This window comes from Streptomyces sp. NPDC127114 (assembly GCF_042677525.1).
GTDB lineage: Bacteria > Actinomycetota > Actinomycetes > Streptomycetales > Streptomycetaceae > Streptomyces.
The window spans coordinates 1-98568 of sequence record NZ_JBHXTJ010000029.1; the positions used below are offsets into that span (position 1 = coordinate 1).

At 73.1% G+C, this 98568-nt stretch carries 73 protein-coding genes and 1 riboswitch; of the genes, 21 read left to right on the forward strand and 52 right to left on the reverse strand.

Annotation, left to right across the window (positions count from 1 at the left end; all coding sequences use genetic code 11):
* Positions 1–69 precede the first annotated feature (69 nt).
* Together ACFVGS_RS25820 and ACFVGS_RS25825 are read right to left on the reverse strand one after the other, a co-directional pair.
* The gene (locus tag ACFVGS_RS25820) at positions 70–870 is read right to left on the reverse strand and encodes an inositol monophosphatase family protein (RefSeq protein ID WP_385693795.1); all 801 of its coding nucleotides are present in this window, start codon (positions 868–870) and stop codon (positions 70–72) included.
* Between the two features lie 12 nt (positions 871–882).
* Positions 883–2010: a ferrochelatase gene (locus ACFVGS_RS25825; RefSeq protein ID WP_384415090.1), complete on the reverse strand. Its 1128-nt coding sequence runs from the start codon at positions 2008–2010 to the stop codon at positions 883–885.
* Between the two features lie 169 nt (positions 2011–2179).
* Between ACFVGS_RS25825 and ACFVGS_RS25830 the strand changes: the two genes are divergently transcribed.
* Positions 2180–3448 carry an MFS transporter gene (locus tag ACFVGS_RS25830; RefSeq protein WP_385693796.1) on the forward strand — a complete coding sequence of 423 codons (1269 nt, stop codon included), beginning with the start codon at positions 2180–2182 and terminating at the stop codon, positions 3446–3448.
* Positions 3381–4727: a D-arabinono-1,4-lactone oxidase gene (locus tag ACFVGS_RS25835; protein WP_385693798.1), complete on the forward strand. Its 1347-nt coding sequence runs from the start codon at positions 3381–3383 to the stop codon at positions 4725–4727. Before ACFVGS_RS25830 ends, ACFVGS_RS25835 begins: the two co-directional genes overlap by 68 nt.
* A gap of 3 nt (positions 4728–4730) precedes the next feature.
* Here ACFVGS_RS25835 and ACFVGS_RS25840 read toward each other — a convergent pair whose 3' ends face one another.
* On the reverse strand, positions 4731–5501 hold the full coding sequence (locus ACFVGS_RS25840) for a hypothetical protein (RefSeq protein ID WP_385693800.1): 771 nt from the start codon (positions 5499–5501) through the stop codon (positions 4731–4733).
* A gap of 432 nt (positions 5502–5933) precedes the next feature.
* Between ACFVGS_RS25840 and sepH the strand changes: the two genes are divergently transcribed.
* Positions 5934–6989, forward strand: coding sequence for a septation protein SepH (sepH, locus tag ACFVGS_RS25845; protein WP_384415101.1), 1056 nt, complete (start codon positions 5934–5936; stop codon positions 6987–6989).
* A gap of 238 nt (positions 6990–7227) precedes the next feature.
* On the opposite strand, the gene ACFVGS_RS25850 is transcribed toward sepH, so the two are convergent.
* Positions 7228–8055: a sulfurtransferase gene (locus ACFVGS_RS25850; RefSeq protein WP_385693802.1), complete on the reverse strand. Its 828-nt coding sequence runs from the start codon at positions 8053–8055 to the stop codon at positions 7228–7230.
* Between the two features lie 221 nt (positions 8056–8276).
* On the opposite strand from ACFVGS_RS25850, the gene ACFVGS_RS25855 reads away from it, so the two are divergent.
* Positions 8277–9056: a VOC family protein gene (locus tag ACFVGS_RS25855; RefSeq protein WP_384415107.1), complete on the forward strand. Its 780-nt coding sequence runs from the start codon at positions 8277–8279 to the stop codon at positions 9054–9056.
* A 47-nt stretch (positions 9057–9103) separates the two neighbouring features.
* On the opposite strand, the gene ACFVGS_RS25860 is transcribed toward ACFVGS_RS25855, so the two are convergent.
* Genes ACFVGS_RS25860 through ACFVGS_RS25870 form a run of 3 tightly spaced genes read right to left on the reverse strand, consistent with a single transcriptional unit; the run spans position 9104 to position 14210 of the window.
* Positions 9104–10432 carry a polysialyltransferase family glycosyltransferase gene (locus tag ACFVGS_RS25860; RefSeq protein ID WP_385693804.1) on the reverse strand — a complete coding sequence of 443 codons (1329 nt, stop codon included), beginning with the start codon at positions 10430–10432 and terminating at the stop codon, positions 9104–9106.
* Between the two features lie 2 nt (positions 10433–10434).
* Positions 10435–11400 (reverse strand): glycosyltransferase family 2 protein, encoded by a 966-nt coding sequence (locus ACFVGS_RS25865; RefSeq protein WP_384415112.1) that lies wholly within the window; start codon positions 11398–11400, stop codon positions 10435–10437.
* A 41-nt stretch (positions 11401–11441) separates the two neighbouring features.
* On the reverse strand, positions 11442–14210 hold the full coding sequence (locus tag ACFVGS_RS25870; protein WP_385693806.1) for a YfhO family protein: 2769 nt from the start codon (positions 14208–14210) through the stop codon (positions 11442–11444).
* A gap of 332 nt (positions 14211–14542) precedes the next feature.
* Here ACFVGS_RS25870 and ACFVGS_RS25875 point away from each other — a divergent pair, with 332 nt between their 5' ends.
* On the forward strand, positions 14543–15535 hold the full coding sequence (locus ACFVGS_RS25875) for a GlxA family transcriptional regulator (RefSeq protein WP_384415117.1): 993 nt from the start codon (positions 14543–14545) through the stop codon (positions 15533–15535).
* A 37-nt stretch (positions 15536–15572) separates the two neighbouring features.
* On the opposite strand, the gene ACFVGS_RS25880 is transcribed toward ACFVGS_RS25875, so the two are convergent.
* Complete coding sequence (locus ACFVGS_RS25880; RefSeq protein WP_385693808.1) at positions 15573–16778, reverse strand: MFS transporter; 1206 nt, start codon at positions 16776–16778, stop codon at positions 15573–15575.
* Positions 16779–16885: 107 nt separating this feature from the next.
* Between ACFVGS_RS25880 and ACFVGS_RS25885 the strand changes: the two genes are divergently transcribed.
* Positions 16886–17791, forward strand: coding sequence for a LysR family transcriptional regulator (locus tag ACFVGS_RS25885; protein WP_385693810.1), 906 nt, complete (start codon positions 16886–16888; stop codon positions 17789–17791).
* Between the two features lie 117 nt (positions 17792–17908).
* Here the strand turns inward: ACFVGS_RS25885 and ACFVGS_RS25890 are convergent, their stop codons facing one another.
* The 4 genes from ACFVGS_RS25890 to ACFVGS_RS25905 all read right to left on the reverse strand — a co-directional run bounded on the left by ACFVGS_RS25890 (position 17909) and on the right by ACFVGS_RS25905 (position 23664).
* Positions 17909–18559: a thymidine kinase gene (locus ACFVGS_RS25890; RefSeq protein ID WP_384415126.1), complete on the reverse strand. Its 651-nt coding sequence runs from the start codon at positions 18557–18559 to the stop codon at positions 17909–17911.
* Between the two features lie 175 nt (positions 18560–18734).
* On the reverse strand, positions 18735–19940 hold the full coding sequence (locus tag ACFVGS_RS25895; protein WP_384415129.1) for an alkaline phosphatase family protein: 1206 nt from the start codon (positions 19938–19940) through the stop codon (positions 18735–18737).
* Positions 19940–20533 carry a DUF5998 family protein gene (locus ACFVGS_RS25900; protein WP_384415131.1) on the reverse strand — a complete coding sequence of 198 codons (594 nt, stop codon included), beginning with the start codon at positions 20531–20533 and terminating at the stop codon, positions 19940–19942. Before ACFVGS_RS25900 ends, ACFVGS_RS25895 begins: the two co-directional genes overlap by 1 nt.
* A 74-nt stretch (positions 20534–20607) precedes the next feature.
* Positions 20608–23664, reverse strand: coding sequence for a GNAT family N-acetyltransferase (locus tag ACFVGS_RS25905; protein ID WP_385693813.1), 3057 nt, complete (start codon positions 23662–23664; stop codon positions 20608–20610).
* 268 nt (positions 23665–23932) lie between these two features.
* Between ACFVGS_RS25905 and ACFVGS_RS25910 the strand changes: the two genes are divergently transcribed.
* Positions 23933–24214, forward strand: a complete 282-nt coding sequence (locus ACFVGS_RS25910; protein ID WP_128976898.1) for an HPr family phosphocarrier protein — start codon at positions 23933–23935, stop codon at positions 24212–24214.
* A gap of 229 nt (positions 24215–24443) precedes the next feature.
* Here ACFVGS_RS25910 and ACFVGS_RS25915 read toward each other — a convergent pair whose 3' ends face one another.
* The 4 genes from ACFVGS_RS25915 to ACFVGS_RS25930 all read right to left on the reverse strand — a co-directional run bounded on the left by ACFVGS_RS25915 (position 24444) and on the right by ACFVGS_RS25930 (position 29253).
* On the reverse strand, positions 24444–25127 hold the full coding sequence (locus ACFVGS_RS25915; protein ID WP_384415137.1) for a GntR family transcriptional regulator: 684 nt from the start codon (positions 25125–25127) through the stop codon (positions 24444–24446).
* Between the two features lie 235 nt (positions 25128–25362).
* The gene (locus tag ACFVGS_RS25920; protein WP_384415140.1) at positions 25363–26133 is read right to left on the reverse strand and encodes a M23 family metallopeptidase; all 771 of its coding nucleotides are present in this window, start codon (positions 26131–26133) and stop codon (positions 25363–25365) included.
* Positions 26134–26145: 12 nt separating this feature from the next.
* Positions 26146–26310, reverse strand: a riboswitch (cyclic di-AMP (ydaO/yuaA leader).
* A gap of 202 nt (positions 26311–26512) precedes the next feature.
* Entirely contained in the window at positions 26513–27880 is a 1368-nt protein-coding gene (locus tag ACFVGS_RS25925; RefSeq protein WP_384415272.1) for a M16 family metallopeptidase, read from the reverse strand.
* A 26-nt stretch (positions 27881–27906) separates the two neighbouring features.
* Positions 27907–29253, reverse strand: coding sequence for a M16 family metallopeptidase (locus ACFVGS_RS25930; RefSeq protein ID WP_384415143.1), 1347 nt, complete (start codon positions 29251–29253; stop codon positions 27907–27909).
* Between the two features lie 185 nt (positions 29254–29438).
* On the opposite strand from ACFVGS_RS25930, the gene ACFVGS_RS25935 reads away from it, so the two are divergent.
* Positions 29439–31925: a DNA topoisomerase (ATP-hydrolyzing) subunit A gene (locus ACFVGS_RS25935; RefSeq protein WP_384415146.1), complete on the forward strand. Its 2487-nt coding sequence runs from the start codon at positions 29439–29441 to the stop codon at positions 31923–31925.
* Between the two features lie 144 nt (positions 31926–32069).
* Here ACFVGS_RS25935 and ACFVGS_RS25940 read toward each other — a convergent pair whose 3' ends face one another.
* Positions 32070–32729, reverse strand: coding sequence for a TetR/AcrR family transcriptional regulator C-terminal domain-containing protein (locus ACFVGS_RS25940; protein ID WP_385693816.1), 660 nt, complete (start codon positions 32727–32729; stop codon positions 32070–32072).
* Between the two features lie 90 nt (positions 32730–32819).
* Between ACFVGS_RS25940 and ACFVGS_RS25945 the strand changes: the two genes are divergently transcribed.
* Entirely contained in the window at positions 32820–34292 is a 1473-nt protein-coding gene (locus tag ACFVGS_RS25945) for an FAD-dependent monooxygenase (RefSeq protein ID WP_385693818.1), read from the forward strand.
* Positions 34293–34385: 93 nt separating this feature from the next.
* Positions 34386–34943, forward strand: coding sequence for a hypothetical protein (locus ACFVGS_RS25950; protein WP_384415155.1), 558 nt, complete (start codon positions 34386–34388; stop codon positions 34941–34943).
* On the opposite strand, the gene ACFVGS_RS25955 is transcribed toward ACFVGS_RS25950, so the two are convergent.
* Positions 34940–36022, reverse strand: a complete 1083-nt coding sequence (locus ACFVGS_RS25955) for a CobW family GTP-binding protein (RefSeq protein ID WP_385693820.1) — start codon at positions 36020–36022, stop codon at positions 34940–34942. The genes ACFVGS_RS25950 and ACFVGS_RS25955 overlap by 4 nt on opposite strands.
* A 121-nt stretch (positions 36023–36143) precedes the next feature.
* Here ACFVGS_RS25955 and ACFVGS_RS25960 point away from each other — a divergent pair, with 121 nt between their 5' ends.
* Positions 36144–37877, forward strand: a complete 1734-nt coding sequence (locus tag ACFVGS_RS25960) for an ATP-binding protein (protein WP_385693822.1) — start codon at positions 36144–36146, stop codon at positions 37875–37877.
* Positions 37874–38566, forward strand: coding sequence for a response regulator (locus ACFVGS_RS25965; RefSeq protein ID WP_385693824.1), 693 nt, complete (start codon positions 37874–37876; stop codon positions 38564–38566). Before ACFVGS_RS25960 ends, ACFVGS_RS25965 begins: the two co-directional genes overlap by 4 nt.
* Positions 38567–38572: 6 nt before the next feature.
* On the opposite strand, the gene ACFVGS_RS25970 is transcribed toward ACFVGS_RS25965, so the two are convergent.
* From ACFVGS_RS25970 to ACFVGS_RS25980, 3 genes are all read right to left on the reverse strand, one after another.
* Complete coding sequence (locus ACFVGS_RS25970) at positions 38573–40165, reverse strand: cation acetate symporter (protein ID WP_385693826.1); 1593 nt, start codon at positions 40163–40165, stop codon at positions 38573–38575.
* Positions 40162–40635 (reverse strand): DUF485 domain-containing protein, encoded by a 474-nt coding sequence (locus ACFVGS_RS25975; RefSeq protein WP_385693828.1) that lies wholly within the window; start codon positions 40633–40635, stop codon positions 40162–40164. Before ACFVGS_RS25975 ends, ACFVGS_RS25970 begins: the two co-directional genes overlap by 4 nt.
* A gap of 158 nt (positions 40636–40793) precedes the next feature.
* A complete protein-coding gene (locus ACFVGS_RS25980; RefSeq protein ID WP_385693830.1) occupies positions 40794–42911 on the reverse strand; it encodes a type IIA DNA topoisomerase subunit B in 2118 nt (705 codons plus the stop codon).
* Between the two features lie 433 nt (positions 42912–43344).
* Between ACFVGS_RS25980 and ACFVGS_RS25985 the strand changes: the two genes are divergently transcribed.
* Positions 43345–43575: a hypothetical protein gene (locus tag ACFVGS_RS25985; RefSeq protein ID WP_046910811.1), complete on the forward strand. Its 231-nt coding sequence runs from the start codon at positions 43345–43347 to the stop codon at positions 43573–43575.
* A 286-nt stretch (positions 43576–43861) separates the two neighbouring features.
* On the opposite strand, the gene ACFVGS_RS25990 is transcribed toward ACFVGS_RS25985, so the two are convergent.
* The 8 genes from ACFVGS_RS25990 to ACFVGS_RS26025 all read right to left on the reverse strand — a co-directional run bounded on the left by ACFVGS_RS25990 (position 43862) and on the right by ACFVGS_RS26025 (position 57068).
* On the reverse strand, positions 43862–44680 hold the full coding sequence (locus tag ACFVGS_RS25990) for a serine protease (protein WP_385693832.1): 819 nt from the start codon (positions 44678–44680) through the stop codon (positions 43862–43864).
* Positions 44681–44839: 159 nt separating this feature from the next.
* Positions 44840–46384, reverse strand: coding sequence for an RNA polymerase sigma factor (locus tag ACFVGS_RS25995; RefSeq protein ID WP_384415178.1), 1545 nt, complete (start codon positions 46382–46384; stop codon positions 44840–44842).
* A gap of 376 nt (positions 46385–46760) precedes the next feature.
* Positions 46761–47645 carry a FadR/GntR family transcriptional regulator gene (locus tag ACFVGS_RS26000; protein WP_384415181.1) on the reverse strand — a complete coding sequence of 295 codons (885 nt, stop codon included), beginning with the start codon at positions 47643–47645 and terminating at the stop codon, positions 46761–46763.
* 160 nt (positions 47646–47805) lie between these two features.
* Positions 47806–49641 (reverse strand): ATP-binding cassette domain-containing protein, encoded by a 1836-nt coding sequence (locus tag ACFVGS_RS26005; protein ID WP_385693834.1) that lies wholly within the window; start codon positions 49639–49641, stop codon positions 47806–47808.
* Between the two features lie 120 nt (positions 49642–49761).
* Positions 49762–50532, reverse strand: a complete 771-nt coding sequence (locus tag ACFVGS_RS26010) for an NUDIX domain-containing protein (RefSeq protein WP_384415186.1) — start codon at positions 50530–50532, stop codon at positions 49762–49764.
* A 77-nt stretch (positions 50533–50609) separates the two neighbouring features.
* Positions 50610–52664, reverse strand: a complete 2055-nt coding sequence (locus tag ACFVGS_RS26015; protein WP_385693836.1) for a glycogen debranching N-terminal domain-containing protein — start codon at positions 52662–52664, stop codon at positions 50610–50612.
* Positions 52665–52842: 178 nt separating this feature from the next.
* The gene (locus ACFVGS_RS26020; protein ID WP_385693838.1) at positions 52843–54720 is read right to left on the reverse strand and encodes a DUF4192 domain-containing protein; all 1878 of its coding nucleotides are present in this window, start codon (positions 54718–54720) and stop codon (positions 52843–52845) included.
* Between the two features lie 161 nt (positions 54721–54881).
* Entirely contained in the window at positions 54882–57068 is a 2187-nt protein-coding gene (locus ACFVGS_RS26025; RefSeq protein WP_385693840.1) for a RecQ family ATP-dependent DNA helicase, read from the reverse strand.
* 331 nt (positions 57069–57399) lie between these two features.
* Here ACFVGS_RS26025 and ACFVGS_RS26030 point away from each other — a divergent pair, with 331 nt between their 5' ends.
* Positions 57400–58026 (forward strand): hypothetical protein, encoded by a 627-nt coding sequence (locus ACFVGS_RS26030; protein ID WP_384415195.1) that lies wholly within the window; start codon positions 57400–57402, stop codon positions 58024–58026.
* Between the two features lie 439 nt (positions 58027–58465).
* Here the strand turns inward: ACFVGS_RS26030 and ACFVGS_RS26035 are convergent, their stop codons facing one another.
* From ACFVGS_RS26035 to ACFVGS_RS26045, 3 genes are all read right to left on the reverse strand, one after another.
* A complete protein-coding gene (locus ACFVGS_RS26035; RefSeq protein ID WP_384415197.1) occupies positions 58466–59095 on the reverse strand; it encodes a hypothetical protein in 630 nt (209 codons plus the stop codon).
* A gap of 142 nt (positions 59096–59237) precedes the next feature.
* Positions 59238–59948 carry a ribonuclease HII gene (locus ACFVGS_RS26040; protein WP_385693843.1) on the reverse strand — a complete coding sequence of 237 codons (711 nt, stop codon included), beginning with the start codon at positions 59946–59948 and terminating at the stop codon, positions 59238–59240.
* 283 nt (positions 59949–60231) lie between these two features.
* Complete coding sequence (locus ACFVGS_RS26045) at positions 60232–60849, reverse strand: TetR/AcrR family transcriptional regulator (RefSeq protein WP_384415203.1); 618 nt, start codon at positions 60847–60849, stop codon at positions 60232–60234.
* Between the two features lie 135 nt (positions 60850–60984).
* Between ACFVGS_RS26045 and ACFVGS_RS26050 the strand changes: the two genes are divergently transcribed.
* Complete coding sequence (locus ACFVGS_RS26050; RefSeq protein WP_384415206.1) at positions 60985–62556, forward strand: MFS transporter; 1572 nt, start codon at positions 60985–60987, stop codon at positions 62554–62556.
* 143 nt (positions 62557–62699) lie between these two features.
* Here the strand turns inward: ACFVGS_RS26050 and ACFVGS_RS26055 are convergent, their stop codons facing one another.
* The 6 genes from ACFVGS_RS26055 to ACFVGS_RS26080 form a co-directional block, all read right to left on the reverse strand.
* Complete coding sequence (locus tag ACFVGS_RS26055; RefSeq protein ID WP_385693845.1) at positions 62700–64514, reverse strand: DUF4153 domain-containing protein; 1815 nt, start codon at positions 64512–64514, stop codon at positions 62700–62702.
* A 324-nt stretch (positions 64515–64838) separates the two neighbouring features.
* Positions 64839–65750, reverse strand: coding sequence for an ADP-ribosylglycohydrolase family protein (locus ACFVGS_RS26060; protein ID WP_385693847.1), 912 nt, complete (start codon positions 65748–65750; stop codon positions 64839–64841).
* 812 nt (positions 65751–66562) lie between these two features.
* Entirely contained in the window at positions 66563–67294 is a 732-nt protein-coding gene (locus ACFVGS_RS26065; RefSeq protein WP_385693849.1) for a hypothetical protein, read from the reverse strand.
* 153 nt (positions 67295–67447) lie between these two features.
* Complete coding sequence (locus ACFVGS_RS26070) at positions 67448–68107, reverse strand: phosphoglycerate mutase family protein (RefSeq protein WP_384415215.1); 660 nt, start codon at positions 68105–68107, stop codon at positions 67448–67450.
* Between the two features lie 252 nt (positions 68108–68359).
* Entirely contained in the window at positions 68360–68965 is a 606-nt protein-coding gene (locus tag ACFVGS_RS26075; protein ID WP_384415218.1) for a YdbC family protein, read from the reverse strand.
* 32 nt (positions 68966–68997) lie between these two features.
* A complete protein-coding gene (locus ACFVGS_RS26080; protein WP_385693851.1) occupies positions 68998–69843 on the reverse strand; it encodes an arylamine N-acetyltransferase in 846 nt (281 codons plus the stop codon).
* Positions 69844–69903: 60 nt separating this feature from the next.
* On the opposite strand from ACFVGS_RS26080, the gene ACFVGS_RS26085 reads away from it, so the two are divergent.
* Positions 69904–70446: a TerD family protein gene (locus ACFVGS_RS26085; protein WP_384415223.1), complete on the forward strand. Its 543-nt coding sequence runs from the start codon at positions 69904–69906 to the stop codon at positions 70444–70446.
* A 73-nt stretch (positions 70447–70519) separates the two neighbouring features.
* On the opposite strand, the gene ACFVGS_RS26090 is transcribed toward ACFVGS_RS26085, so the two are convergent.
* The 3 genes from ACFVGS_RS26090 to nrdR all read right to left on the reverse strand — a co-directional run bounded on the left by ACFVGS_RS26090 (position 70520) and on the right by nrdR (position 74950).
* On the reverse strand, positions 70520–71200 hold the full coding sequence (locus ACFVGS_RS26090; RefSeq protein ID WP_384415226.1) for a DUF6215 domain-containing protein: 681 nt from the start codon (positions 71198–71200) through the stop codon (positions 70520–70522).
* 175 nt (positions 71201–71375) lie between these two features.
* A complete protein-coding gene (locus ACFVGS_RS26095; RefSeq protein ID WP_384415229.1) occupies positions 71376–74264 on the reverse strand; it encodes a vitamin B12-dependent ribonucleotide reductase in 2889 nt (962 codons plus the stop codon).
* Between the two features lie 176 nt (positions 74265–74440).
* Positions 74441–74950, reverse strand: a complete 510-nt coding sequence (gene nrdR, locus ACFVGS_RS26100) for a transcriptional regulator NrdR (RefSeq protein ID WP_384415230.1) — start codon at positions 74948–74950, stop codon at positions 74441–74443.
* 537 nt (positions 74951–75487) lie between these two features.
* Here nrdR and lexA point away from each other — a divergent pair.
* The gene (gene lexA / locus ACFVGS_RS26105) at positions 75488–76276 is read left to right on the forward strand and encodes a transcriptional repressor LexA (protein WP_385693854.1); all 789 of its coding nucleotides are present in this window, start codon (positions 75488–75490) and stop codon (positions 76274–76276) included.
* Positions 76277–76390: 114 nt separating this feature from the next.
* Here lexA and ACFVGS_RS26110 read toward each other — a convergent pair whose 3' ends face one another.
* From ACFVGS_RS26110 to ACFVGS_RS26130, 5 genes are all read right to left on the reverse strand, one after another.
* Entirely contained in the window at positions 76391–78370 is a 1980-nt protein-coding gene (locus ACFVGS_RS26110) for an ATP-dependent DNA helicase (protein ID WP_385693856.1), read from the reverse strand.
* A gap of 50 nt (positions 78371–78420) precedes the next feature.
* Positions 78421–80244, reverse strand: a complete 1824-nt coding sequence (locus ACFVGS_RS26115) for an IucA/IucC family protein (RefSeq protein WP_385693858.1) — start codon at positions 80242–80244, stop codon at positions 78421–78423.
* Between the two features lie 61 nt (positions 80245–80305).
* Positions 80306–81016 (reverse strand): GNAT family N-acetyltransferase, encoded by a 711-nt coding sequence (locus ACFVGS_RS26120; RefSeq protein ID WP_385693860.1) that lies wholly within the window; start codon positions 81014–81016, stop codon positions 80306–80308.
* Between the two features lie 71 nt (positions 81017–81087).
* On the reverse strand, positions 81088–83091 hold the full coding sequence (locus ACFVGS_RS26125; protein ID WP_385693862.1) for an IucA/IucC family protein: 2004 nt from the start codon (positions 83089–83091) through the stop codon (positions 81088–81090).
* Between the two features lie 48 nt (positions 83092–83139).
* Positions 83140–84561 (reverse strand): diaminobutyrate--2-oxoglutarate transaminase family protein, encoded by a 1422-nt coding sequence (locus ACFVGS_RS26130; RefSeq protein WP_384415246.1) that lies wholly within the window; start codon positions 84559–84561, stop codon positions 83140–83142.
* A 320-nt stretch (positions 84562–84881) separates the two neighbouring features.
* On the opposite strand from ACFVGS_RS26130, the gene ACFVGS_RS26135 reads away from it, so the two are divergent.
* Both ACFVGS_RS26135 and ACFVGS_RS26140 read left to right on the forward strand, forming a co-directional pair.
* The gene (locus ACFVGS_RS26135) at positions 84882–86057 is read left to right on the forward strand and encodes a trypsin-like serine peptidase (protein ID WP_384415249.1); all 1176 of its coding nucleotides are present in this window, start codon (positions 84882–84884) and stop codon (positions 86055–86057) included.
* A gap of 190 nt (positions 86058–86247) precedes the next feature.
* Complete coding sequence (locus tag ACFVGS_RS26140) at positions 86248–87432, forward strand: trypsin-like serine peptidase (RefSeq protein WP_384415252.1); 1185 nt, start codon at positions 86248–86250, stop codon at positions 87430–87432.
* Positions 87433–87611: 179 nt separating this feature from the next.
* Here the strand turns inward: ACFVGS_RS26140 and hflX are convergent, their stop codons facing one another.
* From hflX to miaA, 6 genes are all read right to left on the reverse strand, one after another.
* A complete protein-coding gene (hflX, locus tag ACFVGS_RS26145) occupies positions 87612–89105 on the reverse strand; it encodes a GTPase HflX (RefSeq protein WP_384415255.1) in 1494 nt (497 codons plus the stop codon).
* Positions 89106–89226: 121 nt separating this feature from the next.
* Positions 89227–90651: a M1 family metallopeptidase gene (locus tag ACFVGS_RS26150; protein WP_384415259.1), complete on the reverse strand. Its 1425-nt coding sequence runs from the start codon at positions 90649–90651 to the stop codon at positions 89227–89229.
* Between the two features lie 368 nt (positions 90652–91019).
* Positions 91020–93176 carry a RelA/SpoT family protein gene (locus tag ACFVGS_RS26155; protein ID WP_384415262.1) on the reverse strand — a complete coding sequence of 719 codons (2157 nt, stop codon included), beginning with the start codon at positions 93174–93176 and terminating at the stop codon, positions 91020–91022.
* 487 nt (positions 93177–93663) lie between these two features.
* On the reverse strand, positions 93664–94524 hold the full coding sequence (gene dapF, locus ACFVGS_RS26160) for a diaminopimelate epimerase (protein ID WP_385693869.1): 861 nt from the start codon (positions 94522–94524) through the stop codon (positions 93664–93666).
* Between the two features lie 1691 nt (positions 94525–96215).
* Positions 96216–96680 carry a hypothetical protein gene (locus tag ACFVGS_RS26165; RefSeq protein WP_384415278.1) on the reverse strand — a complete coding sequence of 155 codons (465 nt, stop codon included), beginning with the start codon at positions 96678–96680 and terminating at the stop codon, positions 96216–96218.
* Between the two features lie 108 nt (positions 96681–96788).
* Positions 96789–97727 carry a tRNA (adenosine(37)-N6)-dimethylallyltransferase MiaA gene (miaA, locus tag ACFVGS_RS26170; RefSeq protein ID WP_385693865.1) on the reverse strand — a complete coding sequence of 313 codons (939 nt, stop codon included), beginning with the start codon at positions 97725–97727 and terminating at the stop codon, positions 96789–96791.
* A 113-nt stretch (positions 97728–97840) separates the two neighbouring features.
* Between miaA and ACFVGS_RS26175 the strand changes: the two genes are divergently transcribed.
* Both ACFVGS_RS26175 and ACFVGS_RS26180 read left to right on the forward strand, forming a co-directional pair.
* Positions 97841–98149, forward strand: coding sequence for a hypothetical protein (locus ACFVGS_RS26175; protein ID WP_385693867.1), 309 nt, complete (start codon positions 97841–97843; stop codon positions 98147–98149).
* 41 nt (positions 98150–98190) lie between these two features.
* Positions 98191–98475: an antitoxin gene (locus ACFVGS_RS26180; RefSeq protein ID WP_384415269.1), complete on the forward strand. Its 285-nt coding sequence runs from the start codon at positions 98191–98193 to the stop codon at positions 98473–98475.
* Positions 98476–98568: the final 93 nt, after the last annotated feature.

Below are 98568 nucleotides of genomic sequence, written 5' to 3' on the forward strand. Positions count from 1 at the left end.
CCGGAGCCATCGGCTCCGGGGGCCCGCCCTTGTCCGTCCTCGTGCCCGAGGAGGCCTCTCACGGCCCGCTCAGTCGCTCCAGGCCTCCGACTCCTCCAGGAACTCCTGGAGGGTGCCGAAGAGGCCTGGTGAGGCCGCCAGGGCCAGTTCGCCCGAGGCAGGTTCCCCGGGGCGGCCGCCGGTCAGGGCGCCCGCCTCGCGGGCGACGAGCACGCCGGCGGCGAGGTCCCAGGGGTTGAGTCCACGCTCGTAGTACGCGTCGACGCGGCCGGCGGCGACGTCGCAGAGGTCGATGGCAGCCGAGCCGCCGCGGCGGATGTCGCGGACGCGCGGCAGCAGCTGACGGACGATCTCGGCCTGGCGGGCCCGGCGGGCCTGGAGGTAGCCGAAGCCGGTGGCGACCAGGGCCTGGTCGAGCGCCGGCGAGGGCCGGACGGCGAGGCGCCGCTCGCCGAGCCACGCGCCGCCGCCGAGGACGGCGTGGAAGGTCTCGCCGCGCAGCGGCACCTCGACGACGCCGACGACGGTCTCCCCGTCCCGCTCGGCGGCGATGGAGACGGCCCACGTCGGCAGGCCGTAGAGATAGTTCACGGTGCCGTCCAGCGGGTCGACGACCCAGCGGATCCCGCTGGTGCCGGGAGTGGCGGCACCCTCCTCGCCGAGGAAGCCGTCGTGCGGCCGGTGCTCGGCGAGGAAGCCGGTGATCAGCTTCTCGGCGGCGATGTCCATCTCGGTGACCACGTCGACGGCGCTGGTCTTGGTCCTGGCCACGGTCAGGTCGTCCGGGCGCCCGTCGCGCAGCAGGGCGCCCGCCCGGCGCCCGGCCTCGAGGGCCAGGTCGAGCAGTTCGGACAGCAGGGTGTCGGTCACGCCGGGGTCTCCTTACGCGTACGGGCTGTCGGCGCCGGCCGCCGCCGGGCGCTCCGCGCGGGCGGGGCAGCAGCCGATCGGGCACAGGTCGTGGGAGGGCCCGAGGGCGCCGAGGGCGCAGCGCTCGACGCGCTGTCCGCGCTCGGTCGCGGCGCGCTCCAGGAGGAGCTCGCGGACGGCGGCGGCGAACCGCGGGTCGGCTCCGACGGTCGCCGAGCGCCGCACCGGGAGTCCCAGTTCGGCGGCCTTGGCGGTGGCCTCGGTGTCGAGGTCGTACAGGACCTCCATGTGGTCCGAGACGAAGCCGATGGGGACCATGACGGCGGCGGGGGCCCCGGCGGCGTGCAGCTCCTCCAGGTGGTCGCAGATGTCGGGCTCCAGCCACGGGATGTGCGGGGCGCCGCTGCGGGACTGGTAGACGAGCCGCCAGGGGTGCTCCACGCCGGTCTCCTCGCGGACGGCGTCGACGATCAGCCGGGCCACGTCGAGGTGCTGCTTCACGTAGGCGCCGCCCTGTCCGTGGTCGGCGACGGGGCCGGAGGTGTCGGCGGCGGAGTCCGGGATGGAGTGGGTGGTGAAGGCGAGGTGGGCCTTGGCCCGCACGGACTCGTCGAGCTCGGCGAGCGAGGCGAGGACGCCCTCGACCATGGGGCGGACGAATCCGGGGTGGTTGAAGTAGTGCCGGAGCTTGTCGACGCGGGGCAGCGGCAGCCCTTCCGCCTCCAGCTCGGCGAGCGAGTCCGCCAGGTTCTCCCGGTACTGGCGGCAGCCGGAGTAGGAGGCGTAGGCGCTGGTGGCGAGGACGGCGATGTGGCGGCGGCCGTCGGTGATCATCTCGCGGAGGGTGTCGGTCAGGTAGGGCGCCCAGTTCCGGTTTCCCCAGTAGACCGGCAGGTCGAGGCCGGTCTCGGCGAAGTCCGCGCGCAGGGCGTCCAGCAGGGCGCGGTTCTGGCCGTTGATGGGGCTGACGCCGCCGAAGAGGAAGTAGTGCCGGCCCACTTCCTTCAGCCGTTCCTTGGGGATGCCGCGGCCGCGGGTCACGTTCTCCAGGAACGGGACCACGTCGTCCGGGCCCTCCGGGCCACCGAAGGAGAGCAGCAGCAGGGCGTCGTACGGGGCGGGATCGAGCTCGTCGGACATGGCACCGATCCTCCCACCCGGCGCTGACAGCCGTGGGCTCGGCCCGACCGAAAAAAGTGAGTGACCGAACCAGTTCAACGCCGTAGGCTTTAGCTATTAATTACACGTGCTTGCGCGGACGGCGCGGACACGTGCGGTCTGCATGCCTCGCCCGAGCCCGGAGATCTCCTTGTCCAGTCCCTATCGCGCGATCTTCGCGGCCCCCGGAACCAGATCCTTCTCGCTCGCCGGCTTCGTCGGCCGGATGCCGCTGTCCATGATGGGCATCGGCATCGTGACCATGATTTCGCAGGTCACGGGGCGTTACGGGCTCGCGGGCGCGCTGTCCGCCGCGCTCGCCATGTCGGCCGCCGTGCTCGGCCCGCAGATCTCCCGGCTCGTCGACCGCTACGGCCAGCGCCGGGTGCTCCGCCCGGCCACGCTGTTCTCGCTGTCAGCGGCGGCCGGACTGCTGCTGTGCGTGAAGTTCGGGGCCCCGGACTGGACCCTGTTCGTGTTCACCGCCTGCGTCGGCACGGTGCCGAGCCTCGGCGCGATGACCCGGGCCCGCTGGGCGGACATCTACCAGGGCGAGGCACAGCGGCTGCACACCGCCTACTCGTGGGAGTCGATCGTCGACGAGGTGTGCTTCATCTTCGGGCCGATCCTCTCGATCGGCCTGTCGACCACCTGGTTCCCCGAGGCCGGGCCGCTGCTGGCCGGCGTCTTCCTCGCCGTCGGCGTCTTCTGGCTGACCGCGCAGCGCGCCACCGAGCCGGCCCCGCACCCGCGCGAGGCGCACTCGGGCGGCTCCGCGCTGCGCTCCCCCGGCCTGCAGGTCCTGGCGCTCGCCTTCGTCGCCACCGGCGCCATCTTCGGCTCGGTGGACGTCGTGACCGTCGCCTTCGCCGAGGAGCAGGGGCACAAGTCGGCGGCAAGTCTGGTTCTGGCCGTCTACGCGCTGGGCTCCGGTGTGGCCGGCGCGGTCTTCGGGCTGCTCCGGGTGAAGGGGCAGCCGTCGGTCCGCTGGCTCGTCGGCGTGTGCGCGATGGCCGTGAGTATGATCCCCCTCCTACTGGCCGGGAACCTGCCGTTGCTGGCCGTGGCGCTCTTTGTCGCGGGCCTGTCCATCGCGCCGACGATGGTGACCACGATGGCCCTCGTCGAAGCGCACGTACCGCGCACCAAGCTGACCGAGGGCATGACCTGGACAGGGACCGGGCTCGCCGTCGGTGTGGCGCTCGGCTCCTCGGCCGCCGGCTGGGTGGTCGACGCGTCCGGGGCGGAAGCGGCGTACGTGGTGCCCGTCGTCTCGGGCGCGCTCGCGGTCGCCGTGGCACTCCTGGGCCACCGCCGGCTGCGCACGCCGGCGCCGACGCGGGAGGGGCAGCTTGAGCAGGTCGACGACGCAGCCGCAGCGGTGGGGGAACACCGGGACGGCCAGCAGCACGTGGCGTAACTGGGCCGGGAACGTCACCTCCCGCCCCGTACGGGAGGTGAGCCCCGCCTCGGCCGAGGAGGTCGCCGACGCCGTGCGCCGGGCCGCCGAGGACGGCCTGCGGGTGAAGACGGTCGGCACCGGCCACTCCTTCACCTCGATCGCCGCCACCGACGGCGTCCTCATCCGGCCCGGACTGCTCACCGGCATCCGCCGGATCGACCGCGAGGCGATGACCGTGACCGTCGAGTCCGGCACCCCGCTGAAGCGGCTCAACGTGGCGCTGGCCCGGGAGGGCCTGTCGCTCACGAACATGGGCGACATCATGGAGCAGACGGTCGCCGGGGCCACCTCCACGGGCACGCACGGCACCGGCCGCGACTCGGCCTCCATCGCCGCCCAGATCCGCGCGCTCGAACTGGTCACCGCCGACGGCCGCCTGATGACCTGCTCGAAGACGGAGAACCCCGAGGTCTTCGCCGCCGCCCGGATCGGTCTCGGCGCGCTCGGCGTGGTCACCGCCGTCACCTTCGCCGTGGAGCCGCTGTTCCTGCTCGCCGCGCGCGAGGAGCCGATGTCCTTCGACCGGGTGACCTCGGAGTTCGACGCGCTGCACGCGGAGAACGAGCACTTCGAGTTCTACTGGTTCCCGCACACCTACAACTGCAACACCAAGCGCAACAACCGCAGCGCGGGCCCCGCGGCCCCGGTGGGCAGGGTGAGCGGCTGGGTCGAGGACGAGCTGCTGTCCAACGGGATCTTCCAGCTGGCCTGTTCGCTGGGCCGGGCGGTGCCGCCGGTCATCCCGGCGCTCGCGAAGGTCTCCAGCCGGGCGCTGTCCGCCCGTACGTACACGGACATCCCGTACAAGGTCTACACCTCGCCGCGCCGGGTCCGCTTCCTGGAGATGGAGTACGCGCTGCCGCGTGAGGCGGCGGTGCCGGCGCTGCGCGAGCTGAAGGCGATGATCGAACGCTCACCACTGAAGGTGAGTTTCCCGGTGGAGGTGCGTACGGCGCCGGCGGACGACATCGCGCTGTCCACGGCCTCGGACCGGGAGTCCGCGTACATCGCCGTGCACCTCTACAAGGGCACGCCCCACCGCGGCTACTTCACCGCGGTGGAGCGCATCATGACGGCGCACGCCGGGCGCCCGCACTGGGGCAAGGTGCACACCCGGGACGCCGCCTACTTCGAGAAGGCCTATCCGCGCTTCGCCGAGTTCACGGCGCTGCGCGACCGGCTCGACCCGGACCGGCGCTTCGCCAACGACTACCTGCGCCGGGTCCTGGGCGACTGACGGTCACTCGGCTCCGTCGCCGGCGGGCGCCTGGGCGGTGGACGGAGCCGTCGACGGGGTGGCGGGCGGCGTCGCGGGCGGCGCGGTCGGCGCGGTCGGCGGGGTCGAGCCGCCGTCGGCGGGCTCGGTCGACGTCGAGGGCGTCGGACCCGGGGTCGGCGTCCCCGAACCGGGAGTACGGTCCGGCGTCGGCATCGGCGTTTCGCCGGCGCCCGGCCGCTCCTCCCCGCCGCTCCCGGGGTCGGGCGTCGAGGACGGCGTTCCGCCCGTGGAAGGCCGCTGCCCGCTCCCGCCGCTGCCCTCGCCGCGGACGGCGGAGCCGAAGGTCGTGGCGCCCTTGGTGCCGCCGAGGTCCTGACCGGAGGTCAGCTCGTACGCGGTGATGCCGCCCATGGCGACCAGGAAGACCACGGCGGCGCCGAGGGCGGAGCGCTTCCAGCCGCGGACCCGGGTGCCGTGGGTGGTGGGCTCGCCGAACGCCTCGCTGTACGACGCCGGGGCCTGCGCCGGGGCCTGACGCGCTTTCGGCCTGGCGGCCGTGGTGGCCTCGCGCATCTGCTCGCCGGTGCGCTTGAGGACGTGCTGGAGGACCGGGCCGCCGCAGGTGGCGATGACACTGATCACACCGGCGCCGAGGATGGTGCCGTAGACGCCGAGGGTGGAGGCGAGCTTGGCGGCGAGGACGGCCGCGAGCGCACTGCCCACGACCTGAGGAAGGCTCAGGTCGAACCGTTTCTTCTTCTCTTCGGGCATGTCCCTTCCCAGCGTGTTCATCTGTTCCACCGTGCACCCGGAAGGGACAAATGGGCGGCGGGATTAGTTCCGTTTCTGGTGGTTCTGTGAAGAGGGACACGCGGTCGAGGGCATAGCGGAGACTCAACTCCCGAACCGCCCGAGAAGTTGGGCGGCGCGCCGGTCCACCCAGGTGGCCCGAATGGAGTACTGTGGCGAGCCCTGGGTCCGGATTCCCTCACGGGTGTCCGGAATCGACGGAAGGGGGCCGAAGGTGGCACTCGAACCGGCGGCGCCGCGGCACCGCACGGAGCCCGCGACACAGCGTGACGGCCAGTCACTCTGCGTCGCAATCAGGTAACCGTGCCATAACGGCGTTCCAGGGTCCATGCCCGACACGCCGGGCAACTCGGCAGGGTTGTGGCAGGCTGCACCCGGGCAGGCCACACTCGACTAGCGGAAGCAGCGACGCACGTGACGTCGGCAGGCACCACCCGGGAGGTTCCCATGCCCGAACTGCGTGTCGTGGCCGTCTCGAACGACGGCACACGACTGGTGCTGAAGGCTGCTGACAACACGGAGTACACACTTCCGATCGACGAGCGGCTGCGGGCCGCCGTCCGCAACGACCGTGCGCGGCTCGGCCAGATCGAGATCGAGGTCGAGAGCCACCTCCGCCCCCGCGACATCCAGGCCCGGATACGTGCCGGTGCCTCCGCGGAGGAGGTCGCGCAGCTCGCCGGAATCCCCGTCGACCGGGTACGGCGCTTCGAGGGCCCCGTCCTCGCGGAGCGCGCGTTCATGGCGGAGCGGGCCCGCAAGACCCCCGTGCGCCGGCCGGGCGAGAACACCGGACCCCAGCTCGGCGAGGCGGTGCAGGAGCGGCTGCTGCTGCGCGGCGCCGAGAAGGACACCGTGCAGTGGGACTCGTGGCGCCGCGACGACGGCACCTGGGAGGTGCTGCTCGTCTACCGCGTCGCGGGCGAGGTGCACACCGCCAGCTGGACGTACGACCCGCCCCGGCGGCTCGTCCAGGCCGTCGACGACGAGGCGCGGGCGCTGATCGGCGAGACCGACGACACGCTCGCCGCGGTGCCGGAGCCGAGCTTCCCCTTCGTCCCGCGGATCGCCCGGCTGCCCCGGGACCGGCCGCTGGACCGCGCGCTCGACCGCCAGATCGAGCGGACGCCCGCGCCGGCTCCCGAGCCGGAGGAGGAGCGCGACTCGCTGACCAGCCTCCTGGAGGCGGTGCCGAGCTTCCGCGGCGACATGGTGGTGCCCGAGCCGTCCGACACGGAGCCCTCCGACGAGGTCGAGGCGGAGGAGCCGCCCGCGCCGGCCGCCTCGGCGGGCGCCGGCTCCGCGTACGCGGACGTCCTGATGCCCCGCGCGGTCTCGGGCCATCGCGACCGCCTCATCGGCACGACGGACCGCCAGGCCGAGGCGGACGGCGTCCGCCCGGGCCGGAGGGCGGCGGTCCCGAGCTGGGACGAAATCGTCTTCGGCACCCGCCGCAAGAAGCAGGACTGACGCCGCGGCGAGCCTGCGCTCGTCCGGAACCGCCTTCGCGGCGCGCCTGGGCTCGTGGGCCCGCGCCGTCGTGGCGCGCCTGCGCCATGCCAGGCCCACCGGCCGGCCGACAGCGGTCGACTCGTACGGACAACCTGCCCCCAGGGCGGCGCCGCCCTGCCGGGCATTCGCCCGCCCCATCCCCGTGGTGGGCATCCGTCCCGACGTGCGCGACGAACGCCCCCCAACGGTGGTCCGGCTACTGCGGGTCCGGGCCCGTGGCGACCGGGCGGGACGGGTCCGAGGACCATTCGGACCAGGAGCCGGCGTAGAGGGCCGCCGGGAAGCCGGCCAGGGTGAGGGCGAGGACCTCATGGGCGCCCGACACCCCCGAGCCGCAGTAGACGGCCACGTCCGTGTCCGGCGTCGCGCCCAGCGCGGTGAAGCGGGCCGCCAGCGCCTCCGGCGGCAGGAAGCGGCCGTCAGGGCCCACGTTCTCCGTCGTCGGGGCCGACACCGCGCCCGGGATGTGGCCCCCGACCCGGTCGATGGGCTCCACCTCGCCGCGGTAGCGCTCACCGGCGCGCGCGTCGAGCAGCAGACCCGAGCGGGCCAGGGACGCCGCACCGTCCGCGTCGAGCAGCCCGAGCGCGCCCGGCCGCGGCTCGAAGTCGCCCGGCGCGGGCTCCGGCACGTCCTTGGACAGCTCGCCGGTCCACGCGGCGAGACCACCGTCCAGGACCCGGACGTCCGGGTGTCCCGCCCACCGCAGCAGCCACCACGCGCGCGCCGCGCCCCAGCCGAGACCGCCGTCGTAGACGACGACCGGGGTGTCCGCCGAGACACCCGCACGGCGCATCGCGGCACCGAACTCCGACACGTCCGGCAGCGGGTGGCGCCCGCCGGTCCCGGGCGGGCCGGCGAGCTCGGCGTCCAGGTCGACGTACACGGCGCCGGGGATGTGCCCGGCCTCGTACTCCGGCCGTCCGGGCGGGCCGCCGAGGGTCCAGCGGACGTCCAGGAGGACCGGCGGCTTCGCCCCGGTCGATTCGCTCACGAGTTCGCTTACGGAGATGATGGGCTTCATGGGTGCCATCCTCGCGCAGCCCGCCCCCTGAGAACGGCACCCGCCGGAGAATCGTCCGGGGCGCGCGGCACGCTCCCCGGTGCAACCATCGGGAGGGGGACGGACGCCGGCGCATGTGTATGGCGGGTGCAGCGCGGGCAGGACCCGGGCCGGAAGCCTCGTACGCCCCACCGGCCCCGCCGGCCCCTGGTGTACGGCCACTGGCGAGAAAAGAGTGACGGATGACCGAGGGCACTCGGCGTACACCCGGCACACCCTGTTGGGTGAGCCTGATGGTGCACGGACTTGACGCGACGTGCGAGTTCTACGCCGCGCTGTTCGGCTGGGACTTCGTGCCGGGGCCCCAGCAGCTCGGCCCGTACGTGCGCGCGCTGCTCGACGGCCGGGAGGTGGCCGGGATCGGCCAGCTGCCCCCGGACCGACATCTGCCGATCGCCTGGACGCCCTATCTCGCCACCGACGACGCCGACGAGACCGCGGAGAGCATCCGCTGCTGCGGAGGCACGGTCGCCGTCGGTCCGCTCGACGCGGGCGAGGCGGGGCGCATGGTGATCTGCTCGGACCCGGCGGGCGCCGTCTTCGGCGTGTGGCAGGCCGACGCCCACCACGGCACGGCGGTGGCCGGACCGGCCGGCACACCGGTCTGGAACGAACTGCTGACGTACGAGACCGCCTCGGTGGGCAAGTTCTACCGGACGATCTTCGCCTACGAGATCGAGCCGGTCGTCTCGGCCGACTTCGACTACCTCACCCTCCACCTCGACGGCCGCCCGGTCGCCTCGCTCCACGGCGTGGGCTCGGCGCTGCCCCGTGACCGGGGGGCGCACTGGATGACGTACTTCGAGGTGGACGACGTGGACGCCGCCGCCCGGCTGGTCGGCGAGCTGGGCGGCCAGGTCCTGCGGCCGCCCCGCGAGGGCACGGCGGGCCGGCTCGCCCTGGTGACGGATCCGGAGGGCGCCGTCTTCACACTCGTACGGTCGGCCGACCGCCCCTCCTGAGCGAATTCCGGTCGACGCGTTTGGACGAGGCCCCGGTCGCGCGACCGCTACGCCCGCGCGAGCGCCCGCAGCTCCAGCTCCGCCAGGCGCTCCGCCGGGAAGTGGAGCTCCAGGCCCGGCTCCCCGCCGTGCTCCGCGATGTACCCGGCCGTCTCCTCGCGCAGGGCCGGGTGGGCGGTGGGACGCATGCAGTAGCCGACCGCGCGGACCAGCGGGGCGAGGCTCTCCGGCGCGGCGCCGGGCACGGCGGGCGCGGTGTCGCCCTCCAGGTCCGGCACCACGTGGCCGACGACCGTGAGCGGGACCCGGTTGCTGTTCTCGTACGGCGTGAGCCGGGCGAGGACCATGTCGGTGCCGACCCGCGCGACCGGAACGCCGTAGTAGACGGCGGCCGTCAGCATGGCCGTGGAGAAGCAGCCCACGACGAGCTGCGGGCGGCAGCGTTCGTAGTAGGTCTCGGCGAGCAGCGGACCGTCCAGGACGGTGAGGGTGACGCCGGTACGGGCGGCCTCCTCGTGCAGCGCGGTGGAGTAGCTCGCCGGGGCCGTCGGATGCGGCTTGAAGACGACGGATCGGTGGCCCGCCGCGGCGGCGCCGCGCAGCATCCGCACGTGCAGTTCCTCTTCCTCCTCGCCGGTGAGGATCCCGAGGACGGCGAGGTACTGGCCGAGCAGCAGCGCCGTGGGCGCGGCGGCCGCCGCCGCGGCGAGCGCGGTGTTCTCCGCGGAGTCCCGGGAGGCCTCGGCGATCTCCCGCAGCACCGAGCGGAAGGCGTCGTCGGCGACGAGCTCGGCGCCGACGCCGTACTCGGTGAGCAGCAGCGGCCGCAGGCCCGGCACCAGGTCGAGGTGGAGGACCCGGCGGATGCGGCAGGCGATGGACTGGGGCAGCTCGTCGCGGGTGGGACCGTAGCTCATCAGGCCGTCCGCGTAGACGTGGACGGAGCTCTCGGCGAACACCGCGGCGAGCGCCTTGGCCGGGTTGACCTGGATGGACTCCACGACCAGCTCGACGGTCGCGGTACCGAGGTCCCAGGCGGTGCGGAAGACCCGCTGCCAGAGCGGGGACTCCTCCGGGCGCGGGGCCCAGGAGCTGGGGTGGTGCGGGTGCACGGCCTCGTTCCAGTCGACGACCTGGGCGAAGCGGGCCGCGATCCGCTCGTACCCGGTCATCGTCTCCAGGCGAACGGCGGTCTCGGGGACCTCGGCGTTGTTCGAGACGAGCAGGACGCGCCGGGCGTCGCCCGGACCGCCGAACTGGCCGGCGTCGATCGCGGCGGCCACGGTCGCGGCCCCGTACAACGTGGACACCTGGAAGATCTGGACCCGGTCCGCGGCGGGCCGGGGGCTCGGCGTGGCACCCGTGGTCGTCGGCATGGTCAGGCTGCCTTTCCGGTGTCGCGCAGGCTGCGGAGCAGGGTGCTGCGGGGTGTGTCCATGGTCGCGAGGGTCTCGGCGAGCACCTGCTGCGGCATCCGGCGCAGGGCGTCGGTGACGTCGCGGCGAAGCCGCTTCGTCACGGCCGGCTCGTACTGGTCGGCCTTCGCCATGTGGAAGGCGATCATCGCGCAGTAGGTCCGGACGGCCTTCGGCAGGAAGCGGTCGGCGTCACGGTCCCGGGACACCTCGTCGAGCAGCAGGTCGTAGGACGGGATGAAGTCCAGCTGCCGGTTGTCGGTGATCTGCGTCAGCGAGGTGGTGACGCCGCGCCGGTAGAAGACGCCGTGCAGCGAGAGCGCCGCGTAGCTGGTGGCGGTGAGGTGCAGCCGCCAGATCCAGAGCCGGTCCTCGGCGGTGCGCAGCTTCGTCTCGAAGCGCGAGGCGCCGTTCTCGAAGAGCCGGGCGCTGTAGACGCCGAACGGTACGAACGGGTAGTCGACCATCGTGACCATGCTGGACGGGGCGATGCCGTCCCGGGGGTCCATGACGGCGTCGCGCACCTTCGCCGGCGCGTAGCGGATCTGCCGGGTGCGGGCGGTGGACAGGACGTGGTCGGTACGCGCGAAGTCGCAGCCCAGGCGGTGGATTCCGGTCACCATGGCCCGGAGGTGTCCGGGGGCGTACCAGTCGTCGCCGTCGAGGAAGGTGATGTAGTCGCCGGTGGCCGCGTCGATTCCGGTGTTGCGCGCCTGGGCGACGCCGAGGTTGGTCTCGTGACGGATCACGGTCGCCTGCGGGATGCGGCTCTTCCAGCGGTCGAGGAGGTCCGGCGTCTCGTCGGTCGAGTGGTCGTCGACCAGCAGGAACTCGGTGTCGTCGTCCGCGTTGTCGGCGAGACTGCGCAGGGTGTCGGGGGCGTAGGGCCCGACATTGTGGAAGGGCACGACGACGGACAGTTTCGGCACTCGGAGATCACCAACTCGCTTATCGGTACTGGTCGGGCAGGCTAGACGGAGGTCTTCTCCGTTGAACGAGCCATGTGTGCACGGACGGTGAACTCTTCCCGTCCGTGGGGTTCACGCCCGCGAGGGCGGCGGTGGAGCAGCGCGGTCACGAGCAGCGCGAGGAGCGCCGCCGCCCCGACCGCTCCGCCGAGCCGCAGGCCGGGCGGCCGGAACGAGCAGGTCACGGAGGTGGCCCTGCCGTCCAGCGGGACGGCGAGCAGACCGAGGCGGCTGCGCGCTGGCGCGAGGGGCGCGTCGCCTGCGGCGCAGCGCCAGCCGGAGATCCGGGGTACGGCGAGGACGGCGGTGCCGGTGCTGCCCGCGGGCAGCTCGGCGGTGATCGTGTGGCCGGTGGTGCGGACGGAGGTCGCACCACCGGCGGTCAGGGCCCGCACCGCTGTGTCGAGCCGGTGCTGCTGCAGGCAGCCGATGGGGCGGGCGGGGAGCTTGAGCGGGGGCGCCGCCTGGGCTTTGCCCGCCGCCGTGGACGTGGCCTCGGCCTTCCCCCGGCCCTTCGGGTGGAGGTCGACGCGCACGGTGCCGGAGGCCGGGACGGTGCCGAGCCGCTGCATGGGCGCGAGGACGGAGGGGAGCTTTCCGGCGTACGCCACGGCCGGAGCGCCGCGGCCGTCGGCGAGGGCGGCCGTGCCCTGGTACTCGGGCGCCCAGAACCAGACCTCGGAGCCGGCCGGGCAGCTTGCGGTCAGGGTGGTGGCGGTGCCGTCGGGCGCGGCGGTACGGACCGGGGCGGCCGGCACCGCGTACACCTGGTGGCCGAGCATCCGCTCCTGGCGGGTGAAGGCGGACTCGGGTGCGCCCCGCGGCGGCGCCGGCGTGCGCGGGTGCACGGTGACGAGCGGCGGCACGGGTGTGTCGGTGACGGTGATCGCGGCCTCGGGGAGCCGGTCGAGCGCGAGCGGACCCTCGGGGGTGGAACGCATCCGGGTGCCGATGGAGAAGATCGCGTCGGTGACCGGGCTGTCGAGGCTGACCGGGTGGCGGCCCTTGGCGTAGTAACCGAAGCCGAGCCCGGCGAGCGTGCGGGAGTACGTGTCGGAGGTGAGGCTGCTGTAGTAGTCGGCGCCCTCGCCGCCGACCAGGAGGACGTCGTTGCCGCCGGGCACCTCGCCGGGGTCGGTGCGGTGGCGCGGCCAGGCGTCCTTCTCGGTGACGGCGGCGGCCATGTCGGTGTGCCAGGGACCGATCCGCGGCGCCCAGGAGACCTTGGCGAGCTGCTGCTCCTCTATGCGCTTGCCGGTGACCAGGGTCTCGCCCGCCTGGGCGGCGAGCAGCAGGCCGACGGCGAGGACGGGCAGCAGCCGACCGGCGGGCCGCGCCGGCGACGGCCCGCCGTTCGCTCCGAGGCCTGCGGCCAGGGCGAACACGGCGGCGAGGAGCGCGAGGACGGCGGCGCCGGCGACGGCCGGGTAGGTCCAGCGGTCGATGTCGGCGCTGTCGTTCGCGGCCCGCGCGATGAAGGCGAGCAGTCCGGCGCCGCCGAGGAGCGCGGCGGGCCGGGGCAGGCCGCGCGCCACGGACAGCCAGGCGGCCATGAGCAGCAGCCCGCAGAGGACGAAGGTCTGGCGGTACGGGATGCCGTTGGGCGAGGCGCCCGCGTGCCAGAGCAGATGGGTCGGCTCCCACTGGAGGGAGAGGGTGACCAGCACGATCGCCGTGGTCCAGCCGGTGCGGACGCGGGCGGCGACCGCGGTGTTGAAGGGCAGGGTCAGCGCCAGCGCCAGGGCGGGCGTGCCGATGAAGAGGGCGGGCGTGGCGACGCTCGCCGTGGCCGGCAGGAAGCGGGCGAGGACGTCGGTCCAGGCGGCCGGGACGAAGGGCGTGGGCGGGGTCGGGTCGGCGGTCTTGGTGCCGAGCAAGATCACGAGGACGAGCGGGGCGGCGAGTCCGACGCCGATGGCGACGGTACGGGCGGCCCGCAGCAGCGCACGGAGCCGCGGGCGCGACGGACGGGGCCGGTTCGCACCGGCGGGGACCTCGGCCCAGGTCTCGCTGCCGGTGCCGAGCCGCGTACCGGCACCCGTGCCCGGGGCGGTGCCGGCACCTGAGCCCGTGGCCGTGCCGGTGTCGTCGGTGGTGAGCAGCCTGAGCACGAGGACGACCGCGGCGCCGATGGTGGCCATGTACGCGGTGTAGAAGTTGGCGAACCACGCGACGGCGACGACCAGCGGCCCGAGGACCGGGCGGCGCCCCTTACGGGCCCACTCCCCCACCATGCAGAGCAGCGGGAAGGCCACCAGGCCGTCGAGCCACATCGGCACGCTCGCGCCGTAGTTGAAGGTCCAGCCGGACAGCGCGTACGCGGTGCCGAGGATCGCGGCGACGGGCCAGGGGCCGCGCCGCAGGGTGAGGAGCAGGGCCGCCATCGCCGCGCCCGCCGTGGCGATCTTGAGCGCGGTGATGACGTACAGGGCGAGTTCGGGGCGGTCGGCCGGGAAGAGGACCACCAGCAGGTCGAACGGGCTGCTCAGATACGTGCCGAAGTCGCCGAGGAAGTTCGCGCCGAAGCCCGAGGACCAGTTGAGGAAGAGATCGCCGTCGGTGTCGCCGAGGAGCAGCTTGCGCCAGTAGACGTGGTACGGCAGGTACTGCTGGCCCAGGTCGACGATGTTGCGGGTCCGGGGTCCGAGCGGATGGCTCCCGGCGAGCCGGCCGGCCAGGCAGAACAGCAGGCCGGTGAGCAGGGCCGCACCGGCCGCCGCCCGGAGCCGAGGCCGGGACGGTCGGGACTCGGTCTCGGCTGCGGGTGGCACACGTCCTCCAGAGGCGGTTCGGCTCGGCCCGCGGTGCCGGCCTGCGGGCGCCACGCGGTCCGATCGTCGTAGAGACGCATTACCTCCGAGCCGTGCGACCTTCGGCCGATCGGAAGGAGGTCCCCGGGCACACCTCAGGTGAACAGCCGGTGCCCCGACCGGGCGCGTACGGCGAGGCGTGTACGGCGGGGAGCGTCCGACCGGGCGCGCAGGCACGGCGCGTACGCCGGGACGCGCACGACCGGGCGCGCACGACCGGGCGCGCACGACCGGGCGCGCACGCCGGGGCCCGTACGACCGACCCGTACGACCGGCCCGTACGATGCCGAGTCATGAGCACCGTCGGCCGACTCGTCGTCATCGTCCTGTTCGAGGGCGTCGATCTGCTCGACGTCACCGGACCGCCGGAGGTCTTCGCCCTGCTGCGCCGTGAGATCGACGACCCGACGGGCTACGAGGTCGTCCTCGCCGCGGCGTCGAAGGAACCGGTCACCACCTCGGCCGGCGTCCGTATCCTGCCCGACATCACCTTCGAGGAGGCGGCCGCCCGGAGGATCGACACCCTCATGGTTCCCGGCTCGGTCGAGACGGACGCCGAGCGGCGGGTGCGGGCGCTCGTCGACCCGGAGGTGGTCACCTGGGTGAAGACCCTGGCCGCGCGGACCCGCCGGGTCACCTCCGTCTGCGTCGGCGCGCACATCCTGGCCGCTGCCGGGCTGCTCGACGGCAAGCGGGTCACCACGCACTGGTCGACGGCGGGACAGCTGGCCGCCGACCACCCGGCGGTGGAGGTGGACGCCGATCCGATCTTCATCCGCGACGGCGACGTGTGGACGGGCGCCGGGATCAGCTCCTGCCTGGACCTGTCGCTCGCGCTCGTCGCCGACGACTTCGGCGAGAACACGGCGCTGCGGGTGGCCCGGCAGCTGGTGATGTACCTGAAGCGGCCCAGCGGCCAGAGCCAGTTCAGCGTGCCGCTGGAGCCCGTCTCCACCACCCGGCGGGTGGAGGACCTGCGCCACTACGTCACGCGCCATCTGGACGCCCGGCTGACGCTCGCGGACCTGGCCGAGGTCGCCCACGTGAGCGAGCGTCAGCTGACCCGCATCTTCAAGTCGGAGCTCGGTACGACGCCGAGCGCGTACGTGGAGTCGGCGCGCGTCGAACGGGCCCGCATCCTGCTGGAGTCGACGGACGCGACCCTCGACCGCATCACCACCACCTGCGGGTTCGGCACGACGGACACGCTCATACGGGCGTTCCGGCGCAGGCTCGACACGACGCCGATGGAGTACCGGCGCCGCTTCCGGGCCGTACCGGGCTGACGGACCGCCTCGGCGGCGGGTCCGCGGGTCCGCCGCGTCAGCGACGGCCGCCGCCCGGGGCGCGGCCCAGGGCCGCCACCGCAAGGGCGCCGACGGCGAGGGCCGCGCCCAGGTAGAGGACGGCCTCGATGCCGGAGCCGTCCGCGGCGAGGCCTCCGACGAGCGCCCCCAGCGCGATCGAGCCGTTGAACACACCGACGAAGAGTGCGGACCCGGCCTCGCGGGCGCCGGGGGCCGCCACGAGCAGCCAGGTCTGGGCCGCCACCGAGACCCCGCCGTACGACAGGCCCCAGACCGCGAGCAATACCGTGGCCGTGGCCACCGAGCCGCCGGCCAGGGGCATCAGGCCGACCGCCGCGGCCAGGACCAGGCTGATCACCAGGAGCACTCCGCGCGGACAGCGGGAAGCGCCCGCACCCGCGGCGAAGTTGCCGAGCACGCCGGCGACGCCGTACACCAGCAGCAGCGTGCCGACCACGGGCGCACTCGCCCCGGAGATCTCCTCCAGGGCGAGCCGTACGTACGTGTAGGCGGCGAAGTGCCCGGTGACCAGGAGCGCCACCACGCCGAGCCCGGTGGCCACCCGCGGGTCGCCGACGAGCCGCATCACGCCGCCGAGCCCGATCTCCTGCTCGGCGGGCAGCTTCGGCAGCAGCACCGCCAGGGCCGACAGCACCACCAGCCCGAGTCCGGCGACGGTGAGGAACGCCGTGCGCCAGTCGGCGAGTTCGCCGATGTACGTGCCGGCCGGCACGCCGATCACCGAGGCCACGGCGATGCCGCTGAAGACCAGCGAGGTCGCCGGGCCCACGGACGTGCCCGGCACCAGTCGTACCGCGAGACCGGCCCCGAAGGCCCACACTCCGCCCATGCCGATGCCGACCAGGACCCTGGCCGCCACCATGACCGCGAAGTGCGGGGACCAGGCGGCCAGCAGGTTGCCGGCGATCAGCACCGCCATCAGGCCGCACAGCACCGGGCGGCGGTCGAAGCGGCCGAGGGCCGGGGTGAGCAGCGGTGCGGACACCGCACCCACGAGACCCGTGACGGTCAGGGTCAGACCGGCCGTGCCTTCCGTCACGCGCAGTGCTCCACCGATGGGCGTGAGCAGGCCCACCGGCAGCATCTCGGCCGTGACCACGGTGAACGTCGCGCCGGCGAGGGCGGCCACGGCGGGCCAGCCCCCACGACGAGGACGGGGGACGCCCGGGGCCACACCTGCGATTTCCTGTGTCTGTGCCATGACTTCAGCCAACCGGCCGCGACCTGCGGGAACAACGGCCGTTCTCTCATGCTTCGATGAGTGGGGCTCATCGATCCGGATGGGCGGCACCCGACGGGAGGGGAGGCATGAGCCGTCTGGAGATCCGCGAGCTGGAGGCCTTCCTCGTGCTCGCCGAGGAACTGCACTTCGGCCGGGCGGGCGAGCGGCTGTACGTGTCGCAGAGCCGCATCAGCCAGCTGCTCCGGTCGCTGGAGGGCCGGATCGGCGCTCGGCTGGTGGAGCGGACGAGCCGCCGGGTGGCTCTGACGCCGCTGGGCGAGTCCTTCCTGGCGTCGCTGCGCCCGGCGTACGAAACGCTGCGGGCAGCCGTCGACGAGGCCCGGGCGGCCGCCCGGGGCCACGACGGGGTGCTGCGGATCGGGTTCCAGGGGACGGTGGACGACGGTCTGGCCCGGGCCATCGCGCTGTTCGGGGCGCGCTTTCCGAGGTGGGCGATCGAGGTGGCGGAGATCGCGTTGTCCGATCCGTTCGGGCCGGTGCGCCGCAGAGAGGTGGACTGCGCGGCGGTGCTGCTGCCGGTGGCGGAGGAGGACCTGCTCGTCGGGCCGGTGTTCTCCCGGCAGCCGCAGACCTTGGCGATCTCGGCCCGGCATCCCCTCGCAGGGCGGGAGTCGGTCTCGGCGGAGGAGCTGGCGGGCTGCCGGCTGATCGGCATCCACGACTCCGCACCCGCTTACTGGCGCCTGGCACAGGCCCCCCGCGAGACGCCGGGCGGCCTGCCGATCCCCGCCGGGCCCCTGGTCAACACCCTCCAGGAGGGCCTCTCGCTCGCCGCTGCGGACCAGGGAGCGATGCTGCTCTGCCGCTCGACGGCCGACTACCACGGCCGACGCGGCTCCCTCGCGTTCGTCCCGGTCCGTGGCCTTTCCGACTCCCTGCTCGGCCTGGTCCTCCGCCGCGGGAACGGGACCCCTCAGGCCGATGCCTTCGCGCGGGCGGTCGGTGAGACCTTGGGCGAGGAGACGGTGTGACGGAGTGAGGGGACTCACCGGCCGGTTGCTGGTTCCTGGCTCCTCGCTCCTGGCAGTCAGGTAGGTACGCAGGCGGTCGGCGGGGCGGGCAGCGGGCTGGGACGCGACCCCGTGCGCCTAGGACGCGTCCGGGACCGGCAGGACGTCCGGCGACAGGGCCGCGGCACGGGCGGTGGCGGCGGTCATGCGGCGCCGGTGGTGGCGCCGGCACAGCACCTCGTAGCCGACCTCGTCGCCCGCGTTGACGTCGCCGACCACGACCTGCGCGCCCTCGACGACCATCTCGCCGCCCACGGTGCGCGCGTTGTGCGTGGCGCGGGCGCCGCACCAGCACAGGGCCTCGACCTGGAGCACCTCGACCCGGTCCGCGAGCTCGACGAGCCGCTGCGAGCCGGGGAACAGCTTGGAGCGGAAGTCGGTGGTGATGCCGAAGGCGAAGACGTCGAGTTCCAGGTCGTCGACGACGCGGGCGAGCTGGTCGATCTGCTCGGGCGCGAGGAACTGCGCCTCGTCGGCGATGACGTAGTCGCAGCGGCCGCCCTTGGACAGATGGGCGACGAGGTACGCGTAGAAGTCGAAGCCCTCGGCGGCCTCGACGGCGTCGGTGACGAGGCCGAGCCGGGAGGAGAGCTTGCCCTCGCCCGCGCGGTCGTCCCGCGTGAAGATCATGCCCTGGAGGCCGCGGGCGGAGCGGTTGTGTTCGATCTGAAGAGCGAGGGTGCTCTTTCCGCAGTCCATCGTTCCGGAGAAGAACACCAGCTCGGGCATGGGAGGTCGAGGACCTTTCGGGTCGGAGGAGGGAGGAGGGGGCGGACAGGGAGGCGGAGGCGGTGACGGAGACGGAGACGGAGGCAGGGGGCGGAGGCCGGTCGGGAGGTGGGGCGGGAGGCGGGTCGCGGCGCGTGCATCCAGGAGGTCCCGTCCGGCCCGGCGGCCCGTCGCCTCAGGAGCGTACTTCGAGCAGGGGGACGAGCTGCTCCGCCGCGGTCATGGAGCCGTGCATGCCCGCCATGGCGGACTCGTTCGGCTCGTTGACGGAGGCCGTGATGGCGAGGTCGTCCTGGGCGGCGGCGACCACGTCGCCGATGCGTCCGTACACCCGCTCGTCGATCCGGTCGCCGAACCAGCCGAGCGCGATGGCCTCGTCGCGGCTCGCGACCCAGAAGCGGTCACCGAGGACCTCCCGCCAGCAGGTGAGGACGTCCGCCTCGGCGCCGGGGACCGCGTAGACGTGCCGGGCCCGGCCCTCGCCGCCGAGCAGGGCGACGCCGGCGCGCAGCTCCCAGTCCTCGTCGAAGTCGATCCGGTGGTCCTCGTCGAAGGGGATGTCGACCATGCCGTGGTCGGCGGTGACGTAGAGGGCCGCGCGGGGCGGGAGCTGCTCGGCGAGCCGCTGGACCAGCCGGTCGACGAACATCAGCTGGCCGCGCCAGGCGTCGGATGCGACGCCGAAGCGGTGTCCGGCGCCGTCGAGCTCGCTGTAGTACGTGTAGACGAGGGAGCGGTCGCCGGCGGCCAGCTGCTCGGCGGCGACGTCCATCCGCTCCTCGCCGGAGAGCCGGCCGTGGAAGGTGCCGCCGCTCAGCGCGATCTTGGTGAGCGGGGTGTCCTGGAACGCCGGGGAGGAGACCTGCGCGGTGTGGATCCCTGCCTCGTCGGCGAGCCGGAAGACCGTGGGGTACGGCTGCCAGACGCGCGGCGAGGTCCAGGGCTTCCAGCGGAGCTGGTTCATCAGCTCGCCTGTGTCCGGGTTCCGCACGGTGTAGCCGGGCAGCCCGTGGGTGCCGGGGAACTGTCCGGTGCCGACGGAGGCGAGCGAGGTCGCGGTGGTGGCGGGGAAGCCGGCGGTGAGCGGGCGGCCGGTGCCGCCCCGGGAGGTGGCGAGCAGCGAGGTCAGATACGGCGCCTCGTCCGGGTGGGCCTTGATCTGCTCCCAGCCGAGCCCGTCGATGAGGAAGACGCAGTTGCGGTCGGCGGGGCCGAGCTCGGTGATCCGCGGCTCGAAGCCGGGCACTCCCTGTCCGGCGACGAGCGTCGGCAGCAGGTCTGCCAGGGAACCGCTGCCGTATGCGGGGACCGGTGCGGTGGCGGGGTCGAGCGGCACCGGCTCGTCCGGCCAGCCCTGGGCGACGGCGGCGGGCTGGGCCATCAGCGGGCGGCCGGGGTCGTCGCGGTGGCCTCGGAGAGCGCCTGGGCGAAGGCGAGGGTCTGCCGGACGGTGTCCGGGCCGTCGCCGGCGTCGCTGACCCGGAGGCTGAGGTCGTCGGCGGTGGAGTTGCCGGTGTAACCGTGGTCGGCGTCGCAGTTGGGGTCGCCGCAGGCGGCCGGCTCCAGGTCGATCCGGGAGACGGCGCCCCAGCCGATGGTGAGGACGACCTCGCGGGGCAGGGTGCCCGGGGTGTACGACTCGGGGTTGGAGACGACGCGGCTGACGACGACCGAGGAGATCCGGTCGAGCTTCACGGACTCGGTGGACGTCGTGGCGTACGGCGTCGGGGAGCTGGTGTCGGCGGCCTGCTCGTCGGTGTGGCTCACGATGAAACGGTTGGCCGTGAGGACGAGGACGGTGACGTGGCGCCGGACCTCGTTCGCGTCGAAGGTCGTCTCCTGGTGGACCACGTACGACGTGACGGCCTCGCCGCCGACGGCGGACTCCACCGCCTCGGCCACGAGGGCCGGGTAGTAGCCGCTGCGCTCGATCGCCGCGCGCAGCCCCTGGGTCGTCGTACCGGTCTTCGCCATGGGCTCCATCCTACGGGGCTGCGGGCCCCCCTCCGGCCCTCCCGCGGCGCTCGTCGGCTCGGTCACGGGCGGGGTCAGTAGCTCGGGAGGCGGCGCGGGCCGAGGTCCGTGCGCGGCGGGGGCGGGGCGAGGCGGACGGTGGCGCCGAGGACGGAGAGGCCGCGCGGGGCGACGACGACGGGTTCGAGGGAGACGGCGACGACCTCGGGGTGGTCGTCGACCAGCCGGGAGACCCGCAGCAGCAGTTCCTCGAGGGCGGGGGTGTCGACGGGGGCGGAGCCGCGCCAGCCGAAGAGGAGCGGGGCGGTGCGGATGGAGCGGACGAGTTCGGCGGCGTCGCGGTCGGTGGCGGGGACGAGCCGGTGGGACATGTCGCCGAGGAGTTCGGAGGCGGCGCCGGCGAGCCCGAAGGAGAGGACGGCGCCGACGGCGGGGTCGATCGCGGAGCGGACGACGGTGTCGACGCCTCGCGGGACCATCGCCTGGACGACCGGCTGGAGCTCCTCGGGCTTGCCGAGGGTGTCGGTGAGCTCGTCGTAGGCGGTGCGCAGCTGTTCCTCGGTGGCCAGGTCGAGGCGTACGCCGCCGAGGTCGGGGCGGTGGCGGAGATGGGGCGCGGTGGTCTTGAGGGCGACGGGGAAACCGAGCCGGGCGGCAGCGTGTACGGCCTCGTCGGCGCTGGGTGCGGGCAGCGTGGGCCTGACCTCGATGCCGTACCGGCCGAGGAGCTCTCTGGTGTCGGCACCGCCGAGGGTGACGCCGCGTTCGTCGGCGCCGGGCGCGCCGAGGGCGCGGTCGACGAGGGCCGCGGCGCGTGGCTCGTCGATCCGGTCGAACTCCGGAACGCGTCCCGGGTCGGCGGCCTGGCGGCGCCACTGGGAGTAGCGGACGGCCTCGGCGAGGGCGCGGACGGCGCGCTCGGCCGCCGGATAGGCGGGAATGACGCCGGGCTCGGGCGCGAGGCGCGACGCCGGGGCCGCGGCTCCGGCTGCGGATGCGGCGGGTCCGGCTCCGGCCGCGGCGGGCCCGGCGGGGGACGCAGGCGCGGAAGGCCTGCCAGGCGTCGCGGGCGCGGCGGACCCGGCAGGCGTCGCGGGCCCAGCGACCGGTGCGGGCGTCGCGGGCGGGGCGGACCCGGCCGTGGGTGTAGCAGGCGTAGCTGCTCCGGCAGCCGCCGCAGGCCCGGCGGGCCCCGCCACCGGTGTCGCGGCGGGCCCCGCCGTCGGCGTCGCTGGGCGGGTGCGGGTGGCCTCGGACAGGGCGTCGGCGAGGGCGCCCATCTCGACGTGGACGACGACGACCGGCTTCGCCGGTCCGGGGCCGGGTGCGGCGGTGACGGCGGAGCGGAGGGCGGCGGCGAGGACCTCGCTGTCGCCGGACTCGGTGGCGCCGTTCTCGCCCACCCAGGGGATGGCCGTGACGACGACGGCGTCGCAGGCGTCGTCGGCCAGGGCGGCGGTGAGCGCGGCGCGGAAGTCGGCGGGCGTGGCGCCGGTGGTCAGGTCGACGGGCCGCAGCGGGCGCAGCCCTTCGGTGAGGCAGGCGTCGTACGTGAGCAGGCCGAGGGACTCGGAGTTGCCGAGGATCGCGACCCGCGGGCCGGCGGGCAGCGGCTGCTCGGCGAGGAGGAGGCCCGCGTCGACGAGCTCGGTGACGGTGTCGACGCGGATGACGCCGGCCTGCCGCAGCAGCGCGGAGACGGTGGCGTGCGGGATCCGGGTGACGGGGACGCGGTGGCCGGGCGGGGCGCTGCCGCTGTGCCGTGCTCCCTTGACGACCACGACGGGCTTGACGGCGGCGGTCCGGCGGGCGAGCCGGGTGAACTTCCGCGGGTTGCCGATGGACTCCAGGTAGAGGAGGACGACGTCGGTGGCGGGGTCGTCGTACCAGTGCTGGAGGAGGTCGTTGCCGGAGACGTCGGCGCGGTTGCCGGCGGAGAGGAACGAGGACAGGCCGGCTCCGCGCCGGTGGAGGCCGGCGAGCAGGGCGATGCCGATGGCGCCGGACTGGGTGAACAGCCCGATCCGTCCGGTGGCCGGCATCTGGGGCGCGAGGGAGGCGTTCAGTCGTACGGGCTCGGCCGTGTTGATGATCCCGAAGGCGTTCGGCCCGATGATCCGCATCCCGTACGAGCGGGCCTGGCGGACCAGGGCGCGCTGGCGCTCGCGGCCCTCGGGCCCGCTCTCGGCGTATCCGGCGGACAGGACGACGAGGCCGCGGACGCCGTGTTCGCCGCAGTCGGCGACGGCCTCGGGGACGCGCTCGGCGGGGACGGCGACGACGGCGAGGTCGACGGGCTCGCCGATGTCGGCGACGGAGCGGAAGGCGGGCACGCCCTCCAGCTCGTGCGGGCGGCCCTCCTCCAGCGCGGCGTTCACCGCGTGGACGCGGCCGGTGTAGCCGCCGTCGAGGAGGTTGCGCAGCACGGTGCGGCCGACGCCGCCGGGCGCGCGGCCGACGCCGATCACGGCGACGGAGCCGGGGGCGAGGAGCCGCTGGACGGACCGGGCCTCGGCGCGCTGTTCGCGGGCGCGCTGGACGGCGAGCGAGCGGTCGGTGGGCTCCAGGTCGAGGTGGAGGCGGACGGAGCCGTCCTCGAAGCTGCGCTTCTGGGTGTAGCCGGCGTCCGTGAAGACCTTGATCATCTTGGTGTTGGCGGGCAGCACCTCGGCGGCGAACCGGCGGATGCCGCGTTCGCGGGCCACCGCCGCGATGTGTTCGAGCAGTGCGGAGGCGACGCCGCGGCCCTGGTGGGCGTCCTGGACGAGGAAGGCGACCTCGGCCTCGTCGGCGGGTGCCGAGGCGGGCCGGCCCAGCTCGTTGATGCGGTCGTAGCGCACGGTGGCGATGAACTCGCCGCCGACGGTCGCCGCGAGCCCGACCCGGTCGACGAAGTCGTGGTGGGTGAAGCGGTGGACGTCCTTGGCGGAGAGGCGCGGGTAGGGCGCGAAGAAGCGGTAGTACTTCGACTCGTCCGACACCTGCTCGTAGAAGCTGACCAGGCGCTCGGCGTCGTCGGCGGTGATGGGCCTGATGCGCGCGGTGCCGCCGTCCCGGAGGACCACGTCCGCTTCCCAGTGGTCGGGATAGGCGTGCTCCGGCTCCCCCGACTGTTCCGACGCGCTCTGCATGGGGCAAGCGTACGGCCGGGGTACGACAGTGGCACCGGCCGTGCGGGGCACGGTCCCGCGCGGCGTACGGCCGGGGTACGACAGTGGCACCGGCCGTGCGGGGCACGGTCCCGCGCGGCACCGGCGCACCGCTCGCGCCCGAGGTTCACGCCGTGCAAGGTAGGGAGGGCCGATCGGCCGCCGGCCCCGGGCCGAAGGTCGGTACGAGCATGTCGTCACCCGTGAGAGACTGGTCTAGACAACCGCTGAAAGTTGAAGGGCAACCACCATGGCTGAGCGCCGCGTCAACGTCGGCTGGGCCGAGGGCCTGCACGCCCGCCCCGCCTCCATCTTCGTCCGTGCCGCCACGGCCGCCGGCGTCCCCGTGACGATCGCCAAGGCCGAAGGCAACCCGGTCAACGCCGCGTCCATGCTCGCGGTGCTCGGCCTGGGCGCCCAGGGCGGCGAGGAGATCGTGCTCGCCTCGGACGCCGACGGCGCCGAGGCCGCGCTCGACCGCCTGGCGAAGCTGGTGGCCGAGGGTCTCGAGGAGCTTCCCGAGACCGTCTGACCCGTCACCTCCCCGACGACGGATCGCGAAGCGGCCGTGTCCTCCGGTTCTCCGGCAGGCACGGCCGTTTTCCTTTCCCGTGGCGCGCTTCCGGTCGACGGGAATTCAGCAATAGGTATTGCCACCCGCTCGGAAGTCATGGCATCGGAGCGGAGCGCCGTGGAATTCCCTTCAGGGCAGCACGGAACAGCGGGCAATAATTCCCGGCTCTTTGTATACGACCCTCGCGTTAATTCTGCGGTCCCGAACTGTTTACGGCATGTTGCGAAACCCTCACACGTGACCGGTCCGCCTGTTTCAGCCGGTACAGCGGGGCCGCGCGCTCCACGTGCAGCGCGGTCAGCGCCCGGGCCCGTTCCGCGTCGCGGCGGGCGACGGCGTCCACGATGGCCCCGTGCTCGGCCCAGGACTCCGCGGGCCGCTCGGCCGGGTCGAGCGCGTACATCCAGGCGATCTTGTGCCGCAGCTGGGTGAGCAGTGTCGTGAGCGGCGGACTGCCCGAGGCCTGGGCGAGGGTCTCGTGGAACCAGCCGCCGAGCGCCGTCAGGTCCTCGCCGCGGCCGCTCCGGGCCCGCTCCTGCCCGAGTCTGACCAGGCCCCTCAGCACCTTGAGGTGGGCGTCGGTGCGGCGCTGTGCGGCCCGGGCCGCACCCAGCGGCTCCAGCAGGCAGCGCATGTCGAGCAGGTCGGCGGCCTCCTGCACGGTGGGCTCGGCGACATGCGCGCCGGCGTGCCGGCGGCTCACGACGAAGCCTTCCGACTCCAGGGTGCGCAGCGCCTCGCGGACCGGGACGCGGGAGACGCCGTAGCGGCGGGCGAGCTGTTCCTCGGTCAGTCTGGCGCCCCGCGCGTACACCCCGGAGACGATGTCGTCCCGGATCGCCGTGCATACCGAGTGCGCGGGAATGCGCATGTCCGACCTCCGAATTCGTCCGCGCTAAACCCCCGTCGGGCGGCGCCTGTCCGGCGACTCTATTGCAGGACGACGGAATTTCCGATGCCGCCCGGTGACAAAGAACGCAAAAAGCCCCGGCTCGTTTCGAGCCGGGGCTTTCGTGCGGGATGCGCGCGCCGGACCGCGCGGGATTCGCGCCTCGGACGCCCGTGCCGGACGCCCGTGCCGGACGCCCGTACCGGATGCCTCCGCGTCAGACGTTGACGCCGCGTGCGCGCAGGTAGGAGATCGGGTTGATGTCGGAGCCGTAGTCCGCACCGGTGCGCGCCTCGAAGTGGAGGTGCGGGCCGGTGGAGTTGCCGGACGAGCCGGAGATGCCTATCTGCTCGCCCGGGGTGACCTTCTGGCCGACGCGGACGGTGATGGCGGAGAGGTGGCCGTACTGGGTGTACGTGCCGTCGTTCATCCGGATCACGATGTTGTTGCCGTACGCGCCGCCCCAGCCGGCCTCGACGACGGTGCCGGAGCCGACGGAGACGACCTTGCTGCCGTAGGCGGCGTGGAAGTCGATGCCCGAGTGGCTGCCGGAGGACCAGAGCGAGCCGCCGGTCTTGTAGCCGGTGGTCACGTACGAGCCGGCGACGGGGAGCTGGAAGGAGGCGAGGCGCTTGCGCTCGGCCTCCCGGGCGGCGCGCTCCTTGGCCTCGCGGATCTCCTTGGCGCGGGCCTCGGCCTTGCGCTTCGCCTCGGCGGCGGCCTTGACGCGGGCCTCGGCCTCGGCGGCGGCCTTCTCCTGGGCGGCGGCCTGGGCGTCGACGCGCTCGGCGAGGGAGTCCTCGGCGATCACCTGGGTGAGGCCGGTGTCCTCGAGGGAGGTGTCGTCCGTGTCGGCGGCGAGCGCCGGGGAGGCGAGGGTGCCGATCACGCCGGTGGTGGCGAGCGTCGCCACGCCGGCGATGCCGGCGCCTCGACGAGCCAGCCGGCTCGGACCACGATGCTTCCCGGTGGCACGGGTGAACGCCATGTAGTGGCTGATCCTTTCCTTCCCTCTCGCCTACCGGGTTAGCTGACGGGTTCGGAGCAGGAAGGTCTCCTACGGGCCCCTCCGCCTGAGCGAAGGCGTCCGATTCACCCCAGGGACTGCGCATGGGTCCCCGGCTCCCCAGGCTCGCGCCTTGCGGGGACTCGGCGATGACTGTCCGTTGCCGCGGATGCGGCGTCGTGCAACGGCCGGACAGCCGGGTCGACGCTAGGCCGATCTTCTGTCAATCGCCAAACAGACGCGCACGTTTGTAAGACATGCCACAGGGCAGACGACCACACTCCTCAGCAATCCGGACATAAGGGAGGACCCTGACGAACCAGGTCGTCAGGGTCCTCGAAACCGTGTGACGGCGGCTCAATCAGCCGCTGACCACGGTCACTTCACCGATGCCGAGCGCCCGCACCGGCTCCGCGATCTGCGCCGCGTCGCCGACCAGGACCGTCACGAGCCGGTCCACCGGGAAGGCGTTGACCACGGCCGCGGTCGCCTCCACCGTGCCCGTCTCGGCGAGCCGCGCGTACAACTGCGCCTGGTAGTCGTCCGGGAGGTGCTGCTCGACCTGGTCGGCCAGCGTCCCGGCGACGGACGCGGCCGTCTCGTACTTCAGCGGTGCCACGCCCACTAGGTTCTGCACGGCCACGTCGCGCTCCGCGTCCGTCAGGCCCTCGGCGGCCAGGGTGCGCAGCACCTTCCACAGGTCGTCAAGTGCCGGTCCGGTGTTAGGGGTGTCGACCGAGCCGCTGATGGCGAGCATCGACGCGCCGTTGCCGGCGCCGTCGGAGCGCAGCACCTGGCCGAAGGCCCGCACGCCGTACGTGTAGCCCTTCTCCTCGCGCAGGACGCGGTCCAGGCGGGAGGTGAGGGTGCCGCCGAGGCAGTACGTGCCGAGCACCTGGGCCGCCCACACGCGGTCGTGGCGGTCCGCGCCGACGCGGCCGATGAGCAGCTGCGTCTGGACGGCGCCTGGCCGGTCCACGATGACGACGCGGCCCGTGTCGTCGGCCGTGACGGGCGGCATCGGGCGCGGCGCGGCCGGCTTGCCGCTCCAGGCGCCCAGGGTCTCGGCGAGGACCTTGTCCAGGTCGACGCCGGTCAGGTCGCCGACCACGACGGCGGTGGCGGCGGCCGGACGGACGTACGCGTCGTAGAAGGCGCGGACGGCGGCGGCGTCGATCGCGGCGACGGTCTCCTCGGTGCCCTGGCGCGGCCGGGACATGCGCGAGGCGGCCGGGAACAGCTCCTTGGAGAGCTGCTTGGCGGCACGGCGGGCCGGGTTGGCCGTCTCGTGGGGGATCTCGTCCAGCCGGTTGCGCACCAGCCGCTCGACCTCGGTCTCGGCGAACGCCGGGGCGATCAGGGCCTCCGAGAGCAGGCCGAGCGCCTTGGGCAGCCGGGAGACCGGCACCTCGAGCGAGACCCGTACGCCGGGGTGGTCGGCGTGCGCGTCCAGCGTGGCGCCGCAGCGCTCCAGCTCGGCGGCGAACTCCTCGGCCGAGTGCTGGTCGGTGCCCTCGGACAGGGCCCTGGCCATGATCGTGGCGACGCCGTCCAGGCCCTCGGGCTCGGCGTCCAGCGGGGCGTCGAGGAAGATCTCGACGGCCACCACCTGCTGGCCGGGGCGGTGGCAGCGCAGCACGGTCAGACCGTTGTCGAGCGCGCCGCGCTCCGGGGCCGGGAAGGCCCAGGGCTTCGCCTCGCCCGGGGTGGGCTGCGGGTGGAAGGTCATGCTGGTCAAAGACGTGGCGGCGTCGGTCACCGGTCCGCTCCCTCTTCCTCGTCGCTGTCGGTCCCCTCGGCGGTGTCGCCCACCGGCTCGTAGACCAGGACGGCGCGGTTGTCCGGGCGCAGCCGGGCCTTGGCGACCTCCTGCACCTCCTCGGCGGTGATGTCGAGGACCCGGTCGACGGCGGTCAGGGCCAGCTGCGGGTCGCCGAAGAGCACCGCGTACCGGCACAGTTCGTCGGCGCGGCCGGCGACGGTGCCGAGCCGGTCCAGCCACTCGCGCTCCAACTGGGCCTGGGCGCGCTCCATCTCCTCGGGCGTGGGCCCCTCGGCGGCGAACCGGGCGAGCTCCTCGTCGACGGCCGCCTCGATCCGCGGCACCTCGACGCCGCCGGAGGTCTTGACGTCCAGCCAGCCGAGCGAGGGCGCGCCGGCGAGCCGCAGCAGGCCGAAGCCGGCGGCCACGGCGGTGCGGTCGCGGCGGACCAGCCGGTTGTGCAGGCGGGAGGACTCGCCGCCGCCCAGGACGGTCAGGGCCAGGTCGGCCGCGTCGCACGCGCGCGTGCCGTCGTGCGGCAGCCGGTAGGCGGCCATCAGGGCGCGGGCCGGGACCTCCTCCTCGATGACCTCGCGGCGCTGTTCGCCGATGGTCTCGGGCAGGTCGCCGGGGCGCGGCTCGGGCTTGCCGTCGTGGCCGGGGATGGAGCCGAAGTACTTCTCCACCCAGGCGAGGGTCTGCTCGGGGTCGATGTCGCCGACGACCGAGAGCACCGCGTTGTTCGGCGCGTAGTACGTACGGAAGAAGTTCCGCGCGTCTTCCAGGGTGGCGGCGTCCAGGTCGGCCATCGAGCCGATCGGGGTGTGGTGGTACGGGTGGCCCTCCGGGTACGCGAGGGCGGTGAGGCGCTCGAAGGCGGTGCCGTACGGCACGTTGTCGTAGCGCTGGCGGCGCTCGTTCTTGACGACGTCGCGCTGGTTCTCCATGGAGACGTCGTCGAGGGCGGTGAGCAGCGAGCCCATGCGGTCGGCCTCCAGCCAGAGCGCGAGCTCCAGCTGGTGCGCCGGCATGGTCTCGAAGTAGTTGGTGCGCTCGAAGCTCGTCGTGCCGTTGAGCGAGCCGCCCGCACCCTGCACCAGCTCGAAGTGGCCGTTGCCGTGGACCTGCTTCGAGCCCTGGAACATCAGGTGCTCGAAGAGGTGGGCGAGGCCGGTGAGGCCCTTGACCTCGTGACGGGAGCCGACGTCGTACCAGAGGCAGACCGCCGCGACCGGGGTCAGGTGGTCCTCCGAGAGCACCACGCGCAGGCCGTTGGCCAGCCGGTGCTCGGTCGCTGTCAGTCCGCCGGAGCCGGCCTCGGCCTCAGCCGTGTGACCCATGGGCGTATGTCCCTTCGATCGCGATCGGGAAAAGTCCTGCCACTGTATGCAAGCGCGCCGACACCTGGCGAAGTTCCCGGCCGCATCCGATGTCCCTCTTCCGGGTCGCGGTCGGCGTTGTCGGTGCCACGGTCCACAATGGTCCGCGTCAGATCAACCTTGTTGGTGAAGGAGCCGCAGCCGCGATGGCCCGCCGCAGCACGAAGACACCGCCGCCGGACGACGCGTTCGAGGAGCGAATCCTCGACATCGACGTCGTTGACGAGATGCAGGGCTCCTTCCTCGAGTACGCGTACTCGGTGATCTACTCGCGCGCGCTGCCCGACGCCCGCGACGGCATGAAGCCCGTGCAGCGGCGCATCGTCTACCAGATGAACGAGATGGGCCTGCGGCCCGACCGGGGCTTCGTCAAGTGCGCCCGCGTCGTCGGCGAGGTCATGGGCAAGCTGCACCCGCACGGCGACGCGTCCATCTACGACGCGATGGTCCGCATGGCGCAGCCCTTCTCCATGCGCGTGCCGCTGGTCGACGGACACGGCAACTTCGGCTCCCTCGGCAACGACGACCCGCCGGCCGCGATGCGGTACACGGAGTCGCGGATGGCGCCGGCCGCGCTGCTGATGACGGAGTCCATCGACGAGGACACCGTCGACTTCGCGCCCAACTACGACGGCCAGGAACAGGAGCCGGTCGCACTCCCCGCCGCGTACCCGAACCTGCTGGTCAACGGCGCCTCCGGGATCGCGGTCGGCATGGCCACCAACATGCCCCCGCACAACCTGGCCGAGGTCGTCGCGGCCGCCCGCCACCTGATCCGCCACCCGAACGCGGACCTGGAAGCGCTGATGCGCTTCGTGCCCGGCCCCGACCTGCCCACCGGCGGCCGGATCGTCGGCCTGTCCGGCATCAAGGACGCGTACGAGACGGGCCGCGGCACCTTCAAGATCCGCGCGACGGCCACCGTGGAGACGGTGACGGCGCGCCGCAAGGGCATCGTCGTCACCGAGCTGCCCTTCACCGTCGGCCCCGAGAAGGTCATCTCCAAGATCAAGGACCTGGTCGGCTCGAAGAAGCTCCAGGGCATCGCCGACGTCAAGGACCTCACCGACCGCAACCACGGCCTGCGCCTGGTCATCGAGGTGAAGAACGGCTTCGTGCCGGAGGCGGTCCTGGAGCAGCTCTACAAGCTGACGCCGATGGAGGAGTCCTTCGGCATCAACAACGTGGCCCTGGTCGACGGCCAGCCGCTCACCCTCGGCCTCAAGGAGCTGCTCGAGGTCTACCTCGACCACCGCTTCGACGTGGTCCGGCGCCGTTCGGAGTTCCGCCGCGGCAAGAAGCGCGACCGGCTCCACCTGGTGGAGGGCCTGCTCGTCGCGCTCCTCGACATCGACGAGGTCATCCGCCTCATCCGGGAGAGCGAGAACTCGGCGGAGGCCAAGGAGCGCCTCATCGAGCGCTTCTCGCTGAGCGAGATCCAGACGCAGTACATCCTGGACACCCCGCTGCGCCGGCTCACCAAGTTCGACCGCCTGGAGCTGGAGAGCGAGCGCGACCGGCTCAACGGCGAGATCGACGAGCTGACCGGGATCCTGGAGTCCGACGCCGAGCTGCGCAAGCTGGTGTCGGCGGAACTGGCGGCGGTCTCCAAGAAGTTCGGCACCGAGCGGCGCACGGTCCTGCTGGAGTCGGCGGGCGCGCCGGCCGCGGCCGTGTCCCTGGAGGTCGCGGACGACCCGTGCCGGGTGCTGCTCTCGTCGACCGGTCTGCTGGCCCGCACGGTGACGGAGGACCTGCCGGCCGTGACGGACGGCAAGCGGGCCAAGCACGACGTGATCGTCTCGGCGGTGGCGGCGACGCAGCGCGGTGACGTCGGCGTGGTGACCTCGGCCGGCCGGCTGCTGCGGGTCGCGGTGATCGACCTGCCACAGCTGCCCGACACCGCCGCGGCGCCGAATCTGGCGGGCGGGGCGCCGCTGTCGGAGTTCGTCACCCTGGAGGCGGACGAGACGGTGGTCTGCCTGACCTCGCTGGAGGAGGCCTCGCCCGGTCTGGCGATCGGCACCCTGCAGGGCGTGGTCAAGCGCGTGGTCCCGGACTACCCGGCGAACAAGGACGAGCTGGAGGTCATCTCCCTCAAGGAAGGCGACCGGATCGTCGGCGCGACCGAGCTGCGTACGGGCGAGGAGGACCTGGTCTTCATCACCTCCGACGCCCAGCTGCTGCGCTACCCGGCCTCCCAGGTGCGGCCGCAGGGCCGTCCGGCGGGCGGTATGGCCGGCATCAAGCTGTCGGCGGGCGCCGAGGTGCTGTCCTTCACGGCGGTGGACCCCGCCGTGAACGCGGTGGTGTTCACGGTCGCCGGTTCGACCGGCACACTGGACGCCTCGGCCGGCACCTCGGCCAAGCTGACGCCGTTCGACCAGTACCCGCGCAAGGGCCGTGCCACCGGCGGTGTGCGCTGCCAGCGCTTCCTGAAGGGCGAGGACGTGCTCGTCCTGGCCTGGGCCGGTGCCACTCCGGCCCATGCCGCGCAGAAGAACGGCACTCCGGTGGACCTGCCGGAGCCCGACCCGCGCCGTGACGGCTCGGGCACGCCGCTGCCGAAGCCGGTCGCGGTGGTGGCCGGCCCGGCGCACCAGGGCCCGGCGAGCCGGGTTCCGGCGAACTGACGCGAGGCGAGCCCGGGGGCCTGTCCTGCGGTCAGCGCCGGACAGGCCCCGGCCGGCTCCCCGGGCCCGGTGCCCGGGCCCGGATCCGTACCGCACGCCCCCTGTTCCGCGCCGTCAAGGCGCGGCACCGGGGGCGTCGTCGTGTCACGCACCGGGCGCGTAGGTCGCCTCGATGCCCGCGACGATCAGGCGCAGTCCCTCCTCGAAGCCGCTGTCGTAGTCGGTGAAGATCTCCGCCCCGGCGGCGGCCGCGAGCGGGAAGCCGGCGAGGCGCTCCGCGCGCTCGTCGACGTCGAAGCCCTCGCGGGGCTGTCCGGGCACGGGCTCGGTGCCCTGTTCCTCGGTGACGAAGCCGAGGGTGTACATGTACGCGGTGGTGCTGGCGCGCACCGCGTCGCGCAGCGAGAAACCCGCGTCGACCAGCGCGCCGAGCTGCTCCTCCATGTCGGCGGCGTGGTCCGTGCCGGTGAACCGGGCGCCGCTGTAGACCTTGGCGCCGTCGCGGTAGCGCAGCAGCCCGGCGCGCAGTCCCCGGTTGGCCGCGAGGATCCGCTCCTGCCAGCTCACGTCACCGGCCGGGCGGGCGGCGGCATCGGCGGTCATCCGCCGGTACATGACGGTCGCCATCTCGTCGAGCAGCGCCTGCTTGTTCTTGAAGTGCCAGTACAGCGCCGGTGCCTGGACGTTCAGCTCCTGGGCGATCGCGCGCAGGGTGAGTCCTTCGAGGCCGCGTTCGTTCAGCAGGCGCAGGGCGGTCTCCGCCACCGTCTCGGGTGCCAGCCGGGTCGTCTTCTTGGTCGCCACCCCGTCACGTTATCCCCTTGACACCTTAACGACGTTAAGGAGATGCTCTGTACAGCGCAATTTAACGTCGTTAAGGAACGAGGAGCGGCCATGGACACGGACGTCGTGATCGTCGGAGCGGGCCCCACCGGCCTGGTGCTCGCCATCGACCTCGCCCGCCGGGGCGTGCGCGCCCTCCTCGTGGAGAAGGCGGACCGGCTCTTCCCCGGCTCGCGGGGCAAGGGGCTGCAGCCCCGCACCCAGGAGGTGTTCGACGACCTCGGCGTGCTGCCGGCGGTCCTGGCCGCCGGGTCCGCGTACCCGCGGATGCTCGCCTGGGAGGGCGCCGAGCGTCAGGGCGAGTGGGACATGCTGGAGCGCTCCGAGCCGACCGAGCAGGTCCCGTACGCGAATGTGCTCCTCATCCCCCAGTCCCGCACCCAGGAGCTCCTGTACGCGCGCCTGCTGGAGCTCGGCGGCACGGTCCGCTTCGGCGCGGCCCTCACCGGATTCCGGCAGGACGAGGAGGGCGTGACGGCGGAGCTGTCCACCGGCGAGACGGTGCGGGCGGCCTATCTGGTCGCGGCCGACGGCGGACGGTCCACGGTGCGCCGGGCGCTGGGCATCGGCATGACGGGCGAGACCGTCGACCCGCGCCCGATGCTGGTCGCGGACCTCCGCCTCTCCTTTGGCGCCGTCGTCGACCGAGGCAACTGGCACATCTGGGCGAAGGCACCGGGCGGCGGCGTGGCGCTGTGCCCGCTGCCGGGCGGTGACACCTTCCAGTTCATCGCCGGGTTCGAGGACGAGTCGGCCACCGTGGACACCTCGCCCGAGGCCGTCCGCACGCTGCTCGCCGAGCGCACCCCGCTCACCGGGGACGAGGTCGTCGAGGTGCTGTGGGCCTCGGACTTCCGTGCCCGCGCGGCGATGGCGGACCGCTTCCGGGACGGCCGGGTCCTCCTCGCCGGTGACGCCGCCCATGTGCACTCGCCTGCCGGCGGCCAGGGCCTCAACACGAGCGTCCAGGACGCGTACAACCTCGGCTGGAAGCTGGGCCAGGTGCTGCGGCACGAGGCACCGGCCGCGCTGCTCGACTCCTACGAGGACGAGCGGCAGCCCGTGGCCGCCGACGTCCTCGGCCTCAGCACCCGCATCCACCGGGCCAGTGCCGAAGGCCGCGGCACCCAGCGAGGCTCCGAGGTCCAGCAGCTCGGGCTCGGCTACCGGGAGTCCGCGCTCAGCAGGGAGACCCGCACCGGCCTCGCCGAGGACGCCCTGCGGGCGGGCGACCGCGCGCCGGACGGGCCGTACGGCGGGGGCCGCCTGTTCGACCTCTTCCGAGGACCGCACTTCACCCTGCTGGCGGTCGGCGTCCCGCTCCCGGCCATGGAGTCGGCGGAGGCGATCCGTACGGCCCGCCTCGACGCGTACGAGCCGTACGGCACGGGACTCTTCCTGATCCGCCCCGACGGCTACGTGGGCTGGGCCGGCGCGAACGGGGACGGCCTCGACACCTATCTGGCGGCGGTCGGCGCCGACGGCCCGGAGCACGCGGAGGACCGCGTCCCGGCCGACGCGTGACCCTCCGGTACGGCTCCGCCTCCGCCGCGCGGCCGAGGCGGACGCGACCGCCGGGGGACGCCCCGGCGCACGCCCATGGGCCAGCGTGGACGCATGCGAAGAGTCGACGCACTACCTGACGTCCCACGCTGGGCGCGCAACGCGGCGATGGGTGCCGCCCTGACCAACGTGCCCTCGGCGCTGTGGCGGCTCGCCATCGCCGTCGGCATCCCGGTGGGACTGGCACAGTCCGAGTACGACACCATGGGCGCCCCCGGCCGGGGATCGCTCGCCCTCCTCGCCCTCAGCCTGTTCTCCGAACTGCTCGCCTTCCTCACCCTCGGCCTCGTGCGCAGCTGGGGCGAGACCTGGCCGCGCTGGATCCCGCTTCTGCGCGGCCGCCGCGTCCCGGTCCTCCTGGCGACCGTCGTCGCCGGTCTGGGTGCCCTGGCCACCTCGGTCTACGGCGTACTGTTCGTCTACTCGGCGTTCAACACCGAGATGGAGGCCTCCGCGTGGGGCATGTGGCTGATCGACATCGTCTACGCTCCCCTGCTTCTGTGGGGCCCGCTGCTGGCCGCGGTCACCGTGCACTACTACCGACGGCGCACGAGGACGGCCTCGGCGGGACACCCCAATCCCGGGGCGACCGCGGCGGCGACGCCGTCCTAAAGGATGCCGGGCTCGGTCTCCGGCTCGTCCTCGCTGCCGGGCACGTACCTCAGGACGCCCCACATCGCGGTCTCGTCCGGCACGTCGTGCGGACCGTTCCGCTCGCAGCCGGCGAGCTCCTTGCGCAGGGCCGCCGCGTCCACGCCGGAGCCGATCAGGACGAGCTGGGTGAGCCGCTCCTCCCCGGCCGGCCACGGCTCGGGGTAGAAACGCAGGAAGCGGCCGACGGCGTGCACGGTGTAGCGGTTGGCCGGATCGGCGGCGCCGAAGTCGACGAAGCCCTTGATGCGGTAGAGCCCTTCGGGGCGCGAGTCGAGGAAGGCCATCAGCCGGCGCGGGTGCAGCGGCGTCGAGGCCGTCAGCGAGACCGTCTCGTACGCGGCGTGCGGATGGGCGTGGCCCCCGGCCCCGTCGACGTCCTCGCCCTCCTCTCCGTACAGGATGTCCTCGATCGACATCTGGCCCGCGATCTCGCCCTCCGGGACCACCCGGTCGAAGAGCAGCTCCGGGTCGATCCGTCCATGCGCGCAGGCCACCACGGCGGCGCGCGGGGCGAGCGCGGAGACCTCCTCCCATACGGCTGAGAACCGGTCGGCAGGCACCCGGTCGGCCTTGTTGACGACCACGAGGTCGGCGGCGGCGAGATGGCGGTCGGTCTCCGGATGGCGGGCGCGGGTCGCGGCGAACTCCGCGGCGTCCACGACCTCGACCAGCCCGCCGTACACGATCCGCTCGTTGTCGCTGGCGAGCACCATCCGGACGAGTTCCTGCGGCTCGGCGAGGCCGCTGGCCTCGATCACGATCACGTCGAGGCGCAGCTCCGGCCGGGTGAGCACCTCCAGGTACTCGTCCAGCTCGCTCGCGTCCACCGCGCAGCACAGGCAGCCGTTGCCCAGCGAGACCGTGGAGCCGACCTGGCCGGCCACGGTCATGGCGTCGATGCCGATGTCACCGAAGTCGTTGACCATGACCCCGATCCGCGTTCCGCGCGCACTGCGCAGCAGATGGTTGAGCAGGGTGGTCTTCCCCGCCCCGAGAAACCCGGCCAGGACGACGACGGGGATCTGCTGGGTGGTCAAGGGTCATGCCTCCGGGCCATCGGTGCCTGCGACTGCGAAGCCCCCAGGATAGGCAGGCCCCCGCGCCGCCCCCGGCAGCGGCATTTCCGGTCGGCGCCCTCGTCCCCGTACCGTTTCGGCCATGAGCCCCGCATCCGCCTCCCGCTCGCGGCGTCCCGCGCGGCCTCCCGTGCGCAGGCGCAGGATCGGGTGGCCGCGGCGGGTGTTCTCGCAGGTGCTGCTGATGCAGCTGGCCATCGCGACGGGTGTGACGGTGCTCGCGACCGGACTGTTCCTCGCCCCGCTCAGCGCCCAGCTGGACGACCAGGCCATGCGCCGCGCGCTGGCCATCGCGCAGACCACGGCCTCGCCCCAGGTCGCCGCCGATCTGGCGGCCACCCGGCCCTCGGCGCAGGGGCCGGTGCAGGCGGAGGCGGAGCGGATCCGGCGCTCGACCGGCGCCGAGTACGTGGTGGTGATGGATCCTCGGGGGATCCGCTGGTCGCACACCGACCCCGCCCAGATCGGCAGGCGCGTCTCCACCGACCCGAGCGAGGTGCTCGCCGGGCACGAGGTGATGGAGATCGACAGCGGCACCCTGGGCCGTTCGGCGCGCGGCAAGGCGCCGCTGCGGGACCGGCGCGGCGAGATCGTCGGCGCGGTGTCCGTCGGCATCGAGTACGACAGCGTCCGCGACCGGCTCGTGGCGGCGATCCCCGGGCTGCTCCGGTACGCCGGCGGTGCCCTGGCGGCGGGCGCGCTCGCCGCCTATCTGATCTCCCGCAGGCTCCAGCGGCAGACCCACGACCTGGCCTTCTCCGACATCTCGGCGCTGCTCGCCGAGCGCGAGGCGATGCTGCACGGCATCCGCGAGGGAGTCGTCGCCCTCGACGGATCCGGCCGGATCCGGCTGATGAACGACGAGGCGCAGCGGCTGCTCGGCCTCGGCCCGGAGGCCACCGGCCGGCCCCTGGAGGACGCGCTGGGCGCCGGCCGCACCGCGGACGTGCTGGCGGGCCGGGCGACCGGCGAGGACCTGGTCACGGTGCGCGGCAGCCGGGTGCTGATCGCCAACCGCATGCCCACGCACGACGGCGGCGCCGTCGCCACCCTGCGCGACCGCACCGAGCTGGAGCGGCTGGGCCGCGAGCTGGACTCCACGCGCGGGCTGATCGACGCCCTGCGCGCCCAGGACCACGAACACGCCAACCGGATGCACACCCTGCTCGGCCTGCTCGAACTGGAGATGTACGACGAGGCCGTCGAGTTCGTCACCGAAGTGGTCGGTGTGCACCGGGCGACCGCCGAGCAGGTCACCGAGAAGGTCCACGACCCGCTCCTCGCGGCGCTCCTGGTCGGCAAGGCCGCCGTCGCCGCCGAGCGGGGCGTCTCGCTGCGCGTCGCACCCGGGTCGCTGCTCCCGGACCGGCTGGTCGACCCGCGTGAGCTGGTCACCGTGGTCGGCAACCTCGTCGACAACGCCCTGGACGCCGCGTCCGGCACCCGCCACGCGCGCGTGGAGGTGGATCTGCGCACCGAGGGCCGGACGGTGGTGCTGAAGGTCGCGGACAGCGGCTCCGGTGTGCCAGACGAGCGGCGCGAACTGATCTTCACCGAGGGATGGACGACCAAGGAGCCGCCCGCCCACGGCAAGCGGGGCCTGGGGCTCGCCCTGGTGCGCCGGCTCGCGGAGCGGCGCGGCGGGAGCGCCCGGGTCGGCTCCGGTGCGGACGGCGGCGCGGAGTTCACCGTGGTGCTGCCCGACGCGCTGAGCGAGGCGGACGAGGAGCGCGCACCCGACGACGAGCGCGGGCCCGACGAGGAGCGCCGGCCCGACGTGGAGCGCGGGCCCATGGCCGCGGAGGAGGCGCGGTGATCGGCGTCCTGGTCGTCGACGACGACGTACGCGTGGCGAAGGTCAACGCCGCGTACGTGGCGAAGGTGCCGGGCTTCCACGTGGTCGGCGTGGCCCACTCGGCGGCGGAGGCGCTGGACCGGCTCGCCGAGGCGGAGCCTCCGGTGGACCTGGTCCTGCTCGACCACTACCTCCCGGACGGGAACGGACTCGGGGTCGTACGCGAGCTGCGCGCCCTGGGCCGGCAGTGCGACGTGATCATGGTGACCGCGGCCCGTGACGTGGCCACCGTCCAGGCGGCGATGCGGCACGGGGCGCTGCAGTACCTGGTGAAGCCGTTCGGCTTCGCCGGGCTGCGCGCCAGGCTGGACGCGTACGCCTCGCTGCGGCGGACCCTGGACGTCGGCGGCGAGGCCGAACAGGCCCAGGTGGACCGGATCTTCGGGGCGCTGTCGGCGGGCGCGGTCGAGCCGGATCTACCCAAGGGTCATTCCCCGACGACGGCCGAGCTGGTGCGCCAGGTGCTGCTCGCGGCGGACGGGCCGCTGTCGGCGCAGGAGATCGCCGAGCGGGCCGGGGTGAGCCGGCAGACCGCCCAGCGCTATCTCAAGCTCCTGGAGCGCACCGGCCGGGTGCGGCTCTCGCTGAAGTACGGCGAGACGGGCCGTCCCGAGCACCGGTACGTGTGGGAGAGCCCTGCCGCGCGCTGAGCGCCGTCACACGGCCCCGGCTCCGGTGAGGGCCCGCACCTCCGTCTCGGCGTACCGGGCCTCGTCCGGCGGTTCGGGCGAGGTGACGGTGCCGAGCCAGCCCGCGAGGAAGCCGAGCGGGATGGAGACCACGCCGGGGTTCTGCAGCGGGAAGAGCTGGAGGTCCACGCCGGGGAACAGGGACTCGGGGCTGCCGGAGACCACCGGTGAGACCACCACGAGCAGCACCGCCGGGACGAGTCCCCCGTAGACCGACCAGACGGCGCCCCGGGTGGTGAACCGGCGCCAGAAGAGCGAGTAGAGCAGTACGGGCAGGTTCGCGGAGGCGGCGACGGCGAAGGCGAGGCCGACGAGGAAGGCCACGTTGAGGTCGCGGGCGAGCAGTCCGATGCCGATCGCGGCGATCCCGATCCCGGCCGCGGCGATCCGGGCGACCGTCACCTCGCTGTACTGCCTGGCGTGGCGGCGGCGCAGGGAGGCGTAGAGGTCATGCGCGACGGAGGCGGAGGAGGCGAGCGTGATGCCCGCGACCACCGCGAGGATGGTGGCGAAGGCGACGGCGGCGACCACCGCGAACAGCACGGTGCCGCCGGTGGATCCGGCACCGCCGCCGAGGTCGAGGGCGAGCAGCGGCACGGCGGTGTTGCCGGCGCCGCTGGAGGCGCGGACGGTGTCGGGGCCGACCAGCGCGGCGGCGCCGAAACCGAGGACGATCGTCATCAGGTAGAAGCTGCCGATGAGGCCGATGGACCAGACGACCGAGCGGCGGGCGGCGCGGGCCGTGGGAACGGTGTAGAAGCGGGCCAGGATGTGCGGGAGTCCCGCGGTGCCGAGCACCAGGGCGAGGCCGAGGCTGACGAAGTCGACCCGGGCGGTCCAGTCGCCGCCGTAGCGCAGGCCCGGGGCGAGGAAGTCCCGGCCGTGGCCGCTGCGTTCGGCCGCGGTGGTCAGCAGCTGGTCCACGTCGAACTGGAAGCGGAGCAGGACGAGCACGGTGAGGGTGATCGTGCCGGCCATCAGCAGGACGGCCTTCACGATCTGGATCCAGGTGGTGGCCCGCATGCCGCCGAGCGACACGTACACGACCATCAGCGCCCCGACGCCGATCACCGTCCAGGCGCGGGCGGCGTCGCTGGTGCCGCCGAGCAGCAGGGCGACCAGGCTGCCGGCGCCGACCATCTGGGCCACCAGGTAGAGCACGGAGACGGTGACGGAGGAGGCGCCGGCCGCGATCCGGACGGGCCGCTCGGCCATCCGGGAGGCCACGACGTCGGCGAGGGTGAACCGGCCGCAGTTGCGGACCAGTTCGGCGACGAGGAGGAGGACGACCAGCCAGGCGACGAGGAATCCGACGGAGTAGAGCATGCCGTCGTAGCCGAAGAGCGCGATGAGGCCGGAGATGCCGAGGAAGGAGGCGGCGGACATGTAGTCGCCGGCGATGGCGAATCCGTTCTCCATGGGCGAGAAGAGCCGGCCGCCGGCGTAGAACTCCTCGGCGGAGCCGCGGCGGTTGCGGCTGACCCAGGTGGTGATGCCGAGGGTGACCGCGATGAAGGCGCTGAAGAGCAGCAGCGCGAGCGTCTGGTGGTTACCGGTCACTGCCGCACCCCTCGGGTCATCTCCTGGGTGTCCCAGCGCAGTTCGAGGGCGGCGCTGTCGCGGCGCAGCCGGGCGTGCCGGGCGTAGGCCCAGGTCAGCAGGAAGGTGGTGGCGAACTGGCCGAGTCCGGCGACCATGGCGACGTTGACCGCTCCGGCGACGGGCCTGGCCATGAGACCCGGCACGGCGGTGGCGGCGACGACGTACGCCAGGTACCAGACGAGGAAGGCGAGGGCGGCGGGGAAGGCGAACCGGCGGTAGCGGCCGCGCACCTCCTGGAAGGCGGGGCTGCGCTGGACCTCCAGATAGATGTCGGCGGCGCTGGGGGCGGCCTGCTGCCGGGGAACGGTGTCCGGCGCGGCCCCGGCGGCGTCGGTCGGATCGTGCTCGCCCCAGCCGGCTGCCAGCTCGTCGTACCAGGGGTCGTCGAACCGTACCGTCGCGGGGTCGCGCCCTTCCTGCTTCTCCACAGGCGAACTCTCCTTGTCAGCGAACCGTTTCGGCCGCGTGCCCAAGGATGGACAGAGCGGGAAGATCCCGGACTCTTCTCCCGCCCCTTTTCACCCCATGGTGTGAAGACGCCCCCGGCGCGCGCGTGGCGCCGGGGGCGGTCTCCTGCGGGTGGCCGTCAGGCGTCGATGCGCGAGCGGTCCAGGGTCGCCGCGGAGCTGGTGATGAACTCCTTGCGGGGCGCCACGTCATTGCCCATGAGCAGGTCGAAGACCTGCTCGGCCGCCTCCAGGTCGCCGATGTTGATCCGGCGCAGGGTGCGGTGGCGCGGGTCCATGGTGGTCTCCGCGAGCTGGTCGGCGTCCATCTCGCCGAGACCCTTGTAGCGCTGGATGGAGTCCTTGTAGCGGACGCCCTTGCGCTGGAACTCGAGCAGGGTCTGGCGCAGCTCGTTGTCCGAGTACGTGTAGACGTACTTGTCCTGGCCCTTCTTCGGCTGGATCAGCTCGATGCGGTGCAGCGGCGGCACCGCGGCGAAGACCCGGCCCTGCTCGACCATGGGCCGCATGTAGCGCTGGAACAGCGTGAGCAGCAGCGTGCGGATGTGGGAGCCGTCGACGTCGGCGTCGGTCATCATGATGACCTTCCCGTACCGCGCGGCGTCGATGTCGAAGGTGCGGCCCGAGCCCGCCCCTATGACCTGGATGATCGCTCCGCACTCGGCGTTCTTGAGCATGTCCGAGACGGAGGACTTCTGGACGTTGAGGATCTTGCCGCGGATCGGCAGCAGTGCCTGGAACTCGCTGTTGCGGGCGAGCTTGGCGGTGCCGAGCGCGGAGTCTCCCTCGACGATGAAGAGCTCGCTGCGCTCGACGTCGTCGCTGCGGCAGTCGGCGAGCTTGGCGGGCAGCGAGGAGGACTCCAGGGCGGTCTTCCTGCGCTGCGCCTCCTTGTGCTGGCGGGCCGCGATGCGGGTGCGAGCGGCGGCGACCGTCTTCTCCAGGACGGCGCGGGCCTGTGCCTTGGCGTCGCGCTTGGTGGAGGTCAGGAAGGCCTTGAGCTCCTTGCTCACGACGTTGGCGACGATCCGGCGGGCCGCGGAGGTGCCGAGGACCTCCTTGGTCTGGCCCTCGAACTGCGGCTCGGCGAGACGCACGGTGACGACGGCGGTGAGGCCTTCGAGGGCGTCGTCCTTGACGATGTCGTCCTCGGCCACGCGCAGCAGCTTGGCGGAGCGCAGCACCTCGTTGACCGTCTTGGTGATCGCCTGCTCGAAGCCGGAGACGTGGGTGCCGCCCTTGGGCGTGGCGATGATGTTGACGAAGGAGCGGACCGTCGTGTCGTAGCCGGTGCCCCAGCGGAGGGCGACGTCGACGCCGAGCTCACGGGTGACCTCGGTCGGGGTCATGTGCCCGCGGTCGTCGAGGACCGGGACGGTCTCCTTGAAGGTGCCCTGGCCGGTGAGGCGGAGCACGTCGCAGACGCCCTTGTCCTGGGCGAGGAACTCGCAGAACTCGCTGATGCCGCCGTCGAAGCGGAACGTCTCCTCGCTCTTGCCGATCCCCTCCAGGTCGCGCTCGTCGCGCACGACGATGGTGAGGCCGGGGACGAGGAAGGCGGTCTGGCGGGCGCGCTGGTGCAGCGTCTCCAGGGAGAGCTTGGCGTCCTTGAGGAAGATCTGGCGGTCCGCCCAGTAGCGCACCCGGGTGCCGGTGCGGGTCTTGGGCACGCGCTTGCCCTTGAGGAGGCCGCCGGACGGGTCGAAGGGGCTGTCGGGGCCCTGCTCCGTGAAGATGCCGGGGACACCGCGGCGGAAGCTGATCGCGTGCGTGGCGCCGTTGCGGTCGACCTCGACGTCGAGGCGGGCGGAGAGCGCGTTCACCACGGAGGCGCCCACGCCGTGGAGACCGCCGGAGGCCGCGTACGAGCCGCCGCCGAACTTTCCGCCGGCGTGCAGCTTGGTCATGACGACCTCGACGCCGGACAGGCCGGTCTTGGGCTCGACGTCGACGGGGATGCCGCGGCCGTTGTCCCGCACCTCGACCGAGCCGTCGTCGTGGAGGATGACGTCGATGTGGTCGCAGTAGCCGCCGAGGGCCTCGTCGACGGAGTTGTCGATGATCTCCCAGAGGCAGTGCATCAGGCCGCGGCTGTCCGTCGACCCGATGTACATGCCGGGGCGCTTGCGGACGGCTTCGAGCCCTTCGAGGACGAGCAGGTGCCGCGCGGTGTAGTTGGAACCGTCACGGTCTGCGGTCAGCAGCGCACTGGACGGCACGGACGTCTCGGCGGTCACGCGGTTCGCTCCTCGCTGAATTTGAAATCTTGGCCTGGTGGGTAAGGCCTGGGCCCGGTCACCGGTCAGAGGGTACCGATGCCTGGTAGAGCCGTTGTCACGCCACCCTCCTGATGCCTCATGCTAGTCCAGTGTCGTATGGATGTTCGATCCCTCGATGGGGTGACGCGAACATCACGTTCCCTTCCAGGCATGAACCATTTAGGGTTCGGGCACGTCCTCATGAACAACCGGCAACCCGCCGGAGGGACACGACCACACACAGCAATGCGAAACCCGTAGAGCGAAGCAATACGGCTCATTCGCCGCCAACCGGCAGCAGACAGCCACCTTGCGAAGAAGTTTCGAGGAAAAGCCACGAGCGGGAACGTTTTCGGCCTGGTTGGATGTTGACCCTGGTACGACAGCTCGTCGAGCTAGAGAAGAGGCGACGTTGACTACTGTTCTGACCCCCGCGAGCCCCCTGACGGCCGCTGACCGCTGCGACCGCTGCGGCGCCCAGGCATACCTGCGTGTCGTTCTCACCAGCGGCGGTGACTTGCTCTTCTGCGCCCACCACGGACGCAAGTTCGAGCCGGAACTCAAGAAGATCGCCGCTGAGATACAGGACGAGACGGACCGGCTCACCGACGTGCCGGCCCGGACGATGGGTGACGAGCACTGACGCTTCGCAGCCACGACGAGCCAGGAGCCGGTTTCTGACGACCGGCCGACGGGCGGCCACTCCCGCAGCACCAGGGGGGTGGCCGCCCGTTCTCGTACCGTCACGGGCCGTTGACGCAGCATCACGACTCCGTTCGGCGGTCGTGGCCGCGGCTGGGCGGCTGCGCCCGTGGGAGGCTGCGCCGTAGCCGTGCCGGTCTGTCGGCGCCCGTAGCCATGTCGACGCACCGTCGGGGCCCACAAAGGTGCCCCTCGGGCCCATAGCCCTTCGGGCTCCCGACGCCGGCTCAGATGCGGCTGGGCAGCACCACCGGGACCCGCGTGTAGACCCCGGGGTTCTCCGCCTGTCCGCAGCCGCTTCCCCACGACACCAGACCGATCAGCCGGCCCTTGGCCACCAGCGGCCCGCCGCTGTCCCCCTGGCAGGCGTCCCTGCCGCCGCCGGGGTCTCCGGCGCAGAGCATCGTGTCACCGCGGTACGAGGCACCCGGACCGCCCGGGTAAGCCCGCTCGCAGGACGCGTCGGGCAGCACCTGCACCCGCGCGGACCGCAGCGACATCGCGTACGTCCCCTTGCCGGTGGTGTCCCCCCAGCCGTACACGGTGGCCGCCGTCCCCGGCGCGAGCGCCGCGTCGTCGGGCCGGGCCACCTCGATCACGTACGACGCCGGCAGCGCCTTCTCCAGCGTCAGCACCGCCAGATCGCCGGAGTTGCTCCACCGGTCGTAGTCCGGGTTGACCCAGGTCCCGGAGATCCGGACCTCCTGGCCGCCCTGCCCGCGCAGCGAGGTGCGTCCCGCGATCACCTTGAAGTCGGACAGCTGCCACGGCTCGCCGCCCAGGACCTCGCGGCCCAGGCAGTGCGCCGCGGTGAGCACCTTGGTGGGAGCCACGACGACCCCTCCGCAGAACTGGCCCGCCCGCGTACCTCCGAACCGGTCACGGCTGGAAAGGGCCACGACCCATGGCGCCTCGGTGATCCGGGTCGGCTGCCCGCCGACCACGACGCTGTCGGCGGCCGCTGGTGCCGCGGCGGCGAGCGGTCCCGCCGCCGCCGCGATCATGCCCAGGGCACCGGTCAATGCTCGGGCGATGGGACGACGCATGGAGCCTCCTGACTCTCCGGTGATGTCGGTTCACCCAGAGTCGTCCAGCCGAGCCTTCCGTGCACCCGCGCACACGCCGAAGGGCCCGGCTTCCCCGTAGGGAACCGGGCCCTTCGTTCGTCGTACGCGTCGCTCGTCCGGGTCTGCCGACGGGCAGGCTCAGTCGAGGTAGTCGCGCAGCACCTGCGAGCGCGACGGGTGACGCAGCTTCGACATGGTCTTCGACTCGATCTGGCGGATGCGCTCACGCGTCACGCCGTAGACCTTGCCGATCTCGTCGAGCGTCTTCGGCTGGCCGTCGGTCAGGCCGAAGCGCATGGAGACCACGCCGGCCTCGCGCTCGGAGAGGGTGTCGAGCACCGAGTGGAGCTGCTCCTGCAGCAGCGTGAAGCTGACCGCGTCGGCCGGGACGACCGCCTCGGAGTCCTCGATGAGGTCACCGAACTCGCTGTCGCCGTCCTCGCCCAGCGGGGTGTGCAGCGAGATCGGCTCGCGGCCGTACTTCTGGACCTCGATGACCTTCTCGGGGGTCATGTCGAGTTCCTTGGCCAGCTCCTCCGGGGTGGGCTCGCGGCCCAGGTCCTGGAGCATCTGGCGCTGCACGCGGGCGAGCTTGTTGATGACCTCGACCATGTGCACCGGGATGCGGATGGTGCGGGCCTGGTCGGCCATGGCGCGGGTGATCGCCTGACGGATCCACCAGGTGGCGTACGTGGAGAACTTGTAGCCCTTGGTGTAGTCGAACTTCTCGACGGCGCGGATCAGACCCAGGTTGCCCTCCTGGATCAGGTCCAGGAAGAGCATGCCGCGACCGGTGTAGCGCTTGGCCAGCGAGACCACCAGACGGAGGTTGGCCTCCAGGAGGTGGTTCTTGGCGCGGCGGCCGTCCTCGGCGATGATCTCCAGCTCGCGCTTGAGCTTCGGGGCGATCTTGTCGGAGTTCGCCAGCTTGTCCTCGGCGAACAGACCGGCCTCGATGCGCTTGGCGAGCTCGACCTCCTGCTCGGCGTTGAGCAGCGGGACCTTGCCGATCTGCTTGAGGTAGTCCTTCACCGGGTCCGCGGTGGCACCGGCGACGGCGACCTGCTGCGCGGGCGCGTCGTCCTCGTCCTCGTCGGACAGGACGAAGCCCTTGCTCTCGCCCTCGGTCTCTTCCTCGTCCTTGCCGGGCGCGACGTCCTCGAGCAGGTCCTCGCCCTCGAGGATCTCGTCCTCGTCCTTCTTGGCGCTGGTCTTCTTCGCCGCCGTCTTCTTGGCGACGGTCTTCTTCGCCGCCGCCTTCTTGGCGACGGTCTTCTTGGCGGCCGCCTTCTTGGCCGGCGCCGCGGCCTCCTCGGCCGGGTCCGCGCTCTCGGCCGCCGGGGCCGCACCGGCGGCCGAGACGGTCTTCGTCACGGTCGTCCTGGCGGTGACGGTCTTGGTGGCGGTGCGCTTGGCCGGGCTCTTCGCTGCGACGCTCTTGCGGGCGCGCTTCGGCGACTCCGCTGCACTGACCATCAGCGTCACACCCTCTTCCTCGAGGATCTGATTGAGGCTGCGCAGAACATTCTTCCACTGGGTTGGCGGAATCTGGTCAGCCTCGAAGGCCCGACGCACGTCATCGCCGGCGATCTGCCCATCAGCCTTTCCCCGCTCGATGAGCGCCATCACAGACTCGGACTCGGCGATCTCCGGCGGGAGCGTACGGGATGTGCTGGCCGACACGAACAACCTCTCGGAACGATGGAAAACGGCTTCCGGCCCCGCCCTGGATCGGGCCGGAGCCGACGACCGTCGGGCGGGAATGTGCCGACGGCGCGGGCTGGACCGGGGAACTGCACAGCGCCACGAGCGGCTGCTGTATTCCTTCCTCGGCTGTCACCTCTTAGGTCATCGCGCGGCTTCGAGGAGTGTTACGCCCAATCCGCGTGGCCCGAGTCACACCGCATTTGCGGCGAATCCGCCATGAACCATCCGGAACGTCACAGGATCACACCGCCGGGCCCGGGCGCACCCGGGGGCGATGTCCGCCCCCGGGCTCCGCTCGGGTCCGGCGGCACGCGATGCGTGCGTCACGGCACTGCTGGCCACGGCTCGCGGATCAGTTCCCGCGGGGAGCCGGCACGACGCGCTCCACCTCGGGGTGGACGGTCAGCAGCTGGCGCATGGCCGTCTCGGCGCCGAGGGCGTCGCCGGCGGCGAGGGCGTCGACGATCCGGGCGTGGTGCGCGAGGCAGCTCTCGCTCGGGCGGTCGCAGCCGGTGGCGGGGGCCCCGGAGACCTGGAGCGCGGCGGCGACGATGCCGGAGAGGTGCTCGAGCATCCGGTTGCCGGCGAGCTGGATGAGGAGCGCGTGGAACTCGGCGTCGGCGCGGGAGAAGGTGATGCCGTCGCCCTGGGCGTACGCGTGGCTCATGATCTCGACCATGTCGGAGAGGCGCTGCTGGACGTCCTCGCGGCCGTGACCGGCGGCGAGGCGCGCGGCGAGGGGCTCGATGGTCCAGCGGAGCTCGTTCAGCTCGCGGCGCTGGTCGTCGCGCTGCGGGCCGAAGGCGCGCCACTCGATGATGTCCGGGTCGAGCAGGTTCCAGTCGCTGACCGGCCGGACGCGGGTGCCGACGTTGGGGCGGGCGCTCACCAGGCCCTTGGCCTCGAGCACGCGCAGCGACTCGCGGACCACGGTGCGCGACACCTCGAAGCGCTGGCCGATCTCCTCGGGGACGAGGGGGCGGTCGGCGCCGAGGTCGCCGGAGACGATCATCTGGCCGAGCTGCTGGACGAGCTGTCCGTGGAGCCCGCGGCCGCGGCTGCCGGCGGCCCTGCGGCCGACCCGGCCGAGGTCCTCGGTCGCCTCCCAGGCCGGCGGGCCGACGCGGTCGGCTCCGGGCGCCTCCGCGTAGGGGTAGCGGTCGAGATCACCCGGGGCGCCGAGGCCGGACTCGACGGGGCGGGCGGGGGTCATCATCGTGTGCGCAAGGGTACTCACGCATCCTTTGTCGGCGTGGCTCCGGTGCCCCTTGAGGTCTTTGGTGAAAAGCACACGAAAGGGTGATCGGCACCCCATGCGCAATTGACGATTTATCGGACATAACGGGCAATTCTCAAGGCAGTTGCCGCTGAAACGGAAACTTTCGAACCAAAGGTGATCACCAACGGGCACGGCTGTGGCGGCCGGTGAGCACATAGGCACAGAGCAGGACCGTCAACGTCAGCCCCAGGGCCACTCCCACGGGCTGCCCCACCACCCGCAGCGCCCCCATCACCCAGCGGTCGGCGGCGGACGACCACTCGATGCTGGCGAACTCCCTCAGGCGTGCCGGGAGTCCGGCGACGGTACGGCCCGGCACTCCCGCGAGCACCCGCTGCAGCGGCGGGGCGAAGACCACCGGCACGGCGAGCACGGCGGCGACACCGGCGGCCGCGGCCCGGAAGACGCCCGCGCCGAGCAGCCCGGCCCAGGCGCAGCCGACCACCAGGCCGAACCAATTCGCGCACAGGGTGGGCCAGTTCGGCGGTACGGGCACCAACTCGCCGCCGTAGACGAACCGCAGGGCCTCGAGGTCGGCCACGGCCACGAGCACCGCGAGGAACGCGCCGACGGCCGCCGAGACCGTCAGTTTGGCGAGGAGGAGGCCGAGCCTGCGAGGAACGGTGCCGCGTCCGGTCGTCAGCGCCGGGTAGCGGTACTCCTCACCGAAGGAGAAGGCGCCGAGGAGCCCCGCGCCGAGCGCCGCGGGCGGCAGCGGGGAGACGGCCGGCCAGCCGGCCAGGACCGCGGGCAGCGGCGTCCGCCCGCTGCGCGCGAGCAGGACGGCCAGGGTCACGGACACCATCAGCACGCCCGCGGCGACGAGCGGTGTGGACGGCACGCCGAGGAGGCGGCGGATCTCGTAGCGCAGTGGGCGGAGCGGGGAGCGGGGGGGCGCCCGGTGCGAGCGGGGCGAGCGGGGCGCCGGGGCAGGGCGGGCGGACCGGGCCTTGCCGTCGTCGCGCCCGGAGTCCCCTGCCGGGGCGTCCGAGGCGGAGGGGTCCGAGGCGGGGGCGTCCGAGGCGGAGGGATCCGAGGCGGGGGCGCCGGGGCCGGACCGGGCGGGCGGCTGCGGGGTGGGGCGGGTGTCGCCGGTCTCGTCGGCGAGTTGGTGGATGAGGACGCCGTTGCGGAACGCGCTCTCGCCGACGCTCGCGCAGTCGCTGCCGTAGACGGAGAGCCGGTTGCCGCCCTCGGTCACCACCTCCACGGGGCGCCGGGCGGCACGGGACTCCTGGGTGAGGACGGCGGCGAGCCGGGCGGCGTGCGGGGTGCGGACGGCGACCCGTGGGCGCAGCCGGGTGCGGGCGAACTCCGCGGCGTCCTGGTCGGCACGGAGGCGCCCGCCGTCGAGGGTGACGACCCGGTCCGCGTTGCGGGCGGGGTCCTTGGGGTCGGCGGTCGTGTACAGGACGGTGCCGCCCTCGTCGGCATGGGTGCGCAGGATGTCGTACAGCCAGGCGCTCTCGCGTACGGAGAGCCCGGCGGCGGGCTCGTCGAGCAGCAGGGTGTGCGGGTCGCCCAACAGGGCCGAGGCCAGGCCCAGTCGTCGGTCCATGCCCCGCGGCAGGGTGCCGATCCGCTGGTCGTGGACGCCAGTGAGCCCCACGACCCGCAGCATGTCGTCCGCGCGGGCGCCGGGAACCCCGGCGGCGGCGCAGAGCATGCGGAGCTGGCTGCGCAGGGTACGCGAAGGGTGGCCGGGGACGTCGCCGAGCAGCACGCCGACCTCCCGGGCCGGGTGGGCGACGCGGTGCAGCGGGCGGCCCCGGAAGTAGGTGATGCCACGGCCCGGTTCGAGCTGGAGCATGAGGCGCAGGGCCGTCGTCTTGCCGGCGCCGGCCGGCCCGAGCAGGGCGGTGACAGTGCCGGCGGATGCCTCGAAGGTGAGGTCGTCCACGGCGGGCGGGCGGTCCCGGCGGGGGGTGCTGGTGAGTCCGATGGCCTGGAGCATCGCTTCTCTCGCGGGTAGGTGAGACCGCTCCGCGGCAGGGCGGCTATCCCAGCAAGATAACGCCACATTTCGGACTTTTGGCGCAGGGTTGGCGGCGCGGAGCGGCCTCCCGCGCGCCGGTCAGACCTCCGGGCGAAGCATCGGCGGGTTCAGCAACGTCGCTCCACCAGCACGGAACAGCTGCGCGGGCCGGCCGCCCTGCCGGGTCGTGGTGCCGCCCGCCGGAACCAGGAAGCCGGGCGTGCCGGTCACCTTGCGGTGGAAGTTGCGCGGGTCCAGGGCCACTCCCCAGACCGCCTCGTAGACCCGGCGGAGCTCGCCGACCGTGAACTCCGGCGGGCAGAAGGCCGTGGCCAAGGACGAGTACTCGATCTTGGAGCGGGCACGCTCCACGCCGTCGGCGAGGATCCGGGCGTGGTCGAAGGCGAGCGGCACCGGCTGCTCACCCTCCCGCTCGGCGGCGCCGTCCTGACCGATCAGCTCCTCGACCGGCGCCCAGCGGGCACTGTTGGCGTCCCCGCCGGCGCGCGGCGCGGGCAGGTCGGGGGCGAGCGCGAGGTGCGCCACGCTCACCACGCGCATCCGCGGATCACGGTCCGGCGCCCCGTACGTCGCCAGCTGCTCCAGGTGCGCGCCGTTGCCCGGCTCGGGCTGCGGGGTACCCGGGTCGTGGACGCACAGCCCGGTCTCCTCGACCAGCTCGCGCGCCGCGGCGGCGTCGAGATCCTCGTCGTCGCGCACGAACCCGCCCGGCAGCGCCCAGCGTCCCTGGAAGGGCGGCTCCCCCCGTTTCACGATCAGGGCGCACAGAGAGTGGCGCCGCACGGTGAGCACGACCAGATCGACGGTGACAGCGAAGGGCGGAAAGGCCGACGGGTCGTAGGGAGACATGCCCGTGATCATAGTCGTCTTCCTGACGATAAACACGTCCGCCGGAGGGATCCGCTCCCACTTCTTCGCCGCTGCGGTCACACACCCAGCTGGAGGCCCGCGGCCGCCTCCTCGACCATGCCCAGACCGAGCCGGCCGACGCGGGCCGCGAACGGAGCACCGGCGACCACCAGGCCCGACAGCCGCACCTCGCCGAGCGGGGCCGAGCGCACGGGATGCAGTGCGACCGTGCGGCCCGGGGCGTCGGGACGGATCCCGAGAGCGGCGGTCAGAAGGTGCACACCGGAGGCGGCGGCCACCGCGGCGGGACGGCACGCGGCCGGGTGCGGCACCGGCGGGGCACCGGACGTACGCCGCTCCCCCGCGTACATCTCCGGCAGCCGGAACTCGAAGGCCTCCGCGGCGTCGAGTGCGCCGCGCAGCAGAGCGGCGGCCTCGCTCTCGTGCCCGGCCGCGGCGAGCCCCGCGACGGCGATCGCCGTCTCGTGGGTCCGCACCGCTCCCGACCGGTGCCCGAACGGCTGATAGCCGGGCTCCTTCTCGCCGAGCCCGCGCAGCCCCCAGCCCGAGTCGAGAGCCGGGGAGGCGAGCAGCCGGGCCAGCCGCTCCGTCCGCGCCTTGTCGAGCAGCCCCGGCGCGGGCCGGCCGGCGGCCGTGAGCCCGGTGTCCAGGAGATGCGCGGCCCAGCCGCCCAGCTGCGGCACCGGCCGGCCGTCGGGCAGACGGGCGAGCAGCGGACGGCCGCCCGCCGGGTCGTCGAGCCAGAACCGGGCGCGGAACCGCTCACGCAGCGCACGGGCCCACTCCCGCCACCCGTCCCCACGGGGCCGCCCGCAGGCGTCGAGCAGATCGGCACCGAGCACGGCCGCGCGGTGCGCGTGGGCCTGCGTCTCGGCCCGCGCGGGCCCGGCGGGCCACGGGTCGGGCACGAATCCGCTGTCGTCGACGACGCCGCGCAGCCAGTCGAGACAGCGCTCCGCGGCGGGCAGCAGTTCCGCGAGGTCCTGCTCCGGCAGTCCCCAGCGCCGGGCCTCGGCCAGCACGGCGGGGAAGGCGAGCGTGGCCTCGACACCGGTGCACCGCGGCGGCAGGAGAGGGCCCGCGTCCCGGAGCGGCCCGGGGATGCGCCCGGCACCGGGGCCGGTGCCGCCGAGCTGCGTGCGGGCGAGGGCCCGCAGGGTGGTCGCGGCGAGCCGGGTGCCCAGCGGGAGCGCCATGCGCGCGGCCCACAGGGCCTCGGCGGTGACAGGTCCGCAGCGCCACGGGATCCCGGCCGCGAGGTGGACGTCGGCGGGATGCGCGGGATCGCGCTGAAGGAGCGCGCGCAGATCGGCGACGCAGGCGCGCAGCAGCGGACCGAGGCGAGGATCGTCGCCCTCGGCGGCGGCGTCGGCGAGGACGTGCCCACCGGGCCGCCCCGAACCGGGCGGCTGCTGCCGGCCGGCGCGCTCGCCGCGAACACGGAGGGTGAGGACGAAGGGGGCGCCGGGAGCCGGTTCGGCGTCCCAGCGGAGCACTCCGGCCGCCCCCAGCGCGTCGCTGGGCGGCGGGTCGGCCGACACGGTGACGGCGGTGCCGTCGGCGGCCGTCCAGCGGAGTCCGGTGCCGTGAACACTGGCGGAGAGCTCGGGCCCCGGCCGCCCGGCCGCCACCGCGCCCAGATCCGCGAGATCCGTGCCCAGAGCGAGCTCCACGGGGATCCGCACCGGCCGGAGGGCGGAGCTGCGCAGGGTGATCCGCTCGGTCCCGTCCGCGTCGCGGCTGCGCTCGACGACGAGGCCGGGGTCGGGCCCGAGGTCCCCGGGCGCGCGCAGGACACCCACGAAGTCGGCTCGCTCGGCACCGGACGCGCGGCTCTGAAGCGGGAGCGGTTCGCGTCCTGCGACGCGCAGGACGCAGCGCGAGAGGAGCCTGCGCCCGGCGAGGAACACTCCTTCGAAGCCGGCGCCGGTGAGCTGTCCGTGCCGTGGGCTGACAGCGAGGGCGGGCAGGGCGACACCGACGAGGGCGTCGTGGGCGGCCGGCAACTCGCCGTGCCGGGCCGCCGCACCGCCCGGTCCGTGTGGTGGCGCTCCCGGGTGGGACGGGTGTCCGGTGGAGGGTCCGGGGGCCTGGGCGGGGCTGGGGGCCATGGCGGGTGCGCGGCGCTCTCTGTGCGGTCCTGACGGCCCGGCAGGGCCCGGACGGGGCCGTGACCGGGTCCTCGCGGCCGGTCCCGGCGGTCCGCCGGTCCGGCCGGGGGTCGGCGGCTCGGCTCCTGCGGGACCGCCACAGAGGTGAACGCCGCTCCGGCCCGACGGGTCACGGCCCTCATGTCCCGCTCCTCGCCCCACGCCGCCCGGGCCGCCGCACCGCGGCCTTCCGGGGCGAACGGAGTTCGGCAGCCCGCGCCCCTGTCCGACGTGCCGCCCGCCGGGCCGTCTGCCGCGCCCGCTGCCGCTGCAGGGCCCGCGCCGCCGCGGAGACCGCGGGACTCTTCGGGCGGGCGCCGCCGCGGTCGGACAACCCGCGACGGTCGGACGGCCCGCTGCGGTCGGCACCCGCACCAGGACCGGTGTCGGGACCGGCATCGGGACCAGCGTCGGCGTGGTGACCCGCACCGGAACCGGCACTGGCACTGGCACTGGCACCCTTACCGGCGTCGGGACCGGCGACAGAGCGGTTGCGGAGGTCGAGGTCGTCCGCTGCCCCGGCCCCGGCCCCGGTGGCGGAATCGGAGCCGCCGAGAGTGCCGATGTCGATGCCGGTCCTGGTGCCGGTGCCGGTGCCGGTGTCGGCGCCGGAACCTGGACCGAGAGCTTTGCCGAGGTCGACGCCGGAGCCGGAAGCATGACCAAGGCCGGGATCGAAGCCGGCATCGAGGGCGGGTTCCCTGGTGTCCACCCTTCGCCGCCGTTCGGCGGCAAGGCGCGCGTCGCGTTCCTTGCGCAGGCACTCGCGCAGCGCCTCGGGGTCGAGCCCCTCGTTGCACGCCTGGTGGAGCAGCCGGGCGAAGAGGTAGTCGGGGTCGGCCTCGAGGGCGAGTCCGAGGGCGACCCGGGCGGAGGGCTCGTCGCCGGTGGACCAGGCGACCCAGCCGGCGAGAGTCAGCGGGGCCGCCGCGTACTCCTGGTAGGGCGGCACGCAACGCCGCGACAGGGCGCGCCAGAGCCGTAGCGCGGGAGCGGCCTCCGGGCCCTCCATCCACTCGGCTGCCTGGTCGCGGGTGTCGCGGTCCTGGAGTCCGAGGATCAGCGTGGCGGCCTCGTCGGGCGTGAGCAGACCGTCGTCCCTGGCGTCCGACGTCGCCGTGCCCGCCGGAGGGATCGTGAGCACATGACCGGTGAGCCCCGGCCGTGCGACGCCCGGGCTGCCCGTGGGCCGGGATACCGGAGTCTCGCGCGACCCGGCGAACCGCTCGATGAGGCACCGGGCCAGGCCGAGGGTGGTCTCGCGCGTCTCCCGCCGGCCGACACCGCTCGCGGGCCCGTCGAGGATCCGCGGGACGATGACCGTCGCGGCCTCGTTCAGCGCGGCTCGGTGGACCGCTTCGTCCTCGGTCCCCGCCGGCTTCAGCCGGGCCTCCATCTCCTTGAGGGTGCCGCGCACCTGGATGCCGGCGTAGGCGGCGGACGCTGCCATCACCGACGTACCGGAAAGGGCCAGGGGTGTGCCGTCGGGCGGACAGCAGCGGGCGTCCGGGCAGCAGTAGGAGAAGTAGAGGCCGTCGGAGATGCAGAGGGCTTCGAGGACCGGGATGTCGAGCGCCCCGCAGGCGGTGCGCAGGCGCTGCGCGAAGGGACGCAGTCGTTCCATCACCCGTCGGCCCGTCTCGCCGGGCCCTGGGTCCTGGCAGAGGAAGACGACGATGGCGTCGGGGCGGTCGCCGCGCCGGCCGGAGCCTTCGACGAGGCATTCGGCCAGATGCTCGGCGATGGCGGGCCATTCGCGCGGCGAACCAGGAATGCCGACCCTGACCCGACCGCCGAAACGTCCGTGCTCACCGTGGAGCGCGACGAGGACGACGGAGTCGCTGGGATGGAAGCCGAGCATGAACGGCAGGGCGTCGGCCAGTTCGGCCGGGCCGCGCAGGGTGATCTGCTCGGTTGCTGACGGGCCGTGAGATCCGCGAGAGCCGCGGGATCCGCGCGAGCCATGCGAGTCGTGGGAGTCGTGGGATCCATGGGAATCGTGGTGGTTCGTGTTCATGGTCACGACGATCCCGCGATCGCCGCGATCGCGAAACCCCTGTGGATAACTGCCGGTTGAGGCGTTCATGCCGGAAGTGCGAGTTATCCACAGGGGTGGCGACCCGGTCACTCGTAGCCGGATGATGGAGCCCTCGCGCGGCGCCCCCGTCACTCCACGCGTCAGCCCGCCGCCGCGAGGACCAGCGGCAGGACCGGGCCGCTGCCCGCGCGGCGCAGCAGGCGGGCGGCGACGGCGAGGGTCCAGCCGGAGTCGGTGAAGTCGTCCACGAGCAGCACCGGGCCGGGTGCGTCACGCAGGGCGGCGGCCAGCTCCTCGGGGACGGTGAGGGCCCCGGAGAGCGCCCGCAGCCGCTGGGCGGAGTTGCTGCGGCGGGCCGCGTACGCACCGTCCTCGGTGGTGTACGTCAGCGCGCCCAGGAACGGCAGGCGGCCGACGTTCGCGATGCCGCGCGCGAGCGAACCCACCAACTGCGGCCGGGACATCGACGGCAGGGCCACCACTCCCACCGGCCGGTCCTCGGCGTCCGCCGCGCCCGACGCCCAGCCGCCCGGAGACCGGGCCCAGTCGGCGAGCACCGCCACCGCGGCCCGCAGCACGTCGTCGGACACGGGGCCGTCCGGCGCGTGCTCGGCAAGCAGCGGGCGCAGCCGGTTGCCCCAGCCGATGTCGGAGAGCCGCCCCAGCGCGCGGCCGGTGGCGCACTGCTCGCCCGCCGGGATCCGCCCCTTGAGGTCGACGCCCAGGGCCGGCATCCCGGTCGGCCACATGCGGCGCGGCTCGACCTCCACTCCGGGGCGGTCGAGTTCCTTCTCCGCCGCGGTCAGGGTCTCGGCGGAGACGGCGGAATCCGCCCAGGGTCCCGCGCAGTTGTCGCAGCGGCCGCAGGGCGCCGCGCCCTCGTCGTCGAGCTGCCGGCGCAGGAACTCCATCCGGCACTCGGTGGTGTCCACGTAGTCACGCATCGCCTGCTGCTCGGCGGCCCGCTGCCGCGCCACCCAGGCGTAGCGCTCGCTGTCGTACGTCCAAGGGGCGCCGGTCGAGATCCAGCCGCCCTTCACCCGCTTCACCGCGCCGTCCACGTCCAGGACCTTCAGCATGGTCTCCAGGCGGCTGCGGCGCAGGTCGACGGCCGCCTCCAGGGCCGGCACGGACAGCGGCCTGCCCGCCTCGGCGAGCGCCGCGAGGGTCTGGCGGACCTGCGCCTCGGGAGGGAAGGCGGTGTCGGCGAAGTAGCGCCAGATGGCCTCGTCCTCCTTGCCCGGCAGCAGCAGCACGTCGGCGTGGTCGACGCCGCGGCCCGCGCGGCCGACCTGCTGGTAGTACGCGATCGGGGAGGACGGGGAACCGAGGTGCAGCACGAAACCGAGGTCCGGCTTGTCGAAGCCCATGCCCAGGGCCGAGGTCGCGACCAGCGCCTTGACCCGGTTGCCCAAGAGGTCGGCCTCGGCCTGCAGCCGGTCGGCGTTCTCCGTACGGCCGGTGTAGGAGGCCACGGCGAAGCCGCGCTGCCGCAGGTAGGCGGTGGCCTCCTCGGCCGCCGCCACCGTCAGCGCGTAGACGATTCCGGACCCCGGCAGCTCGTCCAGGTGCTCGGCGAGCCAGGCGAGGCGGTGCGCGGCGTCCGGAAGCCGGACCACCCCGAGACGCAGGCTCTCCCGCTCCAGCGGACCGCGCAGCACGAGCGCCTCACCGGCTCCGGTGCCGAGCTGCTCGGCCACGTCGGCGGTGACTCGCGCGTTGGCGGTCGCCGTCGTCGCGAGCACCGGCACTCCGGGCGCGAGTTCGGCGAGCATCGCCCTCAACCGCCGGTAGTCGGGCCGGAAGTCGTGCCCCCAGTCGGAGATGCAGTGGGCCTCGTCGACCACGAGAAGACCGGTCGTGGCCGCGAGCCTCGGCAGCAGCTGCTCGCGGAAGTCCACGGAGTTGAGCCGCTCGGGGCTGACCAGAAGAACGTCCGTCGCGCCGCGCTCGACCTCCTCGTGGATGGCGTCCCACTCCTCCGGATTGGCCGAGTTGATGGTGCGGGCCCGGATGCCCGCCCGCTCCGCCGCCTCGACCTGATTGCGCATCAGGGCGAGGAGCGGCGAGACGATGACCGTGGGCCCCGCGCCGCGGCGGCGCAGCAGCGCGGTGGCGACGAAGTAGACCGCGGACTTGCCCCAGCCGGTGCGCTGCACCACGAGGGCTCGCCGGCGCTCCCGTACCAGCGCCTCGACCGCCTGCCACTGGTCCTCGCGCAGTCGCGCGGAGCCTCCCGGGTCGCCGACCAGCTCGGCGAGGACGGTGTCGGCCTCGGTGCGCAGATCCGGGTCGTTCGGGTGGTCCAGGCGGTCCAGGTTCTCCATGCACCCCATGCAACCCGATGGCACCGACAGTCGGCCACTTCACCGCCTGTGACCACCCGTAACGGCGCACACGGCGCACGACACCGGGCGTACGCCCGCGCTTCCTGTCCGTATACGGAACAGAGCGTGAACAATGGGTAACTGGGCAGGGATATGAGAGTCATACCGGTTCATTCCAGTCAGCGGCCTCAATTGCTCGTTGCCGCCCGCGCACGGGCCAGGGAAGAATTGGAAATCCACCCCGCACGCCCAACGCGGTCCGTTGACCGTGCCGTGGTGCGCCCTCATCCGACCCTGCCCGCGGAGCGGGCGCGTATCCGAAGGGAGGATCGTGACCCTCGGATTCGCTCCGCCCTCGACCACTCCGGTCAACTCGTCGTCCGGGTCGGCCAGCCGCCTCGCTCGGATGCTCGAACCGGCCGAGTGGGCCTCCGCCGGGATCCCGCTGCTGCGCAACCCCCGTGAGGTCGTCAGCGGTCTGCACTCGAGGCACCGGCCCACGCCCTCGACGGCCGTGGTCGCCGTGCTCGACCACGAGGAACGGCTCGCGGCCAGCGCCTCGTTCGTCCGCCGGCCGGCCCCCGCGGACGGCTGGGAGTTCCGCAACGCGCTCCTCGCGCACCTGCGCCGGGTCATCCCGCACGACCTGCGCCGGCGCGCCCCGGTGCGCACGGCCGTGCTGCTCTACTGCCGCGAGGGCGACGAGCGGTGGACCGAGGAGGACGGCGCCTGGATGTGGGGGCTGCGGGACGCGTGCACGCTCCACGGGCTGCGCTGCGGCGCTTACATCACGCTGACCGGCGCCGGTTGGCAGGTGCTCGGCGAGGGCCGGGGCGGTCGCAGGCCGAGTTCCGACTCGCGGCCCACGCCGCTGGGCGAGGACCCGGCGCTCGACCTGCTGGTCCCGCGGATCGCGAGCGGCGCCCCCGAGCCACTGCGCCGGGCCGCTGCCCGCTGAAGGAACGGCGGTCCGAGCCGACGGCTCTCCGGCCGCCAGACGTCTGGACGCCAGACGTCTGGACGCCAGACGTCTGGACGCCACACGTCTGGACGCCACATGTCTGGGCATGACACGTCTGGGCATGACACGTCTGAACGCCATCCGCCTGGCGGCCACCCCGCCCGAACACCACGTGCCGGGCCGATGCCCGCCCGGACGCCACCCGCCCGGCCGACGCCCGCCCGGAGGCCACCTCCCCGGCCGCTGCCAGAGCGGCCGGGACCGTTGGAGAGCGGCCGGGATCGCTGCCAGAGCGGCCGGGATCGCTGCCAGAGCGGCCGGGACCCGGGCGGCCGTTGCCGTAACGGCGGTCGCCGGAAGAGCAGTTGCCCGAACGTCGGTTGCCAGGCGGCCGACCGCCGTGATGCTCTACGCCATCCGCCCGGCCCGGGTCGTCTCAGACGCCGGCGCCGAGCGCGGCGTTGACCCGCTCGGGGTCGCCGCAGACGATCAGCAGGGCGGTCGCCCGCCGCATCGCTTCGGGCAGCCGACGGGCGACGGCCTCGTCGGTGCCGCCGTTGACGGCGACGACCACCACGGGCCGGGCGGCGGCCCGGGAGACGGCGGCCGCGTCCGCGAAGAACACGTCCTCGCGGGTGTCCTGCTGCGCCCAGTAGGCGTCCTCGCCGAAGGACAGCTCGTGCGCCGCCCACGGGTGCTGGTCGCCGGTGGTGAGCACCAGGACGTCGCCGGGTGCGCGGCCGGACTCGAGGAGCAGGTCCACCGCCTCCTCGGCCGCGTCGACGGCACCGTCGACGGGCGCGGGGATCAGCTGGATCTGCGGTTCGGTCCGCCGGTCGGAACGATTCTCCGTACGGTCTGCGGGTACCGGTCCGGCAGCGGGCGGTCGGGGCACCGGCGGTGCGGGCCTGGCCGGACCGGGGCCGGGACGGCCCGGGCGCGGGGAGGCCGCGGAACGCGGGCCGGGTACGGGTCGGGGGGTCGGCACGGGGCGGTCTGCGGCCGCGGTCGCGCGGGGACCCTGGGCGCTCTCGTGAATCTGAGGCTCCTCGGGATTGAGAGGCATGGGTGGATGTCTATCAAACGCCGTCGCACATGGCTCCGGCGGGTGGGCGCACAAGGGCGCCCCGACTGCTGGAAGGGTTCTGCCGGAGCGGTCCGCAGAGGGCCGTGCCGGGTGTCAGGGACCGGAATCCAGAAGCCGGAAGTCAGAAGTCGAAGCCGAGTTGACCCCCGCTTTCGAGTGCGGCGGCCTCGGCCGAGAGGCGCACCTTCTTGAGGTGCCGCCAGCGGGGCATCGCGTCGAGGTAGGCCCAGGAGAGCCGGTGGTACGCGGTGGGTCCGAGCTCTTCCAGCGCGGCCTTGTGGACCGGCGAGGGGTAGCCCGCGTTGTCTCCGAAGGCGTACGCGGCGCAGTCGTCCGTCTCGGTCCCGAGGGTGGCCATCAGCGTGTCCCGGCGGACCTTGGCGATCACGGAGGCGGCGGCGACGGCGACACAGGACTGGTCGCCCTTGATCACCGTACGGACCTGCCAGGGGCTGCCCAGGTAGTCGTGCTTGCCGTCGAGGATCACCGCGTCGGGCCGGACCGGCAGGCCCTCCAGCGCGCGGATCGCGGCCAGCCGCAGCGCGGCGGTCATGCCGAGCTCGTCGATCTCGGTCGGAGAGGCGTCGCCCAGCGCGTACGCCGTGACCCACTGCTCGAGTTCGACGGCGAGTTCGGTGCGGCGCTTGGGGGTGAGCAGCTTGGAGTCGGTGAGCCCGGCGGGCGGGCGGCGCAGGCCGGTGACGGCGGCGCACACGGTGACGGGACCGGCCCACGCCCCGCGTCCGACCTCGTCGATCCCGGCAACGATCTTGGCACCGGTGGTCGCCCGGATCGAGCGCTCGACGCTGTGGGTGGGTGGTTCGTACGGCATGGCGCTTGTCAGATTACGCCGGTGGGCGCCTGCCTCGGTACCCGGATACCCCTCCGCCGTCCGGACCCGCCCGGAAGTCGTCCGGAACCCGACCGGAACCCGACCGCCCGCGGACCGACCCCGACCACTGGCGGGACCCCTTCGCGGACCCGGCCCTTCCCCTCACGAACCGGACCCCGACCCCTCTCACGAACCGAACCCCGCCCTCCCTCACGAACCAGACCCCGCCCATTACGACGCGGGGCCCAGCCCCCGCGCCGCCCCGACGCGCCCTGACGCCGCCCTAGCGCCGCAGCAGCGGCATCATCACCAAATCGATCATCTCGGCGAGCTCGGCGTCGCTCCATTCGCTGGCGCACACCTTCGACCGGTACATCATCAGCGCCGGGATCACGTCGAAGACGATCTCGTGGGCCGCGTCCTCGCGTACCTCGCCCCGGGCGATGCCGCGCTCGATCACCTCGCGCAGCAGCCGCTGCGAGGGTTCGGTCACCGCGGTCGTGATCAGTTCGTGGAAGCGGTCGGCGGCCTCGTGGTCGCATTCGTGAAGCACCGCACGCAGGGCGAAGCCGGGCTTCGAGTACATGACGGCCCGCACCCGGCCGCACAGCTGGTAGAGGTCCTCGCGCACCCCGCCGTGGTCGGGTGCGTCGTCGAGGGCGGGGAGCCCGGCCCTGAGCGCATCCGCGACCAGGTCCTCCTTGGACGGCCAGCGGCGGTAGACGGCGGCCTTGCCGGTCTGGGCGCCGGAGGCGACGGCCTCCATCGTCAGACCGTTCCAGCCGACCGTGCTCAGCTGTTCGAGGGCCGCCTCCAGAATGGCGCGTTCCAGTACCGCGCCGCGCCGTCGCGGCGCCGCCCCCTGCGGCCGAGCGGCGGCCTCGGAGTGCGAAGTAACCATCAGAACCTCTCTGTTGGGGACGGAACGGCTCGCCCGGCAGCACTCAGTGAACGCTTGCGTTCCCTGAGGGGGAGTCACTACCGTGGGCGACAGTGAACGAGTGCGTTCACTAAATTCTTCCGTGGGGGATACATAGTGACAACATCTCCGGTGGACACCCAGACCGATCCCGGCCGCAGTCCGGGTCCCGGCTCCGCCCGGTATCCGAACCGGCCGGGGATCGCGCTGACCGTCATCGCCGCCTGCCAGCTGATGGTCGTCCTGGACGCCACCATCGTGAACATCGCGCTTCCGCACATCCAGGAGGCGCTCTCCTTCTCCACCACCGACCTGTCGTGGGTGCTCAGCGCCTACACCCTCACCTTCGGCGGCCTGCTGCTGCTCGGCGGCCGGGCCGGCGACATCCTCGGCCGCCGCCGGGTGTTCCTGACCGGCATCCTGGTCTTCACCGCCGCCTCCCTCCTCGGCGGTTTCGCCCAGGAGCCGTGGCAGCTCCTCGCCGCGCGCGCCCTCCAGGGCGTCGGCGGCGCGATCGCCTCGCCCACGTCGCTGGCCCTGATCACGACGACGTTCCCCGAAGGTCCCGAACGCAACCGGGCGTTCGGCGTCTTCGCGGCCGTGTCCGCGGGCGGCGGCGCGATCGGTCTGCTCGCCGGCGGCATGCTGACCGAGTGGCTCGACTGGCGCTGGGTGCTCTTCGTGAACGTCCCGATCGGCCTGCTCATCGCGTTCCTGACGCCGCGCTTCATCAACGAGTCCGAGCGCCACCCGGGCCGCTTCGACCTGGCCGGCGCGTTCTCCTCCACCCTCGGCATGGCCGCGCTCGTCTACGGCTTCATCCGGGCCTCCGAGGAGGGCTGGAAGGACTCGCTGACCATCGGTTCGTTCGTCTCCGCGGTGATCCTGCTCGCGGCCTTCGCCGTGGTCGAGTCGCGCGCCCGTGAACCCATCACGCCGCTGCGGATGTTCGCCGACCGCAACCGCTCCGGCACGTACGTGATCATGCTCAGCCTGGCCGCCGCCATGTTCGGCATGTTCTTCTTCATCGTCCTGTTCGTGCAGAACGTGCTCGGCTACACGCCGATCCGCGCCGGTTTCGCCTTCCTCCCGGTGACGCTCGCCATCGGTGTGGGCGCCGGTCTCGCCCAGCGGCTGCTGCCCGTGCTCGGGCCCAAGCCGTTCATGGTGACCGGTGCGGCGATCACCGGCATCGGCCTGTTCTGGCTGACCTTCATCACGCCGGACAGCTCCTACGCGACCGGGGTCCTCGGGCCGATGGTCACCTTCGGCTTCGGCATGGGACTCAACTTCGTGACCCTCACCCTGACCGCGGTGTCGGGCGTCGCCCAGCACGAGGCCGGCGCGGCCTCGGGTCTGCTCAACGCGACGCAGCAGGTGGGCGGTTCCCTCGGCCTGTCGATCCTGGTCACGGTGTTCGGCACCGCGAGCAAGGACGAGGGGGAGCGGCAGGCGCAGGACTTCCTGGCGCACGCGACGGACGCGCAGAAGGCGGAGTTCCTCAAGGAGAAGCAGCTCCCGGCGCCGTGGTCGCACGAGGTGCTGACGGCCGGCATATCGACCGCGTTCGTCGCGGCGGTCGCCATGGTGCTGATCGCGTTCGTCACGGCGGTCGCGGTGATCCGGGTGCGCAAGAGCGATCTGGAGGCCCTCAGCGGCAAGGCGGAGGCCGCCGGCCCGGTCGCATGACGCCGACGGCGTGCCCCCTCCCGCACGAGGGGGCACGCCGGTACGCGTACGGCCGTGAAGCCGTAAAGCGTGAAGCCGGAATGCCGTGAGCCGTACCTCCTACGGCTGTACAGCTGTACAGCCGTAGGAGGTACGGGCCGGTCCTAGGGCTCGTACGGGTCGTACGTGTCGTACGGATCGGCGTCCGGGTCGTACTCCTCGTCCCGGGTGGCACCGCCGCAGGAGGCGAAGCGGCTCACGGGCCGCGCGGCGAGGATGTCCCGGGCCCGGGACTCGGAGAGGCTGGTGGCGTACCAGCTCACGTCGCCCTCCTCGTCCAGCCGCTCGGCGATGTCCCGCAGCGCGCAGTCGCGCAGGGCACCCTGAAGCCGGTCGAGGGCGGGTACGGCGTCGGTGGAGAGTCCGGAGAGATAGCGCACGTCGATCTTGCCGAGCCGCTCGTGACGGTCGACGTTCTGCTGGGCGATGAGGGCGTCCGGCTGGATCAGCCCGAAGGCGAGGACGAAGCCGGCGGCGCTCGCGGCCAGGGCGCGGGGCAGCAGCCGGGCGCCCCAGATCCCGGACGCCATGATCAGCAGGATCGCGACGCCGAGCCAGATCTCCATGGTGGCCACCGAGATGCGCAGCCGGGTGAGCCCGTACGCGTCCACGTAGAGGTCCATCCTGCGCAGGGCGGAGGCGACCACGACCAGGGTGAGGACGCACAGGGTGCCGAGTACGGTCCGGACGAGCCGGGTGTCGCGCACGTCGCCTCGGGGCGCCCAGCGCAGCGCCAGGCCGATCACCACGAGGGTGAGGAGGGTGGCCATGAGCAGCTGCCAGAAGCCCTGGCGCGCGTACTCGGCGTAGGTGAGACCGGTCTCGCTGAGGACCTTGTCGTAGCCGCCGAAGAGCACGGCGAGCTGGATGGCGTTGAAGGCGGCGAAGAGCAGGTTCAGGACGACGAGCGGCAGCGCCCATTCCAGCCGGCCGCGGGCCCGGCCCCGGCCGAAGCTCAGCCGGTCCCAGCGCAGCGGGGCGGCGGCGGTACGGGCGACGGCCATCGCGCCGAACAGCCCGAGCAGGAAGCACAGGAACCGCCAGGGCGCCTGGTCCAGCGAGACGTCGGGCATGAGGGAGCCGAGCAGATCGGCGAAGGCCGCGTCGGCTCCGGCGAACAGGGCGCCGAAGACCACCAGCAGACCCACGGCGACGAGCACCGTGCGCAGCACCGGGCCCCAGCGGCCCTGCGAGCCGCCGGCGCGCTCGCGCATGCCTCGCCAGGTCCATGCCATGCCGGTACCGAGGGAGTCGAAGAGCCCCACCGGCCCGAACAGCATGCTGGGCCAGCCCCGGCCGCCGTGCAGCGCGTAACCGGTGAGCCCCAGCGCCGTGACGATCGCGAGGAAGGTCGGCCAGCCCGCGTCGCTGAGTACGGGTACGAGGAGCAGCGCGGCGCCGCCGACAGCCCACACCAGCGTCCAGGGCCGCAGTCGGCGGCCCGCCGCACGGGCGGCGAAGGCCCCGGCGAGAGTGGCGGGCACGGCCACGAGCAGCAGGTTCGCGCCCGCGCCGCCGCTGAGCAGCAGCGAGGCCACCAGCGCGGTGGCCACGACGGCCCACAGCGTCGGGGAGGTCGGAGCGGCCGGCGCCGGGGGCCTGAGCTTGCTGGGCGCCGGCTTCCGCGGCGGCCCCCACGTCTGGTACGGCGGGTACGGCCCCGGCCGGTACGGCCCGTGCGGCGGCGCGACCGCGGCCGGCGGACCACCCGCGATCACCGCGCCCGGCGTCGTGCTTCCCGAACCCGGACCGCCCGGCGTCGTGCTTCCCGACACCGGACCACTCGACGTCGGAGTGGCGCTCGGCGCCGGAGTGGCGCTCGACGTCGGAGTGGTGCTCGGCGCCGGAGTGGCGCTCGGCGCCGGACTTCCCGGCGGCGGGCTGTCCTTGGGCGGCTCAGCGGATGGATTGTCGGTCACGGGACCCCCTCCCGGCCCGGTCCGCCCTGCCGTGCGGCTGCTCGGCGGTCCCGGTGGCTCGTCGGCGCGCTGTGTTTGTCATGATCAGCGCTGCGAGTGGCCGACTCTAACCGCGCGGCGCCCCGCCGAACCGTTTCGGCCCCGGCTGTGGCAGGACCGTGACACGCGCGCCCGGAACGCCCGGAACCGTCCGGAACCGTCCGTCGTCCCGTCGCCCGGGCTACCCGTGCGGCGGGACGGCGGACGGCGACGGCGCTTGAGACCTGCGACGACGGCACCGGCGGCCTGAGACCTGCGACGACGGCGCCGGCGCTTGAGGCCTCCCTAGGAGTGCGCCGCCGTGGGCACCCAGTCCGGGAGTTCTTCGGTCTGTTCGAGCCAGGCGACGGGCGGCTCGCCGCCCGGTCCCGCCGCGACGACCCCGCAGGCGATGGCGCACGTGGTGTCGACGTCACCACCCACCCCGGCCGTCGTCCAGAAGACCCGCTCGAAGTCCCCGAGCGCCCGCGCGGCGGACCACAGCGCGAACGGCACGGTGTCGTGCGCGCTCGTACGCCGACCGCTGCCGAGGACCGCCGCGACGGTCGCCGCGTCGCCGTAGTCGAGCATGTCGCGGGCCCGGCGAAGACCGGCGCCGACCGCGCTGCGCGGCACGAGCGCGACGACACCGTCGAGCAGCGCCTCGGGCGTGGGCGGACCGGCCGGGTCCGCGACGAGGGCGGCCGCCGCGGCGACGGCCATCGTCCCGACGACGGCCTCGCGGTGCTGGTGGGTGGTGTACGCGGAGATCTCGGCCTGGTGGGTCGCCTGTTCCGGGTCGTCGGCGTACCAGGCGCCGAGCGGTGCGATCCGCATGGCGGCGCCGTTGCCCCACGAGCCCTGCCCGTTGAAGAGACCCGCGGCGAGCTGCCGCCAGTCCCCTCCCTCGCGGATGAGCCGGAGCATCCGGTTGACGGCGGGACCGTAGCCGCGGTCGAAGTCGTGGTGCAGGGCGAAGGACTGCGCCAGCGCGTCCTGGTCGATCCGCGCGTGGCGGGCGAGCACGGCGAGGACCGAGCAGGCCATCTCCGTGTCGTCGGTCCACTGCCAGGGACCGGTCGGCGGCTCGTGCCGCTTGAGCAGGGGATAGTTGGCGGGAACGAAGTACTGGGAGCCCAGGGCGTCTCCCACGGACAGCCCGCGCAGGCTGGCCAGGGCGCGTTCGAAGCGCCGGTCGAGAGAGGAGTCAGCGGTCATCGGTCTGCCACTCTAATTCGTAGCCAACGGATCCAGCACCATCAAAGTGGTTCGACTGGGCCTCTTCGGGCACGGGAACCTGGCGTCGTCCTCACCTTCCCCTGCCTTGGCAGGGGCTCGTCGCGTATACACAGGCGCGTCGCGGCGCACTCGACGCCGTCGAAGTGTTCGCCAAAGAACGCGTACGGGCCCGCAAGGCGGTCAGTCCTCGGCCCCTGTCGCGACTGTCGGCGTTGTCTGTTCCGCACCGCGGGCTGCCGTCGGAGTGCTGCCCTCCGTAGGAGCCGGTGCCTACGATCGACTGCATGGCGCGGGGGCCTCGGGGAGGGCGATGCGATGTCAGGGGCATGACATAACACGGGGGCTGGCCCGCTCCCTCCGCATGCCGGCTGGCCACCGCCTCCGCTGCCGAGTCCCGGGGTGTTCCTGGGCGGTGCATTCCAGGTCCTGGGCAGGACCTGGCGGCCGCTGTTGGGGGCCCTGCTGCTGTCGGAGCCGGCCGTCTGTACGGTGACCGTGGCCGCCGGCCTGGGTATGTACGCACTTCGGGGCGCCCCCGACGCTGACGCCCTCTGGGTGGGCTCCGGCGCTCCGGGCGAGCTGGCGAACATGTTCCTGATCGTCCTCCTCCCTCTTGTCCTGGCCTTCTTTCTGGTCCAGGGCACCGTGGGTGCCCTGGCGGCCACTCTGGCCCATCAGGACGCGAGCGGGAGACGGGTCACCGTACTGGGGCTCCTGCGGGCGACCGTGCCCCAGCTGCCCGGCACGGTCGGCGGCGCCTCGTCGTCCGGCGGGGCCGCGCCGCTGCGCGGCTACTTCACCGGCTTCCACACCTCGCAGCCCTCGGACGTGAACTGGCCGTCCGACGACCGGATCGTGATCGTGATCTTCCGCGCGGACGTCGCGAAGTTGTTGTCGATGATCTCCCCGGACTCCGACGTCCGCTCCCAGTAGCAGTTCTCCATCTTTCCCTCGGCCCGGTACGTGCCCGGCGGGATGGTCTCCCCGTCGCCGTCGGCGGCCGGCTTCGACGACACCACGTACGTGCCGTTGCCGAACCACCGGTCGTACTTCCCCGACACCGCCTGCTTCAGGACCGTCGACCACTTCGGGCACAACTTCGGGATCCCCGCCTGCAGGATCGCCTTGCCGTCACCCTCGAAGTTGCCGGACTCCGCCAGCCACTGCGGCCGTGACCAGTTCCCGGCCCCGCTCGTGGGCAGCGACTCGCAGATGTCCTCCACGAACGCGGCAGCCGAGCCCGCGTACAGATCGTCGACCTCCCAGTTCTTCTCCGCCGCCAGAAGGTCCAGCTCCTCCTGCGGTGTGGCCGGCGTGCTCGGCGCCTCCGTGACCGGCTCCTCCGTAGCCGGTGCGACGGACACGTCGACCGTCGGTATCTCACTGACCGTCGGTATCTCACTGACCGCGGGGATCGTCCCTGCCCCCTTCGCGGAGTTGTCGTCGCCCCCCGAGCACCCGGACACCATCACCGCAGCGGCGGCCATCGCGACCGCCGCCCCCACCCTGCGCACATGTCTCATCCCGCGAATATGCCACCGCCCAGCGGCCTGGAGGGCGGGAACAGCCACACAGGGGCTCACCGAAACGACGGCGCGAGGCCCTGACCTGGCTCTACGAGCGATCGCTGTTCGCACACCGCGACCGGTGCCTGACGAGTCGGCACCATGAGGTGTCTACCCGGTGGGCCCGTACGGTTCCGGGGTACGCCAGCGTTCGAAGGGCCGGTCGAGCCGGTACTTCCCGTCCTTGCCGAGCAGCAGCATCCGGGTCTCCGCGTTGTCCGGGTTGGACAGCGATTCGAACTCGGCGACCGTCCAGTGGAACCAGCGCATGCAGAAGAGGCGCATGGTCAGTCCGTGGGTGACGAGCAGCACGTTGGGCGGGTGGTCGGGCGCCTCGAAGCTCCGGTAGAGGCTCTCCAGGAAGGCCCCCACCCGGTCGTACACGTCGGCGCCGGACTCGCCCTGTGCGAAGCGGTAGAAGAAGTGGCCGTAGGCGTCGCGGTACGCCTTCTGGAGACGTACGTCCTCCCGCTCCTGCCAGTTGCCCCAGTCCTGCTCGCGCAGCCGGGGCTCCTCCCGCACGCGGACCCGGCGCGGGTCGAGCCGGAAGGCGTGCAGCGTCTCATGGGTGCGGCGGTACGGCGACACGTAGACGCTGACCCGCTCGTCCCCGAACAGCTCCCGCAGCCGCTCACCCGTGCTCTCGGCCTGGCGCCGCCCGGTCCGGGTGAGCCGGAGCGCGTGGTCGGGCTCGCGCTCGTACACCGTGTCGTCCACATTGCCCTCGGACTCTCCGTGTCGTACGAGGACGATGCGTCGCGGTCGTGCCATGCCACGACCCTAGACGGCACCCCGCCGACCGGCTCAGTCGGGCAGGCGCCCGGCGTCCATCCGGCGTACAGCGCCTCGACGAGGCCGCGCGACCCGTGGAGCTTCCCGAGCCTGCCTCGCCCCTGCCCCGCCTCAGCCCCTGTCCCCGCCTCCGCCTCAGCCCCCGCCGCCTCGGCCGAGCGAAAAGCATGGCGGCCTGCCTGCCTGCCTGCCTGCCTGCCTGCCTGCCTGCCTGCCTGCCTGCCGGAAGGATCACACCGTCCAGGCGGACTCGAGCTGCACCACGTCGCCCGTCATCGCCGCGACATCGGCCTCGGTCTGCGCCCGCAGGCCGAGCCGCTCGATCCGCTCGACGCGGTACTTGCCGTGCTCCGCGGCCGAGTTCCACATCGACAGGACCAGGAACTCGTGCCCCGGCGCCTCGCCGAACAGGCCCCGGAGCATGCCGGGAGACCCGGCCATCGCCGGGTTCCACACCTTCTCCTGCATGAGGGCGAAGTGCTCCACGCGCTCCTCGTGCACCCGGCAGTGCGCGACCCGGGCCACGTCCGCGTCCGCGAACCGTGGCTCGAAGCCGGTCTTCACGTCGAAGCGGTGGTCGAACAGCTTGACCTGGGCGTCCCGGTACGTGCCGACCTGAGAGGCCGCGAGCCGGTCGTGCGAGCGAGCCATGAAGGAGTCGTAGAACGCACGGCTCTCCCAGAACGCGAAGACATGGGCGACATCCGGCCGCCGCCGGCTCCACCCTCCGCCCTGCCCCCGGAATCCCGGCTCACCGAGCAGACCCGCCCACTTCCGCTGCCCCCGCTCGAACCCTCGACGGTCCACCACGGTGCAGCGAATCCACTTGACCAGCACCGAGCCATGGTACGGGGCGGAGCGGCGCGCCGTCAGACCTCGCCGGAGTGCACCCGCACCAGACCCGCGGCCTCCTCCTCGTCCACCTCGATCCCGAAGACCTCGGCGAGGGTGGCCGTCAACTCCGCGGGCCCCACGCGGCGTTCCTCGCGCGATCCGTCGACGAGTACCGAGGTCAGGCCGTCGCGCACCAGCGCCCGGCGCACTGCCGCGCCCGGCAGATGGGCCACCACCTGGCCGAGGAAGCGCGAGCGCGGATGGCTGGAGCTGTAGTGGTTCATGAGCTCGAAGTCCACGGGGAACAGGGAGTGCGGTGCGAACGAGTAGAGGTCGGTCCACCCCTCCGGGCGAAGCGCGCGCAGCACGTGGACGCCCTCCGCCTCGACGCCGACGCCGAAGACCCAGCCGTCCTGCTCGACGCGCGCGCCGTCGGCGAGGGGCACCGGCTCCAGCGGCCCCTGCCAGCCGAAGCCGGCGTCCGCGAGCCACTGCTCCCCGTCCACGGTGACGACGAGCACCGCGTGGGTGATCGGCGTCAGCGCGTCGCCCCGGCTCCGGTTACGGGCGCCGCGCCCCGCGACCTCGAAGCCGATCCGCTCCAGGGCCGCGGCGAGCAGCGAGTTCTGCTCGTAGCAGTAGCCGCCGCGCCGGCGGGCGACGAGCTTGGCCTGGAGGCCCTTGAGGTCCAGGGCGATCCGGCGCCCGAGTGCCACGTCCAGGTTCTCGAAGGGGATCGCCTCCACGTGCGCCCGGTGCACGGCGCGCAGGGTCGCGAGATCGGGAGCGAGCTCCCCCGAGTACCCGATCCGCGCCAGATATGCGTCCAGATCCAGCTCTTCCCCGCCCCACATGCGGCACTCCCCCTCGACCGATGACATGTTGATCACATGACACCATGAACGGCACGTCAGGAAGCTTACGGAGAGAGGGGATTCACGGTGAGCGGGCTCAACAAGGGGGTCGGCAAGGTCGAGGTCTCGCTCAAGTGGGATCCCAGCCCGGCCGGTGCTCCCGCGCACGACCTGGACCTCGTCGCGGCCGTCTACACGGCGGACGCCCCGTACGGGCCTCCTGCCTATCTGGTGCACTTCGACAGCCGCTCGCCCGACGGCACCATCACCCTCCACCGCGACAGCCGTACGGGCCAGGGCCTCGGCTACGACGAGTCGATGACGCTGGAGCTCACCAGGCTCGCGCCGCGCTACGCGCGCGTGGTGGTGGGCGTGGCCATACAGCAGGGCGGCGGGCGGCTCACGTTCGGCCAGGTGGCTCGGACCGGCGTCCGGGTGCGCGAGGGCTACACCGATCTGCTCGACGACGACCTCGCGTCCGTGGCGGACGCGACGGCGGCGACGGTCACCGAGTTCGTCCGCGACGGCGCGTCGGACGCCCCCGAGGAGTGGGACTTCCGCCCTCTCCTCCGCGGCTTCGACATCGATCCGAGCACCTTCGGCACCGTGATGGGCGCGCGCCCCGCCTGAGCGCCGGAGCCCTGGGAGCACGGGCGGGGGGGCGCCCGACGGCCGGTCCTCCCCTCGGCACCGCGCCCCTCCGTCAGTTCCCGGCCCAGCCGGGAACCGTCGGCAGGACCCGTTCGGCGACCCGCAGCAGCGCCGCGTCGTCCGGGATCCCCTGGTCCTCGCGCCAGATGACGAGCTCGTAGGAACCGCCGCCGTCCTTGGCGTCCCTGGCGACCACCAAGTGCCGGGCGATGCCGCCGGTGCCGGACTCGGCCTTGCCCCCGCCGAGCGGGATCTTGAGGGCGAGCGTGCGGTCCGAGTAGAGGAACGCCGCGCGCCCCTGGAACGTCGTGGGCTCCGTACCGCCGAGGAGCCGCCCGAGGCGGGCGACCGGCATCCGGTCGTACGAGAGCCTGAGCTGCACCGAGTACGTGGGGAGGCCGACCTGGCCCTCGGGTCGGGGAGCCCTGCCGCCGGTGGGGTCCTCGCCGTCGTTCCCCCACGCGTTCTGCGCCTGCTCCCCCGGCGTGCCGAGCAGCGTCGGAAGGTCCGGCCGGTTGAGCGCCTGGCACAGCCGGGTGCCGTTGACGTATGTCGCCGGCAGCCTGCCGGTGGACGCCCGGCACTCGGCCGGTCCGCGCGCGGCGGCGCTCTCCTGCTCGTTCTGCGCCAGGTACCAGAACCCTCCCGCCAGGACCGCCCCCAGGACGAGCGCGGCCGTCACCTGCGCGCCGGCTCTCGGGCCCTTGGCCTCCGCCGCCACCTGCTCCGTCATGCTTTCCCCCCTGCTCAGCGCGCGTTCGCGCGCCGCAGAGCCTAACCCCCGAGGGCGAGGAAGCGCGGGCGGGTTTACGGGCGAGCGTACGGGCCGCCTGCGGTGCGGCACGACAAGAGGGTGCCGCCCCCGGAATCCGGGAACGGCACCCTCCGTCAGGTGTCACTCAGGACGGTCAGCTGCAACCGCTGGTCGAGCCGCAGCCCTCGCAGATGTAGCAGGAGCCGGCGCGCTGCATCTTCGTGCCGCAGGAGAAGCAGAGCGGGGCGTCCGCGCTGATGCCGAGCTGCATCTCGACGAGCTCCGCGGAGGTGTGGGCCTGCTTCGGGGCCGGGACCTCGGCCTTCGCCGGGGCGGCGACGGCCTTGAGCTCCTGGGTGCGGGGCGCCGACTGGGCCAGGCCCTCGACGTCGACCTCGTCCTCGGCGGGCTCGTAGGAGCCCGTCTCCAGGTGGCGCTGGCGCTCCTCGGCGGAGTGGATGCCGAGGGCGGAGCGGGTCTCGAAGGGCAGGAAGTCGAGCGCCAGGCGGCGGAAGATGTAGTCGACGATCGACTGCGCCATCCGCACGTCCGGGTCGTCCGTCATGCCGGCCGGCTCGAAGCGCATGTTGGTGAACTTCGAGACGTACGTCTCCAGCGGCACGCCGTACTGCAGGCCGACCGAGACGGCGATGGAGAAGGCGTCCATCATGCCCGCGAGGGTCGAGCCCTGCTTCGACATCTTCAGGAAGACCTCGCCGAGACCGTCGTCCGGGTAGGAGTTGGCGGTCATGTAGCCCTCGGCGCCACCGACGGTGAAGGAGGTGGTGATCCCCGGGCGGCCCTTCGGGAGGCGCTTGCGGACCGGGCGGTACTCGACGACCTTCTCGACGGCCTCGCGGATCGTCGCCTCGGTCTTCGCGGTCACCTCGGCCTTCTCGTCCTCCTTCTTCTTGGCGGAGAGCGGCTGGCCGACCTTGCAGTTGTCGCGGTAGATCGCGAGCGCCTTGACGCCCATCTTCCACGCCTCGAAGTAGATCTCCTCGACCTCCTCGACGGTCGCCGTCTCCGGCATGTTGACCGTCTTGGAGAGGGCGCCCGAGATCCAGGGCTGGATCGCGGCCATCATGCGGACGTGGCCCATCGCGGAGATGGAGCGCTCGCCCATGGCGCAGTCGAAGACCTCGTAGTGCTCGGTCTTCAGGCCGGGCGCGTCGATCACGTTGCCGTGCTCGGCGATGTGGGCGACGATCGCCTCGATCTGCTCCTCCTGGTAACCCAGGCGGCGCAGGGCCTGCGGGACGGTGCCGTTGACGATCTGCATCGAGCCGCCGCCGACCAGCTTCTTGAACTTGACCAGGGCGAGGTCGGGCTCCAGGCCGGTGGTGTCGCAGGACATCGCGAGACCGATGGTGCCGGTCGGGGCGATGACCGACGCCTGGGAGTTGCGGAAGCCGTTCTTCTCGCCCAGGCGGATCACGTCCTGCCAGGCCTCCGTGGCGGCGGCCCAGATCGGGGTGTCCAGGTCGTCCATGCGGACGGCCTTGGCGTTGGCGTCGGCGTGCTGCTTCATGACGCGCTGGTGCGGGGTGGCGTTCTTCGCGTAGCCGTCGTACGGGCCGACGACCGCGGCCAGCTCGGCGGAGCGCTTGTACGACGTACCCGTCATCAGCGAGGTGATGGCGCCGGCGAGGGCGCGGCCGCCGTCGGAGTCGTACGCGTGGCCGGTCGCCATGAGGAGGGCGCCGAGGTTGGCGTAGCCGATGCCGAGCTGGCGGAAGGCGCGGGTGTTCTCGCCGATCTTCTGGGTGGGGAAGTCGGCGAAGCAGATGGAGATGTCCATCGCGGTGATGACGAGCTCGACGACCTTGGCGAAGCGCTCGACGTCGAAGGACTGGTTGCCCTTGCCGTCGTCCTTGAGGAACTTCATCAGGTTCAGCGAGGCGAGGTTGCAGGACGTGTTGTCCAGGTGCATGTACTCGCTGCACGGGTTCGAGCCGTTGATGCGGCCGGACTCGGGGCAGGTGTGCCAGTGATTGATCGTGTCGTCGTACTGGATGCCGGGGTCGGCGCAGGCCCACGCGGCCTCGGCCATCTTGCGGAAGAGCGCCTTGGCGTCGACCTCCTCGATGACCTCGCCGGTCATGCGGGCGCGCAGGCCGAACTTGCCGCCGGCCTCGACAGCCTTCATGAACTCGTCGTTCACGCGGACGGAGTTGTTGGCGTTCTGGTACTGGACGGACGTGATGTCGTCGCCGCCCAGGTCCATGTCGAAGCCCGCGTCACGGAGGGCGCGGATCTTCTCCTCCTCCTTGACCTTGGTCTCGATGAAGTCCTCGATGTCGGGGTGGTCGACGTCGAGGATGACCATCTTGGCGGCGCGGCGGGTGGCGCCGCCCGACTTGATCGTTCCTGCCGAGGCGTCGGCACCGCGCATGAAGGAGACCGGGCCGGAGGCGTTGCCGCCGGAGGAGAGCAGCTCCTTGGAGGAGCGGATGCGGGAGAGGTTCAGGCCGGCGCCGGAGCCGCCCTTGAAGATCATGCCCTCTTCCTTGTACCAGTCGAGGATCGACTCCATGGAGTCGTCGACGGACAGGATGAAGCAGGCGGAGACCTGCTGGGGCTGGGGCGTGCCGACGTTGAACCACACCGGGGAGTTGAAGCTGAAGATCTGGTGCAGGAGGGCGTAGGCCAGCTCGTGCTCGAAGATCTCGGCGTCGGCGGGCGAGGCGAAGTAGCCGTAGTCCTCGCCGGCCTTCGTGTAGGTCTTCACGATCCGGTCGATCAGCTGCTTGAGACCGGTCTCGCGCTGCGGGGTGCCGACGGCCCCGCGGAAGTACTTGCTGGTGACGATGTTGACCGCGTTCACCGACCAGAAGTCGGGGAACTCGACGCCGCGCTGCTCGAAGTTGATCGAGCCGTCGCGCCAGTTGGTCATGACGACGTCACGACGCTCCCAGGTCACCTCGTCGTACGGATGCACGCCGGGGGTGGTGTGGATGCGTTCGATTCGCAGGCCCTTGCTCGCCGCCTTGGCTCCCTTGGCGCGGGAACCACGTGCCGGACCGCTCGCCGTCTCTGTCATGCCGCCTCCCATATACGGGCAAAACACCCTGGAGCGCCCGGAAAATTCCGGGGCTCCGTTTTCTGTACTGCTGTCTGTAGTGCTCTTGCCGCGAACGCCTCACGGATCGCTCGGGGCAGGTTTTGTGGGGCCGCGTGGCGGCCGGTCGCCGGACCTCGGCGGTCCGGCCCGCCGGTCTACTCGGCGGCGGTGGCGGGAACGGGGACCCCGGGGGTCGCTCCGGGCCCGCCGCCCTCAGCGGGAGGCCGCTCGCGGAGCTCCGCGATGGCGGCCTCGAAGTCTTCGAGGCTGTCGAAAGCCTTGTACACGGACGCGAAGCGCAGGTACGCGACGAGGTCGAGTTCCTGCAGCGGGCCGAGGATGGCCAGACCCACGTCGTGGGTGGTCAGCTCGGCACTCCCGGTGGCGCGCACCGCCTCCTCGACCCGCTGGCCGAGCTTGGCGAGGGCGTCCTCGGTGACGGGCCGCCCCTGGCACGCCTTGCGCACGCCGGAGATGACCTTGGTACGGCTGAAGGGTTCGGTGACCCCGGACCGCTTGACCACCATGAGCGAACACGTCTCCACGGTCGTGAAACGACGGGAGCAGTCGGGGCACTGGCGGCGGCGGCGGATCGACGTGCCGTCGTCGGTCGTACGACTGTCGACGACGCGGCTGTCGGGGTGCCTGCAGAAGGGGCAGTGCATTGGTTCCGACCCTCCCTCACGGCACGACTGAATAGCCCCGCCCGGCCGTTGAGGGCCCTGCGAAGCGACCACCAGCATAGGCGATCCGAGCTGCCCCGGCCGACCGGGGACCACTACTGGTGGGTGGCTGATGCCATACAACCACTAGATCTTGGGTTGGTCGGCATTTCGGGCACCACGCGCGTGTCGCACGTCCGGCGGGTCCGCGAGGCGTCCGCGACCGGCCACGAGGGTACGGGAAGGGCGCGGCGACGCGGATCCCGGGGTGGCCGGTGCCAGACTGGGAGGGCACCCTCGGTGACCCGCCCGCCCGCCGGCGGCCCGGCGAGTCGGGACCCGACAGGTCCCGGCCGGTCCGGCGGTGAACGTTACCGTAATGACCGATTTGAGAAGGAACCCGGGGTCCGCGTATACACCCGCTCATGCGTACACGTAAGGCGAACTGCGAATTTTCACTCGAACGTGTGTTTGGCGCAACCTTTCGAAAGCCACTACCGTTGTGCCAGCCAGGGAGACCATTCGAGAGGGGCCGACGACGTGACCACCACCGCAGACAGTGCCACCATCACTGCCCAGGGCCGCGCCCAGGGCCGACTCGAGCCGGTGCATGCCATGAATGACGCCGCCATGAGCGGGGAGGAGCCCGGCCGGCCCGCGCGCTCGCTTCCCGGACGACCTCCAGGCATCCGGGCCGACAGCTCCGGCCTCACCGACCGCCAGCGGCGCGTCATCGAGGTCATCCGCGACTCCGTGCAGCGCCGAGGCTACCCGCCGTCGATGCGCGAGATCGGCCAGGCCGTGGGCCTCTCCAGCACCTCCTCCGTGGCACACCAGCTCATGGCCCTCGAGCGCAAGGGCTTCCTGCGCCGCGACCCGCACCGGCCCCGGGCCTACGAGGTCCGCGGCTCGGACCAGCCCAGCACCCAGCCGACCGACACCACCGGCAAGCCCGCCGCCTCCTACGTCCCCCTGGTCGGCCGGATCGCGGCAGGTGGCCCCATCCTGGCCGAGGAGTCCGTCGAGGACGTCTTCCCGCTGCCCCGGCAGCTCGTGGGTGACGGCGAGCTGTTCGTCCTCAAGGTGGTCGGCGACTCCATGATCGAGGCGGCGATCTGCGACGGCGACTGGGTCACGGTCCGCCGCCAGCCCGTCGCCGAGAACGGTGACATCGTGGCCGCCATGCTCGACGGCGAGGCCACCGTGAAGCGCTTCAAGCGCGAGGACGGCCACGTCTGGCTGCTCCCCCACAACTCGGCGTACGCGCCGATCCCCGGTGACGAGGCCACCATCCTCGGCAAGGTCGTCGCCGTGCTGCGACGGGTGTGACCCCACCTCGTCGGCCCTGAACCGGGCCCCGGGACCCACTGCGCCGGTCCCGGGGCCTGCTGTATGCCCGGCCCCGGGGTCTGCTTCGTGCCGGCCCCGGAACCGCCCTTCTCCCTACGCCCCCGCCTCCGCGGCCTTGGCCGCCGCGTCGATGGCCGCCAGCGACTTCCGCACCTGGTTGCGGTCCGTGGTGAACCAGAAGTCCGGCAGCGAAGCCTTCAGATAGCTGCCGTACCGCGCCGTCGCGAGACGCGGATCCAGCACCGCGACCACACCCCGGTCCCCCGTCGCCCGTACGAGACGGCCGGCGCCCTGCGCCATCAGCAGCGCAGCATGGGTCGCCGCCACCGCCATGAAGCCATTGCCTCCGGCGTCCTCGACGGCCTTCTGGCGCGCGCTCATCAGCGGGTCGTCCGGGCGCGGGAACGGGATCTTGTCCATGACGACCAGCTGGCAGCTCGGCCCGGGAACGTCCACGCCCTGCCACAGGGAGAGCGTGCCGAAGAGACAGGTCTTCGGGTCGGCGGCGAAGTTCTTGATCAGCTCGCCGAGGGTGTCCTCACCCTGGAGCAGGATCGGCAGCTCGGGAATCCTCGTGCGCAGCTCCTCGGCCGCCTGCTGGGCCGCGCGCATCGAGGAGAACAGTCCGAGCGTCCGTCCGCCGGCGGCCTGCATCAGCTCGGTCAGCTCGTCCAGCATGTCCCCGCGCTCACCGTCCCGCGCGGGCCGGTTGAGGTGCTTGGCGACGTAGAGGATGCCCTGCTTCGGATAGTCGAACGGCGAACCGACGTCGATGCCCTTCCAGACCGGCAGGTCCTCGCCCTGGGTGCCCTCGGGGGCCAGGCCCAGCGAGGCCCCCACACCGTTGAAGTCTCCGCCGAGCTTGAGGGTGGCCGAGGTCAGCACCACCGAACGGTCCGCGAACAGCTTCTCCCGCAGCAGGCCCGAGACGCTCAGCGGCGCGACTCGCAGCGAGGCGCCGAAGCGGTCGTGCCTCTCGTACCAGACGACGTCCCACTCCGAGCCCTGTGTGATCCGCTCCGCGACGCCGTGGACGGTCTCCACGGAAGCGAGTGCCTGCTTGCGGACGGCGTCCTCGTCCTGCACCGAGCGGTCGCGGGTGTTGCCGAGGGCCGTGATCACCGCGCGGGAGGCGTCGCGCAGCGCCATCAGCGCGTAGCCGAGGTCCTCGGGGATCTCCTCCAGGCGGCCCGGCAGCGCCAGCTCCATCAGCTTCTCGAAGCCCTCGGCGGCGGTCTGCAGCTGGTCGGCCACCTTCTCGTCGACCAGCTTCGCCGCCCGGCGCACCGCCCGGTTCACCTGGCCCGGCGTGAGCTCTCCGGTGGCGACCCCGGTCACCCGGGAGACCAGCTCATGGGCCTCGTCGACGATCAGTACCTCGTGCTGCGGCAGCACCGGCGCGCCCTCGATCGCGTCGATGGCGAGCAGCGCGTGGTTGGTGACGACGACCTCGGCCAGCTTGGCCCGCTCACGGGCCGCCTCGGCGAAGCACTCCGCCCCGTACGCGCACTTGCTCGCGCCCAGGCATTCGCGCGAGGAGACCGAGACCTGGGCCCAGGCCCGGTCGGACACGCCGGGCGTGAGGTCGTCGCGGTCGCCGGTCTCGGTCTCGTCGGACCAGTCCCGCAGCCGCAGCAGGTCCTGGCCGAGCTTGCTGGTGGGGGCCGCCGCCTCGAAGGGGTCGAAGAGGCCCTCCTCCTCGTCCTGCGGGACGCCCTCGTGGAGACGGTGCAGGCACAGATAGTTCGACCGGCCCTTGAGCATGGCGAACTCGGGGCGGCGCCGCAGCTGCGGGTGCAGCGCGTCGACCGTCCGCGGCAGGTCGCGCTCGACGAGCTGGCGCTGCAGGGCCAGCGTCGCCGTCGCTACCACCACCCGCTCGCCCTGCGCGAGGGCCGGCACGAGATAGCCGAGGGACTTACCGGTGCCGGTGCCGGCCTGGACGAGGAGGTGGGAACCGTCGTCGATGGCCTCGGCCACGGCCTCGGCCATGGTGACCTGGCCGGGGCGCTCCACACCGCCGACGGCGGTCACGGCGGCGTGGAGGAGATCGGGGAGGGATGGCTTCGTCATAGCCCTTCCACCCTACGGGGCACCACCGACAGCCGGTCCCGTGCCGGCGGTCACGCGAGCGGGTTCGGGACGGTGCCGTGGACGGCGGCGTGGGGCCGCTCGGGGCGGTCACGGTAGCCGTCGAGGTGGAGGCGGTTGCGGTTGAGGCAGAGCCGCTCGATCCGCGGCACCAGGAGATCGAACAGCTCGAACCGTTCCTTCAGCTCCGGGAAGCGGGCCTGGTGGCGCAGGATCTCGGCGCGCACCAGCGTCCAGAACTCCTCCTCCGGCACGTCCAGTTGCTCCTCGCACAGCGGCGCCAGGTAGCGGAAGACGCCCACGAAAAGGCCCGAATGGATGAACTGGGTGAGGAAGTCGGGTTCCTCCGTGAGCAGCACGGCGCGGACGTCGTCCGGCATCGTGTCGTGTTCCGGAAGCGGCACGGCGCTGACGTTCACGTCGTCGACGAAGTCCTTGATCGCCAGCCGGACGGGCACGTCCTGCTCGTCGTAGACGATGATCGCGTTCTCGCCGTGCGGGGAGAAGACCGTGCCGTACTGGTAGAGGAAGTGCAGCAGGGGCGGCAGCAGGGCGGCGAAGAGGCGCTGGAGCCAGGCCCGGGGCGCGACGCCCGAGCGGTCGACGAGCTCGGCGACGAAGGCCCGGCCCTCGGGGTCGGTGTGCAGCAGCGAGGCCAGGGTGCGGGCGCGCTCGCCCGGTGGCAGCCGCAGCGGTTCGCGCCAGATCGCGCCGAGGAGTTCCTTGTACTGGTACGGCACCTCCGGCAGCCGGTCGTAGAGCGGGTGCTCCACGGTGACGGAGGCGACCTCGCCGAGCAGGATCACGCCGCATTCCTCGCGCAGGAAGGGGTCGGCGTCGCGCAGGCCGTGGACCCAGGCGGTGACGGCGGGGGCGGCGAGGGTCCGCTCGGTGGGCAGACCGCGCCAGACGAGGGTGTTGAGGACGGAGAGCGGCAGCTTGACGGTGTGCCGGTCGGGCCGGCTGGTGTTGAGGAAGGTGCGGACGGACTGCTGCGGCAGCCGGAGGTCGCCGTCGGCGGGCAGCGGGACCACGGCCCCGGAGGCGATCGCCGGGGCGAAGAGCGGGAGCAGGACCTCGTCCCACTGCCAGGGGTGGACGGGCAGCAGGAGGTAGCCGTCCGGGTCGAGGCCGCGGGTGCGCAGCGCGGTGCGGAAGCCCTCGCGGACCTCGGGGTCGAGCTCCCGGTCGTAGAGCAGGTCGGGGGTGTCGAGGCCGGGGACACCGCGGTAGGCGGCCATGCGGCTGCTGACGGCGATCCACGGCAGCCGGGCGGGGCGGCGGGCCTCGGGGGCCCAGCGGGCCGCGTCGGGGGCGGAGAAACCGATCCGGCCCTTGTTGACGACGATCCAGGGGTGGCCGGTCTGGTGGCCTTCGAGCTCCGCGTAGCCGAGGTCGGCGAGCTGGGCGGCGGGCAGGGCGGTGTGGTCGAGCCGGGCGTCGGCGGCGAGCGTGGTGGTGAGCTCGCGGACGAGGTGGCCGAGGGTCGCGCCGTCGAGACGGAGGAGCCGGCGGGCGCGGACGAGGAAGTCGAGGGGGTCGGTCGCGGGTGCGCCGTCGAGGGTGAGCGAGCCGGGATCGACCCGCCAGCCGCCGTAGGCGCCGCGCCGGGCGGTGAAGGCGAGGGTGGCCCCGTCGTCGAGGGTGAGGGTGTGGCGGCCGTCGGGGCCGTCGGCCGGCTGCGGTTCGACGATCTCCTCGTACGCGAACTCGGCGACGGCCTTGGCGAGGAGGCGGGCGCCGGCCCTGGTCCAGGCCTCCGGGTTGAGCTCCGGTGGGCTGTGCAGGGCCGGCGGGGCGGGCGGCGCGGACGGTGCGGGTCGTGCGGAGTCGTGGGGTGCAGGGGACGTCGACACGAGGACTCCTCGGAGTGGGAACCGCTGTGGGTCGAGCGGTGTATGTAAGTCAGAGGGGTGTTCAGAGGACGTGACGCAGGGCCCGGTCGCGGACCATGAGCGCGGCTCGTTTGTCGGGGAGGTCGACTTCCGCGGAGAGGCGGAAGCCGGCGCCGAGGAAGGCTGCTACGGAGGGGGTGTTGCGCAGGTCGGGTTCGGCGAGGACGCGGGTGCAGCGGGGCCGGTGGTCGAGGACGAGGTCGGCGGCGGCCCGGATCAGGGCGGTGCCGACGCCGCGGCCGCGGTCGGCGACGCCGCCGATGAGGAGGTGGATGCCGGTGTCGTGCGGGCGCGCGGGGTAGTGACGGGCGAGCGGGTCGAGATCGGCGCGGTAGATCTCGAAGTAGCTCATGGGCGTGGAGTCGAGCACGCCGAGGCAGGGCACGCTGCGTCCGTCGCCGTCGAGTTGGGCGCGGAGGTGCTCGGCGGTGATGCTCTCGGGGCCCTGGAGCTCCCAGAAGGCCGCCACGGCCGGGTCGTTCATCCAGCGCGTCAGGAGCGGCAGGTCGCGGTCGAGCCGGACCGGGACGAGCCGGAAGCGGCCGACGGGGGTGACGGCCGGCTGCCAGCCGGCCAGGTCGTCGAGGAGGTCGCCCTCGGCGCTCCGGCTCTGTTCGTCCGCGGCGAGCAGAGCGACGAGTTCCCCGGGCAGGTGCAGGTCGAGGGTGTCGTCGGGGCTCCGGTCGGCGCCGGGCGGGGTCGTGCTGCCGGGGCGCGCTTCGGTGGGAGGCACGGGGGCGCTCTCCTCTCGGCGGTCGGTGGTGGGACGGGACGGGGTCGGCCGGGGTGGTCTCCGGCGGCGGGTCAGGATCGGAGGGGGTTGGTGACGGTGACGTAGACGGACTGGGTGTCGACGGGGCCGACGAGCTCGTCGAGGCCGTGCAGCCGGGTGAGGAGGTTGGCCTTGCAGCGCAGGGTCGCGGCTTCCAGGAGCCGGTGCGGCAGCGGGGAGCCGAGGCCGGTCGCGCCGGTGAGGAAGCGACGCAGGGCGGCGAGCAGGACGCGTTCGTCGGCGAGCTGCTGGGAGCCGAAGGCTCCGATGAGGCCGAGGACGTTGTTGATGCCGAGGTAGTAGGCGAAGCGCTCGTCGGTGACCTGGTCGGAGACGAAGGTGTCGCTGGTGCGGCCGATGCCGGGGAGGCGGCTCTCCAGCTCGTCGCGGCGGGACTCGCGGAAGTAGTAGCCCTGGTTGTCGCGGTAGCGGCCGCCGACGGGCCAGCCCTCGGCGTCGAGGAGGACGAGGGTGTTCTGCTGGTGGGCCTCCAGCGCGACGCCGGCGTGGCCGTCGAGCCACAGCACCGGGCGGACCACGAGGTCGAGGTAGCGCAGGAACCACTCGGTGGCGACGGCGGTGGTGGGGCGACCGGTGCGGGCGGCGAGACGGAGGACGAGTTCGGCCAGGCGCGAGCGCATCCGGGCGGAGCCGGGCCAGGGGCGCGGGGCGGTGAGCGCGGCCAGGCAGACGGCGTCGTCCCCGGCGGTGAAGGGGTTGTGCCGGATCATGACGTCGAGTCCGGGGACGGGCAGGCCGTCGGGCGTGTCGACGGCGAGCCAGGCCGGGTCGCGGACGATGTCGAAGGTCGGGTGGGCGGCCTGCCACTGGTCGACGAGGCCGGTGCGCAGCAGGCGGTGCACCTCGACGCCGCGGTGGAGTTCCTTGCGCAGGTTCTCGCGGCGGGAGTTGGTGATCCGGACGCCGAGGGAGAGCTTGAGCATGGCGCGGGCGCCGGGACGGTGCACGGTGCGGACGGAGGAGGTGGGGTGCCAGCGGCTGCCGTGGGGGCCGAGGTCGTGGAGGAGTCCGGCGTCGAGGAGGGCGGCGACGGCGGGGCGGTGCCGGAGTTCGCGGGCCTGCCAGGGGTGGAGCGGCAGGGCGGCGGTGCCAGGGGGGAGTTCGAGGCCGTCGGCGAGGCCGGCGGTGAGCTGGGCGGCGGCGACCGGGCGGCCCTGTTCGGTCCAGGCGGAGTCGGTGGCGAGGACGGTGTGGTCGACGGCCATCCAGTGGAGTGGGAAGGAGCCGTGCAGTTCGGGCGAGTAGAGCCGGGCCTCGGCCTCGGAGAGTCCTTCGCGGCTCTTGGGCGTGGGGTGGAGGGGGTGGCCGAGGAGCAGGGACTGCTCGGCGGTGAGGAAGAGGTCGGCCTCGGGGGCGGGCCGTGGGTCGCGGCGGCGCTCGGCGATGAAGTCGGCGGTGCGGCGGGCCGAGTCGGCGACCCGGCCGACGAGTTCGGTGGCCTCGGAGCGGCCGGTCTCGCGGCTGAGCAGGGCGGCGAGGGTGACGGCGTCGACGGCCGGGGCGGTGGCGGCGAGGCCTTCGAGGGCGGGGGCTCCGAAGCGGTGCCAGCCGGTGGGCGACCAGTGGCGGACGGGGACGAGGAGGGCGGTGCCGCTGGCGTCGAGCGGGATGCGCAGGGTGGCGGCGGTGCCCGGCGCGGCCGGTTCGGGTGCGGGGAGGTTCTTCTCCCGTACCCAGCAGCGCAGCAGGTTCTCGACGGCGGCGCTGTCGGCGGCCCGCGCGGGGTCGGGGTCGTCCAGCGGGTCGGGGCCGGGCGCCGCGGCGGGGCCGGGCGCCGCGGCGGGGCCGGGCGCGGCGACCGGCTGCGGGCCGGCGAGGGGCGCGGCGTGGGCCGGGGCCTGGGGTCGGGGCTGGGCGTGGGGGCCGGGGTACTGGCGGGGCACGGTGGGTTCGGCGGTCGACGGGCCGTCGGCCGTGGCGGCGGTCGTCCCGGCGGTCGGGGGGCCGTCGACGGCGGCGAGGACGGTGGCGGTGGCGGTTCCGGTCGTCTCGGCGGAGGCGGGGGTGGGGTTCACGGGGGCTTCCTTGGAGGGGGGAAGGGGCCGGGCGGGGTCGGTCCGGGTTCAGCGGGACGGCCCGGACGGGCGGGTCCGGTGGGCCCGTTCGGCCGCGGCCAGGGCGTCGGCGAAGCGGTCGAGGACGGCGGCCGCCTGCTCGTCGGTGAGGGTGAGCGGGGGAAGCAGCCGGACGACGGCGTTGTGCCGGCCGCCCAGTTCGACGATGAGTCCGCGGTCGAGGCACTGGCGCTGGACCTCGCCCGCGAGCTCGGGGTCGGGCGGTGGGGCGAGGTCGTCGGGGCCGGTGCTCCCGGGGTCCGGGTCGACGAGTTCGACGCCGAGCATCAGTCCGCGGCCGCGGACGTCGCCGACGCAGGGGTGCGTGGCGGCGAGGCCCTGGAGCTGTCCGAGCATGCGGGCGCCGAGGGTGCCGGCGCGTTCGGCCAGCCCGTTCTCCCGTACGTACGCGAGGGTGGCGGCGCCCGCGGCCATGGCGAGCTGGTTGCCGCGGAAGGTTCCGGCGTGGGCGCCGGGTTCCCAGGCGTCGAGCTCGGAGCGGTAGACGACGACGGCGAGCGGGAGGGAGCCGCCGATGGCCTTGGACAGCACCATCACGTCCGGCACGATCCCGCTGTGGTCGACCGCCCAGAAGGCGCCGGTGCGGCCGACGCCGGTCTGGATCTCGTCGGCGATCAGCGGGATGGAGCGGGCCTCGGTGAGTTCCCGCATGCGGCGCAGCCAGCTGTCCGGGGCGGGGATGACGCCGCCCTCGCCCTGGACGGGTTCGAGGATCATGCCGGCGGGTGCGGGGATGCCGCTCTTGGGGTCGTCGAGCACGGTCTCGGTCCAGCGGGCGGCCAGTTCGGCGCCGCGTTCCCCGCCGACGCCGAAGGGGCAGCGGTAGTTCCGCGGGTAGGGCAGCCGGGCGACGCGGACGTCGTCGGCGCCGCCGGAGACGTCGAGGGCGCCGGTGGTCATGCCGTGGTAGGCGCCGCTGAAGGCGAGGACGCCGCGCCGGCCGGTGGCGGTGCGGACGAGTTTGAGGGCGGCCTCGACGGCGTCGGTGCCGGCGGGTCCGCAGAACTGGATGCGGGCGTCGGCGGCGAGCTTCGCGGGCAGGGTGGCGAACAGCTCCGTGACGAAGGCGTCCTTGACGGGGGTGGCGAGGTCCAGGACGTGCAGCGGGGCGCCCGAGTCGAGGACCTTGCGGACGGCTTCCAGGACGACCGGGTGGTTGTGCCCGAGCGCGAGGGTGCCGGCGCCGGAGAGGCAGTCGAGGTAGCGGCGGCCGTCGGCGCCCTCGATGGTGAGGCCCCTGGCCCGCACGGGGACGATCGGCAGCGAGCGCGCGTAGGTGCGCGCGGCGGATTCGCGCTGCGCCTGGCGGCGCAGGATGCCCTCGTGGGCGCCTCCCTCTCCGGTCGCGTGGGCGTCCTCACGGACCCGCGCGCCCGGTGGTACGGCCGGAGCTGGTTCGGTCACGGCCACGGCTCGTCGTCCTCCCGCTGTAACGGTTGCGTTGCACATCGGTACGTTGCAGGGCCGCCCGGAGGGGCGTCCTGAAAGCTGCCGCTGTGTCCCCCGTACGTACCAACGACGGGGCCTGCCGGGGATCACGGGCGGGAGCCAAGTTCCTTGGCGTGTCCCGGATCACGGCACGGCAACGGCTGGTCGGGGGCCGGAACCGCGGACCTGCGTCGTACCGTCCCCTCCGGCACCGGCATAGTGGGGGCTTCATGTGGCGTGGGTGTCCATGTCACTGCTGTTCACTGATGCACAAGTTGACGTAGTCCCAGGGGGATCACGAGATGCGATCGATTCGTCCGCTGCTGGCCGCAGCGTCCGCCGTCGCGGCGCTGACGCTGACGGCGACTGCCTGCGGTCCGACCGAGGACAACGCGGGGGGTGACAAGCCCAGCGCCGCGACGCCGTCGACCGGCGACAAGATCACGATTCCGGACGACCTGAAGGACCGTCTGAAGGAGCACGGGATCGACGTCGACAAGTGGCGGAACGGCGAGTGGAAGAACTGGGACCGGGACAAGTGGCTGCGTGAGGCGAAGGACTTCGTCAACCCGATCATCGAGGACCTCTGGGACCCGGACCGGATGCGGGACGCCGAGCGCCCCGACAAGCCGGTCGAGGAGGAGGACATCTCGGGTGACAAGGGCGTGACCGACCCGACGCCGGCCGCGGTGGCCGCGAAGGCCGTGCAGCCGCCGTACCACTCGACCTCGCCGGCGTCCGGCAAGGTCTTCTTCGACGGTCCCGAGGGCTCGATGGTCTGCTCGGCGACGGTCGTGCAGGACCCCGCGCACCCGGGCAAGTCCAACATGGTCTGGACGGCCGGGCACTGTGTGCACGCGGGCAAGAAGGGCGGCTGGTACCGCAACATCGCCTTCGTGCCGTCCTACAACGACAAGGGCCGGCCGACCGCCGCCCTGGAGAACGCGACCCGCGAGGAGATCGCTCCGTACGGCGTGTGGTGGAGCGACTGGGCGCAGACCTCTCAGCAGTGGATCGACCAGGGCGGTCAGACGGGCGGCAAGGGCGCCCCGTACGACTTCGCGGTGCTGCACGTGACGCCGGAGAAGGGCTCCACGGGCAAGTCCCTGGAGGAGACGGTCGGTTCGGCGCTCCCGGTCGAGTTCAACGCCCCGGCGGTGCCGAAGATCGCAAGCATGACGGCGACCGGTTACCCGGCGGGCAAGCCGTTCGACGGCCAGAAGATGTTCCAGTGCACGGACAAGCCGGGCCGTCTCTCGGTGAAGGCCGACCAGCCGACGATGTACCGGATCGGCTGCACCATGACCGGCGGTTCGTCGGGCGGCGGCTGGGTGGCCACCGGCCAGGACGGCAAGCCGGCGCTGGTGTCGAACACCTCGATCGGCCCGGTGACGGCGGGCTGGCTGGCCGGTCCGCGGCTCGGCGCCGAGGCGAAGTCCCTCTACGAGGGCGTGAGCAAGAAGTACGCGAACCAGTAGTTCGCGAACCAGAAGCAGGCGAATCGACAGTTCGCTTCGGCGGTTCGGGCGGGACCCGTGCGGTCCCGCCCGAACGGGCCGTGCATACTGTGCACTTGCAAGTGACGCGTCCATGGCAAGGCCATCGGTGGCGGCCGCCACCGGCCGGCCGTCCGGAGGACGTGCGAACACCCCAGGGGGACACCACTTCATGCGTTCCATACGACTCCTGCCCGCCGTGTCCGGCGTGGCGGCGGCGCTCGCTCTCGCGCTGACCGCCACCGCCTGCGGCCCCACGGAGGACCAGTCGGCGGACAAGCCCGCCGGCACCACCGCCACCGCCACCGCGAGCCCCGCCGACGGCGGCTCCGGCACCGACGTCTCCGACCTGTCGAAGGGCTTCGCCGACAAGCTGAAGAAGCACGGCGTCGACGTCGACAAGTGGAAGAACGGCGAGTGGAAGAACTGGGACCAGGCCACCTGGCTCCGTGAGGCCGAGGACTTCGTCAACCCGGTGATCGACGGTCTCTGGGACACCGAGCGGATGCAGTCCGCGAAGAGCCCCGACCAGACCATCGCGACGCAGGCGACCAGCGGGGGCAGCGACCCCACGCCGCGGCCGGTGACCGCGCAGCGCGAGAAGACCCCGTACCACCGCAACGCGGCTCCGGTCGGCAAGATCTTCTTCGACGCGCCCGAGGGCCACATGGCCTGCTCCGGCACGATCGTGAAGGACCCGCGCCACCCCGGGAAGTCCAACCTGGTGTGGACCGCCGGGCACTGCGTGCACGCGGGCAAGCGCGGCGGCTGGTACCGCAACATCATGTTCGCGCCCGCCTTCAACGACAAGGGCAAGACGCCCGGTGCGCTGCGCAACGCGCAGCCGCACGAGGTCTACCCCTACGGCCAGTACTGGGCCGACTGGGCCGTGACCTCCGGCGAGTGGATCCAGGGCGGCGGCACCAACCAGGCCTGGCCGTACGACTACGCCGTGCTGCACGTCCAGCCGCAGAAGGGCCGCAAGTCCCTGGAGGAGACGGTGGGCGTGGCCCTGCCGGTCGACTTCTCCGCCCCGCAGCCGGCGCAGGCCGGCACGGTCGGTGCCTGGGGCTACCCGGGAGCCGCGCCGTACAACGGCGTGATCATGCACAAGTGCCTGGACCGCGCCACCCGGCTGAGCACGGCCCCGGCGACTCCGGTCATGTACCGGATCGGCTGCACCATGACCGCCGGTTCGTCGGGCGGCGGCTGGTTCCGCGTGCTGCCGAACGGCAAGACGGCGCTGGTGTCGAACACCTCGATCGGCCCGGCCGGCAGCAACGGCTGGCTGGCCGGACCGCAGCTGGGCAGGGGCGCGAAGGCGGCCCACGAGATGATCAGCAAGAAGTTCGCCTGACCCGGGCGTAGACACGACGAAGGCGCCGGCCGTCTCCCTCACGGGAGGCGGCCGGCACCTTCGTTCTGAGGCTTCGCCTCGCAGGGCGTCACCGGAAGGACGTCACCAACGTCGCCGTGCGGACGCCGCCCTGAAGACGTCGTCTTGAGGACGGCGTCTTGAGGACGGCGTCCCTCGCGTCAGTGCGCGGCCGGAACGTACGGCGCGAGGAGCGCCGCCAGTTCCTCGTGCACCCGCGCCTTGAGCAGCGTGCCCTCCGCGGTATGCTCCTCGGAGATCACCTCGCCCTCGGCGTGCACCCGCGAGACGAGCCCGCCCTGCGTGTACGGCACGAGGACCTCGAGCTCGACACTCGGCCGCGGCAGCTCGGTGTCGATCAGGCCGAGCAGCTCCTCGATGCCCGCGCCCGAGCGGGCGGAGACGGCGATGGAGCGCTTCTCGATCCGCAGCAGCCGCTGGAGCACCAGCGGGTCCGCCGCGTCCGCCTTGTTGATCACGACGATCTCCGGCACGTCGACCGCACCGACCTCGCGGATCACCTCACGCACCGCCGCCAGCTGCTCCTCCGGAGCCGGGTGCGAGCCGTCGACCACGTGCAGGATGAGATCGGAGTCGCCGACCTCCTCCATCGTGGAGCGGAACGCCTCGACCAGGTGGTGGGGCAGGTGCCGGACGAATCCGACGGTGTCCGCCAGGGTGTAGACCCGGCCGGTGGGCGTCTCCGCCCGCCGCACGGTCGGGTCGAGGGTGGCGAACAGCGCGTTCTCCACCAGCACGCCCGCGCCGGTGAGGCGGTTGAGCAGGGACGACTTGCCGGCGTTGGTGTACCCGGCGATGGCGACCGACGGCACCTTGTTGCGGCGCCGCTCCTGCCGCTTGATGTCGCGGCCGGTCTTCATCTCGGCGATCTCCCGGCGCATCTTCGCCATCTTCTCGCGAATGCGACGCCGGTCGGTCTCGATCTTGGTCTCACCGGGACCACGGGTGGCCATGCCGCCACCGCCGCCGCCACCCATCTGACGGGACAGCGACTGACCCCAGCCGCGCAGGCGCGGCAGCATGTACTGCATCTGCGCCAGGGCGACCTGCGCCTTGCCCTCTCGGGACTTGGCGTGCTGGGCGAAGATGTCGAGGATGAGGGCGGTCCGGTCGACCACCTTCACCTTGACGACGTCCTCGAGGGCGATCAGCTGGCCGGGGCTGAGCTCACCGTCGCAGACGACGGTGTCGGCGCCGGTCTCCAGGACGATGTCCCGCAGCTCCTGCGCCTTGCCCGAGCCGATGAAGGTCGCCGGGTCCGGCTTGTCGCGGCGCTGGATCACGCCGTCGAGCACGAGGGCACCCGCCGTCTCGGCGAGGGCCGCGAGCTCCGCGAGGGAGTTCTCCGCGTCCTGCACCGTCCCCGAGGTCCACACACCGACCAGCACGACGCGCTCCAGGCGCAGCTGGCGGTACTCGACCTCGGTGACGTCCTCGAGCTCGGTGGAGAGGCCCGCGACACGGCGCAGGGCCGCACGCTCGGAGCGGTCGAACTGGTCGCCGTCCCGCTCTCCGTCGATCTCGTGGCTCCAGGCGACGTCCTCTTCCATCAGGGCATCGGCCCGAAGGCTCTCGGTGCGGCTGGTCTCCGCGAAGCTCTGCTTGTCCTGGGAAGGGGATGAAGAGGAGGTCATTTGATCCTTACGTCGAAGAGAAATCCGTTACGGCAGTCACAACGCGTGACGCCCGGGAAGAATTCCCGCCGCCCGGCCGCGCCGCCGACCTGACGATGGTGACACGGCCCGGCCGCGCCCGTCACCCCGGTTTCCCGGCCTTCGGCGCCCGGCTGCGCCAGTCCGGGTGCCCGGGCATGGGCGGGGTCGTCGGCCCGTACAGCCAGTCGGCGAAGAAGCGGGTGAGGTCACGCCCGGACACCTCGGCGGCCAGGGCCGTGAAGTCGTCGGTCGTGGCGGTGCCGTCCTGGTGCTCGGCGACCCAGCGGCGCTCCAGCCGGTCGAAGGCCTCGGTGCCGATCTCGTGGCGCAGCGCGTAGAGCGCCAGGGCGCTGCCGTCGTAGACGACGGGCCGGAAGAGGCTGATCTTCTCCCCGGGCTTCGGCGGCTTCGGGGCGGCCGGCGGGCCGCCGTCCCTGCGCCACTGGTCGGAGGCGGCGTACGCGGCCTTCATGCGGCGCTCCAGGGTGGGCCCGCCGTGCCCCTCCGCGTACGTCGCCTCGTACCAGGTGGCGTGCCCCTCGTTGAGCCACAGGTCGGACCAGGTGCGCGGCGAGACGCTGTCGCCGAACCACTGGTGGGCGAGCTCGTGGACCATGATCGAGTCGACGTACCACGTGGGGTAGCCCGGCTCGGTGAAAAGGCCGCGCTCGAAGAGCGAGAGGGTCTGGGTCTCCAGCTCGAAGCCGGTGTCGGCGTCGGCGATCAGGACGCCGTAGTTCTCGAAGGGGTACGGGCCGACCCGGCTCTCCATCCACTCCAGGTGGCCGGGCGTGCGCCGCAGCCAGGGTTCGAGCAGCTCCCGGTCGGCGGTGCGGACCACGTCGCGAACGGGCAGGCCGTGCGGGCCCTCGCGGCGGACGACGGTCGACTCGCCGATGGACACCTGGGCCAGCTCGGTGGCCATGGGGTGGGCCGTGCGGTAGGTCCAGGTGGTGGTGCCGTCCTCGCGGCGCTGCCGGCTCTCGGAGAGGCCGTTGGCGACGGCGGTGAAGCGGTCGGGCGCGGTGATCCGGAAGGTGAAGAACGCCTTGTCGGAAGGGTGGTCGTTGGAGGGGAAGACCCGGTGGGCGGCGTCGGCCTGGTTGGCCATGGCGAGGCCGTCGCCGGTGCGGACCCAGCCGCCGGGGCCGGCGAGGCCCCGCGGGTCGCTGGTGTGGGTGACGGTGATCTCGACCGCCTCGCCGCGCCCGACCGGGCGGGCGGGGGTGATCACCAGGTCCTCGCCGCTGCTCGCCCACTCGGCCGGTTCGCCCTCGACGGTGACGGCGGAGACGGTGCCGTGGGTGAAGTCGAGGTTGATCCGCGGCAGGTCGTCGGCGGCGAGGACCTGGATGCGGGTGACGCCGGCGAGCGGTTCGGTGTTGCGGCCCGTGTAGGTGAGGCCGATGTCGTACGTCAGGACGTCGTAGCCGGGATTGCCCAGGTGGGGGAAGAGCGGGTCGCCGATGCCGAGCGGAGCGGGAGCGGGCAGGGCGGCGGCGACGAGTCCGGCGGAGAGGGCCACGAGGACGGCGGAACGCAGGCCACGCGCGCGTGGAGACGGTTTACGGGTTGCCCGGGAGGCCGGGGAATCGGGGGAAGCCGGGAGGCGGGAGGCTCCGGAAGCCGGATCACGGGAGGCGTGGAGGGCCGGTTCGCCGGGCCTGCGGGCCTCGGTGGCGTTGTCGGCGGCGGGCCCGGCGGGGGGCTCGGTGGCGGATCGGGAGGCGCGGGAGGGGAGCGGCATGGGCTACCGCTACCAGGGCCCGGGCCGCTCCCCCGGGCGGCGCGCGCGCCCGCCACTCGAAGGGGTCAGGCCCAGGCCGGCGCCGGACCCGCGCGGGGGCCGGGATCGGGACCTGGCGGCTCCTCCGGTCGCCGCGCGGCGGTCGGTCAGAGCCCGGGTGACGCGGGGTGACGGGCGCGGCTCACGTCGTACACCCCGGGCACGTCCCGCATGGCCCTCATCAGGGCGGGCAGCCCGGCGGCGTCCGGGAGTTGGAGGGTGTACGTGTGGCGGACCCGCTGCTCGCTCGGCGGTTCGACGGTGGCGGAGACGACGGCGGCCCCTTCACCGGCGATGGCCTCGGTGAGGTCGGCGAGCAGCCTCGGCCGGCCGAAGGACTCGGCGACGAGGGTGACGCGGCATTCGGCGGTGTCGCCCCAGTGGACGGTGACCGGGGCCCGGCCGTGCCTCCTCATGGTGTCGGCGGAGGCGCAGCCCGTGCGGTGGACGGTGACGGAGCCGCCGCGTACGACGAAGCCTGTGATCTCGTCGGGCGGTACGGGCGTGCAACAGCCCGCCGGGCGGACGGCCGGAGGAGTGGCGCCCGCCGCCGCGTCGGGGAGCTCGGCGCGCAGCCGGGTGCCGGAGCGCCGGTCGGCGGTGACGCTCGCGGGCGGGCGGGGGGCCGCGGCGGGGACCTTGGCGGCCTCGGGATGGGTCTGGAGCCAGCCGGTGATGGCGATCCGCGCGGCGGGCGTACGGGCGTGGTCGAGCCACTGCGGCGAGGGCCCGGAGGCGGCGTCCTGGGCGAGCAGCAGCTGCACGGTGTCGCCGTCGTGGAGGACGGTGCTCAGCGGCGCGAGCCGGCCGTTGACGCGGGCGCCGAGACAGCCGTGGGCGGCCTCGCCGTGCTCGGCGTAGGCGGCGTCAACGCAGGTGGCACCGGCGGGCAGGCTGATCATGCCGGGGAGGCCGCCGTCCGCGCGGAAGACGGTGATCTCGCGGTCCTGGGCGAGGTCGGCGCGCAGGGAGGTCCAGAAGGTGTCGGGGTCGGGTGTGGACTCCTGCCAGTCGAGGAGCCGGGACAGCCAGCCGGGGCGGGTCGGGTCGACGCGCTCGCCGTCCTCGGCGCCGTCGGTGGCGTCGGGGCTCGCCGCGTACGGGTTGCCGAGGGCGACCACGCCGGCCTCGGCGACCTTGTGCATCCGGTGGGTGCGGATGAGGACCTCGGCGACGGCGCCGTCGGGGGCGGCGACGGCGGTGTGCAGCGACTGGTAGAGGTTGAACTTGGGTGCGGCGATGAAGTCCTTGAACTCGGACATCACCGGCGTGAAGCAGGTGTGGAGTTCGCCGAGGACGGCGTAGCAGTCGGCGTCCTCGCCGACCAGGACGAGGAGCCGCCCGAAGTCGCTGCCGCGCAGTTCGCCCCGCTTGAGGCGGACGCGGTGCACCGAGACGAAGTGCCGGGGCCGGACGAGGACTTCGGCTCCGATGTCCGCCTCGCGCAGGACGGCGGACACCTGCTCGGCGATGGCGCCGAGGGCGTCGCCCGCGCCGGCGTTGCCCGCGATGAGGGCGCGGGTGGCCTCGTACTCCTCGGGATGGAGGATGGCGAAGACCAGGTCCTCCAGCTCGGTCTTGAGCGCCTGGACGCCGAGGCGCTCGGCGAGCGGGATGAGGACGTCGCGGGTGACCTTGGCGATGCGGGCCTGTTTCTCGGGGCGCATCACGCCGAGGGTGCGCATGTTGTGCAGCCGGTCGGCGAGTTTGATCGACATGACCCGGACGTCGTTGCCGGTGGCGACGAGCATCTTGCGGAAGGTCTCGGGCTCGGCCGCGGCGCCGTAGTCGACCTTCTCCAGCTTGGTGACGCCGTCGACGAGGTACGCGACCTCGTCGCCGAACTCGCGGCGCACCTGGTCGAGCGTCACGTCGGTGTCCTCGACGGTGTCGTGGAGCAGGGCGGCGGTCAACGTGGTGGTCTCGGCCCCGAGTTCGGCGAGGATCAGGGTGACGGCGAGCGGGTGGGTGATGTACGGCTCGCCGCTCTTGCGGAACTGGCCGCGGTGGGAGGACTCGGCAAGCACGTACGCGCGGCGCAGCACGGCCAGGTCGGCGTCGGGGTGGTGGGCGCGGTGGGCCTCGGCGACGTGTCCGATGGCGTCGGGCAGCCGGTGGCGGGCGGCGGGCCCGGCGGTCGCGCCGAGCAGGGCGGCCCGCCCGAGCCTGCGCAGATCGATCCTGGGACGGCCGCGTCTGCGGCCGGGAGCGTCCGGGCCGGCGGCCTCGGCGTCGCTCACGGGGTTGGTGGCCTCTGCGCTCATGGGCAACCTCCGGCGGCGTCGACCGGCGGTGGGCCGGGCAGGCGTGCCCGGTGGGCCGGTGCTTGATGCTACCGACCCCACCACGTGGCGCAGTCCCGCTCTCGCCGAGCGTGAACGGGATCACCCATTCGAGGGACGAATCGGTCGTTGACGGTTTCGATTCGGGGGCGTCCGGGGCACGCGTCGCGCGGCGGACGGGGGGAGCGAGACGGCGGGCGGGGGGCGTGCGGGGGCGTGTGTCGGACGCCGTGCGTCGGACGGCAGGCGTCGGACGGCAGGCGTCGGACGGCAGGCGCGTGCGTCGGACGCCGTGCATCGGACGGCATGCGTCAGAGGCTGTGCGTCAGACGGCAGGCGTCAGACAGCAAGCACCGGACGCGGGCTTCGGACGGCAAGCTCCGGCCGCCAGGCGTCGGACGGCAGGTTCCGAACGCTAGGGGTCGGACGGCAGGTTCCGAACGCTAGGCGTCGGACGGGGTTCCGAACGCTAGGCGTCGAGCCAGGACGGCTCGACGGTGCCCTCGGCGACGATCACCGCGGGACCGGTCATCTCGATCTCGCCGTCGGGGTGCTCGGTGATCACGAGGGTCCCGCCGAGGACGTCGACGGTGTACGTCACGGGCATGCCGGACGCGGCCGGGTCGGCGCCGTCACGGCGGGCGGTGGCGACGGCGACGGCGCAGGCGCCGGTGCCGCAGGAGCGGGTCTCGGCGGCGCCGCGCTCGTGGACCCGCATGGCCACGTGGCGCGGACCGCGGTCGACCACGAACTCGATGTTGACGCCGTCGGGGTAGACGGCGGCCGGCTCGTACGGCGGCTCGTCGTAGAGGTTGCCCGCGTGGTCGAGGGACTCGACGAAGGCGACCGCGTGCGGATTGCCCATGTTGACGTTGCGGGCGGGCCAGCTGCGGCCGTCGACGCTCACCGTGACGCCGGCCTCGGGGAGCACGGCCTTGCCCATGCGGACGGTGACGGAGCCGTCCTTGTCGAGGTGGACGCGCTTGATCCCGCCGCGGGTCGCGACGGCGACCTCGCCGGCGGTGACGTGTCCGGCGTGCTGGAGGTAGCGCGCGAAGACCCGGACGCCGTTGCCGCACATCTCGGCGACGGAGCCGTCCGCGTTGCGGTAGTCCATGAACCACTCGGCCTCGTCGGCCAGCTGCTTCGCCTCGGGGTGGGCGGCGCTGCGCACGACGTGCAGCACGCCGTCGCCGCCGATACCCGCGCGCCGGTCGCAGAGCCGTGCGACGACGGCCGGAGGCAGGTCGACGGCGTTCTCCGGGTCCGGGAGGATCACGAAGTCGTTCTCGGTGCCGTGTCCCTTGAGGAAGACGAGGGGCGAGGTCATCTGCGCGTTGCTCACGCGATCAACTGTACGGGGCGGTCCCGACAAGGGTCGCCGCAGTCCAGAGAGCGGTACGGGCGGGCCCGCGCGCACGGGGCGGGCTCTGTCGACCGGGGGGCCTGCCGCCGGCTACGGGCCGGGGGCCGGCGCGCGGGACCTGCGGCCGGGTTACGCGGCCCGGCCGGTGCGGCGGGCCTGCGGCCAGCTCTGCGGGTCTGAGGCGGATGCGGGCCCGCGGCCCGGTCTGGCCCTGCGGCGGGTCGGGGCGCCCGGCCAGGTGCGGGCATGCGGACGGGGGCGCGACGACCGACGGCCGGCTTCGAGCGTGGGAACCGGTGCGCGGCCCGCGGTCGGCACGGGAGCTCGCACTGCCGGGGTGCAGGGGTGCGGCCGCTGCGGGGCGCGCGGCCCGCTGCGCGCCGGTAACCGGGGACGCGGCCCGGCTACCTAGGCATGCGGCCAGTACGGCTACGCGGTCGGACCGATGTCGCGGTCCGGTACCCCGCCCACAGCAGGTGCGGGTGCTCGGCCGGGGCGCAGGGGCAAACGACTGGTGCAGGGGTCGCTCCAGGCTAGGCAGCCTCCAGCTGCCCGGCTCCTGCAGCCGGTGCGTAAGGACACGGCCCGTGCGTGGCCCTCGGCCCGGTACGGGCGCGCCGACCGGCCTGTGGGCCAGGTCTCCGGCCTCGGGGCCGGTGCGGGGCACGCAGCCGCTCTCCCGCCCCCGGGGTCCGTGCAGGCCCCCAGCAGGGTGCGCGTCCCGTGGTGGGTGCAGGGCCCGGGCGTGGCTGGCCTGCGGCCAGAGCTGCGCCCCCGGGTCGGTGCGGGCCCACGGCGCTCGGTGAGCGGCCTGCGGTCGAACTGAGCCGAGTATTGGCCTGCGGCCAGAGCAGCGGCGTTCGGGTCTGCGGCCCCCGGGGTCGGTGCGGAGCCCGCGGGAGGTCCGCGACCCCTCCGAGTCGCGGCGGGCCTTACGGCCCGGGGCGTGCCCCGCGATCGATGCGCGACCCGGGTATGGGGCCTGCGGCCAGATCTGCGGCCTCTGGGATCGGGCGGGCCCATGGCCCGGTGCGCGACCCGCGGCCGATGCGCGGCCCGGGGATGGACGCCTACGGCCAGGTCTGCGCCCCCGGGTCAGGGCGAGGTCTACGGCCCTCGGTGAGCGGCCCCAGGATCAGGGCGGGGGCCTGCGGCGCTCGGTAAGCGGCCCCTGCGGTCGCTGCGGGGCGGCCCGGGGGTGGACACCTGCGCCCAGGTCTGCGCCCCCGGTTCAGGCGGGGTCCACGGCCCTCGGTGAGCGGCCCCAGGATCAGGGCGGGGCCCGGGGGTGGACGCCTCCAGCCAGGTCTGCGCCCCGCGTCAAGGCGGGATCCACGGCCCTCGGTGAGCCGCCCCGGGATCAGGGCGGGACCTGGAGGTGAACGCCTGCAGCCAGGTCTGCGCCCCGCGTCAAGGCGGGATCCACGGCCCTCGGTGCGCGGCCCGGGATCAGGGCGCCCGGCGCTCGGTGAGCCGCCCCGGGATCAGGGCGGGGCCCGGGGATGGACGCCTGCAGCCAGGTCTGCGCCCCGCGTCAGGGCGGGGTCCACGGCCCTCGGTGAGCGGCCCCGGGATCAGGGCCCTACGGCCCTCGGTGAGCGGCCCCGCGGTCGATGCGGGGCCCGGCGCTCGGTGGGCGGGGCCCGCGGATGGGCTCAGCGGAGGCGGGCGACGCGCCAGACTGCCAGGGCTACCAGGACGGCGCTGAAGGTCACGTACAGCGCGAGGGCGCGCCAGTTCGGGCGTTCTCCGGAGCCGCGGACCGGCAGGCCCGGCCAGGTGTAGCCGACCCGGCGGGCGGCCATCATGCCCCAGCCGGCCGCGCAGCAGCTGATCAGCAGGCCCAGCATGGCGACGACGGCGCCGCCGTCGCCCGAGCCGAAGGCGAGCGGGAAGGCGAACATCAGGGAGCCGACGGCGGCGAGCGCGACGATCGGGGCGAGCTGCCAGATCCTCAGGCGGCGCTGCGGGCGCAGTTCCACCTCGACTTCCGCCGCGTCCACCTCGACGGCGCTGCCCTCGGCCTCGTCCGGGCCGTCCGGCGTCAGTCCGGGCGCCTCACCGGGGACTTCACCCCGGACGGCGGCCTGCTGCTCGGTGTCGCGAGGGCCGGCCTCCATCGCCACGCGCCCTCCCAACTCGGACTCCACTTGGTCGATCGATGCTCGATGATGGCACGCCGCACACCCCCGGAATGACGGGCATGACGTCCCGATGCCATCACGTGATCAGGCTGTAACCGCTCGTTCGACCAACGCCAGCGCCCGCCCCGGGAGTTCCCCGCGGTCCTCGGCGGCGCCGCTGAGCCAGTGCACCCGGGGATCGCGCCGGAACCAGGAGTCCTGGCGGCGCGCGAAGCGCTTGGTGGCGCGGATCGTCTCGGCGCGGGCCTCGTCCTCGGTGCACTCCCCCGCGAGCGCCGCGAGCACCTGCTGGTAGCCGAGCGCGCGGGCGGCCGTGCGCCCCTCGCGCAGGCCGCGCGCCTCCAGGGCGCGGACCTCGTCGACGAGACCGGCCTCCCACATGCGGTCCACACGGGTGGCGATGCGCTCGTCGAGCTCGGGGCGGGCGACGTCGACGCCGATCTGCACGGTGTCGTAGACGGAGTCGTGCCCCGGGAGGTTGGCCGTGAACGGCTTGCCGGTGATCTCGATGACCTCCAGGGCGCGGACGATGCGCCGGCCGTTGCTGGGCAGGATCGCCCGCGCGGCCTCCGGGTCGGCGGCGGCGAGCCGGGCGTGCAGCACGCCGGAGCCGCGCTCCTCCAGCTCGGCCTCCAGGCGGGCCCGGAGCTCGGGATCGGTGCCGGGGAACTCCATGACGTCCAGGGCGCCCCGTACGTACAGCCCGGAACCGCCGACCAGGATCGGGGTGCGGCCCTCGGCGAGGAGCCAGTCGATCTCGGCGCGGGCGAGGCGCTGGTACTCGGCGACGCTCGCGGCCTCGGTCACGTCCCAGATGTCGAGGAGGTGGTGCGGGACACCGCCGCGCTCCTCCATCGTCAGTTTGGCGGTGCCGATGTCCATCCCTCGGTAGAGCTGCATCGAATCGGCGTTGACGACCTCGCCGCCGAGCTGCTGGGCGAGGAACACACCCAGATCGGACTTTCCGGCCGCTGTGGGACCGACGACGGCGATGACCCGCGGGGCGGGAGCTGCACTTCTCACCGCCCCAGTCTCGCAAACCTCCCGCCGCGTCCCCGAATGAGCTACGTGACGGCTCTCATCCGGCTTCGTTGCCTGTTGCGGAATGAGGACCCTGAGTACGCTAGGGAGCAGATATGGGCGTTTTCGCGCTGTTTCGTCGTAAGAGCAAGGAAGAGGTCGAAGAGGTCTCCGAGGCGACGACCGTAGCGGAGGACGCGGCGGAGGACGTGGCGGAGGACGTGACCGAGAAGCCTGCCGGCTCAGGGACGCCGGAGGCGTCCGAGGCCGCCGAGGAGGCCGCGGACCCGGTGACGGATGCGACTGCCGCGAACTCCGCCGAGCCTTCCGGGTCCGTCGAGTCCGTCGAGTCCGTCGAGATCCCGAAGCAGCAGTCCGCCGAGGAGGCCGCGGACAACGAAGCCGGCGAGGGCGCCCGCAAGTAGGCCCTGAGAAGGCACGAGGAACGCGGAGGGACGGTGACCCCATGGGTCTCCTGGATTCACTGAAGGCCAAGCTCGCCCCGGCCAGGGACAAGGTCTCCCACCTCGCCCAGGAGCACGGGGGAAAGGTCGAGCACGGCCTGGAGAAGGCCGCCAGGAAGGTCGACGAGAAGACCAAGGGCAAGTACAGCGACAAGATCGAGTCCGGCACCGGGAAGGCGAAGCACGCCATCGACCGCCTCGCCCACAAGGACGAGGGCCCGGCCGGCCCCGCAGGCCCCGGAGGCCCCTCCGGCCCCGCCGGTCCGCCCCCGCCGCCGGCCGCCTGACCCGGGACACCCCCCTCGACGCAACGGCGGACGGCCGCGCGGGCGCGCGCCACCGCGGCGCGGCCCGCGGGGGGGTGGGTGCGCGGGCTCCTC

Coding starts and splice junctions, on each gene's coding strand:
- ACFVGS_RS25840 (WP_385693800.1), bottom strand. CDS start 5,501: ATGAACACGCTGGGAAGGGACATGCCCGAAGAGAAGAAGAAACGGTTC.
- ACFVGS_RS26005 (WP_385693834.1), bottom strand. CDS start 49,641: ATGCTCCAGGCCATCGGACTCACCAGCACCCCCCGCCGGGACCGCCCG.
- ACFVGS_RS25915 (WP_384415137.1), bottom strand. CDS start 25,127: ATGCGCATTCCCGCGCACTCGGTATGCACGGCGATCCGGGACGACATC.
- ACFVGS_RS25910 (WP_128976898.1), top strand. CDS start 23,933: ATGGCTGAGCGCCGCGTCAACGTCGGCTGGGCCGAGGGCCTGCACGCC.
- ACFVGS_RS26090 (WP_384415226.1), bottom strand. CDS start 71,200: ATGACGGAGCAGGTGGCGGCGGAGGCCAAGGGCCCGAGAGCCGGCGCG.
- ACFVGS_RS26155 (WP_384415262.1), bottom strand. CDS start 93,176: ATGAGCGCAGAGGCCACCAACCCCGTGAGCGACGCCGAGGCCGCCGGC.
- ACFVGS_RS26015 (WP_385693836.1), bottom strand. CDS start 52,664: ATGGCCCCCAGCCCCGCCCAGGCCCCCGGACCCTCCACCGGACACCCG.
- dapF (WP_385693869.1), bottom strand. CDS start 94,524: ATGACCTCGCCCCTCGTCTTCCTCAAGGGACACGGCACCGAGAACGAC.
- ACFVGS_RS26025 (WP_385693840.1), bottom strand. CDS start 57,068: ATGGAGAACCTGGACCGCCTGGACCACCCGAACGACCCGGATCTGCGC.
- ACFVGS_RS25990 (WP_385693832.1), bottom strand. CDS start 44,680: ATGCGTCGTCCCATCGCCCGAGCATTGACCGGTGCCCTGGGCATGATC.
- ACFVGS_RS26080 (WP_385693851.1), bottom strand. CDS start 69,843: ATGTCATCGGTCGAGGGGGAGTGCCGCATGTGGGGCGGGGAAGAGCTG.
- ACFVGS_RS25905 (WP_385693813.1), bottom strand. CDS start 23,664: ATGCAGAGCGCGTCGGAACAGTCGGGGGAGCCGGAGCACGCCTATCCC.
- ACFVGS_RS25950 (WP_384415155.1), top strand. CDS start 34,386: ATGCGAAGAGTCGACGCACTACCTGACGTCCCACGCTGGGCGCGCAAC.
- ACFVGS_RS25900 (WP_384415131.1), bottom strand. CDS start 20,533: ATGGCGAAGACCGGTACGACGACCCAGGGGCTGCGCGCGGCGATCGAG.
- ACFVGS_RS26180 (WP_384415269.1), top strand. CDS start 98,191: ATGGGTCTCCTGGATTCACTGAAGGCCAAGCTCGCCCCGGCCAGGGAC.
- ACFVGS_RS26060 (WP_385693847.1), bottom strand. CDS start 65,750: ATGACCGCTGACTCCTCTCTCGACCGGCGCTTCGAACGCGCCCTGGCC.
- ACFVGS_RS25825 (WP_384415090.1), bottom strand. CDS start 2,010: ATGTCCGACGAGCTCGATCCCGCCCCGTACGACGCCCTGCTGCTGCTC.
- ACFVGS_RS26035 (WP_384415197.1), bottom strand. CDS start 59,095: ATGCCTCTCAATCCCGAGGAGCCTCAGATTCACGAGAGCGCCCAGGGT.
- hflX (WP_384415255.1), bottom strand. CDS start 89,105: ATGACCTCCTCTTCATCCCCTTCCCAGGACAAGCAGAGCTTCGCGGAG.
- ACFVGS_RS26175 (WP_385693867.1), top strand. CDS start 97,841: ATGGGCGTTTTCGCGCTGTTTCGTCGTAAGAGCAAGGAAGAGGTCGAA.
- ACFVGS_RS26010 (WP_384415186.1), bottom strand. CDS start 50,532: ATGTCTCCCTACGACCCGTCGGCCTTTCCGCCCTTCGCTGTCACCGTC.
- ACFVGS_RS26070 (WP_384415215.1), bottom strand. CDS start 68,107: ATGGCACGACCGCGACGCATCGTCCTCGTACGACACGGAGAGTCCGAG.
- ACFVGS_RS26165 (WP_384415278.1), bottom strand. CDS start 96,680: ATGGAGGCCGGCCCTCGCGACACCGAGCAGCAGGCCGCCGTCCGGGGT.
- ACFVGS_RS26095 (WP_384415229.1), bottom strand. CDS start 74,264: ATGACAGAGACGGCGAGCGGTCCGGCACGTGGTTCCCGCGCCAAGGGA.
- ACFVGS_RS26020 (WP_385693838.1), bottom strand. CDS start 54,720: ATGAACACGAACCACCACGATTCCCATGGATCCCACGACTCCCACGAC.
- ACFVGS_RS25895 (WP_384415129.1), bottom strand. CDS start 19,940: ATGGCCCAGCCCGCCGCCGTCGCCCAGGGCTGGCCGGACGAGCCGGTG.
- ACFVGS_RS26110 (WP_385693856.1), bottom strand. CDS start 78,370: ATGACGAAGCCATCCCTCCCCGATCTCCTCCACGCCGCCGTGACCGCC.
- ACFVGS_RS25880 (WP_385693808.1), bottom strand. CDS start 16,778: ATGGCACAGACACAGGAAATCGCAGGTGTGGCCCCGGGCGTCCCCCGT.
- ACFVGS_RS25920 (WP_384415140.1), bottom strand. CDS start 26,133: ATGGCGTTCACCCGTGCCACCGGGAAGCATCGTGGTCCGAGCCGGCTG.
- ACFVGS_RS25945 (WP_385693818.1), top strand. CDS start 32,820: ATGGACACGGACGTCGTGATCGTCGGAGCGGGCCCCACCGGCCTGGTG.
- ACFVGS_RS25930 (WP_384415143.1), bottom strand. CDS start 29,253: ATGGGTCACACGGCTGAGGCCGAGGCCGGCTCCGGCGGACTGACAGCG.
- nrdR (WP_384415230.1), bottom strand. CDS start 74,950: ATGCACTGCCCCTTCTGCAGGCACCCCGACAGCCGCGTCGTCGACAGT.
- ACFVGS_RS26135 (WP_384415249.1), top strand. CDS start 84,882: ATGCGATCGATTCGTCCGCTGCTGGCCGCAGCGTCCGCCGTCGCGGCG.
- ACFVGS_RS26065 (WP_385693849.1), bottom strand. CDS start 67,294: ATGAGACATGTGCGCAGGGTGGGGGCGGCGGTCGCGATGGCCGCCGCT.
- ACFVGS_RS26040 (WP_385693843.1), bottom strand. CDS start 59,948: ATGCCGTACGAACCACCCACCCACAGCGTCGAGCGCTCGATCCGGGCG.
- ACFVGS_RS25925 (WP_384415272.1), bottom strand. CDS start 27,880: ATGACCTTCCACCCGCAGCCCACCCCGGGCGAGGCGAAGCCCTGGGCC.
- ACFVGS_RS25850 (WP_385693802.1), bottom strand. CDS start 8,055: ATGAAGCCCATCATCTCCGTAAGCGAACTCGTGAGCGAATCGACCGGG.
- ACFVGS_RS26140 (WP_384415252.1), top strand. CDS start 86,248: ATGCGTTCCATACGACTCCTGCCCGCCGTGTCCGGCGTGGCGGCGGCG.
- ACFVGS_RS26045 (WP_384415203.1), bottom strand. CDS start 60,849: ATGGTTACTTCGCACTCCGAGGCCGCCGCTCGGCCGCAGGGGGCGGCG.
- ACFVGS_RS25860 (WP_385693804.1), bottom strand. CDS start 10,432: ATGCCGACGACCACGGGTGCCACGCCGAGCCCCCGGCCCGCCGCGGAC.
- ACFVGS_RS25855 (WP_384415107.1), top strand. CDS start 8,277: ATGACCGAGGGCACTCGGCGTACACCCGGCACACCCTGTTGGGTGAGC.
- ACFVGS_RS25890 (WP_384415126.1), bottom strand. CDS start 18,559: ATGCCCGAGCTGGTGTTCTTCTCCGGAACGATGGACTGCGGAAAGAGC.
- ACFVGS_RS25960 (WP_385693822.1), top strand. CDS start 36,144: ATGAGCCCCGCATCCGCCTCCCGCTCGCGGCGTCCCGCGCGGCCTCCC.
- ACFVGS_RS25875 (WP_384415117.1), top strand. CDS start 14,543: ATGAGCACCGTCGGCCGACTCGTCGTCATCGTCCTGTTCGAGGGCGTC.
- ACFVGS_RS25935 (WP_384415146.1), top strand. CDS start 29,439: ATGGCCCGCCGCAGCACGAAGACACCGCCGCCGGACGACGCGTTCGAG.
- ACFVGS_RS25885 (WP_385693810.1), top strand. CDS start 16,886: ATGAGCCGTCTGGAGATCCGCGAGCTGGAGGCCTTCCTCGTGCTCGCC.